89 protein-coding genes and 4 pseudogenes (2 of these 93 running past the window's edge) are annotated in these 115,343 nt (G+C 43.4%); 44 read left to right on the top strand and 49 right to left on the bottom strand.

The window, feature by feature from the left end; translation table 11 throughout:
- The 3 genes in view from AC4PM4_RS03975 to AC4PM4_RS03985 are tightly spaced (at most 47 nt apart) and all read right to left on the bottom strand, a layout consistent with a single transcriptional unit that may run on beyond the window.
- Positions 1-234: the beginning of an SDR family oxidoreductase gene (locus AC4PM4_RS03975; RefSeq protein ID WP_063563884.1), read on the bottom strand. It extends 630 nt beyond the left edge of the window; the window shows 234 of its 864 coding nt (coding positions 1-234); the start codon lies at positions 232-234; its stop codon lies beyond the left edge, outside the window.
- Positions 231-1,298, bottom strand: coding sequence for a mannonate dehydratase (gene uxuA, locus AC4PM4_RS03980; protein WP_465116619.1), 1,068 nt, complete (start codon positions 1,296-1,298; stop codon positions 231-233). The genes AC4PM4_RS03975 and uxuA overlap by 4 nt, the downstream gene beginning before the upstream one ends.
- 47 nt (positions 1,299-1,345) lie before the next feature.
- Positions 1,346-2,077 (bottom strand): GntR family transcriptional regulator, encoded by a 732-nt coding sequence (locus tag AC4PM4_RS03985; RefSeq protein WP_082935071.1) that lies wholly within the window; start codon positions 2,075-2,077, stop codon positions 1,346-1,348.
- Between the two features lie 200 nt (positions 2,078-2,277).
- Between AC4PM4_RS03985 and AC4PM4_RS03990 the strand changes: the two genes are divergently transcribed.
- Both AC4PM4_RS03990 and AC4PM4_RS03995 read left to right on the top strand, forming a co-directional pair.
- Positions 2,278-2,580 (top strand): ArsR/SmtB family transcription factor, encoded by a 303-nt coding sequence (locus AC4PM4_RS03990; RefSeq protein ID WP_063563882.1) that lies wholly within the window; start codon positions 2,278-2,280, stop codon positions 2,578-2,580.
- A gap of 97 nt (positions 2,581-2,677) precedes the next feature.
- Positions 2,678-4,069, top strand: coding sequence for an aldehyde dehydrogenase (locus tag AC4PM4_RS03995; RefSeq protein ID WP_491613071.1), 1,392 nt, complete (start codon positions 2,678-2,680; stop codon positions 4,067-4,069).
- Positions 4,070-4,134: 65 nt separating this feature from the next.
- Here the strand turns inward: AC4PM4_RS03995 and AC4PM4_RS04000 are convergent, their stop codons facing one another.
- Entirely contained in the window at positions 4,135-5,046 is a 912-nt protein-coding gene (locus tag AC4PM4_RS04000) for a helix-turn-helix domain-containing protein (RefSeq protein WP_079695957.1), read from the bottom strand.
- Between the two features lie 176 nt (positions 5,047-5,222).
- On the opposite strand from AC4PM4_RS04000, the gene AC4PM4_RS04005 reads away from it, so the two are divergent.
- The 9 genes from AC4PM4_RS04005 (at position 5,223) to AC4PM4_RS04045 (ending at position 16,067) form a co-directional block, all read left to right on the top strand.
- Positions 5,223-7,448 (top strand): glycoside hydrolase family 52 protein, encoded by a 2,226-nt coding sequence (locus AC4PM4_RS04005; protein WP_491612813.1) that lies wholly within the window; start codon positions 5,223-5,225, stop codon positions 7,446-7,448.
- Positions 7,445-9,595, top strand: coding sequence for an alpha-glucuronidase family glycosyl hydrolase (locus tag AC4PM4_RS04010; RefSeq protein ID WP_491612814.1), 2,151 nt, complete (start codon positions 7,445-7,447; stop codon positions 9,593-9,595). Before AC4PM4_RS04005 ends, AC4PM4_RS04010 begins: the two co-directional genes overlap by 4 nt.
- A 79-nt stretch (positions 9,596-9,674) precedes the next feature.
- Entirely contained in the window at positions 9,675-10,742 is a 1,068-nt protein-coding gene (locus AC4PM4_RS04015; protein ID WP_064638066.1) for an NAD(P)-dependent alcohol dehydrogenase, read from the top strand.
- A 185-nt stretch (positions 10,743-10,927) separates the two neighbouring features.
- Complete coding sequence (locus AC4PM4_RS04020; protein ID WP_079696156.1) at positions 10,928-11,176, top strand: HPr family phosphocarrier protein; 249 nt, start codon at positions 10,928-10,930, stop codon at positions 11,174-11,176.
- A 144-nt stretch (positions 11,177-11,320) separates the two neighbouring features.
- Entirely contained in the window at positions 11,321-11,569 is a 249-nt protein-coding gene (locus AC4PM4_RS04025) for a type B 50S ribosomal protein L31 (protein WP_063563876.1), read from the top strand.
- A gap of 216 nt (positions 11,570-11,785) precedes the next feature.
- Positions 11,786-12,091 carry a Dabb family protein gene (locus tag AC4PM4_RS04030; RefSeq protein WP_063563875.1) on the top strand — a complete coding sequence of 102 codons (306 nt, stop codon included), beginning with the start codon at positions 11,786-11,788 and terminating at the stop codon, positions 12,089-12,091.
- Between the two features lie 167 nt (positions 12,092-12,258).
- Positions 12,259-13,020, top strand: a complete 762-nt coding sequence (locus tag AC4PM4_RS04035; RefSeq protein WP_491612815.1) for an SDR family NAD(P)-dependent oxidoreductase — start codon at positions 12,259-12,261, stop codon at positions 13,018-13,020.
- A 225-nt stretch (positions 13,021-13,245) separates the two neighbouring features.
- Positions 13,246-14,973 carry a ubiquinone-dependent pyruvate dehydrogenase gene (poxB, locus tag AC4PM4_RS04040; protein ID WP_090950100.1) on the top strand — a complete coding sequence of 576 codons (1,728 nt, stop codon included), beginning with the start codon at positions 13,246-13,248 and terminating at the stop codon, positions 14,971-14,973.
- A gap of 338 nt (positions 14,974-15,311) precedes the next feature.
- The gene (locus AC4PM4_RS04045; RefSeq protein ID WP_063563872.1) at positions 15,312-16,067 is read left to right on the top strand and encodes an SDR family NAD(P)-dependent oxidoreductase; all 756 of its coding nucleotides are present in this window, start codon (positions 15,312-15,314) and stop codon (positions 16,065-16,067) included.
- A 98-nt stretch (positions 16,068-16,165) separates the two neighbouring features.
- Here AC4PM4_RS04045 and AC4PM4_RS04050 read toward each other — a convergent pair whose 3' ends face one another.
- From AC4PM4_RS04050 to AC4PM4_RS04070, 5 genes and pseudogenes are all read right to left on the bottom strand, one after another.
- Complete coding sequence (locus AC4PM4_RS04050) at positions 16,166-16,741, bottom strand: MFS transporter (protein ID WP_491613073.1); 576 nt, start codon at positions 16,739-16,741, stop codon at positions 16,166-16,168.
- A 19-nt stretch (positions 16,742-16,760) separates the two neighbouring features.
- Positions 16,761-17,348 (bottom strand): annotated as a pseudogene (locus AC4PM4_RS04055) (MFS transporter); the annotation flags it as partial.
- A 246-nt stretch (positions 17,349-17,594) separates the two neighbouring features.
- Positions 17,595-17,879, bottom strand: coding sequence for an ArsR/SmtB family transcription factor (locus AC4PM4_RS04060; RefSeq protein WP_063563870.1), 285 nt, complete (start codon positions 17,877-17,879; stop codon positions 17,595-17,597).
- 172 nt (positions 17,880-18,051) lie between these two features.
- On the bottom strand, positions 18,052-18,396 hold the full coding sequence (locus tag AC4PM4_RS04065; RefSeq protein ID WP_063563869.1) for a ribosomal L7/L12 family protein: 345 nt from the start codon (positions 18,394-18,396) through the stop codon (positions 18,052-18,054).
- 39 nt (positions 18,397-18,435) lie between these two features.
- Positions 18,436-19,626: a cytochrome P450 family protein gene (locus AC4PM4_RS04070; RefSeq protein ID WP_491612816.1), complete on the bottom strand. Its 1,191-nt coding sequence runs from the start codon at positions 19,624-19,626 to the stop codon at positions 18,436-18,438.
- Between the two features lie 572 nt (positions 19,627-20,198).
- Here AC4PM4_RS04070 and AC4PM4_RS04075 point away from each other — a divergent pair.
- From AC4PM4_RS04075 to AC4PM4_RS04165, 19 genes are all read left to right on the top strand, one after another.
- Positions 20,199-21,299 carry an ATP-binding protein gene (locus AC4PM4_RS04075; protein ID WP_491612817.1) on the top strand — a complete coding sequence of 367 codons (1,101 nt, stop codon included), beginning with the start codon at positions 20,199-20,201 and terminating at the stop codon, positions 21,297-21,299.
- Entirely contained in the window at positions 21,287-23,689 is a 2,403-nt protein-coding gene (locus AC4PM4_RS04080; RefSeq protein WP_090806475.1) for a DUF5682 family protein, read from the top strand. The genes AC4PM4_RS04075 and AC4PM4_RS04080 overlap by 13 nt, the downstream gene beginning before the upstream one ends.
- A 23-nt stretch (positions 23,690-23,712) precedes the next feature.
- Positions 23,713-24,864, top strand: coding sequence for a VWA domain-containing protein (locus AC4PM4_RS04085; protein ID WP_256337929.1), 1,152 nt, complete (start codon positions 23,713-23,715; stop codon positions 24,862-24,864).
- Positions 24,865-24,912: 48 nt separating this feature from the next.
- On the top strand, positions 24,913-28,428 hold the full coding sequence (locus AC4PM4_RS04090) for a DUF4132 domain-containing protein (protein ID WP_491612818.1): 3,516 nt from the start codon (positions 24,913-24,915) through the stop codon (positions 28,426-28,428).
- Positions 28,429-28,432: 4 nt separating this feature from the next.
- On the top strand, positions 28,433-30,160 hold the full coding sequence (locus tag AC4PM4_RS04095; RefSeq protein ID WP_491612819.1) for a hypothetical protein: 1,728 nt from the start codon (positions 28,433-28,435) through the stop codon (positions 30,158-30,160).
- Positions 30,161-30,167: 7 nt separating this feature from the next.
- Complete coding sequence (locus AC4PM4_RS04100; protein WP_491612820.1) at positions 30,168-30,425, top strand: hypothetical protein; 258 nt, start codon at positions 30,168-30,170, stop codon at positions 30,423-30,425.
- Positions 30,426-30,605: 180 nt separating this feature from the next.
- Complete coding sequence (locus AC4PM4_RS04105; protein ID WP_491612821.1) at positions 30,606-33,116, top strand: WG repeat-containing protein; 2,511 nt, start codon at positions 30,606-30,608, stop codon at positions 33,114-33,116.
- Positions 33,117-33,181: 65 nt separating this feature from the next.
- Positions 33,182-33,532: a hypothetical protein gene (locus tag AC4PM4_RS04110; RefSeq protein WP_491612822.1), complete on the top strand. Its 351-nt coding sequence runs from the start codon at positions 33,182-33,184 to the stop codon at positions 33,530-33,532.
- Positions 33,533-33,822: 290 nt separating this feature from the next.
- Entirely contained in the window at positions 33,823-35,622 is a 1,800-nt protein-coding gene (locus AC4PM4_RS04115; protein ID WP_491612823.1) for an ABC transporter ATP-binding protein, read from the top strand.
- The gene (locus tag AC4PM4_RS04120) at positions 35,619-37,361 is read left to right on the top strand and encodes an ABC transporter ATP-binding protein (RefSeq protein ID WP_491612824.1); all 1,743 of its coding nucleotides are present in this window, start codon (positions 35,619-35,621) and stop codon (positions 37,359-37,361) included. The genes AC4PM4_RS04115 and AC4PM4_RS04120 overlap by 4 nt, the downstream gene beginning before the upstream one ends.
- Positions 37,362-37,420: 59 nt before the next feature.
- A complete protein-coding gene (locus AC4PM4_RS04125; protein ID WP_491612825.1) occupies positions 37,421-38,383 on the top strand; it encodes an ABC transporter substrate-binding protein in 963 nt (320 codons plus the stop codon).
- Between the two features lie 177 nt (positions 38,384-38,560).
- Positions 38,561-38,977: an RDD family protein gene (locus tag AC4PM4_RS04130; RefSeq protein WP_491612826.1), complete on the top strand. Its 417-nt coding sequence runs from the start codon at positions 38,561-38,563 to the stop codon at positions 38,975-38,977.
- A 320-nt stretch (positions 38,978-39,297) separates the two neighbouring features.
- Positions 39,298-40,923 carry an extracellular solute-binding protein gene (locus AC4PM4_RS04135; protein ID WP_491612827.1) on the top strand — a complete coding sequence of 542 codons (1,626 nt, stop codon included), beginning with the start codon at positions 39,298-39,300 and terminating at the stop codon, positions 40,921-40,923.
- A 56-nt stretch (positions 40,924-40,979) separates the two neighbouring features.
- Positions 40,980-41,903, top strand: coding sequence for an ABC transporter permease (locus AC4PM4_RS04140; protein WP_072732961.1), 924 nt, complete (start codon positions 40,980-40,982; stop codon positions 41,901-41,903).
- A gap of 10 nt (positions 41,904-41,913) precedes the next feature.
- Positions 41,914-42,795 (top strand): carbohydrate ABC transporter permease, encoded by an 882-nt coding sequence (locus tag AC4PM4_RS04145; RefSeq protein WP_063563855.1) that lies wholly within the window; start codon positions 41,914-41,916, stop codon positions 42,793-42,795.
- A 102-nt stretch (positions 42,796-42,897) separates the two neighbouring features.
- Entirely contained in the window at positions 42,898-43,956 is a 1,059-nt protein-coding gene (locus tag AC4PM4_RS04150; protein ID WP_491613075.1) for a glycoside hydrolase family 88 protein, read from the top strand.
- Between the two features lie 353 nt (positions 43,957-44,309).
- Positions 44,310-46,544 carry a helix-turn-helix domain-containing protein gene (locus AC4PM4_RS04155; RefSeq protein WP_256863677.1) on the top strand — a complete coding sequence of 745 codons (2,235 nt, stop codon included), beginning with the start codon at positions 44,310-44,312 and terminating at the stop codon, positions 46,542-46,544.
- A gap of 23 nt (positions 46,545-46,567) precedes the next feature.
- Entirely contained in the window at positions 46,568-48,217 is a 1,650-nt protein-coding gene (locus AC4PM4_RS04160) for an extracellular solute-binding protein (protein ID WP_491612828.1), read from the top strand.
- Between the two features lie 195 nt (positions 48,218-48,412).
- A complete protein-coding gene (locus tag AC4PM4_RS04165) occupies positions 48,413-51,073 on the top strand; it encodes a discoidin domain-containing protein (RefSeq protein WP_491612829.1) in 2,661 nt (886 codons plus the stop codon).
- Positions 51,074-51,597: 524 nt separating this feature from the next.
- Here AC4PM4_RS04165 and AC4PM4_RS04170 read toward each other — a convergent pair.
- The 6 genes and pseudogenes from AC4PM4_RS04170 to AC4PM4_RS04195 form a co-directional block, all read right to left on the bottom strand.
- On the bottom strand, positions 51,598-52,563 hold the full coding sequence (locus AC4PM4_RS04170) for a quinone oxidoreductase family protein (protein ID WP_491612830.1): 966 nt from the start codon (positions 52,561-52,563) through the stop codon (positions 51,598-51,600).
- 169 nt (positions 52,564-52,732) lie between these two features.
- Positions 52,733-53,470, bottom strand: coding sequence for a UMP kinase (pyrH, locus tag AC4PM4_RS04175; RefSeq protein WP_491612831.1), 738 nt, complete (start codon positions 53,468-53,470; stop codon positions 52,733-52,735).
- A gap of 188 nt (positions 53,471-53,658) precedes the next feature.
- Positions 53,659-54,329, bottom strand: a pseudogene (locus AC4PM4_RS04180) (Type 1 glutamine amidotransferase-like domain-containing protein).
- Positions 54,330-54,519: 190 nt separating this feature from the next.
- Positions 54,520-55,341: pseudogene (locus tag AC4PM4_RS04185) on the bottom strand (DMT family transporter).
- Positions 55,342-55,624: 283 nt separating this feature from the next.
- The gene (locus AC4PM4_RS04190) at positions 55,625-56,182 is read right to left on the bottom strand and encodes a hypothetical protein (RefSeq protein ID WP_079697462.1); all 558 of its coding nucleotides are present in this window, start codon (positions 56,180-56,182) and stop codon (positions 55,625-55,627) included.
- 133 nt (positions 56,183-56,315) lie between these two features.
- Positions 56,316-56,774: a YdcF family protein gene (locus AC4PM4_RS04195; RefSeq protein ID WP_491613077.1), complete on the bottom strand. Its 459-nt coding sequence runs from the start codon at positions 56,772-56,774 to the stop codon at positions 56,316-56,318.
- A gap of 379 nt (positions 56,775-57,153) precedes the next feature.
- Between AC4PM4_RS04195 and AC4PM4_RS04200 the strand changes: the two genes are divergently transcribed.
- The gene (locus tag AC4PM4_RS04200) at positions 57,154-57,561 is read left to right on the top strand and encodes a hypothetical protein (protein WP_079697463.1); all 408 of its coding nucleotides are present in this window, start codon (positions 57,154-57,156) and stop codon (positions 57,559-57,561) included.
- 438 nt (positions 57,562-57,999) lie between these two features.
- Here AC4PM4_RS04200 and AC4PM4_RS04205 read toward each other — a convergent pair whose 3' ends face one another.
- The 5 genes from AC4PM4_RS04205 to AC4PM4_RS04225 are packed head-to-tail and all read right to left on the bottom strand — an operon-like array spanning position 58,000 to position 61,834.
- Complete coding sequence (locus AC4PM4_RS04205) at positions 58,000-59,079, bottom strand: sensor histidine kinase (RefSeq protein WP_256336781.1); 1,080 nt, start codon at positions 59,077-59,079, stop codon at positions 58,000-58,002.
- Positions 59,060-59,755, bottom strand: a complete 696-nt coding sequence (locus AC4PM4_RS04210; RefSeq protein ID WP_079697464.1) for a response regulator — start codon at positions 59,753-59,755, stop codon at positions 59,060-59,062. The genes AC4PM4_RS04205 and AC4PM4_RS04210 overlap by 20 nt, the downstream gene beginning before the upstream one ends.
- Positions 59,756-59,776: 21 nt before the next feature.
- A complete protein-coding gene (locus AC4PM4_RS04215) occupies positions 59,777-60,355 on the bottom strand; it encodes a peroxiredoxin family protein (protein ID WP_491612832.1) in 579 nt (192 codons plus the stop codon).
- Between the two features lie 21 nt (positions 60,356-60,376).
- Positions 60,377-61,090: a cytochrome c biogenesis CcdA family protein gene (locus tag AC4PM4_RS04220; protein ID WP_079697466.1), complete on the bottom strand. Its 714-nt coding sequence runs from the start codon at positions 61,088-61,090 to the stop codon at positions 60,377-60,379.
- Positions 61,091-61,150: 60 nt separating this feature from the next.
- On the bottom strand, positions 61,151-61,834 hold the full coding sequence (locus AC4PM4_RS04225) for a hypothetical protein (protein WP_491612833.1): 684 nt from the start codon (positions 61,832-61,834) through the stop codon (positions 61,151-61,153).
- A 555-nt stretch (positions 61,835-62,389) separates the two neighbouring features.
- On the opposite strand from AC4PM4_RS04225, the gene AC4PM4_RS04230 reads away from it, so the two are divergent.
- Positions 62,390-63,490: a GerAB/ArcD/ProY family transporter gene (locus AC4PM4_RS04230; RefSeq protein ID WP_079697468.1), complete on the top strand. Its 1,101-nt coding sequence runs from the start codon at positions 62,390-62,392 to the stop codon at positions 63,488-63,490.
- Positions 63,491-63,968: 478 nt separating this feature from the next.
- Here AC4PM4_RS04230 and AC4PM4_RS04235 read toward each other — a convergent pair whose 3' ends face one another.
- The 3 genes from AC4PM4_RS04235 to AC4PM4_RS04245 form a co-directional block, all read right to left on the bottom strand.
- Positions 63,969-64,910: a tetratricopeptide repeat protein gene (locus AC4PM4_RS04235; RefSeq protein ID WP_063563818.1), complete on the bottom strand. Its 942-nt coding sequence runs from the start codon at positions 64,908-64,910 to the stop codon at positions 63,969-63,971.
- A gap of 82 nt (positions 64,911-64,992) precedes the next feature.
- Positions 64,993-69,585 carry a DNRLRE domain-containing protein gene (locus AC4PM4_RS04240; RefSeq protein WP_491612834.1) on the bottom strand — a complete coding sequence of 1,531 codons (4,593 nt, stop codon included), beginning with the start codon at positions 69,583-69,585 and terminating at the stop codon, positions 64,993-64,995.
- A gap of 1,478 nt (positions 69,586-71,063) precedes the next feature.
- A complete protein-coding gene (locus AC4PM4_RS04245) occupies positions 71,064-71,903 on the bottom strand; it encodes a hypothetical protein (protein WP_079697472.1) in 840 nt (279 codons plus the stop codon).
- Between the two features lie 470 nt (positions 71,904-72,373).
- On the opposite strand from AC4PM4_RS04245, the gene AC4PM4_RS04250 reads away from it, so the two are divergent.
- Positions 72,374-72,532, top strand: coding sequence for a YjzC family protein (locus AC4PM4_RS04250; RefSeq protein WP_143038097.1), 159 nt, complete (start codon positions 72,374-72,376; stop codon positions 72,530-72,532).
- A 510-nt stretch (positions 72,533-73,042) separates the two neighbouring features.
- On the opposite strand, the gene AC4PM4_RS04255 is transcribed toward AC4PM4_RS04250, so the two are convergent.
- Positions 73,043-73,705 (bottom strand): TetR/AcrR family transcriptional regulator, encoded by a 663-nt coding sequence (locus AC4PM4_RS04255; protein ID WP_491612835.1) that lies wholly within the window; start codon positions 73,703-73,705, stop codon positions 73,043-73,045.
- 210 nt (positions 73,706-73,915) lie between these two features.
- On the opposite strand from AC4PM4_RS04255, the gene AC4PM4_RS04260 reads away from it, so the two are divergent.
- The 3 genes from AC4PM4_RS04260 to AC4PM4_RS04270 are packed head-to-tail and all read left to right on the top strand — an operon-like array spanning position 73,916 to position 76,827.
- The gene (locus tag AC4PM4_RS04260) at positions 73,916-74,668 is read left to right on the top strand and encodes an SDR family NAD(P)-dependent oxidoreductase (RefSeq protein WP_491612836.1); all 753 of its coding nucleotides are present in this window, start codon (positions 73,916-73,918) and stop codon (positions 74,666-74,668) included.
- Positions 74,669-74,712: 44 nt separating this feature from the next.
- Positions 74,713-76,356, top strand: coding sequence for an FAD-binding protein (locus AC4PM4_RS04265; RefSeq protein WP_079697475.1), 1,644 nt, complete (start codon positions 74,713-74,715; stop codon positions 76,354-76,356).
- Between the two features lie 18 nt (positions 76,357-76,374).
- On the top strand, positions 76,375-76,827 hold the full coding sequence (locus AC4PM4_RS04270; RefSeq protein ID WP_491612837.1) for an SRPBCC family protein: 453 nt from the start codon (positions 76,375-76,377) through the stop codon (positions 76,825-76,827).
- An 83-nt stretch (positions 76,828-76,910) separates the two neighbouring features.
- On the opposite strand, the gene AC4PM4_RS04275 is transcribed toward AC4PM4_RS04270, so the two are convergent.
- Positions 76,911-77,879 (bottom strand): NAD-dependent epimerase/dehydratase family protein, encoded by a 969-nt coding sequence (locus AC4PM4_RS04275; RefSeq protein ID WP_179132304.1) that lies wholly within the window; start codon positions 77,877-77,879, stop codon positions 76,911-76,913.
- A 167-nt stretch (positions 77,880-78,046) separates the two neighbouring features.
- Between AC4PM4_RS04275 and AC4PM4_RS04280 the strand changes: the two genes are divergently transcribed.
- On the top strand, positions 78,047-78,562 hold the full coding sequence (locus AC4PM4_RS04280; protein WP_079697478.1) for a PadR family transcriptional regulator: 516 nt from the start codon (positions 78,047-78,049) through the stop codon (positions 78,560-78,562).
- 317 nt (positions 78,563-78,879) lie between these two features.
- On the opposite strand, the gene AC4PM4_RS04285 is transcribed toward AC4PM4_RS04280, so the two are convergent.
- The 10 genes from AC4PM4_RS04285 to AC4PM4_RS04330 are packed head-to-tail and all read right to left on the bottom strand — an operon-like array spanning position 78,880 to position 89,051.
- Positions 78,880-80,211: a UDP-glucose dehydrogenase family protein gene (locus tag AC4PM4_RS04285; protein ID WP_491612838.1), complete on the bottom strand. Its 1,332-nt coding sequence runs from the start codon at positions 80,209-80,211 to the stop codon at positions 78,880-78,882.
- A complete protein-coding gene (locus AC4PM4_RS04290; RefSeq protein WP_491612839.1) occupies positions 80,208-81,338 on the bottom strand; it encodes an NAD-dependent epimerase/dehydratase family protein in 1,131 nt (376 codons plus the stop codon). The genes AC4PM4_RS04285 and AC4PM4_RS04290 overlap by 4 nt, the downstream gene beginning before the upstream one ends.
- Positions 81,329-82,099, bottom strand: a complete 771-nt coding sequence (rfbF, locus tag AC4PM4_RS04295; RefSeq protein ID WP_491612840.1) for a glucose-1-phosphate cytidylyltransferase — start codon at positions 82,097-82,099, stop codon at positions 81,329-81,331. The genes AC4PM4_RS04290 and rfbF overlap by 10 nt, the downstream gene beginning before the upstream one ends.
- On the bottom strand, positions 82,096-83,136 hold the full coding sequence (locus AC4PM4_RS04300; protein ID WP_491612841.1) for a Gfo/Idh/MocA family protein: 1,041 nt from the start codon (positions 83,134-83,136) through the stop codon (positions 82,096-82,098). Before AC4PM4_RS04300 ends, rfbF begins: the two co-directional genes overlap by 4 nt.
- Positions 83,133-84,323, bottom strand: coding sequence for a radical SAM protein (locus AC4PM4_RS04305; protein ID WP_491612842.1), 1,191 nt, complete (start codon positions 84,321-84,323; stop codon positions 83,133-83,135). The genes AC4PM4_RS04300 and AC4PM4_RS04305 overlap by 4 nt, the downstream gene beginning before the upstream one ends.
- 53 nt (positions 84,324-84,376) lie before the next feature.
- Entirely contained in the window at positions 84,377-85,480 is a 1,104-nt protein-coding gene (locus AC4PM4_RS04310; RefSeq protein WP_079697483.1) for a radical SAM/SPASM domain-containing protein, read from the bottom strand.
- A 1-nt stretch (position 85,481) separates the two neighbouring features.
- The gene (locus tag AC4PM4_RS04315) at positions 85,482-86,609 is read right to left on the bottom strand and encodes a hypothetical protein (protein WP_079697484.1); all 1,128 of its coding nucleotides are present in this window, start codon (positions 86,607-86,609) and stop codon (positions 85,482-85,484) included.
- Positions 86,610-86,663: 54 nt separating this feature from the next.
- Positions 86,664-88,004 (bottom strand): hypothetical protein, encoded by a 1,341-nt coding sequence (locus AC4PM4_RS04320; protein WP_079697485.1) that lies wholly within the window; start codon positions 88,002-88,004, stop codon positions 86,664-86,666.
- Positions 88,001-88,243, bottom strand: coding sequence for an acyl carrier protein (locus tag AC4PM4_RS04325; RefSeq protein WP_079697486.1), 243 nt, complete (start codon positions 88,241-88,243; stop codon positions 88,001-88,003). Before AC4PM4_RS04325 ends, AC4PM4_RS04320 begins: the two co-directional genes overlap by 4 nt.
- A complete protein-coding gene (locus tag AC4PM4_RS04330; RefSeq protein ID WP_079697487.1) occupies positions 88,233-89,051 on the bottom strand; it encodes a class I SAM-dependent methyltransferase in 819 nt (272 codons plus the stop codon). The genes AC4PM4_RS04325 and AC4PM4_RS04330 overlap by 11 nt, the downstream gene beginning before the upstream one ends.
- A gap of 246 nt (positions 89,052-89,297) precedes the next feature.
- Here AC4PM4_RS04330 and AC4PM4_RS04335 point away from each other — a divergent pair.
- The 5 genes and pseudogenes from AC4PM4_RS04335 to AC4PM4_RS04355 all read left to right on the top strand — a co-directional run.
- A pseudogene (locus AC4PM4_RS04335) lies at positions 89,298-89,456 on the top strand (AraC family ligand binding domain-containing protein); the annotation flags it as partial.
- A gap of 189 nt (positions 89,457-89,645) precedes the next feature.
- A complete protein-coding gene (locus AC4PM4_RS04340; protein ID WP_491613078.1) occupies positions 89,646-91,067 on the top strand; it encodes a helix-turn-helix domain-containing protein in 1,422 nt (473 codons plus the stop codon).
- A gap of 71 nt (positions 91,068-91,138) precedes the next feature.
- A complete protein-coding gene (locus AC4PM4_RS04345) occupies positions 91,139-91,927 on the top strand; it encodes a nucleotidyltransferase domain-containing protein (RefSeq protein ID WP_079697490.1) in 789 nt (262 codons plus the stop codon).
- 76 nt (positions 91,928-92,003) lie between these two features.
- Positions 92,004-92,138: a hypothetical protein gene (locus tag AC4PM4_RS04350; protein ID WP_256863790.1), complete on the top strand. Its 135-nt coding sequence runs from the start codon at positions 92,004-92,006 to the stop codon at positions 92,136-92,138.
- Positions 92,139-92,255: 117 nt separating this feature from the next.
- The gene (locus AC4PM4_RS04355; RefSeq protein WP_143806615.1) at positions 92,256-92,669 is read left to right on the top strand and encodes a hypothetical protein; all 414 of its coding nucleotides are present in this window, start codon (positions 92,256-92,258) and stop codon (positions 92,667-92,669) included.
- Between the two features lie 400 nt (positions 92,670-93,069).
- On the opposite strand, the gene AC4PM4_RS04360 is transcribed toward AC4PM4_RS04355, so the two are convergent.
- From AC4PM4_RS04360 to AC4PM4_RS04400, 9 genes are all read right to left on the bottom strand, one after another.
- Entirely contained in the window at positions 93,070-93,822 is a 753-nt protein-coding gene (locus AC4PM4_RS04360) for an SDR family NAD(P)-dependent oxidoreductase (RefSeq protein WP_256863794.1), read from the bottom strand.
- 359 nt (positions 93,823-94,181) lie between these two features.
- Complete coding sequence (locus AC4PM4_RS04365) at positions 94,182-94,841, bottom strand: alpha/beta hydrolase (RefSeq protein WP_491612843.1); 660 nt, start codon at positions 94,839-94,841, stop codon at positions 94,182-94,184.
- Positions 94,828-95,184, bottom strand: coding sequence for an alpha/beta hydrolase (locus AC4PM4_RS04370; protein ID WP_491612844.1), 357 nt, complete (start codon positions 95,182-95,184; stop codon positions 94,828-94,830). The genes AC4PM4_RS04365 and AC4PM4_RS04370 overlap by 14 nt, the downstream gene beginning before the upstream one ends.
- 56 nt (positions 95,185-95,240) lie before the next feature.
- The gene (locus tag AC4PM4_RS04375) at positions 95,241-96,656 is read right to left on the bottom strand and encodes an MFS transporter (RefSeq protein ID WP_079697492.1); all 1,416 of its coding nucleotides are present in this window, start codon (positions 96,654-96,656) and stop codon (positions 95,241-95,243) included.
- Between the two features lie 242 nt (positions 96,657-96,898).
- The gene (locus tag AC4PM4_RS04380; protein WP_079697493.1) at positions 96,899-98,401 is read right to left on the bottom strand and encodes an NAD-dependent epimerase/dehydratase family protein; all 1,503 of its coding nucleotides are present in this window, start codon (positions 98,399-98,401) and stop codon (positions 96,899-96,901) included.
- Between the two features lie 42 nt (positions 98,402-98,443).
- Positions 98,444-99,670, bottom strand: coding sequence for a cytochrome P450 family protein (locus tag AC4PM4_RS04385; protein ID WP_491612845.1), 1,227 nt, complete (start codon positions 99,668-99,670; stop codon positions 98,444-98,446).
- Between the two features lie 91 nt (positions 99,671-99,761).
- The gene (locus tag AC4PM4_RS04390; protein ID WP_491612846.1) at positions 99,762-101,378 is read right to left on the bottom strand and encodes a methyl-accepting chemotaxis protein; all 1,617 of its coding nucleotides are present in this window, start codon (positions 101,376-101,378) and stop codon (positions 99,762-99,764) included.
- Between the two features lie 140 nt (positions 101,379-101,518).
- Positions 101,519-104,362 carry an alpha-L-rhamnosidase gene (locus tag AC4PM4_RS04395; RefSeq protein ID WP_491612847.1) on the bottom strand — a complete coding sequence of 948 codons (2,844 nt, stop codon included), beginning with the start codon at positions 104,360-104,362 and terminating at the stop codon, positions 101,519-101,521.
- A 50-nt stretch (positions 104,363-104,412) separates the two neighbouring features.
- Positions 104,413-106,056 (bottom strand): type 2 periplasmic-binding domain-containing protein, encoded by a 1,644-nt coding sequence (locus AC4PM4_RS04400; RefSeq protein WP_491612848.1) that lies wholly within the window; start codon positions 106,054-106,056, stop codon positions 104,413-104,415.
- 190 nt (positions 106,057-106,246) lie between these two features.
- Here AC4PM4_RS04400 and AC4PM4_RS04405 point away from each other — a divergent pair, with 190 nt between their 5' ends.
- Together AC4PM4_RS04405 and AC4PM4_RS04410 are read left to right on the top strand one after the other, a co-directional pair.
- Positions 106,247-107,926 carry a sensor histidine kinase gene (locus AC4PM4_RS04405; protein ID WP_491612849.1) on the top strand — a complete coding sequence of 560 codons (1,680 nt, stop codon included), beginning with the start codon at positions 106,247-106,249 and terminating at the stop codon, positions 107,924-107,926.
- 176 nt (positions 107,927-108,102) lie between these two features.
- Positions 108,103-108,708: a TetR/AcrR family transcriptional regulator gene (locus AC4PM4_RS04410; RefSeq protein WP_491612850.1), complete on the top strand. Its 606-nt coding sequence runs from the start codon at positions 108,103-108,105 to the stop codon at positions 108,706-108,708.
- Here the strand turns inward: AC4PM4_RS04410 and AC4PM4_RS04415 are convergent.
- From AC4PM4_RS04415 to AC4PM4_RS04435, 5 genes are all read right to left on the bottom strand, one after another.
- On the bottom strand, positions 108,693-109,568 hold the full coding sequence (locus tag AC4PM4_RS04415; RefSeq protein ID WP_079697500.1) for a DegV family protein: 876 nt from the start codon (positions 109,566-109,568) through the stop codon (positions 108,693-108,695). The two genes, AC4PM4_RS04410 and AC4PM4_RS04415, sit on opposite strands and share 16 nt — an antisense overlap.
- Positions 109,569-109,581: 13 nt before the next feature.
- On the bottom strand, positions 109,582-111,822 hold the full coding sequence (locus AC4PM4_RS04420) for an MMPL family transporter (protein ID WP_083584599.1): 2,241 nt from the start codon (positions 111,820-111,822) through the stop codon (positions 109,582-109,584).
- Positions 111,823-112,025: 203 nt separating this feature from the next.
- Positions 112,026-112,676 carry a response regulator gene (locus tag AC4PM4_RS04425; RefSeq protein ID WP_079697502.1) on the bottom strand — a complete coding sequence of 217 codons (651 nt, stop codon included), beginning with the start codon at positions 112,674-112,676 and terminating at the stop codon, positions 112,026-112,028.
- 16 nt (positions 112,677-112,692) lie between these two features.
- Complete coding sequence (locus tag AC4PM4_RS04430) at positions 112,693-113,895, bottom strand: sensor histidine kinase (protein ID WP_079697503.1); 1,203 nt, start codon at positions 113,893-113,895, stop codon at positions 112,693-112,695.
- Positions 113,896-114,072: 177 nt separating this feature from the next.
- Positions 114,073-115,343 carry the 3' portion of a beta-glucosidase family protein gene (locus AC4PM4_RS04435; RefSeq protein ID WP_079697504.1) on the bottom strand. It continues 1,012 nt past the right edge of the window, so only the last 1,271 of its 2,283 coding nucleotides appear in the window; the start codon falls outside the window, past its right edge; its stop codon occupies positions 114,073-114,075.

Consider the following 115,343-nt stretch of genomic DNA (forward strand, 5'->3'; position numbering starts at 1 on the left):
TACACTATCGGTCTGGGTCACATCACAAGCTACAGCGATCGCTTTTCCACCCGCAGACTCAATTGCTGCAACAACTTCTTCCCCTTTGGATACGGTACGGTTCAGAATGGCTACACTTGCGCCATGTCGCGCGAGCTCTTCAGCCATAGAACGACATAGAACACCTGCCCCGCCAGTAATTACAGCTGTTCTGCCTTCCAGACGAGTTGATCTTTCTTTGGTAAATTCACTCATGCTTTTGACCTCCTTTGCAGGGAGTCCCAAACGCCCCACAGATACATAATTCCCAGAGCCCGATCATAGAGTCCATATCCCGGTCTGCATTGTTCTCCCCAGAGATGACGTCCATGGTCCGGTCGTGCATAACCTTCAAATCCAATATCGTGGTAGGCTTCCACAACACCGGCAATATCGACATTTCCATCCTGACTGCGGTGGGATGTCTCGATAAAGTCTCCATTATCATAGATTTTTACATTACGGATATGAGCAAAAGGAATACGGTCCTTGAACTCGTGGATCATACCGATAATATCATTGTTTGGATTAGCTCCAAGAGAGCCACTGCACAACGTTACACTATTGTAAGGGCTATCATACAAGTTCAGATATTTGCGAACATTGTCTTGACTCGTAATAATTTTCGGCAGACCAAAGATCGGCCAAGGCGGATCATCCGGATGTATGGCCATTCGAATACCTAACCGTTCAGCAGTAGGAATGATCTCCTGCAGGAAATAACGAGCGTGTTCCCACATATCTTCCTCTGTTACATCCTTATAGGCTTCGAACAGACCTGTTAAATACTGCAATCGTTCCGGTTCCCATCCAGGCATCGTCAATGCGGAATTTTCAGTAATACGTCGAACCAATTCCAGCGGTTCAATATCGGCAATTTTGCTATTCTCGTAGAAGAGGGCGGTAGATCCATCTTCCATCTCCTTATGCAAATCGGTACGCAGCCAATCAAAGATCGGCATGAAGTTGTAACAGATCACTTTAACGCCTACCTGGGCGAGTTTTTCCATCGTTTTTTTGTAATTCTCAATATATTGATCACGTGTAGGCAGACCGAGCTTGATGTCTTCATGAATGTTAACACTCTCAACGACATCCAGATGTAACCCGGCCTGATCTGCAGCAGCTTTGACTGCCAGAATTTTGTCCATGGGCCATTCCTCACCTGCCGGAACATCATGCAGCGCCCATACAATGCCTTCGACTCCCGGAATCTGCCGGATGTGGTCAAGTGTTACGGTATCATTGCCTTCTCCAAACCAGCGAAAAACCATTCTCATCACATTCACCTCATCAAGATTAGTTTAAAGAACAGGTAGATCCATCATCATTGAAAATAGGAAGGGTATGTATCCCGCAGGACAGCCAGATCCGTTACGGTCAAATGCAGATGTTCCTGCATAATGTGCTCTGCCGTTTGGGCATCATGCTGTTGTATCGCCTGTACCATGGATCGATGCTGTTCGAGCAAATGATCCCAATGATGATCCGAAGACAGACGGAGCATTCGGCTCCGGTTCAGATGCACGTTCATATGCTGGATCACGGACCAGGTGTTTTTTTTGTTACAGCCTGCAAAGAGAGTACTATGGAATTCCTCATCCAATCCGAACATTCGTTCATCATCCGGTTCAAGTATGCATTCCTGCTGCTGCGCAAGGTTCTGCTCCAATATTTTCATGTGTTCATCTGGAAATTGGACACACGCGAGCCGTATGACGGCACGCTCAAGCTGCTCACGCATGAAACGTGCTTCCTCCACGAGATCAACCTGAATCAGAGATACATAGGTACCTCGCTGCGGATAGACTTCCAGCAGACCTTCCTGCGCTAATCGGACAAAGCTTTCTCGAACAGGGGTCCGACTTACATTGAACTCAAGCGAGATCTCTTTCTCCGAGATGGCGGTACCCGGAGGCAGCTTCAAACTCAGAATCAACTGCTTCAACGTCGTATAGACCGCCTCACGAGAAGAGAATGCCTGTTTGTTCAGAGAAGACGGGTTAATTAAGGATGATAATAATTCGGCTTTGGACGAAGACCTAGGGGGATATTCCATAATCTCAACTCCTTCAAGAACATACTACCATACTTGTATGGTAGTATGGAAGCGCTTTATATAAGTTAGTCTAAAATTTATATCGCACATGGCTTGCTGTTAGCGGGATGCTGGAGTAAACTATAGTCATTAGGTTCAAATGTTTAAACCAACAGACATGACAATTGTGATATCTGTAGACATATAATAGAGGTGAAACCATGGGACAAAAAGCGATATCTATTTTTCAAACCTGCATCCCCTTATTCCAGGTACTTAGCGACAATCATCGTCAGGCGATATTACTTGCTCTTAGTGAGAAGGGCAGCATGACAGTGAATGAAATTACAGAGCAGTTCAGCCTATCCCGGCCTGCTATATCTCATCATCTCAAGTTATTGCTTGAAAAAGGGCTCATCTCCGTAGAACAGAAGGGCACACAACGATATTATTCCGCTTCATTAAGGTCCTCGGTAGAGCTGTTGAAGGAACTGGTTGGCGCGTTGGAAGAAGAGTGCTTATAAGCAAGAGTTGTTAACATGCCTAGGCATGTGGGCTAAATGTTCGTATGTTTAAACGAATCATCATTAACTCGAAGAGGAGTTGTATTATATGAGTGTCATGCAGGAATTAAGCGCACATGAAGTCGAAGAAATTTTACTGCAGCAACGGCATTTTTTTCGCTCAGGGGCTACTCGTTCGGCCGAGTCACGTATTACACATTTAACCCGGTTGAAACAGGCGATTCAGAAGTATGAGTCCCGTCTTACTGAGGCGCTCTATCAGGATTTGGGCAAGAGTGAGTTCGAATCGTATACTACAGAGATTGGATTCATGCTGGATAGTATCACGCACACCATTCGGCAAGTGAAGAAATGGGTCAAGCCGGTCAAAGTCAAAACCCAATTCACGCTGATCGGGTCGAAAAGTTATATCATTCCTGAGCCTTATGGTGCGGTATTGATTATTGGACCTTTTAACTATCCATTCCAGCTGTTAATTGAACCCCTGGTTGGTGCGTTGGCAGCAGGCAATACGGCAGTCCTCAAAGCATCAGAGAACACACCAGCCGTCTCAGCTGTTATTCGCGAGATGATTAGCTCGGTATTCGAACCAGCATACGTTCACGTGGTCGAAGGAGCCAAAGACACCACCACGGCGCTTATTAATTCGCCTTTTGACTATATCTTTTTTACAGGAAGTGTACCCGTTGGCAAAATTGTCATGGAGGCCGCTGCAAAAATTCTCGTTCCAGTGACGCTGGAGCTTGGCGGTAAAAGTCCAGTCATCGTGGATAAGCATGCAGATATCAAAGTGGCTGCACAGCGTATTATATGGGGAAAGCTGCTCAATACGGGTCAGACCTGCATCGCTCCGGATTATCTGCTTGTGCATGAACAGGTGAAAGATTCGTTGATCTCCGAAATGAAAGCAGCAGTGGAAATGTTCTTTGGCACAGATATTCAGCATAATCGAGATTATGGGCGAATCGTCAACAAGGCGCATTTCAAACGTCTCACTACCCTTATTGAACGCGATCAAGCCCTCGTCATCTATGGTGGTCAATCCGATGAGGAAGACCGCTTTATTGAGCCGACATTTATTGATGCTGAATCGTGGGAAGCGGCAACGATGGAAGACGAAATTTTCGGTCCGATTCTGCCGATTATCAGTTATTCCCATATTGATGAGGCGATTGCAGGTATTGTGAAGCGGCCGAAACCGCTGGCGCTCTATCTCTTTACATCGGATACACAATTACAAGATAAAGTGATGCGAGAGGTTTCTTTTGGGGGAGGATGCATTAACGATACGATTACCCATGTAGCCAACCCACGTCTGCCGTTTGGAGGGGTAGGGCATTCCGGCCTTGGCTCGTATCACGGGCGGTATAGCCTGGAGACCTTCTCTCATATGAAAAGTGTGCTCAAAAAGAGCACCAGATTGAACTTATCTATTTTATATCCGCCATACGATAACAAGCTAAAGACGATTAAACGTCTATTAAAATAAAAGAACCGGCGTGTAATCATATACAACGTAAAGGCCATACTGGAATGATCTTCAATGGATGAAGCTCATTCCGGAACAGGCTGTTCCTGTCTGTAGCGTGTGGGTGAAATCCCTGACCAGCGCTTGAATTGACGACTGAAATGGGCAATATCCTTGTAACCTAGCATGGCAGCGATGTTCTGAACCGACAACTTAGGGTTGCCCAGCAGAACTTTGGCTTCATGCAGAACCATTTCAGATAAATATACACGCGGAGACTGACCATATACCTGCCGAAATACACGGTTACAATGGGAGGAACTGATGCCCAGCTCTGCTGCAATATCATCAATGCCATAATGGCTGTCGGACTCACGTCCCTGCTTGAATTGCTGACTCACCAGTCCTTGCAGCCGATTACGAATTTGATGGGCCAGTTCGATCTTTTCATATCCGTCCGTAAACATTTGAGCTGCTTCCTGAGAGACAGCCTCCCACAAATGGCCGAACAACTCAAATACCGCCGATTGCAACTGCATGCGCTGCACCATCGTACTCGCCGCCCGGTTATCTGCAGAAGACATTAATTTGCGAAGTACAGGCTCGATCTGGCGGGTAACCGGACTATCTGCATCGAACAAAACCTGCTTGATTCGTGCAAGCAAAGAGAGAAATAACTGATCATCGATATCAAAATGCATGCAAAAATACGTAAACCCCTTGCCGTTATGGCTCAGGCTGGAATGAATGCTTCCTGGAGGAATCAGGAGCAATTCGCCAGCCTTTTGAATATACAGTTTGCCGTTCACGGTCATATATTGTTCGCCTTCTGTTACATAATTCAGCTCATATTGTGGATGTTCGTGAGCTGGATAATCCCAATCCGCGCCGACACTTCGCAAATGTATAGCGAACAAATTCACCGTTGTTTGTACATCTGGGTAAAACACCTCATGCATACTCTCTCCCAGAGCGGGAGGCAAATAGGTGGAAGACATGGAAGACCCCCTTAATAAAAATAGAAACAGATGTAACCGCTTTATTTATATTATAGTCTATTAGCTTGATTTGGGTAAATATCCGATTGATTTGACCATGGTCTACGGTGGAATGCGCATGGTAGGATGGGGCTAATGAAAACGTATGCAAACCATTTTGAGAGGGGTCATCGTTCATGAGCACATCCCAATCCATCTTTTATAATGCCCATCACTCACCGATCGGGGCTTTTGCCAGCTTTACGCTTGGATACAAAGGAGCCAAAGGCGGACTAGGCCTGGAGCTTGGCAAGCCAGCAGATCAGAACGTATATATTGGTTTACAATCTCGCGACAGTGAGCACTACGAAGCTTTACCATTTTTCGAAGCCGTTGAAGATGCAAGTGTTCGATATGATGTAGAGAAAGTGGACAATTCGGATTCAGATCAGGTGTCTTCGGCCTCGACAGAAAAAGGATTGAGCACACCAGCGGCAGCACAGGGAACACGCCCGCTAATTTCAGCGTTCCGCGATGAAGAGATTACGCGCGAGTTTACTTCGGGAACAGATACGTGGACGGCGGGTGATCTGACTTTCCGTATATACTCACCTGTGCGTCCTGTACCCGAACCGCTGAGTGGTGATCGTGAAGCAATAATGGATGCGCTTGTGCCTGTGGTGCTGGTGGAGATAACAATTGATAACACGCAAGGACGCCAGTCGCGTAAAGCATATTTTGGCTACCAGGGAAATGATCCTTACTCAGCCATGCGTATCATCGGAGGACCTGAGGGTGGGGCATTAACCGGGGTTGGACAAGGTCGCCTAACTGCCATTTTATCTGCGGATGAGGGTCTATGGCCTGCTCGAGGATTTACATTGGAGAAGATATTGCAGGAGAAACATCGTGAGAATCTGGCCTTCGGTCTAGGTGAAACAGCTGCGTTGTTGATGGACGTTCCCGCCGGAGAGAAGCGTACGTACCAATTTGCCGTCTGTTTTTATCGCGGCGGGATCGTTACTTCGGGTATGGACACGACCTATTGGTATACACGTTATTTTGCAGATATCCAGGAAGCCGGGAAATATGCGCTTAACCGTTTCAACGAGCTGACTGCTTCTTGTAAGGAAATTGAGCAACGTCTCGGAGTAGCTGCTTTGAGTGAAGATCAGTCATTTATGCTTGCCCATTCCATTCACAGCTATTATGCAAGTACACAACTGCTGGATGCGGATGGAGAGCCGTTCTGGATCGTAAATGAAGGTGAATACCGGATGATGAACACACTCGATCTGACCGCAGATCAGTTGTATTTTGAACTTGCCTTAAATCCTTGGACTGTACGTAACGAGTTAGAGTGGTTTGTGAAACGCTACAGTTATACGGATCAAGTGCGGTTCCCAGGCGAAGAGAAGGAATATCCGGGCGGCATTACGTTCACGCATGATATCGGCGTAGCCAATGTATTCTCACGTCCAGGGCACTCGGCGTATGAGCTCGTGGGCATTGATGACTGCTTCTCGCAAATGAGTTACGAGGAACTGGTCAACTGGCTCTGCTGTGCAACTGTATATATTGAACAGACGCAGGATCGGGAATTTGTTAAGGAGATGCTGCCCGTCATTCGGGATTGCTTCGAAAGCATGTTAAACCGGGATCATCCGGATGAACACCAACGCAATGGTCTAATGGGGCTGGATAGCAGTCGTACCAAGGGCGGAGCCGAGATTACCACTTACGACAGCCTGGATGTGTCACTTGGACAATCCCGCAACAACATCTATCTGGCAGGAAAATGCTGGGCCGTCTATGTTGCACTGGAGAAGCTGTTCGCTGCAGAGAAGCTGGCTGAACTGTCTCATCATGCAGGACGTCAGGCGGATCGCTGTGCAGCCAGTATAGCAGCCCAGTTAACCGACGGTGGCTACATTCCGGCAGTGATCGCCGAAAATAATGATTCCCGCATCATTCCAGCCATTGAAGGCTTGGTGTTCCCATACTTCACCGGCTGTGAAGGCGCGCTGGATGTAAATGGCCGTTTCGGGCCTTACCTGCAAGCGCTTCGGACCCATTTTAAAACAGTTCTTGTCCCTGGTACTTGTCTGTTTGAAGATGGAGGCTGGAAGCTATCCTCTACGAGCAATAACTCATGGCTCAGCAAAATATATCTATCCCAATTCATCGCACGAGAACTGCTGGGCGTGGAATGGGATGAAATAGGGAAGGCTTCTGACGCTGCTCATGTAAACTGGCTGTTGCATCCAGAGGAATCCTACTGGTGTTGGAGTGACCAGATCCTGGCCGGTGTGGCGGTCGGAAGCAAGTATTACCCGCGCGGTGTAACATCGATTCTATGGCTGCTCGAAGGCAAAGGTAATCGTCTGGAACAGATCTATGCCAGCAAGGAGGCTGTACAATGAGTAATACAACCGTTCAATCCATTATCTCCGGCCCGCAATATGATGCGTGGCTTGGATATCTTCAAAGTCAATCCGCAGTGAAAGGGGCCGCCAAAAAGACAGCCCCCGTCTGGAGCCATACCGTGACTGTGGCGGAAGATCAGGAAATCATATCAACAGCATCAGCCGAGCTGACTCAGGGACTGGATAAGCTGTTTGGCATCAAACCGAAAGTTAATCAGGAAACTGTCAGTCAAGTGAGCAAGTCGGATTCAGCCCACCAGGAGGCACAAGGGATCTGGCTTGGCACATGGACAGGTTCAGAAGCCGTGGCTCAGGCCTTCAGCGACACGGAACGCTCTACTGTGCAGGGAGAAGGTTATATTATCCGCGAAGATAAAGAGCAGGGTAGGCTGTTTATTGGTTCTGAAACCCCTCAAGGTGTTCTATACGGTACTTTTCATCTGTTAAAGGAGCTTGTTCTGGAGCAAGAAAATTCAAACGATGTGCATCCTGCTATGGGAAGATTAAGCTATATCTCTGAGCAGCCCGTTAATGCATTACGCATGATTAATCAGTGGGATAATGTAGACGGCAGCATCGAGCGTGGTTATGCTGGAAAATCCATTTTCTATGACAATGGAGAATTCACTCGTGATCTTGCACGTATTCGAGATTATGCCAGATTGCTTGCTTCTACAGGCATTAACGCTATTTCAATCAACAACGTAAACGTGCATCAGCGTGAGAGCCTGTTCCTGACGGAACGTTTCCTGGGTGATGTTGCGAAGGTTGCTGCCCAATTCAGAGCGTACGGCATCCGATTGTTCCTTAGCGCCAACTATGCTAGTCCAATAGAGATTGGTGGATTGCTTACGGCAGATCCGCTGGATGAACAGGTCCGTGAATGGTGGAACATTCAGACAGCCAAGGTGTATGCGGCAATCCCGGATTTTGGCGGCTATCTGATCAAAGCGGATTCCGAAAATCGGCCAGGACCCTTCACATATAACCGTGATCATGCCGATGGAGCGAACATGCTGGCCGAGGCACTTCGCCCGTTTGGTGGACTGGTAATATGGCGCTGCTTCGTCTATAACTGTAAACAAGACTGGCGTGACCGCTCCACGGATCGTGCACGGGCGGCATATGACCACTTCAAACCACTGGATGGCCGATTTGCGGATAACGTCATTTTGCAAATCAAGAATGGGCCAATGGACTTTCAGGTTCGCGAGGCCGTATCTCCACTGTTCGGAGCAATGGAGAACACAAATCAGGTATTGGAGTTCCAGATTACGCAAGAGTATACGGGTCAGCAGCAGCATCTGTGTTATCTGATTCCACAGTGGAAAGAAGTATTGGATTTTGATACGTTCGCCAAGGGGCCGGGTTCTGAAATCAAACGCATTGCTGACGGTTCTCTGTACAACAGGCCCTACAGCGGCTTTGCCGCAGTATCCAATATCGGTGCAGATGCTTGCTGGACAGGACATCCGCTCGCTCAGGCGAATCTATATGGATATGGAAGACTTGCTTGGAATCCAGAGCTGTCATCGGAAGAGATTGCGGAGGAGTGGGTCAGACTTACATTCGGACATGACGAAGAGGTCGTTCGTCTAATCTCTGGCATGCTTTTGAATTCGCTCGATATCTACGAAAGTTATACGGCACCACTCGGTGTAGGCTGGATGGTTAATCCGGAGCACCATTATGGGCCTAATGTGGATGGCTATGAATATTCCAAGTGGGGCACGTATCATTTTGCCGATTGTGATAGCATTGGTGTGGACCGGACAGTGAGCAGTGGAACAGGATACACTTCCCAATACCACCGCGAAAATGCCGAAAGATATGAATCCGTAGACTCCTGTCCGGACGAGCTGCTATTATTTTTCCACCATGTCCCGTATACGCATGTTCTGAATTCTGGCAAAACGGTCATTCAGCACATTTATGATACACATTTTGATGGAGCAGAGCAGGCGGAAGCATTAGCACAGACCTGGAGACAGCTGGAAGGCAAGATTGATCCAACTGTATTTGATATGGTGTCTGCGTTACAGGCAGGGCAGGCGGAGCACGCCAAGGAATGGCGAGATATGATCAATACGTACTTCTATCGCAAAAGTGGTATTGCAGATAAACAAGGAAGAACGATATATTAATCTGGATACGAAAACTAGAACAGTCGAATCTTCTTCAGAGGAAAGAACAACGTTGACATACACGAGAAGGAGGGAACATATGGGAGATCATCAATTACCCGTAACCATGAAGGCTGCTGTCATGACAGAGCCTGGGCACATCATCATTGAGGAACAGGCTGTACCACAGCCGGCTGAAGACGAGGTGCTCATTCAGGTAATGGCCGTTGGCGTCTGCGGATCGGATGTGCATTATTTTGAACATGGTAGAATTGGCCGATTTGTAGTTGAGAAACCGATTATACTTGGACATGAATGTGCAGGTATTGTAGCGGCTGTAGGCTCAAGAGTTTCACGGCTGAAAGAAGGAGATCGGGTAGCTATTGAGCCTGGGGTAACCTGCGGACGATGCACGGCATGCAAAGAAGGTCGTTATAATCTGTGTCCCGATGTGCAATTTCTGGCGACGCCTCCGGTGGATGGGGCATTTGTACAGTACATGACCATTCGTGAAGATATGGTTTTCTCGATCCCGGATCATCTGTCTTTTGAAGAAGCAGCCATGAATGAACCTTTCTCGGTTGGCATTCATGCTGCAAGACGCAGTAAACTGGCTCCGGGCACTACACTTGCCATTATGGGCATGGGGCCTGTTGGATTGATGGCCGTTGCAGCTGCCAAATCGTTTGGCGTAGAACGCATCATCGTCACCGATCTGGAGGAAGTGCGGTTAGAGGCTGCTCGTCGTATGGGCGCAACCCATACCATTAATGTACGGAACGAGGATGCACAGGCGGTGATCCGTGATTTAACGAACGGCGTCGGTGTAGATACGGCTTGGGAAACTGCGGGGAATCCGAAGGCGCTTCAGTCGGCATTATATTCGCTCCGGCGAGGAGGCAAGCTTGCTATTGTAGGACTGCCTGCACAGGACGAAATTGCCTTGAATGTTCCTTTTATCGCGGACAACGAGGTGGATATATACGGAATCTTCCGTTACGCCAATACGTATCCGGCGGGAATTGAATTTCTGAGTTCAGGCCAGCATGATGTAATGTCCCTGATTACTGACCGTTATTCGCTTGAGGAGACGCAGCAGGCCATGGAACGGGCATTGCACAACAAAAGTGGCAGTCTGAAAGTAATGGTGTATCCGAACGGCAAATGAATCTAGTTCAAAGGAGCCCTGATATTTAGGGCTTCTTTTTTTGTATTTTTCGCCATAAAAGGATTAAACAAGCTTCCATAACGTGGTATAATGCTTGAAGATTTTAATATATAAAATGATACACACCAAATGGGTTAATCAGCATCTAGCGAAAGGAACTGAAGGTTGTGAGAACACATGAATTTATGATTCACTCTGATTTCCACCGAGATGATCTGATGTCTGTATCTTCGCAAGCGTCGCGTTTTGCCTCGGATATTTCATTGTCATTTATGGATGCGAATCATGAGCATCGTGTAGATGTCAAAAGCCTGCTCGGAATGGCGCTTCTCCCCATTCGACATGGCAGTGTGGTGAGATTGCAGACACGGGGAAGAGATGAACTTGAAGCTTTGGAATATATGCTAAATGTGCTGGAGAAGGGCTTAACTTGAACTCTGAAACCTGTGCAAATCATAGTGAATTATAAAATATTTATCGTTTCTTCAATTCCGACTGGTACTTCGTCCAAAAAAAGAGTATAATAAAATTTAGTTCTATTCTAAGAAGTACCCATATTAAAGGAGTGTAAATAGATTATGCCAAAAGCTGATATCCATCCAAAGACACAAACAGTAATTTTCTTCGATGCAAGTGCTGATTACAAATTCCTGAGTTCTTCGACTAAATTCTCGAACGAAACAATGGAATGGGAAGATGGTAACTCTTACCCAGTAATCCGTGTGGACACTAGCTCCGCATCCCACCCATTCTTCACTGGTAAACAAAGAAACGTGGACATCGGTGGTCGTGTTGATAAATTTAACCGTAAATACAACATCAAATAGGTTGTCCAAACCATTACAAGAAAACCTCGGGATTAATCCTGAGGTTTTTTTGTATACATGCCGATAGGTAAACCCATGTAATTCCGACTTAAAAGTAATTCTAATACCCATATATATTCAATTCCTCTAAAATTAATTCAACCAATTATTGCGCTTACAATAGTTTCGGATGTACACTAGGAAACAGAGTCAGACATATTGGAGGAGGAAATAGAGATGAGCAACATCAATCATATGGTAACGTTTACACTTTACGCAGGTAAAGATACACCAGAAGCAGAGGCATTTTTGAAAGAAAGTGCGGATGCACTGGCGAATATTCCCGGTGTAGAGCAATTCCAGGTCCTGCGTCAGGTGAGCGAAAAGAACGAGTTTGATTACAGTTTTTCGATGGTATTCGCCAATCAGGCTGCATATGATGCATATAATGATCACCCGGTTCACCGCAAATATGTGGAAGAACGGTGGGAAAAAGAAGTTAGTCGCTTCCAGGAAATCGATCTCATTCAGCACGGAAATTAATAAAATGATGAGTCTCATTGAACCAAACCGAAAATAGCATGAATTTCGAAAGCGTTTTCCAGTTTGATTAATGAAAATTAATGAGGGTTAAATCATTATTAAATCCTTCTTTTTTCATCACTAAATTTCGTGATTACACATGTGGCTCAAAGGAGGGGACTGTCCTTATGAAATTGAATCTTACAGGTAAAACGGCACTGGTGACAGGCGCAACCGGTCAATTGGGAAGGGTCATCGCTCGTACGTTGGCAGACTGTGGTGCTGATCTCGCGCTGCATTACATAAATAATGATACGAAGGCTAGAGAACTTCAGGTTGAGATTGAAGCCATCGGTCGGAAAACGGTCATTGTTCAGGGCGATATCACGAAGCAGGATACGGCATTTCGGATGCGGGATGAAATTCAGTCCAGCCTTGGCGATGTGGATATCGTGGTTGCCAATGCAGTCATCCAATATGCCTGGACAACGGTGCTGGAACAATCACCGGATGATTATATAAGTCAGTTCGAATCATGTGTGATGCAGAGTGTGTATCTTGCCAAAGCATTCATCCCTTATATGAAAGAAGCCAGAACTGGTCGATTCATTGGTATCAATACGGAATGTGCGATGCAAAATTTTGCTACCCAGTCTGCATATACGGCTGGAAAACGCGGCATGGATGGTTTGTACCGTGTGCTGGCGAAAGAGGTAGGCGAATATCAGATTACGGTCAACCAGGTTGCGCCTGGATGGACGATCAGTGAGCGCGACCGCAACAGTGAGTCGGGGCATGATGAGGGTTATATTCAAACTGTACCGTTGAAACGCAGGGGAGAAGATCAGGAAATTGCCAATGCGGTAGCATTTCTGGCTTCCGATCTGTCCTCGTTTATTACAGGAGCTTATATCCCGGTCAGTGGTGGCAATGTGATGCCTGCCATTTAATATTGATTTATGGATGTGAATGAATTACTAAACATGCAATGAACCGCTTTTTAAACCATAACAACCCAAGATCCGTTTGTCAGTCCATGACAAGCGGATTTTTGTATATATCCATAAATACATATGATTTTGTTTCTAATTTCAAAAGATTGGGGTAAAAGAATAGGTAGTTTAACGCGGTGGAAACATAACTCAAAATAAGCGAATAAAGGAGACCGACCTGTCATGAAAAAAACAATTGCAGACGTTCTGGTCGAAGCACTATTGAACGCAGGCGTCAAACGCATCTATGGTATCGTTGGAGACTCCTTGAATGCGGTACTCGATTCCATCCGTCGTTCGGGTAAAATTGAATGGATTCATGTCCGCCATGAGGAAGTTGCTGCTTTTGCGGCCGGGGCAGATGCCCAAGTGAGCGGAAGTATCGCCGTATGTGCAGGCAGTAGCGGACCGGGAAACATGCACTTGATTAACGGTCTGTACGACTGTCATCGGAACCGTGTACCGGTACTTGCCATCGCTGCTCATATTCCGAGTGATGAGATCGGGAGTGAGTATTTTCAGGCGACTCATCCAGAGTATTTGTTTCAGGAATGCAGTCATTATTGTGAAGTCATCACAACAGCCAAACAGATGCCACGTTCCTTTACGATGGCAATGCAGACCGCAGTAGCGCGTTCAGGCGTTTCCGTCATTATACTGCCGGGGGATGTAGCGGCTTTAGAAGCGGCTGACCTGCCTGTGCCGGAGCATGTATATCATGCGACACAGCCTGTTGTACACCCTTCCGAACCTGAACTGCGGAAACTGGCGGAATTCCTGAATCAAGGCAAAAAAATTACGTTGCTGTGTGGTGCAGGCTGCGCCGGTGCGCGTGAACCTCTGATGCAGCTCTGTGATCGCTTGAAATCCCCTATGGTGATTGCTTTGCGAGGCAAGGAATACCTGGAATACGATAACCCGTATTCGGTGGGCCTCACAGGATTAATCGGATATTCCTCCGGTTATCATGCCATGATGGACTGTGATGTGCTCCTGATGCTGGGAACAGATTTTCCGTACCGTCAATTCTTCCCGGAAGATGCGATTGTACTTCAAGTGGATATTCAGTCTTCACACCTTGGCCGCCGTACAAAACTCGATTATGGAGTGTGCGGAGACATAAAGGCCACCATTGAAACATTATTACCTTATCTGACGGAAGAGCATAGCGACAAACATTTGCATAAAAGTGTGGAACGTTACGAGAAAGTTCGTAAAGAATTGGATGAGCTTGCCGTAGGTAAACCCGGAAAAACGCCAATTCATCCACAGTATCTAACCAAGGTTATCAGCGATGCTGCAGCGGAAAATGCGATCTTCACCTGCGATGTAGGTACACCTACGGTATGGGCGGCTCGCTACATTGAAATGAGTCGCAATCGTCGATTGTTAGGTTCATTCAGTCATGGCACCATGGCGAATGCTCTTCCACAGGCAATTGGAGCACAGGTATCTGATCCGGGAAGACAAGTGATTTCCTTGTCCGGTGATGGCGGCATTGCCATGCTGATGGGTGACCTTCTGACGCTTAAACAACATAATCTCCCGATTAAAGTTGTGGTGTTTAACAACGGTGCACTCAGTTTTGTTGAACTGGAAATGAAAGCTGCCGGATTGCTTGAATCCGGAACCGAGCTCGTAAATCCCAACTTTGCCATGGTAGCTCAAGCGATGGGCCTGGAGGGGATACGGGTTGAAGATCCGGCTGATCTGGAAGGGGCTGTAGAGCGTGCATTGCAGCATGATGGCCCTGTGCTGATTGATGTTGTGGTGAACCGTCAGGAGCTGTCCCTGCCTCCGAAGATTAATATAAAACAGGCCGAAGGCTTCACCTTATGGATGATGAAGGCGGTGCTGAATGGGCGTGGCGATGAGCTGATCGAGCTGGCCAAAACCAATTTGCTAAGATAAGTATTAGGTTTTCCTTAGCATTATCGCACTGTGTTCAAGTGTCGATCTGACAAGATAAATACATGAAATTAAACTGTACATCTCACCAAAAAGAAGGGGAATTTTACACGCTTTTATTAAGGAGTTCTCCTTCTTGAGATGTGTGGAATGTGATGAATATTATAGTATGTATTCATATTATATGGTTTGTTTTTAAATTGTAACTCCTTTAAAATAGGTAAAGTCAGGCAGGATTCAAGGCTTTTCACCCTACATATGTTGCATTCCGATGCAAGACCGCTTCATATCGAATTAACCGATCCGATGACAGATGACGAACACACATGGAGGAGATCAAAATGAGTCACAAAGGAAAAGTAGCAATTATCACTGGAGCAGGAAGTGGATTGGGCCAAGCGACTGCACTGAAGCTGGCAGAGAAGGGCGCGTCTATTGTGGTCGTTGATCTCGTGGCAGAGACGGGTCAGGAAACTGTAAAACAGATTGAGAAGCTGGGCGGTAAAGCCATTTTTGTACAAACGGATGTAAGCAAGGCGAACGAGGTAGAGAATTATGTTAACAAAACGATCGAGGAATTCGGCCGAATCGACATGTTCTTCAATAATGCCGGGATCGCTGGTCCTGGTATTAAACTAATTGAGCATACTATCGAGCAGTTTGACCAAATCATTGATATTAACCTGAGAAGTGTATTTTACGGATTGAAGTATGTGATTACCGAAATGCTCAAAACTGGTGGTGGTTCCATCGTCAATACGGCATCTACAGCAGGTATTGTGGGTGTTCAAGCAGTTGCACCATATGCAGCGACGAAGCATGGCGTAGTTGGACTAACACGTACAGCGGCCATTGAGTATGGTAAAGAAAACATTCGCGTGAATGCCATTGCCCCAGGTACGATTGAAACTCCAATGGTGGTTCAGTTCGGGAAGGATAATCCTGAAGTATTCAAAGCGACCCTTGACAGCATTCCGTCCGGTCGTCTCGGTAAGCCTGAAGAGATTGCCAATCTGGTATCCTTCCTGCTAGGAGACGAAGCTCCGTATATTAATGGCGCTGTTTATCCGATTGATGGTGCTGTAACTGCACAATAAGGCACCAATCAGACTGGAATAAGAAAGAGAGGCTACTGTAATGTCACAGTGCCTCTCTTTTTGCGTTTTATCATTTTTATTCTTAAACTTAAGCTCAATCATGCCACATTGGAAGATTTGCTCTGTGCTGTTGTGGCCATTGCCGGACGATAGGCAAGAATGATGATGATCATTGCAATTAACACCCCTACAGCTCCAATCCAGGTGATGGATGACAATGATACTGTGCTGACGGCGATTCCCCCAATACCGGCACCAGCAGCCATGGCCAATTGCATAACCGAGCTGTTCAAACTTAACATAATCCCGGACGATTCTGGAGCCATTGTAACCAGATTATATTGCTGTGTTGGGCCGGAAGACCAGGCGGAGAAGGACCATAGAATCAACACAATGAAGATGGCCACACCTGAATGAGCCGTGATGTTCAGCATCAGCATACTTACGACATGCAAGGCCATTCCCAGGATAAGTGTTCGCTTTACTCCCATACGATCGGCGCTGTATCCTCCAGATTTGGAACCAATCAGACTTGCGATTCCAAAAGCCAGCAAAGCGGAACTTAACAACGTTTCGCTCATGCCTGCAACAGATACCAAGTAGGGTGAAATGTAGGTATACGCAATAGAATAGCCTCCTAACCAGAAAAAGCTGACAAGTAGCGCAAATCCAATACGAGGTTGTTTTAGGAGCGCTAATTGTTTTTTTCAAAGGAACGGGTGCTTCGCCTTCAGATGGCGGGATCGTAGATGCAATAACAATCATGGAAATCACACCCAAAATCGCGATACCTGCAAAAATAAGTTTCCAATCCCAAGCTGCAGCAACCATTCTTCCCAATGGAACTCCCACGATCAGGGATGCGGTAAACCCCGTAATGACCGTTGCGATAGAGCTGGCCTGTTTGCCTGCGGGCGCTATTTTGGCAGCGACTGTCAAGGCTGTTACAACGACGACTCCGGCTCCCAGCGCCATGAGGACACGTGCAGCGATAAAGAGTCCATATCCAGGTAACAGGTAGGCCAAGACATTACCAACGACAAAAAGTCCCAGAAAGTAGAGCAGCAGCTTTCGTCGATCCATGCGGGATGTTAAAGCGATAATGATGGGCGTACCAAGTGCATAAATGAGCGAAAAGATTGTGATCAGCTGTCCCGCAGCAATCAACGATATATTCATGGTGTCCGAGATCCGATCCAGAATGCCCGCAATGACATATTCGGAGGTCCCTACAAGAAAGCTGACCAAGGCTAGGACATAGATTTTCCATGTGTTAGACATGAGTATATAACCTCTTTCTGATTATAATTATTATATTTTTAGAAATATAGAAATAAAGACGAGAGAACAGGATTAAGAAATAACTAATCTACCAATGAGGCAAAGCGAGTACTTAATCTATCAAATGTACCGGATGTTAAGGCAAAAGGGGATTTATACGACTACGATTAGGCTCAGCGGACCAGATAGCATTATCAATATAATGATTTTATATTTCTAGTATTATGGAAATATAAAATAAAAATATTACTTCTCCAACAGATATGGAACGAATCTCTGTACAGTGTCCGTATTCAGACTGTAGTAAATATACGTACCTTTCTTTTGTGAGGTCAACAAACCACAATCGGAAAGTTGTTTCAGATGATGAGATAAAGTGGAGAGCGCCACGGTTACAAGCCGATTCTCTAAATCAGCTGGGCAGAGATTGCTTTCACCCGAAAGGATCTGAATGATTTTATATCGCGTTTGTTCTCCAAGAGCTTTGTGAATTTTCACAGCCTGTTCGGTATCAATCGGATTGGATTGCATCAAAATCGGTCCTTTCGTCTTTATTTCTTATTTCTATAAATATTGAAATAACTTTATCATGTCTTTTGAAAAAAGTAAACTCCCCGCGAAGATCGTTATTTCCAGTTGAACATGAATCAACTGAAAGCAAAAACCTTTGCGGGGAGTTGGGAAGCCCATCTAAACTCACTTATTACAGGCGTTCAAGAGACTCAACATAATCTTTGGCATCTTTCAATGACAGGTTTCTCGCCTCACGAGCCTTTTTGATTGCAATTATTTTCTTGCCCTGTTGTGCAAGTGCCTGCAATTCTTTATCAAGTTCAGTCAGGTCAGCCTGTGCCGGTGGAAGTGGAGATACGTTCATTGCAGAATCGTTATAACTGAGAGGGGAGTGTGCGGTACTGCCTGAACCATTTTCCAGACGTTCAACATCCCTTTTCAATTCATTCAACTGTGTCTGCAAGCTGATGACGCGAACTAATAAGATAAGAATAAGAAATAAAAAAACGACTAAAACAATGGTGTTTATTTCCATGCAGTCAGGTGCCTCGCTTTCCTTGCTTCAAATACATATCTATTTAAGCTGTACCGGAATTTCCTTAACGCCTCGAACTATCATGCCGGGTCTCCATTCAAGTTCATTAACATCCGTCTGCAGCTGCATATCAGGAAAGCGGCGAAGCAGAGTATTAATGGCAATCTCGCCTTCCAGTCGCGCGAGAGGGGCTCCCAGACAGAGATGAATGCCTTTGCCAAAGGCCAAATGTGCGCTCTTCTCGCGAGTGATATCAAAAACATCGGCATCCTTAAATTTCGCTTCATCCCGATTGGCTGAATCCAGCGCTACAATAACAATTTCGCCTTCAGCGATGTGATGTCCATGAAATTCAATGTCCTCGGATGCCCAGCGGGATGTGCTGAACTCAACCGGTCCGTTATAACGCAGCATTTCTTCTACGGCGTTATGGATTAATTCAGGTTGCTTGATCAACAGGTCGCGTTGCTCCGGGTGCTCCAATAGAGCAAGTACACCATTACCGATCAGGTTAACGGTTGTTTCGTGTCCGGCGATGATCAGCAGAGCAACTACACCCAGCAGTTCCTTTTCAGTGAGTTGTTCTCCAGATTCTTCTGCTACAACGAGCTGGCTGATCAGATCGTCACCCGGCTGCTCGCGTACTTTGGCAAACCAAGCATTCAGGTAATCAATGAATTCCTTGGCATGCTTCTCAAACACTTCGGAATGCTCCGCACTTGTCGCATCGATGATGGAATTGGACCATAGACGGAATTTGTCCTGATCTTCAAGAGGTACACCCAGGATCTCGCTGATGACAATGATCGGTAATGGAAATGCAAACTCATCAATCAGATTCATCTTATCCTGGGAATTGAGATTATCCAGGAGATCGTCAGCAATATCTTGAATATGGCTTCTCATGCCCTCAATCAATCTTGGAGTAAAAGCCTTCTGTACGAGTCCACGTAACCGGCGATGATCAGGTGGATCGGAAAAAAGCATGTTATGCACGAATATATTTTGTTGATCGGGTCCATAACGTTTGACTACGTCCTTACTGAAACGGTTGTCTTTCAACACTTCCACTGCATCCTCATAGCGGCTAATAATCCAACCGAAATCACCATGAGGGAACAGGACTCTGTAAATAGGATCATTTTGTCTCAGCTTTTCGTATACGGGGTAAGGGTTCTGTGTAAATTGTTGAGTGAACAACTCAGACTGTGAAGTTTCATTAGTACTCAAATGGTTAATCTCCTCTCATCAAAAGCTCGTAATGTTACGCATCTTATCTAAGGGATCATATGTTAATTTCGGTGGCTTCATACGAAAAGCCTGCACCATCTATATATTCAATATTGGAGCGATTGAAACCTTGTTTTTGACTAACAATTGTGGTATGGAAGGCCTACTTATTTTAGATAGAATATCACATGGAATAAGGAATAAAATCAAAAAGAAATGAAGTAAAGACACAGATTACTTGGCTGTGTTTTTTTTTGTGCGATTGGACTTAAGCTGCTTGAACCATATTACGGAGCGTTTAATGAACTATAGGGACGTATGGCCTATAATATGAAGTTTTCTACTACAACAACGTGGATTCAACTTAGTTTTGAATGCAGTCGCCATAATGCAGCGATATAAGTAATTCACAATTATGCTACGAACTATGTCCACGGACTTATGAAGAATGCTGATAAGAAGGACGTTTCAACCATTTTTGATGATTTCTGCGTTCGTTCAAAGGCTGCTGTGATAAGATAAAGCTTAATAAGAACATACGATCTGTTTATGCGAGAGGAGAAACCTTGACGATGGAGATGCTTAAGCCGCCCGCCGAGACACTATATGAGACAGAATTAAGGGCACTGCGAGAAGAAGATACGGGAAAACGCCCTCCAAACTGGCTGCTGTCCCCTACATATGTGCGTGATTTTATTATTGGCAGGGATAAGCCAGCCATATTGGATGGAGAAGAGATCACGATTACGAGAAAATTTTATGGCAACGATGTGCTCATTGAACGTGCAGTAGTGACACTGGCAGGCAATCGTGGCTTGATGCTGGTAGGGGAGCCTGGGACAGCCAAGACTATGCTCAGTGAATTGCTAACCGCAGCCATTTCAGGTACCAGCCTAAACACAATTCAGGGTACGGCAGGTACAACCGAAGACATGATTAAATATTCCTGGAATTATGCCATGCTGCTGGATAAGGGCCCGTCCGAAGCCGCACTTGTGCCCTCACCTTTGTATAACGGAATGAAGAAAGGAATTCTTACTCGTTTTGAGGAGATTACACGTTGCCCCGCTGAAGCACAGGACAGCCTGATCAGTATTCTGAGTGACAAGGTAATGAGTATACCTGAGCTGGATGGTGGTGTGCTGTTTGCCAAACCAGGGTTTAACGTGATTGCTACGGCGAACATTCGTGATAAAGGTGTCAATGAAATGAGTGGTGCGCTGAAGCGCCGTTTCAATTTTGAGACGATCAAACCGATCAGCAGTGTGAAAATGGAAGCCAAGATTATTGAATCCCAGGCGCGAAGCCTATTATTACATAGCGGAATAGACACCGAGATTAATTCGGATGTGGTTGAATTGCTGGCCACGACATTTATGGAGCTTCGCACAGGAATGACGCGGGAAGGTTACAAGTTGGATACGCCCCAAGCGTCCATGAGTACGGCTGAAGCCGTATCTGTTTATGTACAGAGTGCAATGACTTCCTATTATTACGAAAACAAGGGAATCGCATTGGATCGGCTGGTGCAAAACATGTTGGGGACGATAGCGAAAGAAAGTGACAAGGATCTGTCCATCCTCAAAACCTACTTCTCCAAGGTCGTGAAGGAGCGGTCCAGAGAAGAGGGAATTTGGAAGGATTACTACGAGGAAAAGAAATGGATCGGTTAAGAGGAAAAGCGGATCTGGATGTTGCCCAGTTAAAGACGCTATTTGAGTCCCAGGTGTATAACCTGAACAACGGAACGCTTTATTTTCCCATACGCCATCATAGTCCAGCCTGTTCCTATCATTTGCTGCGATTGATTGAAGAATACAAGCCGGGCATCATTCTTATCGAAGGACCTGAGAGCGGCAATCCATTACTTCAAGTTCTGGCTGATGAGGCGACCATACCTCCTGTTAGTCTTTACTACACCTATGAGAGTGAAGAGGAGAGAGCGGCCTGTTATTATCCGATGCTTCGTTACTCTCCTGAATATGTAGCGCTCAAAGAAGCAGCTCGGCTGAGCATCCCTGCAACTTTTATTGACCTGGATTATCATCATTTCTCTAAGCCCAACAAGGCAGAACAGCGGGAGAGGTCCATTCAAGACGAGACTTTGCTCGCAGGGTCTGAGTTTATCCACCGTTTATGTCAGAAAACAAACTGCCGAAGTTTCGATGAATTGTGGGAGAACGTATTTGAGATTGGTGGTCTGGAGAAGTCAACACAGGCATTTGTACAGGATGTATTCACGTACTGTACCTTATCCCGGATGTGTTATTCAGCGGAGCGCTTGCACAGTACAGGTGATTTGGCAAGAGAAGCTCATATGAGAAGTCGTATTAAACAGGCTGGGCAAGAGCATGAACGTGTGCTTGTTATCACTGGCGGATTTCATACGTATGGACTGCTGATACCCGAGAATCATGGGACGGACTCAGAAGAGATGACGTTGCAAAAGCATACGAAGGCTCAGAATTCGGTGCATCAGCAGATGTATCCCATGGTCTACACGTTTGCCGAAGCGGATCGGCTGAATGGGTATGCAAGCGGCATGCCTTACGTGAATTATTACGAACAGATCTGGATCCAGCTGCTCCGGCAAAAGAGCTCCGTGTATAATTTGACCGCTTTGGACTTGTTATCACGACTAACCCGCAAGCTGAGGGAAGGACATGAACATGTATCAACCAGCGATGCTATTGAGGCGTACAGTATGGTTCAGGGCCTCGCAGGACTGAGAGGAAAAAGGGAAGGCGGAGTCTATGAGCTGATGGATGCAACACTTTCTTCCTTTGTTAAGGGTGAACTTACGTTAGCTTCAGACAAACCAATACAAGAACTGCACAGATTGCTAACCGGAGATGTCATTGGAAAAGTGGCTCCCAACCCATTCAGTATTCCGATCGTTGAGGATTTCAAAGAACGTTGTACAGAATCAAAACTTCAAATTCGTACTACAGGCCAACATAAGAAAATACTTGATTTATATGCCAAACCAGATCATCGTCGGCAAAGTCAATTGTTTCAATGTATGATCTATCTCGTTCCGGATTTCGCGAAGCGACAATCGGGCCCGGATTGGATTGCACAGCGCGACATGAACCTTGTTCGGGAGACGTGGGTATATACCTATTCATCCAGAATTGAGGCTCGATTAATCGAAAACTCGCTCTATGGAGGCACAATTCGGGAAGCCGCTACGCGCAAGATGGAAGAGGAAATGCAGGGAATACCGGATCATCACAGCGGTGACCTCGCCAAATCCATGCTTCAGGCTCTGCTCATGGGCCTGCAGGATACCGCAATGAAGCTGTATGAACAAGTGAAGTCAGCGCTCCGAAAGGATGGGAATTTCTTGTCGTTGTGCGGAAGTCTGCATATTTTGAATCGAATTCAGCAGCATCGCAGACTTCTTGGGTTGACTAAGGAACAGCAGCTCCTTAATCTCGTGTCCGAAGCCTATAACAATGCCGTGGACAAACTGATGCAGCTCTCAAGAACGAATCCGGATGAACATGAAGCGATTGTCCAGGGACTGAAGCTGCTTGCCATGCTGGCTGAATCGTCCGAAGAGCATTTCCAGGATGAACCATTCCGGGCACACCTGGATGAACTTCTGTCAGACAGCCAGCTTCCGGCACAGCTGGAGGGGGTATGTATTGCCATATCTTCAGGACTTGGCGACAGGTATAGAGAAGAGATCGTGGGTCGAGCACGTGCATACATCCGGGGATCGCAGGAACAGACCCGACAGACTGCACTTTATCTACAGGGCGTGTTCTCTGTAGCACGGGACGCATTTTTATATGAAGATCAGCTTTTATCAGAATTGAACTATATGATCGAGCAGCTTGATTATGAAGAGTTTATTCGTATGATCCCTGAACTTCGTTTGGCGTTTACTTACTTCACACCAATGGAGACAGGCCTGATTGCGGATCGGGTTGCGAGCTTGCATCAGGTAGAGAACGAAGAGATGTCATGGCCTTCCGTTGACGAGCGATTGCTGATCCAGACGAAAACATGGGATGAAGCCCTTCGGAAGGAGTTTGACGCATGGAAGCTGATCTGAATGAGCTCAATACAACCAAGGAAATGGTGAAAGACAATGCAGAGCTGAACCGGGCAGAAACCTTAAACCGTTGGCGCCTTATTCTAGGTGAATCCTCCGAAGAAGGACTGTCCAATGCAGATGACTACTCCCCTGATGATTTTAAATATACCGAAGTCGATGAGATTCTCGGATATCTGTATAATCGCGAATACGGTGAAGAGCAGGGTTACAGAAAAGGAGGAGGAAGGGGCCCCTCGGATCTAACCGTTCCCAAATGGTTGCATAAGGTCAGGGAACTGTTCCCGAAATCAACGGTAGAAATTCTGGAGAAACAGGCGCTTGACCGTTATGGCCTAACGGAATTGTTAACGGACAAAAAGCTGCTGGAATCCCTCGAACCCAATATGAACCTACTCAAGAACATTATGCAATTTAAAGGACGAATGAAAGGCGACGTATTAAAGAGCGCCAAGGAAATCGTACGAGTCGTGGTTGAAGATCTGCGACGCAAACTGGAATCTCAGACCAGAGCAAGCATTATGGGGAAACGCAGCCGTTATGCATCCAGTTCGGTGCGTTCCTTGCGCAATTTGAATTTCAAGCAGACGATTACCAAGAACTTGAAGAACTATGATAAAAACAATCGAAGATTTGTAATTGATCGTCTATATTTTGACGGGAATATCCAGTCTCACAACAAGTGGGACATCATCATTGGTGTGGATGAGAGCGGAAGCATGTTGGATTCAGTGATATACAGTTCGGTGATGGCCAGCATTTTCTATCGCCTGAATGCACTGCGAACGAAATTGTTCATTTTTGACACACAGGTTGTCGATTTGAGTGACAGGCTGGAAGATCCGGTAGATGTGCTTATGAATGTGCAGCTTGGCGGGGGAACGCATATTACCAAGGCACTCCGTTATGGTGAAACGTTAATCGAAAATCCTGGGAAAACGATATACATTCTCGTTAGTGATTTAGAGGAAGGTTACCCGATCCAGCACATGTATAAAGCATGTAAGGATATTCTGGATACGGGCTGCAAATTGCTTGTGCTGACCGCACTCGATTTTAACGGAGATACCGTGTACAACAAACATGCTGCGCAGACGTTATCCAATATGGGTGCACATGTAGCTGCGATTACGCCCAATGAATTGGCAGACTGGATTGGCGAAATTATTACTTAATGGTTATATACAAGATCATTTATAAACTTATTCAAGGAGGAATGTGTAATGTTAACCGCAGACCGTGCAGTAGAAGCTTTGGTGGAGAAGTTTGCAGAGGTGTGTTCCAATGAATATTCGTTGAAAACGGACCGGAGTTCGGAAATCATTGATTATGTGATGGGAACGACGGATAAGTTTCCTGATATGATGGGAGGTTCCAGCCATTATGCGTACCAGACGATAGAAGTACTCATGAAAATTGCCAAAAAAGATGACGGAGACATCTTTTTTCGAGCGGGAGCCATTGTAATTCATATGGAATCCAATTATTCCAGAAGAAATTCGTGGAGAACCGATGGTTTTACGCTCTGCCTTGGAAACGACTCGGAAGCTTATGGACTGAGTGGAAAGAGCAAAACCAATGATCGGATGGGCGGTTTGCTGTCCCGTTTGGAGAAAATCAATCGCTATGCTGGAGAGAAGGAAATTTTGGATGAATTAAAGAGCAGACTGAAGGGGAATTTCCATGATGTAATCAATGGAATGATACTCCTTCGACTCTATTCAGATCTCAATGATAGCCCTTCTCATCTTGCCCAGGTACAACAGTTCACTCAATCTCTGCCTGCATTATTTCAACACGTGATGACCCATGATACAAGTAAGCTGCGGAACGAATTGCGTACATTGATTGAGCCACTGGTGGTTTGCAATTTTCAAACAAAACATAACAAATCTGCATATGAATTAAATGATGAATTTCTCCGGGAGAAGCATAATCGGGTTATAGCTGAGAACTATTCGAATACTTCTCTTTCCAAAAAGGAGCAACTATCTTACAGTGAGTTCGACAAGACGATGATCCTTTTGAGCAATGCTTTGTTATATTTGGTTAACATCAGTGGCGGCAAACAACGTTTCCTTGAAAACAATAGTGAGACCGGTCTTATTTTGCTCGAAGCCATAAACCAATTACATGAGATCTATCCACTTGAAGTTCGGCGCTATTTGTTAAGTATGGATACAAGAACGAAAAATGCCAACGAATTGCTGTCAGGGCTGGTGCCCCTGGACGAGCCATATCAGCTCATCGAAATGTTGCGTAATGAACTCGAATCGTACACCATACCATGGCAATTTCTGCAATCAACGATTGTGAATGATCCGCAACAAGCGATTCGTGCATACCACATATTAAAACCCCCATTCCTTAAATTGTGTATTCAAAAAGTGCTGGAGGACCATGGAATCGCAGTGCCAGATGTGGATGAAACGGTTGAACAAGCCGTGTTTAGTGCGCTTCGACATCCATTAGATGGAGGCAGACAGGGAATTGCGATTGCACGATATTTGAACGGTGAAAGCTCCTTTGAAGAATACTGGGAAGATCCGAATAGTCGAGGACTGTTTAATAACCTGAATCGTGACAAAAGGCGTGTTCACAACTTGATCAGCATTAGTTTCCTGCCTTTGAATTCGGAGGCGATGCGTCGGTTCGTGATTCTAACCACGTATCCCGAGTGGACACTGGATATTGTTTCTGATATGTATCAATCTTACGCGTTTAGCGGTGAGAAGCTGTTGGAACTTTACGGCCAAGATCCAGAGGTAAAACAAGAGAAATTGCTGTCCAGTCTGATTTCTCTCAACGGTATGACCGATTATAAGTACAAATCGATGCCTCAGGATGAATATCGCCGGATCATTCAGCAAAATCTGGACTTTGCTCTGGGACAGTACAAGAAACTGCCCACGGACACGCGCATCTTAATTTTGGAAATCACCTTTGAACAACGTCACGACCTATCGACTAAACAGGTAGCTGAAGCGATTCGTGCCGGATTGCAGGATACATCCAAAAAGGCAAATGGAGTGGCGTTATCTGAATTCAATCGGATTCCTGACCAGGAGTTATATACGGCAATATACCGTTCGGAGAAAAAAACGGGTGTGAAAGAAATGGCTCTGAGCGCTATCCGCAGTTTGGATCGTAGCAAGGATATATATCTTGAGCTTCTGAAGGTTGAGAAGTCTGCCGAATGGAAGAACCTGATTCAAATTCTGCTGGATACCGCGGATCAAAGCCCAGAGTATGCTCATGCGGCACTTGCAGATCAGGCAGATGCCAAAAAGCTGACCAGACTAAGCTGGTTGTCCTTGAACGATCTTCCTTCTCTGATACGTTCAGAGGACAATCAACCATTAGATGATCGAATCAAGCAATATATCTTGGTGCAATCAATAGATCATACATCTGCGCCGAACGAAAGACTGAATGAACTACGTGAGTATGTAAGCGAGGAATCGCTCGCACGGTTTGCTAGCGAGCTGCTGCAGTTGTGGATTCAGGAGAGCGCTTCTGCGAAGGAGAAGTGGGTAATGTACCTCTCGGCACTCTTTGGCGATACTCAAATTGTGAATATATTGGCTCCCCAAATTAAGGAATGGACAGAAAACAGCCGAGGCGCCATTGCGGCTGATGCTGTAAAAGTACTGGCCTATCTTAAGGAACCTTCTGCTCTTATGGCGATTGACAAGATTAAACGCAGTGTGAAAAACCGCCAGGTTAAGGGTGCGGCTGAAGAAGCGTTGCAGCTGGCAGCGGAAAATTTGGGACTCTCCTCGGAACAATTGGAAGATCGACTCGTCACCACACTTGGTTTTGATAAGAATGGAACGATGCAGCTGAGCTACGGGGAGCGTTCATTCCTGATTAAAGTGAATGGAGATCTGCAAGTCGTTGTTGTAAATGAAGAAACGGGTAAATCTGTGAAGAGTCTACCTGCTCCTGCACAGAAAGACGATGCTGAACTTGCAGCACAATCTAAGGCGCGTTTCACACAATTGAAGAAGGATCTCAAAACAATGGTTAACATCCAGGCGCAACGTCTGGAAGAATCTTTGTCTAAACAACGTCTGTGGTCTGCTGATGAGTGGGAAACATTGTTTGTACAGAATGTAATTATGCAGAAATTTGCTGTAGGTCTGATATGGGGCACATATGAAGATGGTATGTTGGTCACCACGTTCCGTTATATGGAGGATGGAACGTTTAATACCGTCGATGAGGATGAATACGAGCTGCCTTCGGGATCTCTAGTGGGATTGATTCATCCACTCGAACTTGACCAATCTACGCTCGAAGGATGGAAAACGCAGCTGGAAGATTATGAGATCAAGCAGCCGTTTGAGCAGCTGAATCGTCAAATTCATGTGCCTGAGGATGAAGACAAAAATAAGGTTGAATATGACCGATTGCCGGAGTCGGATTTCTCTCCCACCGCATTCCCCAAAGCACTGGAGAAATATGGATGGATCAAAGGTCCAGCACAGGATGGCGGCTGGTATCATGAATTTTACAAAGAGTATGGAGATCTTATCGCAGAACTGCGCTTCAGTGGTACCAGCATTTCATATTATGAAGGATTGGAAGATATCACGCTGGAATCTCTGCACTTCTTTAAACCTGGCAGTCAGAAACATTACTATTATAGCGATCACAAGTCCATTGCTTTGGGTGAAATTGCAGGTCGTGTGTTCAGTGAGACGATCTATGATATTTTAAGAGCGTCAGGACGTTGATCACGTGAGTGGATTTGAACTGGAATTTCGGATGTTTTCGAAGCTGTGTACGGAGGATTATTTGATTCGACATGCCAACAAAGGGTTGTACAAACGGTCTCTGAAAGAGTTGGATAATGGTTTGACTGTGCAATACACTTGGAATGAAGCCTCTGTGAGTTGTCAGTTGAGTGATGGTACACATTGTACGCTTGAAAATACGCTGGATCATTGGCAGTGCTCCTGTCCGGCAGACAACATTTGCAAACATATACTGATTTCAATTTTATATTATCAACAGGAACATCAGACAGAAGATATATTAAATCAGGGTGAAGCGTCATCAGCAGAATTGGAACCTGAGTCTGGTCTGGTAACGGAGTCCCGCTTCCGCTGGATGGTGGAATCGGATCTTGCTCCTTTGATTAAATCGTATAGCTCTTCCTTGATTGAGGAGGTTCTGTTCCGATTAAGATATCCGGAGCAGATTGAAGTATTGGAAGATACTCTTCTAACGGTGCGTCTAGTGAAACAAGAAATAGAGGTTTCGTTTACAGAAGAAGCTAGTCTGGCTAAGGCCCTGTGCAAAGTAAAACAAACTGCCGGCAATATGGCCAAGCTTGAAGCATTATTACGGTATCGGATGCAACAAGGTTTGAATGATACGGAAGCCATAAGTGGAAGAGTCCATGATGCCACGTTTTCACTTCAAACGGTGCGGGAATGTCGTTCCATGCTGGCAGGCCTGCTAAAGACGGGACTTGCTCGTCTACCACAATCGTATATGGCTCAATTGGAGACACTGGCGATTGCGGCCCATAGTGGTCATCTTCCTGACGTTGAGCGGAGTTTACGCGGGATTCAGGGGGAAATGCAATTGTTTTTTAACCGACACGTACGGTTTTCCATGCAATCGATGCTTGATCGGGTAAGCAAGTTGTATCTTGCATTACAGGTGCTTGAACAAGAGAAGGTATCTGCATTCAAACAAAGTCAGCTCATTGGCAGTTTCCGAAGTAAATACTATACGGTTCCAGAGCTGCATCTGTATGGATTGGGTGCTGATGCATGGGAGACACGCTCCGGTTACCGTGGAATCACTTATTATTTCTATTGCTTTGATGATGCGGAGATCTATACGTACAGCGATGTGCGGGCCGTATACTATGAAGATAATCAGTTCTCATATACAGAGCATTATGGTTCCTTCACTCCATGGCTGCCCAATCTGACTTTTCGTCAATTTGCCGGGGAAGAGGTGCAGTTTCGCTCGGTCAAAGCAAATGAAGAGCATAGACTCTCCTCCGGGGAAGGTGCAAAACTTACGTTACTGCCCCGAACAGGAGTTGAAGAGGTGAATCTGGGCAAGTACATGCAAGATATACCCTCCGTACTCGCTGAGGATGCACGCTCATTTGAGTTGTTTTCCGTTCCGAAAGAACGACTGGCGATGCTCAAGGTTGCCCGGGTTGTAGAGCATCGCTTCGATAAGCAATCACAGGACTTTATTCTAACGATGGAGAGTGACCATGGGGAGACGTTGGATCTGACTCTTCCTTATTCAACGGAATGGGAGACCATGATCAAAAGGTTGGAGTCGGGTTATGGAACAGGAACACTCGAAAACTTTTATGCTTTCGTACGTATAGAGCAACAACGGATATACCCGATCAGCTTCCTGAAGGGTCCAACAGTGATCAGTCTGAAACTGGATACGGGTTATGGAAGGACGGGGAGAATTGGAAGACTATAGTCAGTTGATGCAGAAGATCAGCAGCTGGTCAGAAGAGCTGTTGCTTCGCGGAATATCCCAATTCACACTGAAAGATATTGAAGTATTGGAACAGCTAATCGTGAAGACCTTGAGGTTCCAAATGACTTTCCTTCGTGAAATATTGGAACACATGATCGAAGAGGGACGAAAAACCGCTTTGGGGAGCGGCGATGAGGAGCTTATGTTGCTTCATTATTGCCGCCTCACACAGTATGTACAGCTCAGCACTCAGGAATCATCCTGAACGGATTTACACATAAAGAATTGCAGAAGCATGAGCCTCTGCAATTCTTTTTATTTCATTTGAGTAAATTAGGTTTTTGAACCTCCAAAGTTAACGGTTATATTCGCTCAGATGTCATATCCCCGCTTATGATGCATACCCATACCATTAGGCGAATGCTGTCTTAAGGAGGAAACAGGCATGTCCATGAGCGAACCTCTGTTAACGCAAATTGTCAATCAACATATCCCGGCTGACGCGACTGTCGTCACCATTGATAAACCGGTCAAACATCCGGCCATTTATGCTTCAGATTTAACCGGAGACGGAATGCCGGAAATTGCTGCTGTATATGAGCAGGGCGGAGAATTGATGCTGCTAGTTCTGAAATTTTACCAAGGCCACTGGATCAAGATGTCTTTGACCAAAGGCCTGGGTTATGGTGTTACCTTGCTGACAGCGGCATCTGTGACATCCACGGCGAGGAACAATCTCATTGTCGGCTGGCAGATCGGTGCGATCTGGTCGAAGCTTGCTGTATACGATTGGACGGAATCAGGACTGACAGATCAGGCGCCAGAAGATTTGTATTATAGCCATGCGGAAATCATCGATATGCCAGGTCACCACGGCAGAGATGGCAAAGTAGAAATTGCACTCTGGATTCATGATACAGGTGAAGCTTATCGGGTCGAAATCATCCGCTGGCAGAATGGTAAATGGGTTCCCGCAACAGATGTATATCCGTATTACTTCCCTAAGGTAGTAAAGTATTACGAACAATTGGCAGAACAACATCCAGATTATATTTTCTATTGGTATTATCTTGCGGACGCTCAGTATAAAGCCGGATTATTTCCTGCTGCACTCGTTTCGGTCCAAAAAGCGCTAAGTTTCAGTGACCCCTACCCTTCACGGGAAGTTCTGCTTGAGCTGGAAAAGAAGATTAGGCAAGCCATAGGCACAGAGGTTCCGCGTGAAACGACGTGGTTATTTCCGATATCGGTCAGAACAACAACTGGAACCCGGTGGGGTTATATGGACGCCCAAGGTCGTATTCGTCTTGAACCGATACTTGACGATGCCCAAGACTTTCAACGAAATGGCCTGGCTGTCGTCGTAAAAGACGGGAAGACTGGCATCATCAATCTTAACGGGCAATTTGTCGTTCAACCTGTATACGATTCCATTAATTCTTTCACAGAAGGTCGGGCCATAGTCATTGATTCCCAAGGGTTCAAGATGATTGATGAACAAGGCGCAGTATTGACCAAACGGGCATATCCGTTTATTGCCGATGTGAAGGACGGCCGAGCGCTATTTTACCTTTCAGACAGCAGTCAGGCAGGCGGGGAAGTCAGTCGTTACGGTTATTTGGATACCTCTGGAAATGAGGTCATTCGGGCGCAGTTCGCTTCAGCGAACGATTTTCAGGATGGCAAGGCCGTTGTGCAGATCAAAGAAAATGAATATGCGTTAATTAACCGAAATGGTCAGCGGCTGGCGACGTATCCATATGCCTATGTAGGACCTCTGGGTGACGGATTACTTCCTTTTCAGAAAGAAGCATCGGGTAAATACGGTTATATCGACGAAAGTGGTCATGTCCGAATTCAGCCGAGCTTTACCTCGGCATTTCCGTTCAGTGGTGGGTACGCTATTGTGAATACAGCGGAGGATTACAACTCCATCTATGGCGTTATTAATACTCAGGGCACATTTACCATCCAACCCGCCTACAATGACATTCGAGATCTGGGAGAACATCGGCTGGCCTTGGGGCAAGCGATTGATCCCAAACAGTCTTTTATCGGATCGGTCTATGCAATTGCAGATGTCAATGGTAGGAAACTTTCGGATTTTGTATATACGGATGTATCGAATTACAAGGGAGGGCTGGCTTCAGCCACAAATGGAACACAAACGTTCTTTCTGGATCTAAATGGCCGACCTGCATCAGGATACCCCCGTGTTGAAGGCTCGGGCACACTCGAATTGGTAGCTCCCGATCTGATCAAGGCATATGTGGACCAGCGTGTATCCTATGTAAACCGAACCGGGCAGATCATCTGGCGCCAAAATACAATCGTTCCTCTTCACCCGCCTTATCGTGTACGGGAAGAGAAATATAAGCCAAACCCCGATTACCTCGTGTATTATCCGCAGGTGGAAGGGTTAACCGATCAAGCCGTTCAGCTTGCAGTAAACGCCAAGTTAAAGGCACTTTCCCAAGTGAAGCCAATCCCCGCGGATCAGAAGCTGGATTACACGTATACAGGGGATTTTGATATTACGTTCTACCAACAGCAATTGCTTCAACTCAAACTTACGGGTTATAACTACCCGGCTGGTGCAGCACACGGCATGCCAACGATGATCTATGCGATCATTAATCTGAGCAGTGGTCAGATGTATGAACTCAAGGATTTGTTTAAACCGAACAGTGATTATGTGAAGGTACTTAGCAAAATCGTAGGAGATCAGATCAAGAATGATCCGCAGTACTCTTATGTTTTTCCGGACACGTATGAAGGAATCAGCCCGGATCAGCCCTTTTTTGTCACAGCGGATGCACTGCACCTATATTTTAGCCCTTATGAAATCGCTCCTTATGTCGCGGGATTTCCGACATTTACAATTCCTTTTACGCAGATCAAGGATATCATTAATACAGAGGGTTCATTCTGGAAAGCTTTTCACGAGCAGCCGTAACCAATCCATGTCACCCCGTAACCTAATGCCTACGAATGGTGTTTAGATAGGGGAGGGGATTTGGATTGTTGCTGAATGCGGGTCACATATTTTTTCTACTGATTTTTATCACCTTTAGTCCATATGTATTCGCATTTTATACTGTAGTTGTAAGTCCAATTTCATGGCTTCTGCGTAAATATGTTCCTTTTGTTATTGCCAGGGTGTTTGTATATAGTGCTGGTTGCGGGTTATTAGGTTCATGGGTATTTGAGCAGATGTTCAGTGACTACATGATCGAGTCGTATTATCTGAACCGAGCGACTTCCATCTGGCTATTTGCTCTTGCGGGGGTGATTTACGCAATAGTAGAAAATAGGGTTTTGCAAAGGAATAAGGTGCGAGCAGAGAACATTGAAATTTCGAATAAAGTATGAGAACTATAAGGGTGGTTAGGATCTTTCAAAGAGATCAATTTTCTGCCCCGGATTATTCATAACGAAGTTAGCCAGTCTTCATCGGTAAGAGGCCATATGTTCCATATGGTCTTTTTATGTTTGCCTGAATTTTCATTTGAAATAAAACAGAATGATCCATTTATTATCCGTATAGAGGTATTATTGCTCCGTATTGAGGTAGTAGCTAATCAATGGGCTGTGAGATATTAATTGGGCGTATATAACACTGCGCGATATTGAGAATGATTATTAATGTCAGGAGGAGCGGGATGAACACCACATCTGAAGTATCCGGTTTAATGGAAGTAACCAAAGAGCGGAAAGGTTTGCTGATTACAGCAAGTATCTTCTCGATTTTATCGAGTCTGCTGCAAATAGTTCCATTTATCGGAGTGTATAAAATCGTCGAAGAACTGTTAATCCATGCTCGGGAGCCATCTGGCCTGGACAGGGATTTGCTGATGTATTGGGGATTCGTCTCTTTTGGAGCGCTGATCGCCGGACTTATTGCGCTTTATATTGGAGGCATGTGCTCGCATATCGCTGCGTTCAATATCCTGTACCAGCTCAGAGTAAAGCTTGCCGACCATGTGGCAAAAGTGCCGATGGGGTATCACACTCGAACTGCGACAGGTGAGCTGAAAAAAATCATTGAAGTCAGCGTTGAGAAAATAGAGAAGTTTATCGCGCATCAGCTTCCCGATCTCGTAAGTGCGATTGTCATTCCACTAGTGCTACTATGCTATTTGTTCTGGCTAGATTACCGTATGGTATTGGTCTTGCTAGTTCCCATGATTATCGGGTTCTGGCTGCAAAGCAGCATCTTCCGAAATGAGCGGGGGCGTCAGGCATATCGTGATTTTCAGCATGCGATTGAAGAAATGAACTCAACAGGGGTTGAATACGTAAGAGGAATGCCGGCGGTAAAAGTATTCGGTATTACAGCGGACTCGTTTCTCACCTTTAAACAGGCGGTGACACGTTATCGCGATATCTCGTTGAGAATAACCGATTTATGCAAGACGTCGTATGGCTTGTTTTTCATCATCATTATTTCGCTGGTTACCTTTATTGTTCCGATCGGCATTTTACTTTCCAGCGGAAACGCAGGCAATCAGTCTTTTGCGATCACCTTTATTCTATTTCTGATCATTACACCAAGTTTGACCGCGCCACTCTTGAAGCTGATGTATCTGGGCAGTGGCATGCGTGAGATCGTGGAAGGTCAGAATCGAATCAAGGCTGTATTTGCCGAATCGGTTGTACAGGAACCTCTCTCTCCGCAAGTGCCCGATACATATGAAGTGGCTTTTCGGCAGGTATCCTTTGCTTATGAACAAAAGGATAGCGTAGCGTTCAAACCTGTACTTCAAGAAGTTGATTTTGTAGCTAAAGCAGGAGAAATGACCGCATTGGTTGGACCTTCGGGTGGCGGAAAATCTACCATTGCCAATCTGCTTCTGCGTTTCTGGGACGTGCAGCAAGGCGAAATTACAATTGGCGGGGTTCCTATTCAGGAAATGGGGACAGAGAAGTTAATGGAGACGGTTTCGTTTGTATTCCAGGACGTACATCTGTTCTACGACACCATTGAGGAAAATATCCGCATGGGCAATACAGCTGCATCGCGGGATGATGTCATTGCTGCGGCTCGAACAGCTTGTTGTCATGAGTTTATTGAGAAGCTGGATGAGGGATATGACACCAAAATTGGAGAAGGTGGTACGTACCTGTCTGGTGGTGAAGCTCAACGGATTGCCATTGCGAGAGCTTTACTCAAGGATGCTCCCATTCTGGTATTGGATGAAGCGACAGCATATGCGGATGCAGAAAATGAACATAAGATCCAGCAAGGACTGGCCCAACTGGTTCAAGGGAAAACGGTTCTTATTATTGCTCATCGTCTAACAACGATTCGGTCAGCTGAACAGATACTGGTCATTCGCCAGGGTACCATTGTTGAGCGAGGTACACATGATCAATTACGCGAGGCAAACGGTTTGTATGAGAAGATGTGGCAGGCTCATATTCATGCAGCTTCGTGGAAGCTTGGAGGTGCGAAGCAATGAGGAACTATTTATACAATATATCGGGTGGTAACCCCCGCAGTCTGCTTCCCTCCATCATAGCCGCCATTCTGGACGGTATTGCTAAGATCGTTCCGGCTGCGCTGCTCGTTGATATTTTTAATACGATATACAAATCCTTCGCTGAACCGGATAAAGGACTGGACATCCAGCGAATGTGGGTGGTGTGCTGCATTCTGTTTGCATGGCTGTTGGTGGAATATGCGGCTTACTCTTCTCTCTATGATAAAACCTATCGGGAAGCATACAGCCTCGCCGCAACGGGACGTTTGAAGCTGGCTGAACATATTCGTCATCTGTCATTGGGTTTCTTCGGCAAAAGGGACCCGGGAGATCTGACCAATCTGATTCTGAGTGATTATGGACAGGTAGAGCATACGATCTCTCACAATCTGTCACAGCTCATCAGCGCAATTGTGCTGCCGGTGTTGGCTTTTGCTGGACTGCTGTTTGTAGATTGGCGAATGGCAGTGGCGATGTTCATCGCTGTTCCACTGGGGGTGGCCTTGTTATGGATGACAGACTCCATTCAGGCTCGCTTAAGCGAGAATCATGTGAGAGCCAAGAACGAAGCGGCCAGTCGGCTGCAAGAGTATTTAACGGGGATTCGTGAGATCAAAGCCCACAATATGGGCGGAGAACGATTTGAACGACTGCGTCGTTCTTTTGACGAGTTGAAGTCGGCATCCATTCGGTTGGAAGGCATTATGGGTCCGATGATTATGGGCGCGATGCTGCTTGCGCGTTCCGGCATGACGTGGATGATTTTGGCGGGGAGTTATTTGCTTGCTGGCGGTGAATTGACATTGCCGATATTTCTGCTGTTTTTGCTAGTCGGTACCAAAGTGTTTGAACCTCTGACCGTTGCGCTGATGAGTTATGGCGAGATGCGGTACTCCGCATATAGTGCACGGCGCATTATGGAAGTGCAGCAGGAGGCGCCGATGACAGGAACAGGAAGCGTACAACCTAATCAGGCCATTTCGTTTGACCGCGTAACCTTTGGTTATGATGATGAGCTGCCTGTGCTGAAGAATTTGTCGTTTACCATCCCTCCGCATACGATTACTGCACTTGTAGGGCCTTCCGGCAGTGGTAAAAGTACGGTTACCCGTCTCATTGCGCGTTTCTGGGATGTGCAGTCAGGTTCCATTACGATTGGCGGTCAGCCAATTAACCGTATGGACCCGGAGAAACTGTTGGAGGATATCTCTGTTGTCTTCCAGGACGTGTATCTGTTCCAAGATACGATTGGTAACAACATACGTGTAGGGAAGAAAGAGGCTACCCAGGCAGAGATCGAAGAAGCAGCACGCCGGGCTTGCTGTCATGAGTTTATCGCAAGTCTGCCTCAAGGATATGACACGTTAGTGGGAGAAGGAGGCTCGACGTTATCTGGTGGGGAAAAACAGCGTATATCGATTGCACGTGCCTTGTTGAAAAATGCATCCATCGTATTGCTGGACGAAGCTACGGCGTCACTCGACCCAGAAAATGAAGCCGCAGTTCAGCAAGCGATTAATGAGCTGGTCGCGAACAAAACGGTAATTCTAATCGCTCATCGTTTGAAAACGATCCAAAATGCGGATCAGATCCTTGTCCTGGATCAGGGCCAGCTTGTCGAACAAGGAACGCATGAGCAATTATTGCTAACATCAGGTATCTATTCGCGTCTGTGGCAATTACAGCTTGATGCCGAGGGATGGCAGGTAAAGGTATAGCGATGAACGCAGTCGTCCAAACCAGATAGATGAATTGACTCAAAAGGAGAATAATTTAAATGTTAAAACGAATTTATATATGGATTGCCCTATGCTCCATGCTGATGCTTACGGCTTGTGGAACGGATCAGACAAGCAGTCAGGAGGTTAGTTCGTCAGAGGGAACGGCGCAAGCGACAACGAAAGTCATCACCAATCCAAATGGAGAGGAAGTTACAATCCCCCTTAATCCGCAGCGGATTGTGGATCTGTCCGGCTCAACAGAGGAATTACTCATCGTTGGCAAAACGCCTGTCGCTACGACCAGCGCCGATTATGGGCAGCAGGATCAGATCACTCCACCCCTTAAAGACAAGTTGGATGCAAATACCGTGGTTCTGGGGTGGTTGGGCAGCAAATTCAGTATAGAAGCGGTGACTGCGTCGAACCCGGATCTGATCATTCTGGGAAAGGATTTTAATACAGATCAGTATGAAACCTTATCCTTAATTGCACCGACAATTGTTTTGCCATACTCGTATTATGATTGGAGAGAACGTCTGACGTTCCTGGCAGATACGTTCGGAGAAGAAACCAAAAAGGATGAGTTCCTGGCTAAATATGATGCAAAGTCGGCTGAGTGGAAGCAAAAACTTGAATCGGCTGTGAACGGTGAATCTTTTGCGGTCATCGAAACCTATCCTAACAATCTGGTGATCTATTCGAATAAAGGTGCGGCAGAGATGTTGTACGGCGAGTGGGGCCTAAAACGTACAGAAGGTATTCCTGAGCCCGAAGGCTGGGGTGGCAAACAGATTAGTATAGAGGCGCTAATCTCCGTCAATCCGGACCAGCTGGTGCTGATGGAGAATAGCGAGAACAAAATGGAAGACAGCAAGGTGTGGAATAACATGAATGCCGTCAAGGATGGGAAGATTTATAAAATCTCCAGTGTAGATAACTACAATTATTCTTATACGGCTATGGGACGGATGGAGCTTATGGATCGTTTGGGTAACATGATTTTGGAAGGACAAAAGTAATTCTGAACAGAAATATAACGAAAGATTAAAAAGTTAAACGGTTCGCCATGGATAGGCTTCTCAACAAAAGTTGAGGGGCCTATCTTCATTCCTTGAAAAGGATGATTAAGAACTTAATGGAATATTTTTCTGTTATACTACATGGATATGTGTCTACATACATTCAACTAAATCCATATGAAAGGAGGCATTCATTTGAGAGAAGCAGGTTTTTGGGTTAGATTAGGAGCAAACTTGTTAGATGGAATTATCGTTTCAATACCTTTAGCCATTGTTGTAGGTGTACTGACAGGAAATTTTGATAATGACGAGCCTTTAGCTAAACTACTGAGTGGATTATATTCCATTTTATTACCTGTATTATGGAGTGGCCGAACGATAGGAAAACGTATTTGCGGAATTCGAATTCGAAAATACGATACACATGAGCCCCCTGGAATTGGAACCATGCTCATGCGAGTTGTTGTTGCAGGACTGATATATGGAATCACATTTGGCATTGGTTTCATTGCGAGTGTCATCATGGTTGCTGTACGAGAAGACAAACGTGCAATACATGATTTTATCGCAGGTACCGAAGTCGTCTGGGACTAAAAATGAGAAAGCGAGCCCTGGCATAATATATTCGTTATATTCAAATCCACTCATATTCACCCACGTTACAGACGATGAACTGTGTTCATGGTCTGTTTTTTTGTGATGTCAGAAGTACAGTCACAAACCCGCGCCAACACTGCAAATTCAAGGCATTGCAGAAGATTATATAGAGAATTCGTCTATCGTTTTGGCTAAATGATCATTTGGTTCTGACGAAATCAACATGTCATTTCATCTTTTGCGAATATCGCTACAGTGCGCTCTCCCTTACTCTGAGGTAGAGCACAGACATTCCCAAAAGGTGGAGGATAAGGTCCATGAGAAGAAAAGTGTTATCTACGAGTTTGATGATCCTGTTATTAGGTACAACGATCCTGGGGTGTTCGTCCGGAGACAGTAAAACGGGCGAAGCTGAAAAAGGGACACCAAGCGGATCAACGGAAGCAACAACCTATCCGATTCAAACGGATAAGACGCTTACGTACTGGGGTGAAATTAACGGAAACTTGATCGGGGTCAAAAATTCGCACAGCGAAATTCCATTCTTTCAAAAATGGCAGAAAAAAACCGGTGTGCCACTCAAATTCACGGCACCACCGACAGGTCAGGTCAGAGAATCCTTTAACGTGATGCTGGCATCCGGGGATTTGCCAGACATGCTGGAGTACAATTTCATCGGAGATTTCCCCGGTGGACCGGAGAAAGCCATCAATGATGGTTACATCCTCAAGTTGAACGATCTGATTGACCAGTATGCTCCGAATCTGAAGAAATACCTGCAGGACAATCCGGACATCGACAAGATGGTCAAAACGGACAGTGGCAGCTACTATGTATTCCCTTTCGTTCGGGGAGATGAGTATCTTCGTGTCTTCCAGGGACCCATCATTCGTCAGGATTGGCTGGATGAGCTGGGACTACCGGTTCCGGAAACGATTGATGAGTGGACAACAACTCTAAGGGCTTTCAAAGAGAAAAAAGGCGCAGCCGCTCCGTTCTCTGTAGTAAGTAAGCCACGATTCTTTAACGATTCCGGTAATGGTGCTTTCCTTGGCGCCTTCGGTGTAAACCGCGGATTCTATCAGGAAGACGGGCAGATCAAATTTGGTCCTGCGGAAGAAGGTTTCAAAGAATACCTGACGTTATTCCAGGAATGGTACAAAGAAGGTTTGATTGATAAAAACATCTCGACAGCGGATACCAAATCCGTTGACGGTAACCTCGCTTCGGGTGCTACTGGCGCTAGTGTTGGTAACGCAGGCGGAGGTATCGGCAAATGGCAGCCGCTCGTAGAAGCAAATGATCCGGATGCCGTTCTGGTCGCTGCACCATATCCGGTACTTAACAAAGGGGATATTCCTAAATTCGGCCAGCTTAATCAAGGTTATGCCTCGGAAGGTACGGTTGCCATCACGACGGCAGCCAAGGACCCGGAACTTGCCGTTCGCATGCTGGATTATGGTTACAGTGAGGAAGGGCACATGTTCTTCAACTTCGGTGAAGAGGGTGTCAGCTATAACATGGAAGGCGATTATCCGAAATTCACGGATTTGCTGCTGAAGAATCCGGATAAACTCGCTCCTGCACAAGCGATTTCACTATATGCCCGCAGCAGCTATAACGGTCCGTTCGTTCAAGACAAACGTTATGCCGAGCAGTTCTTTGCATTACAGACTCAGCGCGATGCCATTGATGTATGGAAGAATACACAGGCCGCCAAATATAATCTGCCTTCAATCACACCTACACCTGAAGAAAGCTCCGAATATGCGACCATCATGAATGATATCAACACGCTCGTCGATGAGATGACCATCAAAATCATTCTGGGTAACGAACCAGTGGATCAATTCGAGAGCTATGTCGCGAAAATGAAATCGTTACATCTGGATCGAGCTATTGAAATCCAAACAGCAGCACTCGAACGCTACAACAACCGGTAATTGTAAAAGGGGAGGGCACTAGCCCTCCCGATTGAAAAGAGGTGAAAAGGTACATCATGAGCAATCGTCAATCCTTTAGAAGCCGGTTCGTGCGGGACTTCATGATGAACAAGTATTTATATATCATGATGATTCCCGTTATTGGATATTATTTAATATTTCATTACGGTCCGATGTACGGTGCAATTATTGCCTTTAAAGATTATTCTCCGATGAAGGGCATTTTGGGGAGTGATTGGGTTGGGCTGAAACACTTTGAAGAGTTTTTCAACAGTTATTATTTCTTGCGTGTTCTGAAGAACACCCTTCTTATCAGTTTGTACACGCTGGTCTTTGAATTCCCCGCACCGATTATTCTTGCGCTGCTCATCAATGAAGTACGCAAGCGCACGTTCAAGCGGGTCGTTCAGACGATAACGTATATGCCTTATTTCATCTCTCTCGTCGTCATATGCGGTATTATTACGGACTTCACGAACGCGGATGGTTTAATCAATCGCCTTATCATGATGCTTGGATATGACGGTCAGGCGATGCTGCAAAAGCCGGAGCTGTTCCGTCCGATCTATGTCCTGTCTGAAATATGGCAGCGGATCGGTTGGGAATCCATTATCTATATCGCTGCGTTGATGAGCATCGACCTGGAGCAGTATGAAGCGGCGAAGATAGACGGAGCGAGCCGTCTCAAGCAAATGTTTCACATTACGCTACCCGGATTGCTGCCTATTATTACGATCATGTTCATTCTCCGGATGGGTAATATGCTGAATGTCGGGTTCGAGAAAATCATTCTCCTTTATAATCCGGTGACCTATGAAACAGCTGACGTAATCTCCTCCTTCGTATATCGAAAGGGATTGTTGGAGTTCGGATGGAGTTACAGCTCGGCAGTCGGTCTATTTAACTCGGTGATCAATCTCGTTCTTCTGATTTCGGCGAACTATATCAGCCGCAGAGTGAGTCAAAACAGCTTATGGTGAGGTGGTAACTTTGATTAAGGAAAGCGGTTGGTTTGACCGAATCTTTACGATCTTCAATTATACGTTTCTAATCCTGCTCGTCATCGTCACATTGTATCCGCTGCTCTACGTGTTATTTGCGTCCTTAAGTGATTCGGCGCAGCTGTTAGCAAACAAAGGTCTCTTGTGGAAGCCGGTCGGCTTTAGTCTGGAAGCTTACAAGAGTGTACTTGCCAACCCAGGTATAGCCACAGGTTTCCGTAATACATTGTTTATTCTTGTGTTCGGCGTTATCGTCAACCTGTTTATGACTGCGCTTGGTGCGTACGTGCTATCCCGTAAAAACGTGATGTGGAACAAGGTGTTCATGTTCTTTATCGTGTTCACGATGTTCTTTGGCGGTGGGTTGATTCCACTGTACCTGGTCGTAAAAGGCGTTGGCCTGTTAGATACATTGTGGTCGACCATTCTGCCTTTTGCCATCAGCACATTTAACCTGATCATCATGCGAACGTCATTTATGGGCATACCGGACAGCCTGGAAGAGTCGGCCAAGATTGATGGAGCGAATCACTTCACCATTTTGTTCCGGATCATTATTCCGTTGTCCATGCCAGTCATTGCCGTGATGATTCTGTATTACGCAGTCGATAAGTGGAACGGATGGTTCTATGCGTCTGTATTTATCAAAAGTCGAGAACTGTTCCCATTGCAATTGGTGCTGCGTGAGATTCTGATCGCCAATTCCACGGAGAGCATGTCGGCCGGTGCATCGGCTGGAGATCGCTTCCAGATCGGGGAAACCATCAAGTATGCGACGATTATGGTAGCGACGATACCAATCCTTTGCATCTATCCGTTTTTGCAGCGCTTTTTCGTGAAAGGTGTCATGGTTGGTTCATTGAAAGGTTAATCCAGAGAATTTAATAACGGTAAGGAGGTATGAGGTTACATGAGCGTATTAAATGAAGTGAACAAAGACGTGTGGGATCAGATTAAAAGTAAAGCCGATCAGATGCTTGCAGCCATAGGTGAAAAGTCTCCGCATGTCGCTGGAGCAAATGGCATCTATGACGACATGAGAATCGATTGGTGGACCTCGGGATTCTGGCCGGGTATGTTATGGATTGTGTACGATATGACGGGTGATGAGAAATATAAAGAGGCTGCATGGAACTGGGATGAACGGCTATCGGAACAGTTTCTCGAAAATAACTACTTTGATCACGACGTGGGCTTTCATTTCCTGCCTACGGCCGTCATCAAATACAAACTCACCGGAGATGCTGATGCCGCAAGGCGTGCCTTATTTGCCGCCAACTTCCTGGCTGGCCGCTTTAATACCAAAGGTAGCTTCATCCGGGCTTGGAATGGTGACATGCTGGGCTGGTCGATCATCGATACCATGATGAACCTGTCGTTGCTCTTCTGGGCGTCTGAGGAGAGTGGAGATCCGCGTTTCAGCCATATCGCCAAAGCTCATGCGGATATGGTCATAAAGCAATTTGTGCGGGAAGATGGTTCTGTGCATCATATCATTCGATTTGATCCCGAAACAGGTAAACGGGCAGAAGCGATAGGGGGACAGGGAGCGGCGCCGGATTCGGCATGGAGTCGTGGAGCTGCTTGGGCTTTATATGGATTAACGAATACGTATCGATATACAGAGGACCCGTCATATCTGGATGCTGCAGAGCGTGTGGCAAACTTCTTCATTTCCAGCCTGCCTGAGGATAGCGTTCCGCATTGGGATTTCCGTGCTGAGTCCGAAGAAGGGGAGGAGGTTCCACGAGACAGCTCCGCTGGTGCCATTGCTGCTTCCGGATTGCTTGAGCTTGCAGATGTACTTCCTGATCCGGAGGGCCGACTCTATGCTACCGTTGCCAAACGTATCCTGAGTTCCCTGCGGGATCATTATGGAACCTGGGATCTTCCTGAGCACGAAGGTATGCTTCTCGAGGGAACCGGTCATAAACCGGCAGGTCAGAACGTAAACGTCTCACTCATTTACGGTGACTATTTCTACGTCGAGGCGAGTGCCAAATTAAACGGTTGGAAGCACCGCATTTTCTAAAAAATTTCTAAAAATATTAAAAAAACATTCTCAACTTGATAACGAATTGATACCGAATGCCCGATAGACGAAATTAGTCTATTCGGGCTATTTGTGCTTGATTTGACGGGGAAAATCGGTGGTGGCTACCCTTTTTGTCAATCGAATTGAACTTTTTATCTATATCCCAATCGCGCTCTTACCGTTATAATAAATTCCTGATCCAAACATAGATAATCTACGAAGAGTTGGGTGATGAGTTGTTGCTAAACATTCGATATTTGTGGCAAAAACGAGAAAGCATAATTGTAACCTGGCTTGTCTCTTACAGTGCTGTTTTGATTGTGCCGATTCTGATCAGTTTGGTTATTTACATGCAAGCAAATGAGACTTTGAAGAGTGAAATACATCGGGCCAACGATTCTTTATTGAAGCAGATGCGATATACGATCGATACACAAGTTGATCTGATGAAGCGGTTAAACATGGAGATGACGTGGAGCCCAAATCTGCAAACGCTGATGTATTCCAATCAGCCTGCCAAAGAGGCGCCGTACACGGCTTACCAACTGGTAAAGGAACTCCGTCTCTATAAAACATCCTACGCATCCATCGATGAATTCTACGTCGTGTGGAAAAAAGACCATTCCATTCTCCGTTCAGGTAATATTCGGGATATGCGAACGGCATTTCATACCATACATAACACAGGTGCAATGTCTTTCGAAGCGTGGCGGGATCAGATCCTGGGTACAGAGACGAATCAGTTCGTCATACTGCCACATCAGAATGCCGCTCCGGCGGAGTCTTCCATTGCGTACATTACACGTCTGCCTGATGATTTGAATGGTCAGGAGACGGGTACGGTTGTCGTCATGGCGGATACGCGAAGATTCCAGGAGGCGATTGAGAGCATTTCGGGTTTTAGTGATGCCACGCTGCTGATTCTGAACCAGAATAACGAGATTCTGATGAGCAATCATCCGGGGTCAGAGGAATTGAAGCCATTCATGAATGGCAATCAGGTTCAATTGGATAACGCCAAGGTAGGCAAGTCGGAGATGTTCTACATGGACTCTGCGGTTTCCGATCTCAAGTACGCATTGATTATTCCCAGCAGCCTGTATTGGGAAAAGGCAGTATATGTCCGCAATTTTACGTATATCAGTATCGTGGTGAGTCTCATTAGTGCAGGTGTACTGACCTGGTTCTTCATGCGCCGGAATTACTCCCCAATCCAACAGCTCGTGGAATCACTAAAAGACAAAAATTCGCAGAACGAACCTGCTGATCGGAACGAACTCCGGTTTATTCAGAAGGTCATCATGAACACACGTTCAGAAAAGAATGAGATTGCCCAGCAGTTGCAGAAACATCAGCAGGTGCTGCGCTCCAATATGATTAATCGGCTTCTCAAAGGCAAACAGGATACGCTTGTGCCTTATGAAGATGCATTCCGTTCCTTCCATATGCCGCTGTATTCAAGTGAATTTGCTGTTATCCTATTTGTTATCGAGAATGAAGAGAATCTCTATGGAAAGCTGCCAGGTATTGATATCAACGAACGAAACAAGCTAATCCATCTCATTATTTCCAATGTGGTTGAAGAACTGGCTTCAGAGCGTCAGCACGTCGGATATGTGGCTGAAGTGGATGATATGATGGTCTGCCTTGTTAATATGAAAGCGGATTCTTCAGATTGGAACCAGGATCTTCATCACATTGCGGCAGAAGCGCAGCGATTCCTGGAACGTTATGATATGGAATTGACAATCTCCATCAGTGGACGCCATACGTCGTGGATTGGTATCGCCGAAGCATACCAGGAAGCAGTAGACGCAATGGAATACAAAATGGTGCTTGGCAAAAAAGGTATCATTACCTATGGCGATGTCCGCAGCGATGCGATGGCGGATGACCCGTTTGGCTACTACTATCCGCTTCAGGTGGAACAGCAGCTTCTTAATTTCATCAAAGCGGGAGATACCGACCAAGCCAGCGCTTATATGAACGAGATTACAGAGCGGAATTTTGATAAACCGATTATGTCGCTCACACTTGCACGTTGCCTGATTTTTAACCTGGTAGGTACAATGATCAAGGCTATCAATGATCTAGGGGACAGGGATAACCATACGCTAACCCAATACCCGCATCGGATTGAGGACATTATTGCCGGGGATACCATTCAGGAGATGCAGGAGGCATTGCAGAACTTGCTTGAGGAGGTATGTTCCTATGCCGCTGACAAGCGCGCAACGAATGTATCACAAGAACGTGAGGATTCCCTGCGTCATCTCAGTACCCAAGTCACACAGTATATCGAGAGTAACTATACAGACGCGAATTTGAACGTCAACGCCATTGGTGAGCATTTTGAGCTGAAGGGCAGTTACTTGTCCAAACTCTTCAAGAATCAGACAGGTGAGGGTCTGCTGGACTGCATTCATAAGTGCCGTATCCGACAGGCTAAAGAAATGATTGAGCATAAACAGGAATCCATTACAGAAATATCCCGAATGGTCGGGTATAACGATGCAGCAACTTTCATCCGGGTATTCAAGAAATACGAAGGCATTACGCCAGGTAAATATAAAGAAATCAGTTGATTGATTTGAAAGGAGACCGGAACATGAACGTAAAGAGAAAGTTGGCATTCATAACAAAGTTGACAGGATTCATCCTACTGCTTGGCATGCTGACTGCTTGCGATCAGAACGGGACAGATTCGGATGCCAAGCTGGATGAACGTTCCGGCTCATCAGAGTACCAGACCGTCTCAATTGCTTCACCCAATGACGATGGAAAATTAACCTACTGGGCAGAATTGAATGGCAATGCAGCAAGCATTAAGTCCAGCTTCAATGAAGTTCCTTTTTTTCAGGAGTGGCAGCGGAGAACCCGAGTCAACCTTCAATTCATCCGGCCTCCCGCCAATCAGGCTAAAGAAGCGATTAATGTGCTGCTTACGTCCGGAGAACTGCCGGATATGATTGAATACGAGTGGAGCAATTATCCCGGTGGGCCGGAGAAAGCGATCAAAGACGGATATATTCTGCGATTAAACGATGTTATTGATCAATACGCACCTCATCTGAAGCAGTACCTGACGGAGCATCCAGACATTGATATGCAGATTCGCACAGCGAACGGAAGTTATTACGCGTTTCCTTTTATTCAGGGAGATGATCAGCTGCGAACCTATCAAGGGCCGATTATCCGGAAGGACTGGCTGGATGAACTTGGACTTGATGTGCCAACAACGATTGACGAATGGCATACGATGCTTCAGGCATTTAAGGACAAAAAGGGAGCTGACGCCCCGCTTACTTTTCTAGGTGTTCCGAATCCGTTGTTTGGTATCGAAGGTGGAGGTTTTATTGGCGCTTTTGGCATTAAAAAGGGGTTCTACGTGGAAGATGGCCAAATTAAGTTTGGGGCACAAGAACCTGAATATAAGGCGTTCCTATCCTTATTTCGTGAATGGTATGCGGAGGGACTCATTGACAAGAATCTAGCTGCCGTCGATTCGGAGACTCAGGATACAAACATGACCACAGGACGCAGCGGCGCGAGTATCTGGAATGCAGGGGCGGGGATTGGTACATGGCTACCCATCTTGCAGGAGACGGATCCCCATGCAAAGCTTGTGCCAGCGCCATATCCTGTCATGAACAAAGGAGATCGCCCGAAATTTGGTCAACTTGCTCCCGCGATCGGTTCCAGTGGAGTCGCCATATCCAGCAACAGTCATCATGTAGAAGAAGTAGCACGGATGTTGGACTACGGGTATGGGCCTGAGGGACATTTACTGTTCAACTTTGGTATTGAAGGTGTCAGTTTTGAGATGAAGGATGGGTATCCGACGTATACGGAAACGATTTTGAAAAACCCTGATAAGTGGTCGCCGGCGCAAGCGCTTGCGATGTACACCAGAGCGAGTTATTTCGGTCCATTTGTGCAGGATACGCGATATATGGAGCAATATTATATTTTGCCGGAACAGAAAGAGGCGGTGCAGTTATGGTCCAGTACGGATGCTGTTCTCCATCAGGTACCTACTCTGCCTAAAACCGAGAAAGAAAGCACGGAGATGTCAGTCATCATGCAGGAAGTGAACAAAGTGGTGGACGAGATGTCGCTTAAAATCATTTTTGGCATTGAGCCGTTGGATGCATTCGATACGTATGTCGAGCAAATCAAGTCATTACAGATTGATCGTGCGATTGAGATTCAACAACAGGCATTAGAGCGATATAATCGCGCTGTATCCTCTAAATAAACCCTTATATTGTATAAAATGGGCATTGAGGTGTCGTTTTTGTTGATGTAATTTCGTTTCCTCGTGCTCTACAATCGGTTATGACATGCTGAGTTGGCATGCACATGACTCTTGCTTGAGCAGGATCGGAGGTGACTATAGGGTTTCTTGAAACCGCTCACATACTCTGAAATCCAAAAGGAGGAGAACGAAAGCATGCGTAGAAAGTGGCCTTTTTTATTGTTGGCATTTACGTTGACCGTTGGATTGTCTGTACCTGGAACCCAGGAGGTTCGAGCGTCAGAGGGTGACTCACAGCCATCTATTGATCGTGTCGGTGAGAATCTGTCTCTGGGTACGGATGGCAGAAGCAGACTCTATCCAAACGATTGGTATCCTGGATTTAAAGATGAACAGGGAAGGTTTCTGCATGACTTTTCGTATGCCGGTTATCGGCGTGGGGAAACAGAACTACCTAAAACGGCTAAAAACAAACGTATCGACGTTACCAAATCACCTTATTTTGCCGATCCTTCAGGGAATCGAGATGCAACACAGGCTATTCAAAAGGCAATTGATGCTGCTGTTGCGTTAGGTGGGGGTGTCGTGTATCTTCCCAAGGGTACATATCAGGTTAACCCTCAGGACGGCAAGGATTATTCACTAAACATTCCTGCAAGTCGTGTGGTCCTGAAAGGTGACGGGATGAACAAGACTCATATCTATAATGCACAGCAAAATATGAAAAACAAGGATATTATCCGGATCGGTAACGGAGATTGGAAGAAAACCGGAATTTCTACGAAACTTCGCAAGTCGGTTACTGATCCAACCGTCCTGCTACCCGTTGAGGACACAAGCGGGTTTGCGGTGAATGATTACGTGGTCATTTCATTCGAAACGACGCCGGGTTTCTTACGGGAACTTGGCATGCAAAACAAGTGGTCGTCACGTCTTGGTAAAGTAGAACCGTTATTCTATCGCCAAATCGTGGGCGTAGATCCGGAGAATAAAACGATCACGTTAGACATTCCGACACGTTATCCTATGAAGCTGCGCGATGATATCACAATTAGTCAGACCGCAGATCCGATTGTCGAAGTAGGTTTGGAGGATTTCTCGATCGCAAACATTCAAAATGCGAAGTCGGGGCTTGGTGAAGATGACTTCAAAGTCGTTGGGACTGCTGGATATGAAGCCGATAATGCTAAAGCTGTCAATGTGATTGCAGTGGCCAACAGCTGGATTCGAAATATTAACACCTATAAACCAGCTGGCAATACAGATTATCAGCTGTTGTCCAAGGGTATTATTCTGGATCGTACGAAGAACGTCACTGTGGATCATGTAACCATGCAGTACCCGCAGTATCGTGGAGCGAATGGGAACGGTTATTTATATCAATTTATTGGCAATGATAACCTTATCAAGAACAGCAAAGCGATAGGAGCTAGACATAGCTTCACATATGCCAACTTCTCTGCGAACGGGAATGTCCTGCAAGGTTCGTATTCTGAGAAACCTTCATTATTAACTGATTTTCATATGTATTTAAGCATGGCAAACCTGATCGACAACCTGGTAGTTAACGGGGACGGGATCTCTGCCATTACACGGGATTATGGATCATCCGAAACGAATCGTCATGGAGTGGTAACCACGGAAAGTGTGTTCTGGAATACGACCGGTCAGGCGGCACACCCTAGTAAATCCGGCGTTATTGTAGAATCAGAACAATTCGGGAATGGATATGTCATTGGAACCAAAGGAAAGGACACCGGCGTGAACGTCAACATTGTCGGTTCCATTCCGGATGCGAATACGCAGCCATTTGATATGGCGGAAGGCATTGGGGAGGGGGATCGTTTATCCCCGCAAAGTTTATACCAGGATCAGAGCAAGAAACGAATCAAAAATATTCATCTGGGGCTTCAATCTCTGTTGGTGAATGGCGAAGCTATAGGGGGTATGCAGTTCTTAAAAACGGATTACGTTCATACTTTGCCTTATGGTACAACTGAAACGCCGATCATCTCTGCAAAAGCTTATGCCAAGGATGCAAAGGTTAAAATTAAGCAACCGCAAGGGACTAATGGAACTGGAGAGATCACTGTATCCTATCGGGGTCACATCCAGAACGTGCGAGTGAAGTTTAAGGTAGCTGATACACCTGTACTTCCAGAGAATATCTCCATAAGTCCTAATAAAACAGTACCCGGCTGGAGAGTCGCAGGGAATGCGATCAGCGCAGGCGGAAGCGGAGAATTATCCTCGTTTCTAACATTAGATAATGGTGAGATCGTAAACATTGCAGAATTGGATGTTCCTGTAACGTACACATCAAGTGATGATACGATTGGATATATAGAAGGAACTACATTCCATGCGCTAAAAGCGGGAAAGGTCGACATCATCGTGAGCTGCGTCTTTAATGGCGTATCGGTCGAGGCACGGGAGAAATTTGAAGTCAAAGAGCCTATGGCCGAACCGGAAGGGCCGTTCGCTGTCGTAACCAAGGTGACGGCAAGTGCGGATGATGGCAATCTGCCGATTCATACGATCGATCGTGATCCAGACTCCAGATGGTCTGCAGATGGAAAAGGACAATACCTGCAGTTGGAGCTTGAGCAACAGACTCAAGTAGGGCAGGTAAGCATTCAATTCTATAATGGACATACGCGATCCAATTATTTCGATTTGGAGATATCAACTGATGGTATTAATTACCAAAAAGTATTGAGTAATGTGGCCAGTCAAAAACAGGCGGCTTATGAAACATTTGAATTTGAACCAGTTCAGACCAAATTCATTCGATATGTCGGGCAAGGAAATGAATCTAATACCTGGAACAGCATAATTGAACTTTGGGTGCACTAGAATTAAAAATGACGTAGGATAAAATCAAAAGAAATTCAGAATCAAATATAATATGCGCTTTTATAAAGCTGTAATGGGCGCATATTATATTTGGATAGCATATTTATCCATATGAAATTAAAAATATCTCGGGGGTTATAAAAAGAAAAAGCCACATTTATCCATGGGATGTAGCGAGAGTTTGATTATGGGATGCAATGCAATGATGATCAATGTTCCGCCGCAAAATCATAACAACTGTTTCACAAAACTCGTATTTTGTACATATGTATAAACGTAAACCAAACGCTGTTGAGGATTGCAAATAGCAAATAAAAAAGCCGCTAATCTTGTCCTTCGACAAATTTAGACTCTATTTGACGGTTTCTAAAATTCTCTAACAGATTGAACTGGAATTTGACGAGATGCTGCAACAGTGTCTTGCAGTCGCAGTCCCCTTCACCGACAAGGTGGGGCTTTTTTCTTTGGCCAGATACAAAGGGATAATCTGCCCTACTTGAGTCTTGGTTAGATTCATACGATTTTTATGGTCTTAATAAGATTTTCCCCGTGCTTTTACGGCTTTCCAGAAATTGATGCGCTTTTCTTCCATCTCGTAGTGCAAATACCGTAGGCTCAGATACCGTTATTTTCCCCTCTTCGATCCAGCGGAACAACTCGGCTGAACGGGTTGCCCGTTCCTCGCGGGAAGTAAGGAAATTCCAAAGATCGCCACCAGTCAAAGTTTTTGACGTATCCATCAACATCCTTGGGTCAACTGGAGCAGGGTCTCCCCCTGCCATTCCATAAAATACAACCGTCCCCCCAATGCGAGTGACTGCAAAACTATCTTCGAGCGTGGAGCCTACTGAGTCATAGACAACATCCACACCTTTTCCGTTTGTCTCCTCCATGACTTTTCTCTTCCAATCATCCGAGTACAAAAAAACCTGATTCCCTCCAGAGTTTTTAACTGCCGACGCCTTCTCCATCGAGGAGGTTAAACCAATGACCCTTCCACCGAAGAGCTTTGCAATTTGAACAAGTAACTGTCCAACGCCCCCTGCTGCGGCATGAACTAGAATTACATCATTCTCCTTAACCGTATAACTATCTTTTGTTAAATAGTGGGCAGTCAACCCTTGCAGTAAAACAGAAGCCGCCTTATCAAATGAAATGGTCTCTGGAAGAGGAATTGCCTTTTCTATAGGAACAGCCACTTTTTCTGCGTTAGCATGGGGGACATCTGCAAATGCAATAGGGTCGCCAACGCTGATTCCTTGGACATTAGCTCCTGTTTTTTCAACGACTCCTGCCCCTTCATAAACTAAAATAAACGGGGAGTTCCCAGTAAGATGATAGTTTCCTTTCCTTCTATAAATATCTGCAAAATTCAATCCGATGGCTTGCATCCTTACTAATATTTCGTCAGGCCCGATAACTGGATCCGAAATTTCAAGATATTCTAGTACTTCCGGTCCTCCGAATTTATTAAATACAAGTGCTTTCAAATGAGTGGCCTCCTCTTATATATTTTTCAAAAGCTCTGAAAGAACGGGCTTCTTTTATTAACTCCAAAACTTGCCTCTGCTTATGATACGGTTAACCCCGCTGTCTGTAACAGTAAGTTTATTTCGAAATTTAGGGAGCACAAAAGTACTCCCTCGGACAGAAGTTCTGTTATTCCAATTCCAAAATTGATTCACCGCTAATAATAGTACCATTATTATTTCCTTCACAAATCTCTTTCATTGTGCCTGGCTTGTCAAAATTAAACACTTGCAAGGGCAGATTGTAGTCTCTTGCTAAAATGAAAACGGATTGGTCCATTACCTTTAAGTTGTGTTTTAAGACATCGTTGTAATGAAGCGAGCGAAATTCCCTTGCATCCTTATCCAATTTAGGGTCTGCGTTAAGAACACCATCAACACCTTTCTTTGCAACTAATAAAGCGTCACAATGAACCTCGATGGCTCTTTGTACTGAAGGATAGTCTGTTGTAACGTAAGGTTGACCGTTCCCCCCTGCAAAAATTACAATATAGCCTTTTTCTAGATGGTGGATTGCTCTTAGACGGATGTATGGTTCTGCAACTGAAGTAATAGGTATTGCGGTCATTACTCGTACTTCTTTTTTGGTCTTGGCTTTAAGAACTCCACGAAGCATTAAACTATTTACTACAGTCGCAAGCGTCCCAATGTTATCAGCTTCTGCCCTTTCAATCCCCCAGCTTTCCGCCATATTGCCTCTGAAAATGTTACCCCCACCTATAACTAACGATACTTCAACGCCTAAATTTACTACTGACATAATTTCATCCGCAATATGGTCTAACCTTTCTGGCTCAAAACCAAATTCAGAGTTTCCTGCTACTGCTCCACCACTTAGCTTAACGAGAACCCTTTTGTACCTTGACAATGATTACACCCCCATAAAATAAAAACACTAAAGCAATAAATGCTTTAGTCAGATTGTCGAGAAATCCGACTCTCGAAAGAGAACTGGGTTTCTCGACAATCTGAAAAGTAGCCGATCTCGTAGATCGGCTACTTTTCTTCTTGGTAATATTGAATTATTGTATCCCGTTACCTCAGCAGTGAGGAATCTTAAAGCCTAAAATGCCTCCAATTCCCTTCGGAAACCACTTCTACTGCTCCATCGATCACCTTGATGGCGGTCTGATCATCGATTGCATATGCCGGCCCTTGAATCTCTGCGACCCAGCTCTCAGCTGCAGCCATAGTGTTATCTGGCAGCATGACGTGATCAAGATGCGGAAAAATTGCAAAATCAACCAGTCCCTACGTTTCATATCCCACCGGTAGGTGAAGTCCACCACACAAAATATTCCCCGACCTTAGGTGCCATCACCATACTGCCGGCGCTCATTCCCACATAAATGGCCTTCAGTGAAGGCAAGAGTTCTGCCAGTCCGGATTGTCGCATCCAATGGCATAGGAAGAGAGCATCGCCATTCGATACCAGCAAGACGTCTGTCTCCCGGACCAGGGGCTCCCAGTGGTCTCTATTGATGCTTGGCAGTGCGGTGAGCTCCAGCACGCCTACAGACTTCCAGCCGAGGTCGACCATGGGATTCTCGGATTTCCCGCTGATAAACTCTCAGGTTTTTGACGCGAGGGCCAACCCAGGGATGTCCGTACATCGCCGTGGGAATGCACAGGGCATTGGAGTCAGCAATCGGCTTGTCCAACATGCCAACTAACGCATTCTGTATACTTTGATTATTAACGCCTGCAGATGTCAGTAATAATTTCATACCCTCACTCCTAGTCAATTGACCTTCATAAAATCCCCTTATTATCTAGTGTTCGATAAAATGGCTATCCTGTCCTGCCTGTTAGTTGAATAAAAGCAGCCGATCATATTGATCAGCTGCTTCTTCGTATTCTTGGACTATCGTTTCCCGTTAGTTTAATCTATAAATCTGACGGCTATGATCCTTAGCGTTATCTGGATACAAACTTTTTAGCGAATGCTACGCACAATACGACACCAATGTTTACAAAAAAGATGAGCCATCCAACTGACTCATGTAGAATAAGAGCTGAAAGTAACAAGCCAAAAAATGACTGTAGAAGCTGTAACTGTCCACCTCCTACAATTCCCCCCTTGTGCAAGGCCTCGATACCAAAATACAAAGCCAATAGCCAATATACATACTAAAAAGCGATACATATACAAGACTTATGAATGAAGAAACGCGTATATCTCCCCAAGATTGCGGCATATACAAAAATGAGAGTAACAACATTACTGGGAGCGATATGATTAATGCCCAGGAGATGACTTGCCAGCCACCTAAACTTCTAGAAAGACGTGCGCCTTCCGCATATCCATAACCACACACAATAATTGATGCCAACATAAGTCCATCCCCCACTGGAGAAGAAGCTTCCCCGCTTAACAAAGCAAACCCTACCACCAAACCACTGTCTAAAGCTAATAGCACCCAAAAAAATGGCCGCGCACGTTCTCCGCCTCGTAAAACTCCAAATATAGCGGTGGAGAGAGGCAACAGACCGATATAGATAATGGCATGAGCGGATGTAATATATTGTAGAGCCAGCCCTGTCAATAGTGGAAATCCCCACACCAAGAGCTACAAGAATGAGTGGGAGAATATCTCTTCGGACAGGAACCTTTTGCTTGAATAAGAGAAGGAATATACCAGCCAAAATCTCAGCAATTGCTGCACGCGAAACGGTGAGAAATATAGGATCAAAATCCATAATGGCTAAACGTTTTTGAATCAAATTATTGTGAATGATCTAACAATAAATACTCCTACTGAACATTATCCTACACTGTAAGTAGAATTGATCTCCAACTTCTTCTCTTCTCCAGGCAAGTGGGGAACTTTGTGTCACTAAAAATTGACACAAAGTTCCCTACCAAAAACTAAAAACCCCTTGTTTTATAAGGGGTTTCTTGGTTGGCGACTTTATGTCATTCTACTTAGTAGAACAAAAGCAGCCGATCACGTTGGTCAGCTGCTTTGTGGTTTAATTGAGCTATCGTTCCCGTTAGCTTAATGGAAAACTGTATCTTGATTCACTTCTTAACGCTTATATACTGACGTTCTTTCCACTCGAACTCATTCCCCAATTGAAATGTGGCTAGTTCAATCACGAGGTCGAGTTCTTTTTTTGGAGCATCTAAAAATCTTTCCTGTCCGTGAGCCCAGCAGCAATACAACTCTAAGTCTTCACCTATTCTCAGATTGCTGCGTATATATTTGAAAAGCTCTACTAAGCACTTTTTGCTTGTCTGAAATAAAATCGGGTGAGAATATTTAATCTCGTCATTAATCTCGAAGTCACCACCTTCGGGGTTCACTTGGTAAACCAATGGATGACGGAAAGGATGTGAGGATTGCATGGTTATGGGACCGGTTATATATAATCCTGCTGCATCCTCTTCCGTATCGTAAACCTCCATAAGTTTATCGCCCTTTGGGTATTTCTCCAGTAGTATTTGCATATTGAGTTGATCCTTAGCGGCAGGGTTTACATTCGTAACATATTCATTAATAGTCATAACTGTTTTTTTCTTTCCAAATGAGCCTGTCGGAAGCTCATAGCTTGCAGCAATATAATAAAATAGTGTCACAGTATCAACCTCATCTCCGATCTAAAACTATTTTCCAAAGCTTTTATTCTATCTAACTGCTCCATTAACCTCCAGTTATCTTAATTAAAAAGGAGCAAACTGCTCCTTGCTATTCCTCAACTAACGTTTCCCGTTAGTTTAACGGTCTAACCCAAATCGGTATATGATGGGCAAAATATTGCCCCACCTTAGTTAGTTCTTTCATAACGGGAGTAATCTTCTTATCATCAAGAAACCAGTTATCTTTATTAATTCCAGTCTTGTCCGTTAAAGATCTCACTAAAAAAGCTGTTTCGTTAAAATCAATCTGATAAGTCAGTAAGGCTCTTCGTGCATGATACGATTTACATACTAATATCGCCTTAGTGGGCTTAATCCCCATATGATGAAGTACATGCTTCGAAAATCTAGAGTTCTCAAAGGTGTTTGTTGCTTTATCTTCACGTAGAATTGCACTTTCGGGTACGCCTAGTTTTATTCCAATGCTACGAAGGAATTCCCATTCTGTCGTTTTTACATTCGATGTCGAGCCACCTGAAGGCAATATATAAGGTGCAAACCCCTGATGAAATAGTTCAGCTGCACTTTCCATCAACTGCGCGGATGGCTTCCTCCCGGAACCATGATCACATCAGCGGAATCCATAGTTGTTTCAAAACATAAACTCCGTAATACAATCAAATGGATATGACACTTATATTCCTCCCCTCATTATTCACTATTGTTATATTGCTATATATTGGAACTAAACTGCCCGTTAGCTTAATGAATTAACGAGTGAAAACATATTAGACAGATGCCTAATAGGAAACAGGAACAAGTTCTTGTCCCTTAACAAGGATACGCCAGTACATCTACATTTTAGCGTTTCCTAGTTGAAATATGCTAAGACACCCAATGGTATATAAACAATTTAACATTAATACAATGTATAGGCTGTTGACTAAGTTTACTTAAGGGGGCAATTAAGAATGCTTAATTTCCAAAATGAGCGTCAGATGATACCGCATCCAATTCTTTTGGAAGCAAAACAGAGTGCAACAAATCAAATTCTGATTACGTATGATCAGCGGACAGATTTAGGATCAGCAACCCATATTTCAAACTACTGGATCAGGAGTACTATGGAAACACCTACCGGTATTGCAACTGTAGGAATGAGTGACGCACTGATGTCTTCAAACTCAATACGTCCTGATATGGCACAGATCGTACCCGTCGATAACTCAAACATGAGATTTCATATCACGTTTAGGGTTAATGCAGTGTCAGGTGTATTGTATACCGTACTGCCTTGTTTTGTTAACCTTGAGGGAATGACAGGTTATAAGGGGGCGAATTGGGGCCCCGCAAGTAGAAATGTACTTATTGGTATGTAGATAAATTATAACGCATACTCATTTACTCATTGTTAAGTGCCAGAAAACTAATCAGTGTGGGCAACTCTAATTAGCAAATGGTCACTTCGGACCCAGAGACAATAGGAAAAAATAATTGCTGAATGAATTAGTAGCCCTCCATCTCCTACGAATTGCAGCCCTTAGAATGGACCTTGGAATAACCTAATTTATCCGATGAAATCTAAGGGCGGCTGCATTTTAATGTCAGTGAAAAGAGGACAGAAAAAAGTATTATATGAGATTAGGATCGAGGGCATATGCTTACACGTCAACGAAGGCTGGACTTACGGCAGAATCATGGAGAAGTATGGTACCTCAAAACGACACTGGCTCAAAGTATAGACTGCATCTCATTCAAGTTGCCTAGCTTTTTTTAAAACGTCCTCTACAAAGGATATTAGTTCAATAATATTGGTATTATTTTTTTAAAGGTACAGTAAACCAAAAGGAGTACTCGTTCCCTTTTGACCGCAATCCTGCTTTTCCACCCTGCTGCTCAATAATTTCCTTCACTAAAGATAACCCTAATCCTGATCCTCCTGAATCCCTACTGCGGGATGAATCTACCCGATAGAATCTCTCGAATATTAGAGATTCATGTTCCTCAGGAATTGGCTGGCCTAAATTCTTGACGATTATTTGGTAGTTTGACTCATTCTGCTTTCCTGTAATCTCAACCCATCCACCCTCGTCATATTGCAGTACATTGGTCAGAAGATTGTGAAGCACCTGTTTTAGGCCATCTTCATCTCCTACTACTTCCGCTGCTTCAGTCTTGAGATCAATAATGACCCCGCTATTCTTGAACTCCAATGAAAAGTGATCTACACAGGATTCAATCAGATTTTCTATAGAGAGTACATTCATCTTATTCTCATTGGAAATCTTCTTTCCTTGCCACACATTTAATTGGTGTAACTGCTCAACTAAACGGGTAATGCGTATGGATTCTTCGTGAATGGATTCAAATAGCTCTTTATTGCCCTGAATAACCCCTGTGCTTAAAGCTTCCAAATATCCGTTTATATTCGTTAATGGTGTCCGCAGTTCATGTGAGATATCAGACAGCATTTTTTTTCTTAAATCCTCTACTAGTTTCAATTTCAGGCTCAATTGATTAAAGTCAGCTGTTAACAGACCAATTTCATCGTGAACACGAATCGATAAGGGGTTTGGCATTTCCCCTTGAGCCAATTGTCGTGTTGCATGACCCAATTCCTTGAGAGGAAGAATCAACTTTTTTACAAAAAAGTAGTGGATGAACGCTGCAATCAACACAGCCGTCAGACTTGCTTTAATTAAAAAAGTCTGCATCGTTTGATTGAAAATGACGCTTTCCCCTGGAGTCACAGACGGGGAATTAGCAAACAACAGACAAGCATAGTCTTTTACCGAAACTCCTGCGAACCAAATGGCAATACCAATGACCGCGACATTGATCAGTGTAAACTTCCACATGATGTTGTTTTGTAATAGATTATTTTTGAAACGCAACAAAGCGATACCCCATTCCTCGAATAGTTTCGATTAGTGCGTTGTCCCCATCCCATATCAGTTTTTCTCTCAATCTACCTATATGAACATCGATCGACCTTTCTGTTACTACCTTTTCATTATTGGGATACAGTTCATCAATGATCTGTTCCCTAGTTAGAATTTGATTGGGATGCACCATAAGAAAATACAAAAGACGGAACTCATGCTGTGTGAGTTGAATGGTTTCCCCATTATAGTGTACTTCACCCCGTAACTGTTTGATGGTTACTCCGCGGTATGTAAGTTTGCTACACCGCTGGCCCGTTCTCCGCAAAATGGATTCTACCCGTGCAACCAATTCACCCGGACTGAACGGTTTCGTTACATAATCATCAGCTCCCGATTTCAATCCTTCAATCCGGTTATTTTCCTCTACTTTAGCTGTTAACATAATAATAGGAATTCCTTCCTTCAAATCTCCTCGAATACTCTTACAGACTTCTTCACCACTTATTTTAGGAAGCATTAAATCTAAAATAACAAGGCAAGGGTCATTTTTTTTAAAGGCATCTAGAGCTTCCTCCCCATCTCCAGCCTCAATTACTTCATACCCTTCCTTTTCCAGGTACAAGACGATCAGCTTTCGAATTTTCACATCATCTTCTACTACTAAAATCCCGGTTCCCTCTGCTATCATTCCAAACACCTCCAAATTTACTTAGCGTATTTCTTTAACTAGTTTTTCCATCATTTCATAATTCATTGGACCTGTAACTTTTTGCTGAATAATACCCTGCGAATCAATGATATAGCTCGTAGGAAGAGCATAAACCTGGTATATTTCCCCTATGCTATTTTGTTTATCTAATAACACTGGGAATGTAATCCCAAATTCTTCTAAAAACTCGGGAATTCTATCTACACTTTTCTCTGAAGTTGTCATATTTATTGCAATTACTGTGGTATTTTCATTTTTATACTTATCATAAAATTTTTGCATATCCGGCATTTCTGCTCTACAGGGCGGGCACCAGGTTGCCCACATATTGACGATTACTTTTTGTCCTCTGAAATCAGAAAGCTTAAAACTTTTACCATCCAGATTATTTAACACAAAGTCTGGTGCAACGTTCCCTTGGTTAATACCAATACTCAGTGAGGAGTCATCTATTCCCTCCATTGCTGGTTGGCTACTAGCCAAGTTTGCTTGACGGTCACCATTTTTCTTACTTGTATCATAAATCCCCCACCCAACCAAACCGATTAGGATAACAATGACGATAAAATTTTTTTTCATAGAAAAGATCATCCCCTTTTATTAGAATATTGGCGCGAAGGAAGCAAGCCAAGCACTTAACTTTTGCAATTGGCCCGAAAATAAAAGAAAGCCCATCGCGATCAAAATCCATCCGTTCAGCAGTGCCAAAAGCGGTAACCATTTATTTATTTTTCTCATGATACCCTTAGATTTGGTAATTAAGATTGAAATCAATAAAAAAGGAACTCCTAAACCCAACGAATAAAACAACAATAAAAAGATTCCATGGTACATCGTTTCAGAAGATCCGGCCAACAACAAAATTGAAGATAAAGCCAGACCGACGCAAGGTGTCCAACCCGTTCCAAAAGCAACTCCCACGACAAATGAATTCCACCCGCTTCCATTCTTTGGAGCTTTGGTTTCCTGCTGCTTTTGAAACATGAGAAAACGAAGATTTAAAATCCCTGCAATCTGTAGGCCAAATATAATAATGAGTAGTCCACTAATCTTTTCTAACAACCCTCGATTCGCAGTGAAAATTTGTCCAATCATACTCGCGGAAGCACCCATAAGCAGGAAAACCACAGTAAAACCAAGGATAAAGAGAGCGGAACGAATCATCAGTGTTCTATTAGAAACACTGGTTTTCTCCCCACTCCCATAAGAGCCTGTAAGATTAGCAAGATAAGCAGGCAAAAGAGGAAAAATACAGGGTGAAAAAAAGGATAGCGCCCCTGCCGATAAAGCAAATAAAATTGAAATATTGTCCATTTGTAATTCCTCCAGCAAAGTATTCTATTCTTAACAACCATAACGCAGGATTGTTAAGATTCATTTAAGCTCTTTTTTTATAAAGTTGTGAATAGTCAAACAACATAGAGCAACTGCTAAATAAACAAGCTGCTCACTAGATAATCCTAAGAAGATTACTACAAAAAAACTTTTAAAAAAGTAACTTAAAATCTGTCCGATGCTGAACCAAAGAATAAGTTGATTGATTTCTTGTGGATTATCAAAGCCCTCTTTTCTGCAATACATCCAAACCAATAGTACGGTTGCTAAAACAATTTGACTGAGATCATACAAAAATGATGATGTTGTCGGATTGTTAAAGATGAGCTTGAACATAGAATAGAACATTATATAAGATAATAATCCTGCCGCCAACACTTCCGCATACACCCAGAAGGTAATTCTACGCTTACTACTTTGAATAGATAAGAAAATAAGAACTACAATCGCCGATAGCAAGATCCCACGCCCACCCCCGGTAAAATAAAGAATGTAGTACGGATTATTCAAAACAGCGACGGGATTAAAAATAATCACACTAAACTTCCAAATCAGGAATGCCCATAAAAATACATTGGTTATATCATTTAGTATAGGCTTGCTTAAATCGCTCTTACCCTTCAACCAATATTTCATGGTTAAATATGCTGTCAGTACAGAAAAGATTATTGCAATCCAATTGTATTTAATAATTAACGGCCCCCAAACGACAGCTTCTTGCATCCTGTTTCCCCCTCCTTTTTTTATTACTTTATAACCTAATTGTTAAGATTCGTTTAACTAGAATACATCTACTATTAGGCATCTAGCCTATCAGTAGGTTTATGTTCTTTGTTAATGGTGCAGCTGCATACTGTATGATGAAGCCTTAGGTCAGAAAAAAAAAGTCCTGATACAAAAATATTTGTTATTCCAAGTGAAGTCTTATATTAATGTGCTTGTATCTACTATTGAGGTTTTAGCTACAGTGCTTTAAATTTAGGTATCCACCTAATCGGTAAACGATACAAGTTCTTGTCCTTGGCTCGGACACGAACTTGTACCGATAACATAAAAAATTCGCTAAATTAGCGACTTCAATAGGACTTGTCCTTCGACACTATAGCGTTCTTTTACTACAGAGCCTAAAAACATTGATCAAAGGGTCATCGAAAAGCAATTCATAAGGACTTCCATGGATATCCCCTCTCTTTATCAATTTATTGTATTGAATAAAGCATCCAATCCTTGGGACATATTACAGAAGTAATAATATCCCTTGAAAAGAGGATTATCTCAATGTTCAATAAAGAAAAAATATCAACTATACAAATGGGTGCCATGTGTTGGCTGTTGATTATGGGAGACATGCTGTTTGTTTATCCTTCCTCAATTACTTCGTATGCCAAAGAAAGCTCTTTGATTTGTGCAATCGCCGGTATTCCACTGGGTGTTCTACTCATGCTTGTTTTTTTGAAAATCCATAAGGCAAGTGCAAACAATGGTTTTATACAATTTTGCATAAAAATGCTTGGCACAGGAATGGGCACAGGAATGGTATGTATATATTTGTTTTATTTCGCGATCAGTGCGTCTTCCCTAATTCGGAATGTAGCTGATTTTGTAAATACACAGTTGTACCCATATACCCCACTTCAAATTATCATGCTCATTTTTACGCTTACTACAGTGTGCTCACTCATCCAAGGAGTTGAAGTTTTAGGGAGGGTTAGTGAGATAATGGCACCAATCGTGTTAATGTTCATTATTTTCTTCTTGCTTTGCTTAATTCCTAAGATGGAAATTAACAATTCATTACCACTTTTTTCATTAGAATTAAAGTCTTTAGCTCAAGGGTCCGTATTGAGCTTTGTGTACCCTATTGGTGAGATCATACCTATTTTGCTTATTCTCCCTTTCGTTAACAGTCAAAAACACACCAACAGAGATCTTCTTATAGTAACTGGTTTTGGTAGCTTCATTCTTTCAATGATCGTAATGACGTCTTTACTCGTTGCAGGTCCTTTTCTCACTCAACATAATTTCTATACAACATTTTTCTTAGCCCAAAAAATAAGTATTGGAAAAATATTAGAGAGAATTGAGGCCTTAATCGCATGCGCCTGGATTATTGCGACTTACATTAAAACTGTGGCATATATGTATGCTTTCATCAACGGATTGAGTGAACTGTTTAAACTAAAACATCACCGTACTCTGATTCTTCCATCAGGTTTGTTAATTTTTGGTCTTGCAGGTTTTATTGTTCCTGACCAACTATTCAATATATGGTTTGCGCCTTACTGGTTAGAATTTGAATGTACTATTTGTGTAGTAGTTCCTTTATTCTTGATTCTGATTTACCAGTTAAAACAATCCAACATGGGGGAATTACAATGATATGTTGCTTGAATAAGCATCAAATCGGCATTCGGACTATGTTCTTGTCCATTCCGGCAATCGGTACAAGTTCTTGTCCTCGGCTCGGGACACGAACTTGTACCGATAAAATAAAGAAGCCGCTTAAATAGCAACTTCCATGGGATCATGTTTTTGTCCCTCGACATTTGGTGTCAGTATACCGTTATCCCATACTTAATTGAAGAGAAAGATGTTGAACAAGAATTGAGCTGCTTTTAGCCTAGCAGCCCCGATCTCAATCATAGAATGTGTTGAAGTTACATACCTAATCGGCATTGAAACAAAGTTGTTTCAATACCTTGCATACTTCGTGACCTTTAAATTTTGCGGTTTTTGACGTCGATTCACAGAATACGCATTGCCCTTTGTCTTTAATTAACGGAGCAAATTTGGATATTGGTAGGTAACTTTATGATGTCATTCGTACTCATTCAGTTTCTTTCATTGTTTCAATACTTTATGCCAATTTATTTTTTGCAATTATATTTTCAGGGTCAATTTTTAAGATGCGGATGTAACAAGCTCTTTCTTTTTCTATTAAATGGATCAAACTATAAATTTGAGCTAATAGTAACAAAATATCTATATCAATCGGGTCTAATGATGAGGCATGTTCTAATAGTTTAATTGAGGTCTCATAATTGCCTTGCCTCTCAAGCAACTTACCTTTGAAATAAAGCGCAACAGTATTATTTGGATCAAAACTTAATATTGAATCTAAATAATATGCTGTTAATTCAAATTGATTTTCTTCAAGATAAATTTTTGCGATTTGTAACCTTACATCGTAATCTTCAGGTTCTGATATTAGGATCTTTTTAAAATAGATAATAGCTTCCTCTTTTTTTCCCATATGCTTTAACACTAATGCTTTGTTATACATTGCATTAGTTGATGATGGATCTATCTGTAAAGCCCAATGAAATTCTTCGAGCGCTTCTTGATTATTGCCCAATTCATGAAAAATTAATCCTAGGTTAATATGGGCCTCTTCTTGATTAGTATTAAGTGCTAATGATTTTTGATAGTATTCTATTGCTTTCTTAAATTCCTCCTTTTTTTGATAACAAAGGGCAAGATAATACAGAGCATCTTCAGAATTTGAGTTTATCATTACTGCACGTTTACAAAAAATTAATGCATCTTCAATATTGCCTAATTGTAAATAGACATAACCTTTATTAAAGTATAATCTTTCCCATGTAGGGAATAGTCTAATTGCCCTGTCGTAAACTTCAATTGCGGCATTATATTCTTTTAACTCTGTAAGACATCTTCCCATGTAATTCAGTGTATCTTGGGTATCTATATTATCATTGAGAGCTTTTTTAAAGTAAACTAATGCTGCATCATAATTACCTTCTGCATAGTACTCTTCCCCTTGTTCAAAAAAAGTCATTTTTTTGCATCTCCTTTTTATAGTATTGACCCCAACAAATAAGTTGTTGAGGTCAAAAATACTAAGATCAATTGATAATTAATTATCTATACATGTCCAAATCATTCCAACTTCTATTGTTATCATTTCTTTGATCTCTTTTATCTCGGTGTAATTCTTTTGTACTTTTTTCCCTTTGAGACCTTGAACCAAATTTATCATTTATTTGTTTCTTTTCTCTTTTTTTCGCCTCGCTCCCTCTCATTCTATCGTTCTTAGCCATTTTGTCTCTATTTGCGAAATACTGATATCCTTTTTTAATTCCATATCCTGCCGCTATACCAAGTCCTACTGCTGCAGTTACGCCCAAAGCGACTTCACCCACACCTGGTATCGCATACACACCAAGTGCCCATGCAAAATCTCCATTAGGATCAACACTGTTAATTGGATCATTGGCAGCATAAATGTACAAATTTGAATCGATTGGCTCAACATTATCTTGGCTAATAAAACGACCATCTTGTGGGTCGTAATATCGGTTGAATAGGTAAAACATATCCGTTTCTTCATCGAAGTAATAACCACTATAAGTGAATGGATTATATAAAGTTCCTGTCTTACTAGTTAAATTACCCCAAGGGTCATATGAATAGCTGGAAACGATATTACCATTAATATCGGTTAATCCTACTACATTTCCGTGTCCATCATAATTATAATAATACGTTTTTCCATTCTGTGTTTGACTTACCCGCTTACCCAAAACATCATACGAATATGATACATTTAATCCTGTTGTAATATTGTTTTCTACAATAAGATTTCCTGTAATATCTTCATACTGGTATTTGTAGTCATTAAGGATAGAACCAGTACTGCTTTTTACTATTTTCTCAGTCCGTTGCCCCTTAGCATTATAGCGGAACTCAACGGAGCTACCGTCTGGTTGTGTTTCTTTGGACAGCTTGTCATCCGTATTCCATTCAATATGAATACTACCTTGTTCAGTGAGTTGGCCTTTTTCGTTATACGAGTAGTTCAGAGTACCATTGGGTCCATTTACATTCGTTAATTGGTTCAAATTATTATACGTGTATTTGGTAACTCCAGTAGCATTTGTCATCGTTAAACGATTACTGGTGTTGTCATAAGAATAACTCGTTGTCCCTGTATTATCCGTATAATTTTTCAAACGACCAGTCTCATCAAATTCGTAACTAGATGAGGATGATAGGTTATTTGTTACGGTTTTGATTCGTCCATTCGAATCAAGATCATAAGAGTATCCCCATAATAATGTTGTCCCTTTTTTGTAATCAACATTCTTGAGTCTATTCGTATTATCATACGTTAGAGATTGGACTACACCATCGGCATCTGTCCGTTGGACTGAAGTGACATTGCCATTCGGATCATAACTAAGATCTTCTATAGTTTTTTGGTTAGAATCCTTGACTTGTTTAAGTTGATTTGCTTTATCATAAGAGAAAGACATTCCTTGCCCCCATCCATTCTGTGGGTTCCAGGCAATCAAATTTTGATTGTTGTCATATTGATAAGCAACTTGAGGTGAACTTTGTACTACCTGACTTTTAACATCATTTGTCGCTGTATGATCGTAGTTGGTTGTTTGGCTAGCACCTAGTACAGTGTCTTTTATCGATATAATATTTCCATTCGAATCATACGTAGGATCATAAACCATTTCGGGCGTGGAAGCACTGGCTGAAATTCTTTCATCTAGATTCTCGAGTTCATCAAGCCAATTATACTGATAATTTGAGACATGTCCATTTGGCTCCGTTACTTTTACCAATTGGTCTGCACCGTTATATTCCATCGTGGTGAATTGATTCGCTGCATCTTCACTAATAACTTGATTGATCCCTTGTGAATCATATTTGTAGACTGTTTTATTATCATCAGCATCCGTTGAAGACGTTCTATTTCCATACGAGTCATAGGTATAACTCGTGCTTTGCAATAATGGATTTGTAACTTTAAGAAAATCACCAAATATATTGAATTCATAGGTCGTCTTTTGATTTATGGCATCCGTATAACTCGTGCGGTTACTATAACTATCATATGTCGAGATTTCCTTATGTTGTTCTGGATCCATTGTACTTGTAATGTTACCATTGAGGTCATACGTGTTAATGGTATCATTACCTTTCGGATCAGTAATTACCAGCTTGTTATAATTATCATCCAAAGCAAAGCGGGTGACCCTTGATAACGAGTCGGTTATTTGGGTTACCACATAATTCGAATTCGAATTATATGTCGTTGTATTTCCATTCCGATCCGTAGCTGTTGACACAAAATTCGGTAAATCATATGAATATGTGGTTCCAGGTCGACTTGCTAAATCAGCATTTGCTCCCTCACCAAAAGGTTCTTGTACCTTCTGCAATAATTCATTATTGTACGTAAATGACGTTTTCCGTCCACTTGGATCTGTGACTGTCGTTAAGTGATGGCTCGAATCGTAGGAAAACTTGGTTATTCGATAATTGGTTGCATCTAAATAAGCATCAACATTTGCCAGATTGCCAGCGGTATCATACCCGTAGTTAATTTTACGACCAACGAAATCTGTGATATTAGAAATTTTCCCTGATACATTGTAATTCATCGTAGTGACCCGATTGCTAGGATCTGTTATAGAAGTAAGTTGGTTTGAGCTGTTATATCCATATGATATTTTATTTCCATGGAGATCTTGTTCATACAACAACTTTCCGGTATACACTTCTGTATAACTATCACCATTTGCATCAAAATGTAATTTTGTACCATCTTTATAAGTTAAGTCATAACCATTAACGGCTCCGTATGATTCGGTGGTTCGTGTGATTTTTAAATAAGTTCCCGGCGGAGATTGGTAACTATCGGAAGTTGAATTATAGGTGAATTCATGATAGGTACCGTCAGAATCTTTATAGACCAATTTACTCCGGTCATAACGCTCCATAATAGCTTCGCTGCCCGAATAAGACCAACCATATCCGAGTGGGGAATCTTCTAATGCTTTCGAATTATAGGTTCTTGTAAAGTCAACTCCCATACCACCACGGCCTTTTAGGCTTAGGTCATTATATTGGATAACATTGTTACCTGTAGTCATATTCGTATAGCTTCGACCACCGACCAAGTCATGGCTATCGTATGTCCAATACTTTTCAAGCCCAAGACGACTCCCGTTAAAATACGTAACAGACAGCATTGGGCGATTTGTTGCATTCAATGTAGAATCGCTCGAAATAAACTTTTTATACGAGTTTGTAGATTCAGATAAACTTTTCAACAAAATTCCGTAGTTTGCACTTCTCCATTTATCAATTTGATTTGTGACATCCCATTTATAATTAACCCCAAGATCAGTTAGATAACTAACTTGATTTGAATCTAATAAAGTGCTTTTGTAGTCGCCCCCCTTATTAGTCCAAGCTGTTGTTCCATTTGTGGTGTTCCAATTTGTGCTTTCCTCTAACCAGGACTTGCTTAGTTCGTATGCACCAATTTCAACATTAGTGTCATTAGCCACGCTGGAAAGCCATAAATTCACATCGGCGCTTAAGATATTTGCACCCACTGGAATCGATGAAACATTAAACTTTAATAAAGATCGAATGACATTGTTTTGCGTGGAGTCTTTGTATAATCCAACGCCTAATGAGGTTTCGGTTCCACCGGTTTGTGTTGGGAAATAACTGCGGATGTTGGTGTCATTCCCGTCGGCTGCATTTGGCTGAAACCGGATAATTGTAGGATCAATCGTTACGGGATAGACCCTCTTAGGATTTTCAAGCCAGGCTCGGTCAGGAATGATGTCAACAAAATATGTAGAGCCTCGTTTAACCAATTTCATATTCACGTCATAGGAACGTGCTTCCTCAGGAATATCATCAGATTGTTCTATCTTCTTGTACCCTTCTGGAATATAGGAATCATACATAAACGGTTGTTCAATATAAAAGACTTTTAAGTGGCTTTTCTTATCAACAAAATAGATTTTCCCAGTACTATCTTGTTCCATACCCAAACCTTTTATTTTGAATTTATATGTGAACTTTACTGGCGAGGAAGCGGAAGGTGCCTTATCCAGAACAATATCTTCCTTTAATTTGCGGTCCTCAACTGTGTAATTTATATTGGTGTTGTCATACAAGTTATTGAAACTTAACTTATTATTCTTGTAAGAAGCAGCACCTTCATGGGAATTTTTAACAAATCCAGAGTCTAGATTGTCAGATTGTGATGCGGGGTCCATCACAATGGATAAACCATCCATACCAATGGTAACTAGATTTTTGTCTAAATTGCGCTTTTGAAACTTTACTTCAAAATCGTTTGATTTATTTTTTATGACGTTATTGTTAGTATCCACAATCAAATTATTATCAAATCTACTCCATTTATTGTTGTTACTTTTATAATGAATGGGCTCTTGATATATTTGTGTTGTCAATGTTCCGTTTGAATTCAGAAATGTCTCCGAATCCTGGGTCCGACGATCCTCCAGTTCAACTCTAGATGTGGTGATTTTTTTTGATAGAGTAGCTGGAACAGAACTTGCTGCATTTGCCTTTAGCGCTTCCGTTGGAATTGTTTGAACGGCAATTGTGATTGCCAGAAAAAGCGATAATCCTCGGTAATACTTTTTTTTCTTTCCTTCAAATAAACTCATGTGATATTCCCCTCGCGTTTTTTCTAAGATGCATGACTAAATTTATTCTCTAATTTTTCCTCCTTAACACAAAAATACACAGCTAAATAAATATACTAATTTACGTAAAAAACTAGTTGTAAATTATTACTGGGTTCCCAGTAATATGAGGGATCAATTAGAAGAAAAATTGAGCACTATGAATAAGAATCGAGGACTATAAATTCAATAGAGATGGACTTATCAAAAAAAATGATCCTCAAGAGTAAAGCAACAAGGGGGATTTAGGGGAGTAAACTAATAACACAAAAAAAGGATCTAGTTGGCTCCTTTATTGTGACTTAGATATTTCAAGTTGATATTTTGTGAAGAATTGCGACGTTGTCTGATGGATACGCCATCTAGAAAACACTAACATTTCTTTTGCGTAATTTCTTAAATACGAGTACTCCTTATTGGACTTAATAAAACTTAATATCTTTTCGGCAAATACTGTTGGATTCATCTCTTTTGTATTTATTTCGAGGTCATATTCATCAAAATTTCTTCTTGTGTGAATGGCCCGCTCCAGATCCGTGAGTGATATCGTTCAACAATTGACCGGGGTCGTCCAAAAGTCAGAATAATTTCATTAGAACTCACATAACCTATACCTTTATGATAGCAGTCGCATCTCCAGAGACGCTTTTAACAGAATCTGACCTGATACTAATGGAAGAGGGTAGCCCTGTTCATGACTTCACACTGAGCCTATGTGATGCTCTTCTTCAGTGGTCCGGTCACCATTAAGCTACGTATATCCATGAAGCAAAACTCCACCCTTATAGGGCGGTGGTTACAAGGTGGATAACTATTTTAAGTCATTAAGGAGGATGCTTCATACATCAAAATTTGAATATAATCCATTTTAGTCCCGAGCATTTCAATATATTCAGCAACTTATATCTTGCTTTACAAACTTGAGTTCCCTTTCCTCTTCAACAAGCGATGCTTTCGAGCCATTGCGGAAGAGGAACGCTAACTTGCTCTTATCCATTACGGTAATCGGTACAAGTTCTTGTCCCTAACAATTACAAAATCAGCACTAAGTACGATATCTGCATATGTTTCCCCTCCTTTGATCCAAAATCACATCCAGTTTCCTCCCCCTTTTCTTTGCTAAAGTGCTTTTACAAGTTTGTTTTATCTAATTCAAATGAGATCCTGGTTTTCACTTCTCCTACATCGGGGGTGTTGAACGTGCCGAGAAAAATATTACCTTGTTAAATCTCCAGAAAATTGCGGATGCTCTTCAAGTCAATGTCCATGAACTTTTTTATTACAGCAAGTATGTTAAGACTGGAAAAAGTGATAAAGAGAAATTGCTAAACGAAATCAATGAGAATCTTTGGCCTATGAAATCTTCCGATTTAAAAAAGGTTAACCTGCTCTTATCTGAATTTTTCGATAGTTAACACAAAAAAGCCGTTGTATCTGACATCGGCTTTTTTGTGTTTCATCTATTCCTTCCAGGTTGCTTCACTTTGTATGTTAATCCAAGAGTATTTATTATTCTGCTGTACTAATCCCTCCATCATATTACGCTCACTTATTAATGTTAAAAGCAAATATTTCGTTTGGATGTTCTTCACATATAGATGCTCATACACTTGTGACAAAGAAAAGTATCCTCTAGCTGCATATAATCTTACTTGTTCCATATTAATCTTTCCACTTCGTTGTAGTAGCTTACCCCCTCCCATTTTATATGCAGCATCGGTATCAATATTTGGATCTGGAATTACTACACTTAGCTTTCCTACAGATAAGGTTACTTTGTGCTGATTCGTACGCAACATCTCCTTACATGCCAGATTACGTATAGATTCCCACTGTTCAACAAAGCTAGAGTATATCCTTTTATAATGCTTCCATTGGCCTAAGAGGTCATATATGTTTTTGTTGGTTAAATTCTTTCTGTATACACTGAGTTCCTCTTCACTGTGACCACCAATTCCTCTAATTGGAGTAAATCTTAAATATGCGTTGCCAGCCGTACTGAATTCTTGAAGCAATAATTTCTCTGTCTCATTTAATTGTTTTAATTTAATCCGGACCACTTTCGACAGAACTCCATGATTCTCTAATAAGTCGAATAATTGTGGATTTTTCATATCATAGTGTTTATTTGCAAGGAATTTTCCAACAACGCCATGCTCAGTCCATTCAAGTCGTTGAAGTCCCAGGGATGATTGATATTCACCAATGACTTGTCTCAGCAAGTGTATTTTTGCACCTGTGGAGTTCATCTGCTCATATTGTGATGATTGAACAAATTGAATGATTTTCTCTATACTCACTAATCTATTCTCCTTTGTGATCAGATTAGTGAGTGGTATTGACCATTGTTATTTGTTTTATACAACGGATATTTTGAAAAAACAATGAGAGTATTATTTTTATGTTTAAAGAACCTCCCCTTAAAATAAGAGGAGGTTCCAGGAATTTAGATTTAATTAATAGGTGTACGTACTTTGTTCTTTAATTAATGACTAATTAATTTATACAGCAGAAACGTTACCCAAAAAATCCAACACCATTTTATCAGCTTCTCCGTACTACGTTTCATCATCAAACGACTCCTGTAATCCTGGAAGCACTTACACCTATATATGCATTATAATTAGAAACTTGGTTGATTACAACCTGTCCTGAGGCTACTTATCGCCTTTTGACACATAATCCATCTTCCCTATTTAATTCTTCTAACATAGTAATTAGAAACTTGTACTTAAGTGTTTCGTAAAAGAAAGTACAAGGAGGTGATAACATGTCAAAGCCATTAAAGTCAGGTAATTCAGCCCCAAAAACAGGAGATTATAAAGTTCTTGGTCCGAGAGGTGGTACGATTAAAACCGGTGTTACTGTAAAGCAAGGTGATACGCTTCCACCAACTCCAAAGAAAAACCAAACATACAAAAAACAATAGTAATGAGAGGGCTACGCCCTCTTTTATTATAAAGAAGAAGAATAATTAATTTTAGTAATAGTATTTTAAAAGAACATCCTCTTTAGGGTAGTAAATAAAAAAGGAATCATTTATCTTTTCGAGCTTTCTAGATTCAGACAATACGTGTCTTTCACTGTCTAGCATATAATGAAAAAATACTTGTAGTTCCTGCCCGTGTGCCCATATGCATGAATAAAAAATCCCCTCTGGTTTCCATGAGGGGGTAAAACCAAACCTTCATGATAACATGAAGGTTTTTTCAAGTGTCTACTTAAAGGGGATAATACCAGCTATTCCTCGTAAAGTATACGGTTTTATTTATATCAGATTCGTCATAGAATTACTGCTGATCAGCCAACCATTAGGTACTTTCTTTCTGGCTTTCTTCAATTCTCCTCCATTATACTGTCGATTACGTAACAAAGTTTAATCGATAGTTATTTTCTAATAGGGTACTCGCTATTCAGAATTTTTGTTCAGATTTCACCCTCACGACACAACTGGGGGCTTGATGTAATGTAGGATCATCTGTTTCATCAGCATTAATTGTTGACGAGGTTCCACATCTGCTTCGAGCATAGGTATATTCTGATGGAGGGACAATTTACTGGAGAATAACCCAAATGCGTTAATCACTGTTGTCAGAAGCTCGCTCGGTTGAATATCGTGTCTAACGGTCCCATCGCGTTCTCCCTGTATAATAATCTTGTTGAATTCAGCAGAAATACTACGTTGAACAACATTGATCTCCTCTATTTGAGCCACATCCAATGATGAGTGCATAGCACCATTCAAAAGATCTTCAAAAATGATTACTCCCAAATTGCTATCCTCATTCATGAATGAAATAAAATAATCGAGTAATGCATCCATTTTATCAAGGCAGGTTCCTTGCATCTCTGATATTTGATGAAACACGTCCCTTGTTTCATTCAAAACCTGAACAACGATTAATCTCGCAAGCTTTTCTTTCTTGGGGAAATATCGAAACAAAGTGGCAATGCCAATATTCGCAGCTTCAGCAATGTCATTCATCGTAGAACGTTCAATCCCTTTTCTCAAAAATACAGCCTTGGCAGAATGAATAATATGAACTTGTCTCTGCTCTTTCGCTTCTGCTCTTTCTTTTTGATATCTATCTCTTGGATTCATTGGCATATTTCCTTTCCAGCTTGATACTGTGAAAATTATACTCCTGCTTTCCCGTCACCTGCAAGAGCTCCCACGTTGACGACTAGTGGTTACTTGCGTATACAGAAACACAAATTTGTCTCTTAAAAGTTATGGTGATATAATTAACTATCATCAAGATAATTCATAATATCATTATATCAAATGAAGACACTTATAGGAGGTTTTACTTTGACACGTTTAAAAAATAAGGTAGCCATTGTGACAGGAGCAGGAAGTGGTATGGGTCTGGAGGAAGCACTGCTTCTCGCCAAAGAAGGTGCAAAAGTAGTCCTTACAGATATTAATGAACAAGCGGTTTTGACAGCTGCTGAAAGCATCCAAAAAGCAGGCGGTACCGCCATTGCCTTGAAGCACAATGTTGCTTCTGAGAAAGACTGGATATATGTTGTTTCGGAAACGATCACACGTTTTGGTAAAATCGATGTGCTCGTGAATAACGCCGGCATCTCACTTCCGGTTGCCATGCTTGAAACGACCGTTGAGCAATGGCAAAGAACCATTGATATCAATCTGACCGGGACCTTTCTGGGTATGAAACACACCATCCCTCAGATGCAAAATAATGGATCGGGCTCCATTATTAATATCTCCTCTATTGCCGGCTTGACAGGTAGTAGTGGCGCAGGTGCGTATACAGCTTCCAAAGGTGGAGTGCGGATGTTATCGAAAGCTGCAGCTGTCGATTTTGGACCACAAAATATCCGGGTTAACTCAATTTATCCGGGCTACATTACTACGCCAATGAGCGAACACTTGTTTCAAGACGATCAGATGTTGCAATGGTTTTTGTCCAAGACTGCTTTGCCAAGGGTAGGGGAGGCACCTGAAGTCGCACAGGCTGTACTATTCCTGGCTTCAGACGATTCTTCCTATATTACCGGAGTGGATCTGCCTGTTGATGGCGGGGTTACTGCTAAATAAAATTGTTGAATCTACACCCTATTTTGCGAAATGGAGTTGACGATATGGCAATGAATAAATTGAAGCAATGGGATTATAAATATGATGTCATTGTCATGGGTACCGGGGGAGCGGCACTTGTGTCCGCTATCCTGGCGCATGATCATGGAGCCAAAGTGCTCATTATCGAAAAAACTGCCCAGCTGGGAGGCACGACTGCCTTCTCTGGCGGTGTGCCTTGGGTACCTCTCAATCGATATATGCGTGAAGCGGGGATTTCCGATTCTCGTGAAGAAGCTTTGACTTATATAAGACGTTTAACAGGAGGAAAAGAACCTGCTCCTGAATTAATTGAAACCTTTATTGATAACGGTTTCAAAATGATTGATTATTTACATGATTACACCCCTCTTCGCTTTTCTGTACCTAACGGTTATCCAGAATATTATGCCAATCTCCCGGGTGGAAAGCACGGTGGGCGTTCTTTAGACCCTCTCCCCTTTAATATGGATAAACTCGGCGATCTGGCATTCAAAATCCGAAGTAATCCAACCTTCCCTCCACTTACATTGGAAGAGGGGGGCGCAATTAACGGAATCGATTTTGAGAAAATTGTAGAGCGTATGGAGAATAATACAGTGACGATGGGACGTTCCCTGATCGCTTCCCTCCTTCAGGCTCTCGTGGATCGAGAAGTGGAGATCTGGACTGAAGCAGCGGGTAAAGAATTAATTGTGGATGATGATGGAGCTATCATTGGATTAGAGATGGTACGCGAAGGTGAACCCTGTTATGTCGGAGCGCATAAAGGCGTCATATTGGCTTCGGGTGGCTTTGAATGGAATAAAGAATTGGTCAAGACATTTCTTAAGGGACAAGTTACACATCCCCTATCTCCTCCAGGCAATGAGGGAGACGCACTGATTATGGCTATGAAAGCTGGGGCAGCTCTTGGAAATATGAGTGAAGCATGGTGGTATCCCGCAATGCAAGATCCTACCTTTGAATATGAGGACCATATTTTGAATCAGCTCGGTGGTGGTGGACGGACAGGTCCCTACAGCATAATTGTCAATAAACATGGCAAGCGTTTTGTAAATGAAGGCAGCACGTACAACGATCTCCCGAAAACATTTTATACGTATGATCCAGTCACTCTGGATTGGCCCAATGAACCACCGGTCTGGCTTATTTTCGATCAGAAAATGAAGGATCACACCATGATTATAACCATGATGCCTGGAGAAAAAGCGCCTGAGTGGGTTAATCAAGCGGATAACCTGCGAGATTTGGCACAACAAATCGGGATAGATGCGGATGGGCTTGAAGCGACCGTTACACGCTTTAATCAATATGCAGCACAAGGTGAAGATCCCGATTTCCACCGAGGCACTTTTTTCTTTGAAGATTTAAAAGGGGGGGGCGGAAATCCCCAGGCTAATCTTGGGCCAATCGACCAACCACCTTATTATGCACTACCTATTTACTACGGTACGTTGGGGACAAGTGGCGGTCCAAGAATAGACGCTAATGCTCAGGTGATTGATCATAAGGGTAAACCTATAGAAGGACTGTACGCCGCTGGCAATGCTGCTATGGGAATTATGGGGCAAACCTACGCAAGTGCAGGTGGAACTCTTGGACCTGCACTCACATTTGGGTATTTAGCAGGAATCTCTGTCAGCAGTCGGCAGAGTAAAACGATATAACTAAGGAGGACAAGTCTAATGCCAAATGGTTCTCATCAAATTCAATTGGAAATACCTATTCATACAATATGGGATTTTGTAAGAGACATGAACAAATGGGCTCCTCTTGTGCCGGGTTATATTGAACACGAAATTTTAAACGAACATCAATCGACCTGGTCATTCAAAGGTGATTTAGGGTTTGTAAAAAAGACGGTAAAGCTCCAAATTGACATTACTCAATGGCAAGAGCCTACGAGAGTCAGTTTTGACCTGACCGGTTTATCTGACAATTTTTCAGGTAACGGATACTTCGAGGCGGATGCGATTAACAAACATTTTACGATGATGACAGGATACCTCGATATCACTGCCAAAGGTGCAATGGGACCTATGATTAACTCGATCTTAAAAAACTTTGTTCCAAAAACAGCTTTCGAGCTATCTGAGGCTATTGCTGCGGAAATTATTGAGATCGAAAAAGCGGGTTAACTTTTGTAACTAATGTGCAATCATTTTAAAAACAACAAAACGACCAAGCTCTATAAGGAAGATAGCTTGGTCGTTTTGTTATCTTACAAACATGCAGCGATGGTTTCTCTAATGGCAGCAGGAATGTCTGCTTCTTTAAATTTCAAAATGGACATGGTATCTTCAGGATTCAGATAAGCATCCCGATCCTGAATCATTGCTGTATAGCCCAAATGTATTCCATGTTCTTTGCCAGCTGCTGTGGCGTGAGCGTCGGCTTCATCAAAGCCTGGTTTCATTTGTTCCAAAGGTAAGACAGTAATCTGAGTTTCTGTTTGACCCAGAACATCTGCAATGATCTGATAAAAATCCTTAAATTTCATATTCATTCCCGATATGGCATAGCTACTCCGATGAGTTCCGTACTCGATAGCCCCAACTGCTGCTTCGGCTACTTGCTGAACCGTAACCATAGCGGTACCTCCACCAAGCACCGGAACAAAGCTTTGGTCTCTTACCTGATCTACAAACATCGTCCAAAGGGGTGTTCTGCCCGGCATTTGGCCAAAAATGTAAGGCAAGCGAAGAGACATGACATCCATTTCTCCTTCACCCTCCATAAAGGCGATCTCTTCCTGAAGAAGTCTTGTTCTTGGATAAGCGTTGTCTTTCTTCAGATTCAAGTCCTGCCAAGCTTCTGTGAAATGGGCAAAGTAAGAACCAAACAATACAAATTTTTTGACACCAGCCTGTCTTGCCAAACGAGCAAGTCGCTGAGTAGGAAGTACATTGGCTTGATAGAAAAATTTCGAAGCGGGCGCATCCGGAACTGTGCGTTCGTCTGCTCCTGCAGCATATACAAAGGCATAACAGCCGTCCAGTAAGGCTAGAATCTGTTCATCACTCATTGCCGTTATATCACCCAACTGGCATTCTACTTCCTTCGGAAGTAAATCTTCTGCAGGCATGGGTGGTAAAGAAACAGTAGAGACCGAATATCCGCTTTTCAATAACTCCTTCGTTGTATAGTAGCCAAGAAATCCGGTTCCACCTAATATAAATACTTTTTTCATGATGTCACTCTCCTGATCTTATGCTTTGATGATTACAAATTCATTATATAGGTTAAAATAACCTATTGATGTGAATTTTTTCACTAAATCATTCAAATGTCTTCTCCTTCCCTTTACATATCGGGTACAATAATATGCGTTAAGTTTATTCAACTGGAGGTTTCATCATGGATATTAGCATTCTGATCTTATCTCAACTGATTCAAGGAAATAAGCATGGCTATGAGATCAAAAAAAATATTAATCTTCTCATGAATCGGAGTAAACCTGTTAACAACAACAGTCTCTATCCAATGCTGAAGCAATTTGAGGCAAGTGAGATTGTAACAAAAACAGTAACAGCACAGACGGGGAAGCCAGATCGGTTCGTTTACTCCATAACTGAACTGGGAAAAACGGAGTTTTATAAGATTCTTGCTGATCTGTCACCTGAGCTGGTGACATCTGACGATGAGTTTTATATCAGGCTTACTTTTTTTGATCTTCTGAGACCTGAGCAGCAACAGAAAGTACTTGAATATCGCAAAACCTATATTCTTGATCAGATCCATCGCTTGAATCAAATTGTTCAGACGATAGGCAGTTCAATACATATGCCCTATTCTCCCTTGCTCTCCCGTTATACAATCAGACAAATGGAATGCGAACTGGAAATCCTGGATGAAATGCTTTGTGAAATATAAAATGCCTATCTGAAAATGGATTTGTTAAAGTCAATAAAACGATGTCTCCCTCATGGAAGACATCGTTTTATTTTTCAAATTTCATTTTCAGACGACTAAGGACATAAAGCACGACAACACAAACGGGCGTAGCACATGCATAGACTTTTATGGCTGTCGTAACTTGAGGTTTCCAGTTAAAGTCGTTATCGCCTACAATAAGTACTAATAATAGAAATGAAATTCCTATGACAATCCAAAGCGTTTGGATTGTCTAAAATAGATTTGCATATATTTTGCGTTTCACCATTCTATCATGTGTCCTCCTTATGTTTACACTACCTTGTTGTCCACTCCTCTGATTGTAATGCCTCCTTAGAATAGGCCTTGTTAGAATTTAGCAAATATCTGGCATCAACAATCCGGATTGCGGAACTATTATGAGTGAGTGTTTGAAATTCCGGCCATGCCGTGACAATGACGCAAATATCGCTGCTCACAGTGATCTCACTGAGCGAATTCATCATTCGGATCGGAAAATCGTAATGTTCTCTGAAAGGAGACATGGCGACTGGATCATATGCAGTCAAGTTGGTACAGCCCTCGTCTAGCAACAGTTCAATGATACGAGCAGCAGGAGAATTCCTTACGTCATCGCTTCCAGGTTTAAAAGAAAGTCCCAGTATACCAATTTGTTCGTCACGATGTTTCAAGAATCGAATGATCTGTTCCACAGTGAAATCGGCGATATCCTGATTAACTTTCATCACGGCCTCCAGCATCTTTGCATTATGACCATACTTACTCGCAGTGTATTTAAGCCCAAGGGTATCTTTGGGCAGGCAATAACCGCCAAACCCACAGCCTGGATACACATAGTGCGACATTCCAGCAGGAAAGCCAGACCATCGCTTGTCCATATGTAAGAGGTTAAACATTTGGGGAATGTCAACATCTCCTATTTTCTCAGCGATCATGGCTTGTTCATTAGCAAAACTGATTAGAGTCGCGAGCAGTGCATTCGAAGCGTATTTGAGGTATTCAGACGTCTCAGGAGAAACTCTTATACAAGGACTTTCGAAGTGAAGATATACTTTTTCTAATAATCCGGCAGTTCGCGAATCTACTTCACCTATGATTATGCGATCAGGCTTGAGAAAATCTTCCCATGCACTTCCTTCTCTCAGAAATTCAGGATTATAAGCGAGTCCAACATCACGCCCGATCTTAAACCCAACGCTCTCCAACAGAGGCTTGATTATGCCACGTATGGTTCCTGGAGGAATCGTCGATTTAACAATAATCCCTTTAAACTGATCAACGTTCATCAATCTCGAAATATCATGGATTGCCGAGACTAGACTGGACAGATCGAGACCTCCCCCTTCTTGATAAGGAGTACCTACACATATAAAGATTAAATCAGCTTCTGATATCGCTTCCTCCATGCTTTCGCAAAGGGTAAAGCCTTGATTCATATGAGTAGATAGTGCTTCTTCCATATCTGGCTCATGGAACGGAATTTCCCCCAGCTGCAAGCTGTTTCGTTTGCTTACATCAATATCAAATGCGTAGACAGTATAGTCTTTCTCGGCAAAACCAAGTGCAGCAGCTAATCCAACGAATCCGAGTCCGATTACGGCTATCACTGGTGGTTTAATATAAATCATAATCCCACCCCACAACTGACAAGATAACGCCTGATTCCCTCTTCAAGCGATATTTCAGGATTAAAATCAAGTTCTTTTCTTGCCTTGTCAATATTGGGACAGCGTCGTTCCGGATTGTCCGTCAAATAATGGGGGTCTGGTGAATTGGAATATGTAATTTCCGGCTTATTTCCCGTCAGTTGGAGTGCACATTCTGCAAAGAGATGGGCCAGATCAGTTACATTAATCTCGTCTGCATCCGAGCCAATATTAAATATATCAAATCTGTGGTGAGTTAATACCAATAGATATCCGATGATTGCATCAGCTATATAACAATAAGTTCGTGTAGGGGTCCCGTCAGAAAGAACATTGATGTCAGATTGCTCTTTAATGGCTTTGGTAAAATCCGATGCAATTCTGCGATCATTCAAATCAAGCCCTGGACCGAAATTATTGAAGGGACGCACGATTCGGATCGGGAGCTTGTTCTCGCTGTGATAAAGAGAGCACAGCGTTTCTCCAAATCGCTTGGATTCATCATAACAAGCTCGTGGCCCGACTGTAGCCACATTCCCATTGTATGTTTCAGGTGTGGGAATGAACTCTGCATTCGGATTTCCGTACACTTCACTGCTAGAAAAAAATAATATACCCTTCGGAGAAAAAGGCAGACAACTGTCGAGTAGCCGTTTTAATCCAAATACATTGGCCTCCAACGTATCCAACGGATATTTTCGATAATAGGTGGGCGATGCAATTGAAGCCAAGTGAAAGATATAATCTGCATCTTGCGTAAATGGAGTGAATGAATCCTGAGTAACATCGAATTGGATTGCCTTCACGGGCCAGCCCTCTGCCTCCAGATCCTGAAGCCATTGAGGAACACCACGGGGAAAACGATCTAGGATATTAATCTGCTTCACTTCAGCCCCTTTTTTTTGCATGTTGAGCAAACTCAGGACAAGATAATAGCCAATGAACCCCCCGCCGCCAGTAATCAGTATCTTTTGCCCGGAGAACAGATGAGCCTTAGTAAATTTCTTACCAATATAGTCCATATCATCCTTCACGATACGATGTAACATGTCCTGCTGTTCCAAAGGAAAATCATCTACTGGGCTCTTCAAAGAGTTGGTTATTCCCATACTTTCCATGGCGCGTTCCCTTCTTTCCATCGTAGTTCGAGTTCCTGTTTATCCCGCAGGGTATCCATGCATGCCCAAAAGCCTTCATGTGGATAGGCCATTAATTGCCCCATTTCAGCCAACTGTACCAATACTTCTCTTTCCAGCTCCGTATCGTCTCCTTTGATGTAACGAAGCACTTCAGGCTCCATAATGAAAAAACCGGCATTAACCCATTCCTCGGGATGATACCCTTTCTCCTGAAAAGACGTAACATTCCCTTCCACACATCGCATCATACCGAAACGACCTTTCGGTCTTACGGCTGTAACGGTTACCAGCTTTCCATGATTGCGGTGAAAGCGTAGTAACTCATTCAGATCAACATCTCCAACCCCATCCCCGTAGGTCAGCATAAATGTCTGATTTTCCAAATAGGGTCTAAGTCGTGCAATTCTGCCACCGGTCATGGTGTTTTTTCCAGTATCTAGAAGATCCATTTTCCAGTTTAATATTTTTGACGTATGCAATTGAGTCGTATTACGAGTCATATCTATGGAATAATCGTTATAGAGAAACGGATATTTCAGAAAATAATCTTTGATATAGGAGCCCTTATATCCAAGAGCCAATATAAAATCATTAAATCCCTGTGCGCTATACATATGAAGGATGTGACAGAGAATTGGCATATCGCCTATTTCAACCATAGGTTTGGGGCGAAGATCCGTTTCCTCCGAAAGCCTTGTACCCAAACCACCACATAGGATTACTGTTTTCATAGTGTGTGGCCCCCTTGGCTCGTCTGTTTGCGGGCAGAGGACTCTGCCTTATCCAGGATTGCATGTTGCCATGTTATTCGTTGAATGCTCTGTTGAAAATTAACGTGTGAATCGACTGCTCGGTCGAACTTATCAACAAAAGTCGCAAGTTGGTTCACATAATAATTCATCGGGATGAACTCCTGCAGCACGGAATTTTCTTTTGAATCCAGCAGGCGTATTTTCATTTTGTAAAAACCGTTAATGGGCCTGAAAAAATCAGGAACCACCACGTTTTCTTGTTCAAAATACAACGTGTGTGACGCTTTATATGGCATTTCAAATGAGGTGATACATCGTGATTCTAGTCCGTTTGCATAACGAAGGCTGGCAGAGAAGGTCCAGTCACAACCGTCTGGACCTGCAAAATCGGAAGCACCCGTCATTTCACTTCCCTCTAATCCAACCAACTGCTGCATCCACTCGAGCCAATAACAGCCCAGATCATTGAAACTCCCCCCTCCCCGCGACTTCACACTGCGATAATTACCGATATGCTTATGACGGGCTGGAATAGAAATACGAGTTTCCGTTCTGTTCAACCGTCCGTACTGCCCGGAATCGACAATGGCTTTCAGTGACGATTGCCATGGATGGTGAGCGGTCATGATGCCTTCCATAAACACGTGGGAACGGTACTGATACATGGCCTGTTCGAGTTGCCTCGCTTCAGTTGTGGTTAACCCTGCCGGCTTTTCAACCAATACATGCTTTCCAGCTTCCAGAGCCTTGATTGCCCACTCCGTATGCAGATCATTGCTTAAAGCGATATATACAGCGTCGATATCCGGGTTATCGAGTACGTCCTGAAGATGATCCGCAACCCATGGAATCGAGTATTGGTCTGCGAGATGCAGCGCCTTGGAACGAGTGCGATTGGCTATTGAAGCCAACTTCACTTGGGGGACATATGGACTGGCATCGAGTATAGCCTTGCTAACAATACTCGAACATCCCAATATGCCTAGTCTGCATGTGGCTTCTCTGGAATGGCTCATATATGTGCCAGTGAGGAAGATCCATGCAGGTATAACACATTACACTTGGAGCACGCGGGTGAGAGCTGCTTGCCCAGAGAACGACGTATACGATCGTAGGCATCTGAATTCCAGATTTCAGATAGTGACTGCTCCTGCAGATTACCGACCGAAAATTCGGAGAAAAATTTACAAGCGCTAACATTGCCTGTTGGCGTAATATCGGCGCGGGTGCTCAAAGCGAGACAGTTGGTGGCGCATCGTGAGGTCATTGAGTTCCCACTGACGAAGTCCTCGATTTCGTCAAAATCAAGGCCCGGCTGATAGCGTATGCGTGTCCTCCAGGTTTGAGTATTGATCTGCCTCAAATCCTCCATTAATGCAGGAACATTTTCAGGCTTGATATGATATTTGAACGCATGCCAGCTACTCCGGCGCTGGTCTTCCAATGGATTAAGCCATTGGAACTCTTCCTGGAAAAAAGTATCCATTTCATCTGAAGTCTCATGGGAGATGAACCATGGAAAACAGAGCAATACAAGATCAATTCCTTTCTTTTCAAAGAAATTCATCAGTTCGTGCAATCTGCCAATCATGCTGTCATTAATCACACTGTGTACGGATATTTTTCCTTGGAACTTCCCCTGCTCTCTCAATAGAATCAGCCTGTCAATCTGCTCCATCACTTTGTTGAATGAACCTTTTCCACGAATGAGATCATGTTCTTTCTCGAATCCCTCAATGGCAATCAGAAGCTCCAGGTCCGGTGAAATCCGGCATAGCTCCTCTTCATATTTTTGGATCAGATAGGCGTTGGTACATATCGTCGTCTCTCTTGGATCTTCTTCAAGCATTGCGAGGATTTGCCGGATATCCCGGTGGAACAGAGGCTCTCCTCCCCACAGGTACAGTCTGGATTTGGTTGCTCGTGTTTCGTTCAGCACTCGTTGAAAAACCGCCGTGTCCATATCCCAATTTTGTTCCGCTTTGTCCATATCATGATGATAACCCGACTCATTCCACTGATAACAATGCTTGCAACGCAAATTACAACGGTTGGTCAGCTTCAAGGCCACCACTTCCGGCATTTCGGTCTTGAACGCAGGGTCCAGTTTTCGCTTTCTGTGCGGAATGACTACATTCTTCATCGTTCGCTTTAACACTTCAAACGCTTTGGCGTCCAGTGCGACTTTACTGCTGGGCTGCATGATATCCCTTCCTTTCGAGATAGGCTTGGTTGGTAAGTTAACGTATGAGGAAGTCAGGCCATTTGGGGTTTTTCATTGTAAAAAAGGCAACACCCCTGGCAGATCGGCAACAGATGCTTGCGCAGGTAACGGCGGTATTGCTTGTACTTTTCACCCTTCCAGATGTCAGCGATACTTTCTTCATTCACGTTTCCCAGTGTGAGATCATAGAAGGCATGGCAGGAGGTTACATCTCCTCTGGCGTTAATCTCCGTGCTAATCCAAGGGAAAGGGCAGCGTTTTTTGATATTCGTCATAGAGAACCAGTCAGCTGAAAAATATTTTCGTATATTGTCTTCTGACATCACTTTGGGATACGTATTGATATATTTGTTGTTTGTATTACAATAATTTGTGATTTTCTGGATTTGCTTCGCAATCAGCGCAGCATCAATATCAGCAAAGATAGCAGGATCACAGACAAAACCTTTGGATAAAGGAGCCTCTTCTACTCCGAATTCCTTGCGCAGAATCCCGCTATATTGTTCATGATTCTGTTCAGTAATATAAGCCTGCAGCTCAAGGCTCACACAATCCAGTTTTGATATATCAACGGCTTCAAAGAAAAATCGTTCCAGATGTTTGTAATTCGTCGGGGTGACGACCGTACTGATTCCAATTTGTGGATATGAACTTCCCGCTTTTTCCCGTAAAGCAAGAAGCTTGTTGATGCCTCGAATGGCCTTTTTAAACACCCCTTTACCTCGTTGTTCGTCATTAATTTCCTCGGGACCATCCAGAGAAACCCATATTCGCTCGGGCGGATATTGAATCAGCATTTCAGCATGTTTCTCGAGCAGTGTGCCGTTCGTTGGAAAATGGACCTTGCTTCCTGCTTCATGAATGGCCTGAAGGACCTCTCCAATCTGGGGATGTAATAAAGGTTCACCTCCATATAACTCATAATATGGTTGCACAGGTTGACAGGTTTTGATAATGTCCCGGATGACATCAATACTGAGTTGATTCAATACTTTGTATTCTCTGTAGGGTCCATTCTCTCCCCACTCATAACACATCCGGCAGCGAAGATTGCAACTTTCGAGTAGTTGAAGAAAAACCCATTTAGGCAGTGACAGATCGAGCTTGGGTACCTCTAAAGCCAAATTGTTCTGCATATTATCTTCCCCTTCCGGATTGCACCAAACGATCGGCGTACTCGGTCGTATAATCTTGAATTCGGGCCCGTTTCGCCATCAGGTTATCCGAAAGTTGCTTCAACACATCCATGGAATAGCCCCGTTGTTCCCATTCGCTGTAATCGATACCCAAACCATGCGTTTTCCAAATGCTCGCATTTCTCTTTTCGTGTTCACCAAAAGGCTCCAGCATCACAAGTGGTGTTGCGGAAGCCAGCGAATCCATCAGTGCTCCCGCGCCTGGCTTGGACACAACGGCAGCTGCGCCCTTGATGAGCGAATATAATCCATGGTGATCAACAGGGGCCTGGTAATTCGGTTCGTTGCCGTAAGAAAAAATGCCGAATGGCGGGAACGTATGCACACCGCTCGTATTTCGATGCCAGGCACGCCACTCAGGATCATTCATGGCATAGCGTATCTCTGAGGAACGAGGCTCGTTAATCTCTTCAGAAGAATAAGCCACAATATCGATCCCGTATTCGATATTTGCATTTTCCAGCTCTCCGACCTTTTCTCTGAATGTGCCAATCCCCCAGCCTCCGCCATGAATGACGAGTCTCTTCGAGCGTTCTGCATACGGAACAGGTTCCTTGCCGTCCACATCTATTCGGTATTGAATATCCAACTGCAAATCACTGTATAATCCGATCTCACGATATGGATCCGCATAATGAGGATTCAGCTTCCGCAATTGCTTCCACGAGGGTGACAGGCTGGAATCCACATATAACAAATCAGCTTCAATCACCCGGTTACTACGCTTGCGCAATATGTCTAATATGTGAACCCAGTGACCTGACAAAACTATGAATCGCGAGATTCCTTCCTGAAGCCAACGCTGGATCATGCTTTCTGCCAACTCCAGGTCCAGACTTCCCCTGATATCTCCCGGAATTTTCTGAGAAGCCAAAGCAACCGCAAAATTATCTCGATAGGCATGTCTGCTCTTGTCGGTTTGCAATTGCTTGTCCTTGTTCATTAAGCTTTCGAATACTTCTACGCACGTATCTATTCCCATAGCTTGCAGTTTGCGTGCGATTAACAAACCTGGAATATAGAAACCAAGTCCGAAGCCTGAACACAGTATCATTACCTTTCCGGTCATATACTCCATCTCCCCAAGGATTAATCGAAATCTAATTCACACTTGAAGCAGCGTTTAAGCAATGATGACCAAACCTGCTTCTGAGAGAGCCATTTTCAGTCCTGTAATCAACTTGTCCATATGCGCCTCATTTTCGTAAATCACCGCCACGTATAACCGTCCTTTTGTGCCTCTGGAGGGCGTACTTTCATGCTTTGGAGATAAAAGAGTACCTGAGGAAAGGGGGACAACGCCAGTCCACCTTCCCTGATCATATAAAAGCTCTTTTTTACGAAGATTGTCCAGAACAGCTTCGTAATTGAACTCCCAGGGCACAACCAAGTTGAATTGTGTCAGGCAGCTGTGAAGCTTGTCTCTCACCATGGAGCAATCCACCCCATGTTTAATCAAGCTCATTGATTTGCGAGCATTGATCTCAACGAGCGGTTCAACGGTACCGTCCTGCAGAAACATCGAATCCACACAAACATCTCCAAAGTATCCCTCCTCAAAAAGCGAGGAACCAATCTGCTGCATCTGATTCATATATCCAATGTGATGGAGACGATCCAGATTGGCTGCGCCTATCGTGAACGAAGTTCCGAACGCATATCCATTATTTTGAAGCTGTTGAATTGATACCATCGTCACGTTGCCGTCTTCACTTATGCGAAATTGGCATGAAAAATCAGTTTTACGATGAAGCAAGGGTTCGAGAATGAAGCGGACCGTTTTACCGTCGGCAACCTGAGTCTCCAGATATTTTGCAATCCGGAGCAATGACTTGTCAGAATCAACAGACAGATTACCTTTTCCCGACACGCCAAATTCATCTTTCAACAAGATCGATCCTGCACGCAGCATCCGTGATCCCTCTTCAATTAAATGAGAGATTCCCTCAACGATTACACCAACGTTCCTGATATTTAACTTGTCACGCATAGCGAGCGAATAGGACTTGGCATTTATCTTTTGAACAATACGCTGCACAGGGACCCTGGAAGCCAGCTTGTGTCGTTGGATGACTTCCTCAACACCTGGTAACATAGCGAATGCTTCCATTTTCGATCCTTCAGGAAATGATTGTAATAACTGCTCTTTCGAAGGGCACATATTAAACAGTTCAAAGACATTAAACTTCTGATGCTCTGGTGTCAGCTCAACATTAGCAATCCATGGCTGCCGGTTCGTACTAATATCAAATCCAATGGATCTGACATAGTCGAGCTGGGCTGAGTCCATAACGTTACGTGTGAGTAAGATATCTCCGGCATTGCAGAATACAAACAAAAGTTCATCCATCGCTTCTGTAACTGCCATAGCCTGGCGATCAGACAAGGATGGAAGAACTACCAGGTTCGGCTCTCGCCAATATCGCTCTGCCTCGAAAGAACCACAATAAATAGTTGGAGTCATGCACTTGCCATCTGCCCAATAAACTGTGAGAAACGGTCTATCGATTGCAAATGTTCAAGATCAAACTGATCAAAGTCAACTTCGATGTCAAACTCCTCTTCAATGCGCAATATAAAATTAATGATCTGCAGTGAGTCCATTCCGGCATCCTGACTTAAATCAGATGATCCTTTAAGTGTATGGAGCAAGCTTGGATCTTCCTTAATTTCAGCAATGATCTCTATAATTTTAATGTTCATGCTTCGTAGCCTCCCTTTTTCTTAGCACAACAACGATATCCGTTTGGGGAACAAACAAATTGTAATTCGTGATATGAATCTGTCTTGTGTCCGTTACAGATTCAATTGTGAGTTCTTCGGGCAAACATTTTTGAATATGAGCAATAAAAGATCGTTTTGTAAATCTCCAGATAACCCCATCAATTGATGAGTTCGCCATGTAGCCTTTTTCTTCTGACTGGCTGTGCATTGACTCGAGAACTACCGGATCAGCAATAATGATGGAACCTTCATCACGGAGCAGTCGGCTGCACTCCTTGAACGCCTTTTTATGATTTCGGATATGATGAAAGCTTCTTGCAAACAAAATGGTGTTACAGCACTGATCGGGTAGTGGTGTCGGTTTGTCAATGTACGCCTGAACGTATGCATCGTAACGCCCCAGACGCTGACCAAGCTTCAAGGAGTTCAAATTCGGGTCCATATTAATCCAGCGGATATCCGTTTGTTTTTTTAAAAATTTGTTTAACAGACCTGTGCCACAGCCTACCTGAAGCACATCTCCTGTTAGAGATGGCAGTATTTTATAAACATTTCGAGGAATCGGGAAGTTCTGTACAAACATCGCAAGTTCATATAACAGTGGATAACGTTCCTGTAGACGAACTAGTTTGCTGGTGTAAAAAGGATTACGTTTTTTGTTTCTTTTAAAATCCCATTTGTTAACATAATAAACAGGACTTAAAATTGCGAAAAAAACAGCAAAAGCTCCTTTGACACAAAAGATAGCCATATTCCTTGAACGGTCTTTGGGTGTGCCTCCAATCATATGTTCAGAAGTTCTGAAGATGATCTTACCCCCTCTCTTAAATGTTACAAAATGGTGTAGAAACCAATTATACCAAACCAAAATAAGTCAATATATGGTTGAATACGCCAAAAAATATAGATATACTCTCCACATGCAGTTATCTTCCCAACTTTGACTTGAATGACGAAACGGAGATGAATCAACATGCAGAAATCAATCGTGTTCGAAGGTAACTATTTTTTTGATTCTTATAACCCCATTCATATGGAACTAACCAAAGAAGTGCCTTTTACTGTACGCCATGAACATGATTTTGTTGAGATTGCTTATGTATATGAGGGTGAAGGAATTCATCATATTGACGATAAGTGCATTCGAGTATCCAAGGGAGATCTTTTTGTCATCCCCCCGGGGGTTTCACATGTGTTTCAACCCCTGGATCTGACAGATCAGTCCCCGCTGTATATCATGAATTGCCTTTATAAGCCTTATCTGGACAAACCATTTTGCAGAGATCACGTTTCGGCCTGGTCCCTGTTCCATGAGCGACATCATGAATTTCGTGATGTATTCGATGAGATGAACTGTAATCAATTGAACGGGTCTCCCCAGTTGATATCCTCACAGTGTACTCTGCTAAATAAATTATTTTATATTCTTTACTTTAGCGAGCAACTTGAGGACTACAATCAAACAGAGATGAATGAGTATGCAATACATAAAGCCATTCAATTTATGGGTACGCATTTTAAGAATGCATTACCTCTGGAACAAATAAGTCAGTTCGTTTCCATGAGTACACGAAACTTTCAGCGGCTGTTCAAAAAATCTACTGGAGTAAGTTATATTCAGATGCTGCAGGATATTCGTATTTTATACAGCTGTAACCTTCTTAAATATTCAGCATGGAGTATACAGACGATTGCGCACACGATTGGTATTGAGGATATGAAATACTTTTACCGACTTTTTGGCGAACGATGCGGTACGACACCAGGAGAATATCGAGAGCATCAGAGGAATTCGAATCTGTTTCTTCGGGGGGGTAACGTCATGATCAATGTTCAACCACTAAAAAGTTTTTCCAGTTCAGTTCTTGTTACTTCCTGTATTGATGACCATATTACAACTGTCGCTGTTTGGGCAGGTAAAGAGACAAGGGCCATGTACGCGGATGCGTGGAGATTTGTTTATCAGGAAAATCCACAAGAACTGCTTATGAATCGAGTCTCCTACCCCAAACTCAATTTGGAACTTTTGGAGCAAGTTCATGGATTACAGGTTTCTTTCACAGAGAGGGACTTTACAGGTACAACATTGAACAGCAACCAAGATGAAGAAGTTTATTTGGATCGACTGGAAAAGGAGCTTTGTTCTGGAATGCCTGTGTTAGTGGGGATTGACGTATTTTATTGTCCATGGTCAGAAACATACCTTAAATCTCATGCTCGCCACTCTAGTCTGGCGGTTGGATTAGATCGACCGGGGCGCGAAATTGATCTCGTGGATTCCTATTATGGAATAACTAGCACGGCGTTTGCACTGGATGTTTTTTTGGCTGCATCTCCGTACTACGCATGTTTTAGTTCAGACCCGTCTTTCAGTTTCAATCCGGACTGGAGAACACTATTATCTATTAGCTTGTTTAACCCTGATCACGGAATAACCCCGCAGGATGTTTTACAGGACTTGTGCACTTTTGCGTTGGCATATTTGGAGGAAGGCATTGTAACAGCAGAACCGGAAGCCTACATGATTCCTTTTATGCATCAGTTTATGAAATTCCCGTTAGCCAGAATGAGATATTCTTCTTTTTTGTTATATATGTATGAAATCTCGGGTGAACAGAAACTCCATGTACTATCGGGGCAATTCACGGAACTGGCAAAACGATGGGAGGCCATGATGCACCAGGTAATGAAGTGTTTTTTCTCCGGCAATTCCATAACCCAACGAGAAAAAATGTATCAGAAAATGCTTGGAATGATAGCCAAAGAGGAAGAATTATTTCGGTGCCTTGAAAATTTGGCGTAATTAACTATATCAGATATCTTCGTCACCCTGCTATGTTAGGAGAAGTAAACCTATGAAAAGGAGTGAAATCAATGTATGAGCACCACCAGAGTGCTTTAGACAAGTTAGTACAATTATTAAAACCGGACCCCACCATTCTTGCCGTTGTTACTGCTGGCTCTATAGCTCAAGGTAAAGCCCGGGAAAGCTCCGATGTAGACGTCTACATCGTGGTTACAGAAGAGTCGTTTAAAGAACGACAGCAGCTGCATCAGTTAGCTTATACCAACCATGATGTGTGTGATTATCCCGATGGATACATTGATGGTAAAATAATCAGTCAACGCTTTCTGGAACTTGCTGCGGTACAAGGAAGTGAGCCTACACGGTATTCTTTTCTCGGTTCCAAGGCTGTGTATTCGCGGATTCCGGATTTGGACGATCTTCTCCAAACAATTTCAACATACCCTGAACAGAATCGTGAACAAAATCTAATCGATTTTTACTCTCAAATTTATTTGTATGCGTTTTATTTTGCAGGAGAAGCTGCCAAAAAGGACAACTCTTATCTGCTCTCCCACTCCGTCAGTAATCTCGTTTTATTCTCAGGACGCGCCATTCTGGCAATCAATCGACAACTATTTCCTTGTCATAAGGGGTTAATGGATGCAGTACAAGCTACTCCCAACAAACCTGAACATTTTGTACAGCAGGCCAATGATTTGTTGTCTGCTCCTAGTTACGAGAAATGTATGGATCTTGCCAAAGTAATGCTTGGTTTTCACGATCCAGGTATTTCATTTGAACAGGCCTTAAGTCTGTTCGTTTCGAACAATGAATGGAACTGGATTGACCATGAGCCGCCACTGACGGATCGGTAAATGAGAAGATTTTTTATGTTTCAATTAGGTTAGATAATAAAATTTAACTAGAAAAGTAAATCAAGGAGGGATTTTAGTGGATTTCATGAAAAAATTTGTAGCATTAACACTTGTTTCTACGGTATGTTTAACTCCTTTTTCTTCTCAAGTAGCACATGCTACCTCGCAAGAAGATATACAGACTGCTATTAGTAATGATTTATATGGATAAGAAATATCGGAAATTGTAAATATAGATGGTATAGATTATTCATATGACTATGCTTACAATGAGGACAGTAAGAGAACTATAACAATTAGCGATAATATCACTAGTGAAATAAATGTAGTGATCTATGATGACGCATCTTCAACTATCTATTTAAATGATGAACCTATAGGAATGATAAATAATGAGAAAATATCACATAACTACTCGAAAAATCAGTTAGCTCAATCGATTAACAGTGATTCTTGGGTCTATTTTGGCTCAGGCTCAAATCGTATATCATGGGCAAAAGGAACCACTACAGCAGTAGCCGCCGCGGTAATAGCTGTTCCTTTAGCTGGATTGGGAGCTGCTGGAGTAATAGCTGCAATGGGTTTAGGAGCATTAGGCGTTCTTGCTGCTAGTTCCGTTGGGGGAACAGTAAGCACCACAATTTATAAATTTAACTCCCCGTTTATTAATCAGTTTAGATACGATTGGTCTTTTACTGCCAGTACAGGTGACTACTACGAGGTCTATACTTATTTAAGATAAAGTATATTTATCGTCTATTACTGATCGCTGAATGTAAGGAGGACATCTTTGTCGAAAAACGAAGCAATTATACAAAACTGAGGAGATTCATCCTTACTGCTTGGCTTGTAATAGGTATTATTCTTCTCACTTTAGTAATTACTGTAGGCAACAACAACTTGGAATTGAGACCTTTGATCTCAACATTGGTCAAGATTTATATAGGAACGGTGCCTGTTTGTATTGGGGTGTTGTACGCTCTTCGACGTCGAAATAATCGGAGCTGAGTTTCAACTATCATTATATAAAGAAGAGCTATCTCAGGTGTAGATCTTAACTATTTCGTTCTCCAAATTTAAAACAAGAGCCCCGGGTTCCCACTAAATAGTGGGTAACCCGGGGCATTGATGTATGAGTACTCTTAAAGGGTAAGGCCACCATCAGCCACGATAATGGAACCCGTCATATAGCTTGATCCATCAGAAGCCAGGAATGCAACTACTTCAGCGAGTTCTTCTGGTTCAGCAAACCGTCCAATTCTCATATTAGGGAACTCTTCTGGCATATATTCACTATCTTGTAGCATTTGAGGAACAGCCGCTGTCAATGTTGTAGCTACACCACCAGGACATATCGCGTTAACACGGATTCCTTTTCTGACGTATTCGAGTGCAGCTGCCTTTGTTAAACCGGCAACGCCGTGTTTGCTGGCTGTATAAGCAGCCAGGCTGTGTTCAGCGCGAATGGCTGTTGTAGATGCAGTATTAATGACATGACCGTATCCTTGTTCGTCCATCACCCGAAGTGCGTGCTTCATTCCGAGGAATATCCCCTTCAGATTGACATCGATGATTCGATTAAAGTCTTCCAGGGCCATGCTATGAAAACTTTGGAATTGTTGGATGATTCCAGCGTTATTGAATGCTACATCAATTTTTCCGTAAGTATTAATGGCTTGTTGGATATAATTCTGAACATCATCTTCTTTTGAAACATCGGCTTGTACAAAAATGGCTTCGCCATCTTGCTCCTTTACTAGCGCCAGTGTCTCATGTCCAGTTGTAGTATTATAATCGACCAGAACCAGCTTAGCTCCTCTGGCTGCCATCAGAACGGCACTTGCTCTACCTATTCCACTTCCTGCTCCTGTAATTGTAATGACTTTCCCTGCCAGAGAGTCAGATTTCTTGTTTGCAGAAACCGCTGGTTTGTTTTTCGGAGTATCTTCTGACACAAATGTAATGTCAGCCAAATCATTTTTTAATGCTACCAGTGTAGCTTCAGGAATATCGACTTGAGGAATCGCAACCAACTGATTTAATGTGAAATTGGATGCCATTTTAAACGTAGGAGCATTAATAAATTCCGGTAGATGTTTGGTGAGAATCACTACCGCTTCTTCATTGTTCAGTAATTCCCCGATTCTAATATCTTCATTGTAGGCCATTATTCTTACTCCTCCGATACATAATGTGTGTAAAATATTAAATGATAGTGTTACTATCATTTTGATTAGTATAATATCATTTGTTGTCAAAACATGCAAACTCGTATGTGACTACTGGTTCTATTAATGGTGTGTGAAACAGGAATAAGTCGTAAATCATGATCCAATTGAATCGTCTCTTCCTCGGATAAGAGCTCGTTTCCAAACTCCAGAATGATACTTAGAGGGACTCCCATTGCGTCTTGTTGCGGAGAATCTCCAAGAATAGGGATTGCCGCTAGAATTAACTTTTTGCACGTTTCATTTTGCCATAGGACGCCCAGTTGTACTTCCAGACTGTACTCATCGATAGAATCATCCAGCACGCTCTCACGATCCGAAGCGAACTCACCAAATATGCTGCTGAGCCAGGTCACGCAAAGATGAAACCACTGCGCAACAGCCGGTTCGACCATACTTCTTAGCCCACTTGAAGTATGTGGTCTTGCCAGCGATAATCCATGTACGCCCTTGGTAAAGATATGCATCTCGAACGGGACCTTTGCATGGTTAAGGGCTTCTGCAAATGTTAAAGCGTTATGGACTGGAACCAGCTGATCCTCGTACGTGTGAAATAAGAACGTTGGCGGTGTTAACGTATTTACAGCCTTATCCACGCCTGGTATAGAAGCAGGGAAAATACGGCTCATCGATTCCACAATGCATGGATAACCAAGGATCATGGCATTGGGCCTAATTTTCCCCATCGTTCCTAACGCTGCCGCATACAGCTATTTTGTCTGGATCAATCCCCCACTTCGAACTATTCTCCCGAATCAATTCCAGTGCTTCTTCTGCATCATTCAAAGGTTTCGGAAATACAGCGTTCTCATTAATCGAATATTGTAACGTAAAAGCCTGGTATCCCTCCGCTAGAAAAGCCATCCCTATCGGTTCTGCCTCACGCTCTGAACATGCTCTGTATGCCCCACCGGGTAAAATAAGAACAGCAGGTCGATTACCCATGTTAGGCATTTCTGGTGAAGAATCCAGTAAATAAGCAGTTAGACTAACGTTCGTATTGGTGAGATCAAAAGTTGTTGCCTTCATATATCCTCCTATATAAACCTAAAATTTCATTTTAATTATATTAAAGCGTTTTCAATTCATATTTTGGAATATCTTCTTTCTTCAAGATCTTTGAGGACTTTAGGGAATTCTTTATCCAGTTTGTAGAAGAACAGACAGATTGCAATTACGACCATTACCACAATAGGTACATAGATGTTCAATGCAATAATAGCTTGTTTAGCTGCATTCCCCTGCTCGCTCGCCTGTTCCACGTAACCGCCTAAGGCAAGCAACCATCCAATCATGGCTGCTCCTAAAGCAGTACCCACCTTGTTACCAAAGGCATTAACACTATTCGTTAATCCAACCATTCTTTTATGGAATTTCCATTCTCCATATTCAATCGTATCCGTGATGAGTGCTCCTCCAACTGCCATGAGAGGAATTGTACCAAGGGTTTGGAATATCGAACACACAAGTCCTAGCATAATACTCTCGGGTGCAATCAATCTGGCCGTTGCTCCAATCAAACCAATGATGACCCCACCAAGAGCTGTGTTGCGTTTGCCAAACTTTTTAATAAAGGGTCCGGATAAGCTAAAACCGATGACGACCGGAATTAGACCTATGCCTCCCATAATGGCAATCAGATTCACATCTCCCCAGATGTACTTGGCGTAATAGGTTCCTGCAGCAACACCTAAAGCGAACAAAATATTAGAAAAGGTCCCAACAGTGAACATCAGAAGCCAGTATTTATTGGAAATTAACATTTTCAACCCTTGTCCTAGTGGAATTTTCTCCTGAAAAGCGCCAAGTTCATCCAATTGTACATTGTTATATTTCTCTCTGTTGGAGAAAAAGGCGATGAGTATTCCTGCTGCAGCCACGAATGCAAAGATCCCGGCTAATATAGTCCATTCCCTTCTGCCACCACCCATAGCGTTGACAATAGGAAGAAAAGCAATCGCCACAACCATTCCTGCTAAATAACCGCTACTTGATCTGATAATACCCATTAAAGATCTTTCATAGGTGTTGCGTGTAGTCAGGGCCATCAAACTTGAGTATGGTATGAATGTAGGTGTATAGACCATAATGTAAAATACCAGATTGGTTATAATGGCATATACAATTTTACCTGTGACGCTGATATCCGGAACTGAAAATAACAATAACAACGATACAAACATCGGAATGCTCATCCAGAGTAACCAAGGACGTGCTTGCCCATACTTGGATTTAGTCCGGTCTACGAGCACGCCCATGCCCACATCAGCAACTGCATCAAGTAGTTTGGTAACCAATAGTACGGTTCCGACAATAGCTGCCGATACTCCTACAACATCCGTGTAATAATACGTTATTAGTCCCAGCAATCCGCTTGAAATGTTGAGTCCAAACTGCCCCATGGAATCTCCGATTAGCCTTTTAGTCGGGATTTCACGTTCAGGTTGGTGAGGTGTGTCTGTGCCAACGGTGACGTGTTGGTCATTTACTGCAACTCCCATAACTTTTCCCCTCCGATATACTCTTGATGGATACGTACTGAATTCGCTTTCATATCTTTATTGTAAGATTCATACAGGAATACGGATATAACGCGTTGTTAAGATGAAATAACGTAATCCAAATACACACATCTAAAATTTGCAAAAAACAAAGAGACGCAAGCATTGCTTGCGTCTCTGGATTGTATATATGACCCGACCTGATTCCGGGTACTAATTAATTCATAATCTCTTTATTCATTTCATTTACTAAACTCAATCCCGTCATAGATCCGTTCATCGTAAAAATTTGCCTCATCCTTGCTGTGATATGGATACCATACCTGGGCAAAGAAAGGGTTACGCTTTGCTTCTTCATCATAATTCCACGGATCTGGCATACAATGCGGGCACCAGTGTCCGCCCAGGAGAACCAGTGTAGGGCTTGCTTCAAACTCATGATCAAAAGCACAACTCCAGCCCAAACGTGTCGATAGATCTCCTTTGGTCATCCGGGTAGATGTACAGCTCCCCCCTCTGAAAGCAGCAGCACCTATCATATCGTCCAAATCAAGTTCCGATGCAGGTTTGGTCTCATTGTAGCCATGATTGAGCCTAATAGGAGTGAGTGAAGGTTTGGAGGGTGTGAACTCCTCCCAAGTAGGGATGTTTTCCCATGCCTTTTTGGAACCAAAGAATGATGTAATCCGCTCAGAAATATTGTGTTCCATCCAGTAAAGTGTACCGAACTTCTGCTTGGCAACCGGTCTCATAATCATATTCTTCATCATCCAGGCTGGTACAAACTTCGCTGCTTTCAACTTGAGAGGTGCACTCTTTTTCAGGTCATCCAAAAATTCTTCTATGGAACTGCTTCTGAAGTGCAGATATTCTTCCAGAATGTCGGAATCCTCGTACCATTGCCCATGGAAGTTGCGAGTGGCAAACCAGTTTAAATCTACAATTTTGCGGAAATCCTTGATACCAAGCACACCAAAAGTTTTTTGCATAAACTCATAGTTATCCGTTCTGTAGGCTTCTCCTCCACCTATATTGTATATTCTGCGCCAGAATGATTCGGGCACATTTTCTTCACATGCATTGGCAAGTAGACGACCTGAATCCTTGGCAGTTACCCATTCAAATACACCATTGATGGGCTCGTGGAACATAATCGGGTCCATCCCGTCTAAGATGCCACTGTATAATATGCCCGTCTGTCTTAAAGACACCCAGTACTTCAAACCCGATTCAATGACTTTGCGCTCGGCAATCGTTTTACTGACTGCATAATTGTCGTAGACACTTATTTTGATTGGATCACCTGTTCTCCCCCAATGGTGAGGGGGGTTCCGATCGCCCGTCTGGGCGACTGTGCCGATATAGACGAGTTTAATCCGATCGGGATCAGGCTGTGACTTGATCGCTCGCAAAATGTTCTCTATGGCTCCGACGTTAACCTGTGTGGTCATTTTGGGGCGATAGTCAGCCATAGGTGATACCATTCCACCGACATGAAGTACATAATCTGCTCCGCTAACACACTTCAGTACATCATCATAATTGGTCAAATCGCCCCAAATGATCTGTACACCCGGCTCACTTTCATAGGGTAACATCTTCTCTTTGTCTTTAGCCGTAGGTAAAACCAGAACAATAATATTAAATTTGTCCCTGCGCTTCAACAGTTCCTTAAACCCTTCATGGCCCATATTGCCGGATGCACCTGTTAAAAAAATATTTTTCTTAGTTGTATTCAAGCTCATGATTGTTCTCCCCACTTATACGAATTTCCTATTTAAAATTCATCAGAATGAAACCGGAAAATCTTTTAATCCGCGAATAATCATGCCTGGGCGCCATTCCAATGATTCCTCAGTTGTGTTCAGACGAATATCCGGCATTTTGCGCAGTAGCGCATTAATTGCAATCTCCCCTTCAAGTCTAGCTAAGGGTGCTCCAAGACAAAAATGAATGCCCTTTCCAAAGGCAATATGATTATTCACCTTGCGTGTAATATCAAATGTATCGGGCTCGGGGAATTGCGCAGGATCACGATTTGCAGACGAAAACGAAACAAAGAGCATATCCCCTTTTCGAATATGTTTTCCCCCATACTCTGCATCTTCAGTGGCCCAGCGTATGTTACTCACTTCAGCCGGTCCGTTATACCGAAGGATCTCCTCCAGGGCTGGATGAATCAATTCAGGATCATTCAGCAGCAATTGCTTCTGTTCCGGGTTATCCAGCAACGCAAGCATACCGTTCCCGATCAGATTCACTGTTGTTTCATGGCCTGCAATGATTAGAACGAAGACAAGAGCATATAGTTCTTGCTCCGAAAGAACATCTCCCTCCTCCTCAACGCTGATGAGGTCGCTGATCAGGTCTTCCTGAAGATGTTGGCGTCTTTCTGTGATCAACACATGCAGATAGTCTACAAATGCCTTCATGACCTCATCGCTCTTTTCTTTCATGTCTGGATTGTTGAATCCCTCCATGATGGTATTGGACCACTCCTGGAACTTGTCCTGATCCTGTAGAGGAACCCCCAACATTTCACATATAACCATGATCGGAAGGGGAAAAGCATAATTTTCGATCAGATCCATTTCCCTTTTTCCACTCGCCAGCACCTTGTCAAGCAAATCATCGCTTATTTCTATAATTCTACCGCGGAGGCGCTCAATCATACGAGGAGTAAAAGCTTTCTGTATCAATCTCCGCAGCCTGCGGTGATCTTCCGGATTCACACTAAGCAAATTACGAGAAATAATCTCTTGATGTGGCGGAGCTGAGCCCTCAGCATTTTCCATGAATGGAGAGTTCGTCACAAAGCGTTTATCCTGCAGAATCTCAACCGCATCTTCATAACCAGAAATCATCCATGCAAAGTGACCACTGGGCAAAGGAAAACGATGCACTGGATCTTCCGTGCGTAACTTCTCATAGACTGGAAAGGGATTTTGGATAAACGATTTATCCAGAAAATCAACTTTCGACTTGGAATGACCTTTGTTCTCATTGGTAAACATTACAACGCCTCCCGAAAATATGATAGTTAGAATATCAATACAATATTTATTCTATCATCACAGAATGTGACTTTCAATTTTTGTAAGCTGACTACACTTTATACTCTGAAATACGCCTGTTTAAATCCAAAGTCACTTCATACATTGAAGTTGTCGAGTCTGTAACCTGTTGTACAATCTGTATCTGTTCCTCAACAATACTTACCATTCCCCGACTCTCCGTATGTGCCATTTTGGCAATATCCGCAAGCTCTATAACAGATGCATTCACTTGCTCACAGCCTGCCGATATCTGCTCCGATGCCGAAGATACTTCCTGCATTTGATCCGTCATTGCTTTTGTCGCCATTGTGATTGCTTCAAAAATATTGCGAGTTTTCTCCAGTTTCCTTTCGGTTTGATACACTCCTTTCCTTCCCTCTTCAACAGCAACTACCGTAATAGCTGTGTCCTTTTGGATATTGCCTACTACCTCGGATATATGATTCAATGAGTGTTGAGTCTGATCAGCAAGTGTTCGTATTTCATCTGCAACCACAGCGAATCCTCGTCCTTGTTCACCAGATCGGGCAGCCTCTATGCTGGCGTTCAGGGCCAGGAGGTTGGTTTGTTTGGCTACGCTTTGTATAAGTCCAACCATTTGATGAATGGTTACTGAATGTTTTTCCAGAGTCTGTACGGATGAGGTGACGTCCACCATGGTCTGACTGAGAGATCGAATGTGTAAATCGACTTCTTCCAAAAATACTTTTCCTTGACGGGCTTCCCGTTCCGTTATTATGGCTTGATCCGCAGCCTGCATATTGGAGTCTGTAATCACCGTAATACCTTTGGTTACTTCTTCCATAGCGATCGCTGTTTCTTCCGCGGATTGTAACTGATGCTGAGTTCCCTCGGACACTCTTCTGGCGGATTCCTTCATTTTCTCTATTGAAATCGTTGATTTACCCATATGATCCGATAAACTTTGACTGGAATGGGTGACCATATCTGCAGTATTTTGTGCAGAGTGAATGAATTGGGAAAGGCCTGATCGCATCGTTTCAAATATGGAGGCCAGTTTGCCCATCTCATCTCTTGACTTCAATCTAACAGGTTGGCTTAGATCTCCCCGTGATATCGTTGTTGCACCTGTAACCAATTGCTGGATGGGACGAGTGAGTGATCTGGCAAAAAGCAGTGATAGCATAATAACCGCAAGAACCACGCCGATCTGAAAATAAAACGATTGATTGTACCTGGTCTCATTTTCAGAGATCAATGCTTCTAAATTGTTATTGATTTGGCTAACGTGACGCTGCTTAAGATCAAGCATGAGTCTACTCAGCTTTTCTCCACTAGTGGTATCTCCTTTATTGATGAATGCGTCATAAGCTGTCTTGATCTGTGCAATTTGATCCGATGAGTGAGGATTCAAAGTTGCGTATTTACTTAACAGAACATTGAAATTCTCAAGTAGCATGTTCACCGTGGGTTCAATAGAAGAATTGGTGGCATAACCCGTTGCCGGGAGCATGATCTGAATTTGATAATCCGTCAACGTCTGTAAGAGCTCTTGAGCAGTCAGTGCAGATTGGAGCGTCACCTGATTCAACTCTTGTAATTTGGAGCTTTGCATTTTCATATTGTAATTCTGATAAGAGACAGTAAGTACAAAAAGAAAAATAACGAATCCGAATGAGAGTAAGCTTTTGATCCGAATGTTCATTAACAATCCACCTTTGGCATAAGTACTGGTTCAATTCAATTCGAAAATCGAAAATGCACATAAGGCTACCCCTATGTGCATTTCATTTTTTCACACTGAAATTATTGAATCATAATATGATGCATCCGATCGATTTACACTCACTGGTCAAGCTGAACCATCGCCAACTTGCGATCGAGTTCATCCAACTGTTCTTCAGGTGCGCTGAAGGATGGATAACTGGCCAATTCACGTACACTCGCTTCTCCCATTGGTCCAATGGTTTCTGGATTCAACGTAGCAAAGACTGGTGAGAATTCGCTTAAAGCTTCGCGGCCTCCCTCATTACGTAGCAAGTCATTGAGTGGAGTGTGTGTGCTAAGAATTTTTTTGTATGCTTTGGATGGAGCATAGTTTACTTCATACGTACCACTACTCACTTCAATTACGGTATTCTCTTCTTCCTGTGTAACAGGTAATCCGGAATCGGTAAGGATAACACCGTTCAGGGTCACATTCTCCATTTGAGCATGTGGCAGTTTTATCGTAGCTGTTGCATTGAACGGTATGGAGAAGCTGAAGAACAGATGACCTTGCTCGTCGAATCGCCATTCACTCTTGTACCGCCCCGCTGCTGTATCTACATGAGCTTTTACCCATTGGATTCTAAAATCAGGCAGAGGTGCCAATAATGCGTGACGGAATCCCGGCTTGTTCTCGACAGGGTTGATTCCTGCCATATTCCGATACATCCATTCCACAACTGCTCCATAAGCATAATGATTAAGGGAGTTCATGCCATCTTCGCTGATTTTCCCGTCCGGAAGAATAGAGTTCCAGCGCTCCCAGATCGTTGTCGCCCCCATATTGACCGCATACAGCCAGCTTGGATAATCATCATTAAGCAGCAGTGTGTATGCAATGTCGTTGCTTCCATGCTCTGACAGAACCCGGTTCAGATAGGGTGTTCCGACAAAGCCTGTTCGCAGATGGTTCTGGTCCTTGCGCAGACGCATGCGGATGTCTTCCTTAATCCGCGGAGTGTGTTTTTCAGGCACCAGATTCATAAACAAGGCTACCGCATATGCCGTCTGCGTATCCACAGCGAGACGTCCATTGCTAGTTAAGAATTCATCCTTAATCGCTGCTCTAACCTCTAGCGCCAGTTGCGCATAGGTCTCCGCGATGTCTCCATGTCCCAGAACTTTGGCTGCCTTCGCTACAATATCTGCTGAATAAGCGTAATACGCTGAAGCCACAAAATGATTATCTGTTCCGCCCATTGGAGAGTCAGGATTATCCCCATCGAGTGCGAGCCAGTCACCAAAATGGAAACCTACTGTCCATAATCGTTTGCCGCCTGATTCGTCATCTGTGCGCTTAATGAAGTCCACCCATGCCTTCATGCTGTCGAACTGTTGCTCAAGAATTCCCTTATCTCCAGAGTGCACGTAACTGTTCCATGGAATAATGGTGGCTGCATCGCCCCAGGCGCTAGATCCACCGCCTTGCACTCTTCCAACTGGAATAACCATAGGGACCATACCGTCACGATCTTCTTGCTCCATCCATAGATCATAGCCGTATTTATTGAAGAATGCGTAAGTATCCATGTTGAAATTAGCCGTACCTGAGAAGACCTGTGCATCACCTGTCCAGCCCATTCGTTCATCCCGTTGCGGACAATCTGTAGGTGTATCCAGGAAATTTCCTTTTTGACCCCATAGTGCATTCTCATATAGACGGTTGATTCCTGAATGGCTTGTCTCCAAATATCCGATGCGGTCCATATCCGAGTAAACAACACATCCTGTGAAATCGTCCAAGTCCAACTTACCAATCCAACCCTCTACTTTGATATATCTGAAGCCGTAGAACGTAAAGTAGGGTCGAATGATGGCCTCATTGCCATCTGATGTATACGTATATTCCGCCTTGGCTGATCTAAGATTCTCCCGATAGAAATTACCATCCTGAAGTACTTCGCCATATTGTAAATAAATGACTGATCCACGCGGTGCCTGAGTGCGAAATTGCAGCCAGCCTACCATGTTTTGTCCCATATCAATGACGGTCTCCCCAGCTGGAGTGATGAGGACCTCAATCGGTTTTATTGTTTCCTTGATCACAACGGGGAGACTCTTTCTAGCCATCAGACGCTCATAGCCGAGATAGGTTTCCTTTACAGGATATTCCTCAGAAACATCCAGAGTAGCATCATAGATTTCTCCATCATAGATGTTACTATCCAACACCTGGGAGCGGGTAGCGCGCCAGGACGTATCTGTTTTAAATAAGACTTCGGTACCATCTGTATAGGTAATAATGATTTCGGAGAGTAGTGCAAAATGGTCTCCATACAGTTCCCCTGTTGTATCCCCTTCAAAGCCAAAGCGACCTTTGTACCAACCGTTTCCGAGGCCTATATCAACCGTGTTTGTACCTAGCTGTAGCATATCTGTAATATCGTAGGTCTGATACTGCAACCACTTGTGATAGGCATTATAATGGGGAGCCAAATATTCATCTCCAACCTTGGAGCCATTAAGCATCATCTCGTAAACACCCAGACCACATACGTAGGCACGGGCTTTTACCACTGAACCCGCAATTTCGAAACTTCTTTTCAAGACAGGATGGACTGAACTGTCCAGTTCAGGGGTGATCCACTGAGCTGTCCACGCCTCTTCCTGCTTTGCGGTTTCAAACCAAGCTGTCTCACTGATGGCATCTTCACCACGTTCGTTCCATACCCGTACTCTCCAGTAATATCGGGTCCTTGGAGCTAACGTCAGAGACGGTATATATGCGAGTGAATCAATGTCCTCTTTTTTACCACTGTCAAAAACGATGTTAATGAAGGCTTCATCCAGCGCTATTTCTATTTGTGCAGCAATCTGTTTAGTTGCCGTAGTCTCCGTAACAACATAAGACAAGCTTGGATTTTCTATTGCGAATCCTAACGGATTGGATACATGATTTGTTTTTAAATTTGTGATTTTCATGACTTTACCCTCCATTATCGTTCAATACGTTCTCACAACTTTGTTCTGCATTATTGAGATTGGATTGACCTGTACCACTCGTTCACTTCGTCCGTCATTTGTTTCCCGCCGGATTTGAGCCATTTCTTAACAAAATCATCAAAAGCCTCTATAGGCTGCTCGCCATAAATAATAGAATTAAAGGTATCCAACTCCATCTTTTGCAGATAGGTGTTCCTTGATCGCATTATTTTCGTCGCCGGTCCTTGAAACAGGTTTCGTTGGTCTATTTTTTCCTGAGTCGCCTCAACAACGTCTGCCTGTGTAACCGGCAACTCATCCGGGTTGTTCGGGTCTACCCCCATACTGAAAAAGGCGGCTCGATCATAAGCATTCAGTTGTTTACCTTTACCTAGTTTTAGAATGACGTCTTTAAATCGTGAAGGATAGCTTGCATATTGGCTAAACAATGTATATTTGGAGGTATTTACTTTTCCTCCTGGAATTGTACTGCTCTCACTGTTAATAGATCCATCCTGTTTCAGAACATAGTCATACCCGTTTTGATAGGCGCTAAGAAAGAACGGATCATCGGTTACAGTTGCTTCATATAAATAGTTCTGGTATTTAAAAAAAGCCTGTAACGCTTCTTCAGAAATGTCTTTGCTAATAAGGAGAGCAGCACTGTAAGAATTGCCCGCCAGTCTCCCTGCTGTTCCATCAGGACCCGTTGGTATCGGATTAGGAATAAATTCTGCTTGAGAATCTCTAGCTATGAGCTGCTTCACCGGATAGTCAGCAAACCATCGTGGTCCTGCAACAATTCCGACCTTGCCGGCAATTACGTTTTCGTTAACTTGACTGAAATCTTGTAATGCAACGTTGTTTCCCATATATCCTTTGCTTTGCCATGATCTCAGTCTCAACAGTGCTTTTTTGATCTCCGGTTGAATGCTACCGTACATCAACTGCCCCTTTTCATCTTTTCCCCATATTTCAGGAAGGGCTCCATAAGCCCCGAATACCCATGAGATATCTCCTGTTGGGGAAGCCAGATACTGATCCTTGATGGCAAAATCAATGCCGTACGTATCTTTTATCCCATTCCCATCCGGATCGTCATAAGTAAAGGCTTTCATGATTTGTTCGAGTTCATCCAGATTACGCGGGGCTTCAAGTCCCAGTTTATCCAGCCAATCTTTACGGATCCATAGTACAGCTTGTGAAGCTTGTTCAGTAATAATGGGGATCGCCATTCTTTTACCATTTTCAATGAACGGTTGCCAGGCTTCAGGAACTTCTGCCATAGCCGCTTTCCAGGTGGGAGAGGCGTATTGATCAAAGGCTTCTCCCGCATCCAATACCTTTCCTGAAGTCAGGAACTGATTCGTCGTATCCATGACTTTAGATGAAAATACATCAGGAAGTGGGTCATCGGAAGACAACATTAATCTAAGCTTCATATCGTAATCCTCCACCGGAGCACTCCATTGTGTGCGAATATCCACCCCCAATGTCTTCTTGGCCCAACGTATATGTACGTTATCGGACGCCGTTTCGCTGTTTTTGTATACGGTGGTTGGTTCATCCATCTTCACGGTGGTTAGGACGACTTCATGTTTAACAGATTCCTGTTGAGGAGTTGTTTCATCACATGCCGTCAATAGAGCCAAACAAAGGACGGACAGAAGCAGGGATTTTTTCCTCCAGCTCATATTTAAAATTCTCCTTCATCTATTTCATCTTAATCATATCGTGACAACTATGGGATCGAAATAACGCTATTTCAACATTCCATAATTCTATCTTAACTTACGCTTCTATTACTCTTTGTTTCACTTGTGTTTCTCCTTTAGTCGCCCTACAATGAGATATATTTACATCATTGGCAGGGGGAATAACGGTGTGAAGCAGAAGTACAGAACATTCCTGAACATGGTGGCAATTACTTTGATTATGCTTGCAGCAGTATTAATCATGTACACTTTCTCTGTCCAGTCCAGCTTGGATACAGTCAAAAAAGATATTGAGGCCAACAATCTTAATCGGGTTCAATTTGTAGTAAATACACTCGACCAGAACATAGATCGGTTAAATATGCTTGCCATTACACTGGAAACGGATAATACGATTGCTCTCCTTCGATCCATCGACGTCATGAGTGCATTTGAACAGGTTCAGCTCATTCAGAATGTTGAGGCCAGAGTGAAACTTCAAAGTCTTTCCGAAGGATGGAGTAACAAAATATCCATCTACTCCATCCTCCTCAATCAATGGATTGTATCTTCGGAAAATCAGATGCGGTCTCCTGAGAATGATTCACCACAGTCAGGGTGGAAAATCGATCCTGTTTCAGGGGCATTTTATAAATACAAGACGAATTCCGAGCTAATTATGCGAATGGAGTTCCCTCGGGGCAATCTGGAGGAACTTGTAGAAAACTCACATCAGGGAGAGAATGAGGCCGTATTCTATCATCCGAATCAGGGATCCATTACTCGCAAAAACGCGAATCCCTTGACCTCCCTTATTTTAGACCAAGTCGTCACTAATCTTAAGCCTGCTTCCGGTACCGAGACAGTCTCCGTTAACGGTTCTGACTATATCGTCAACTATGTGTATTCGCAACAACTTGAATGGTATCTTATTGACTTTATGCCTCTGGATAAGGTGTTGCAACCCATTAAAACCAGCCAAATCTGGTTCTACTCCGCCTGTGTAATGCTATTTATGGCAGGGTTGACAATTATCATTGTTCTCTTTCGGAAAGTTCAGATTCCTATACTGGTTCTTCTGAAGGGAGTTCGACTGCTGAAGCATGCTGAATTCTCTTATCGGATTAAGAGGCAGAGCGGCAATGAATTTGATTATTTGTATGGACAGTTCAATGACATGGCCGAACAGATCGAAGACTTGATCGAGAAAGTATATAAAGAAAAAATCATAGCACGAGAAGCTGTGCTCAAGCAGTTGCAGGCTCAAATCAATCCGCATTTCCTTTATAATTGCCTGTTTTTCATCAATAACATGACGCGACTTGGCAACGAGGAAGCCGTTACGGCCATGACCCAGAATCTTGCGGAGTATTTCAGATATACGACCCGCCTGAATGAACCGATGACCCGTTTGGAAAAAGAACTGGGTATCGTCCGGAATTATCTTGAAATTCAATGTCTGCGTATGGAACGACTCTCCTATCATATTGACCTGCCCGATGATCTCAGTTCTATTCCAATTCCAAAGCTGCTTGTCCAGCCTCTGGTGGAAAACAGTATTATCCACGGAATTGAAATGAAGCGTGATTCAGGTTATATACAGGTTAAGGTAGAACGGACCGAACGAGGTATCCTTCTTACTGTTGAAGATGATGGAAAAGGGATGACACTTGACGAGATCAACTCCCTTATGGTTAGACTTGCCGAACCTCCTGTAGATACCATAGGTTGTGCCCTGTGGAACATCACTGAACGTCTGCGTATTCATGATCCTGTTCATTCAGGTATCCAATTGGATCAAAGTCCACTCGGCGGTATGCGGGTGAGAATTCACTGGTCCCTTCCCACAAATGATCGAGAACTTGAATAATAAAGTCTATACAAAATGCCTCATACATCACTTGAATTTTGATGTATGAGGCATTATTGATTTTTAATTGACAGAAAAGTGTCATGTTTGTTAGCATAGTCTGAGTTAAATCGAACAAGGAGGTTTTTCCAATAGAACCCCGGCAAAGGCTTGAAAACGAGCGCAGCGATCTAAAATTGAAGCGGCGCACAAGTATTATTGAAGCAGCTCAAATCGTTTTTTTTAATAAAGGTTTCGAACAAGCAACGATGCAGGAGATCGCCGCTGAGGCGAGCTTGGGCGTCGCTACCATATTCCGTTATTTCCCCAAAAAAGAACAGTTAATTGTTGCGGTCGCTTCCGAAATTGTTCAATCCGAGATCGAAGTGTTCGAGGGCATTTTATACGATCAAGGAACCTGTTATGACAAGCTGGAAAGAATCTTTGATACACTTATTTTCTTCCAACAGGCGGAACATCAACGGAACTCGAAATTAATTGAGGCATTCGAATGTTACGTCTCCATGTCGAAGCTTCCTCTGGATGATATGGAAATCTATCAGGCCAATTATAATAAACTGATTACCCTGTTTACCGAGCTTGCGGAACTTGGTGAACAGGACGGGTCCTTGCGGACGGATGGCAATACTCGTGAAACCATTAATACCATGATTAATGTGTTTGGAAACTTTTCCAAAAAGATGGCGATGTTGAACGGTATTGATGCATTCCAGACCCAAGTAAATGAAGTGCAGCAGTTCAATATCCTAAAAAAACTGTTCCTTGATCATTTGAGAGCCTGAACAAGAGGCTCCGACTTCAGGATAAAACTGATTGCCAGACTATGAGGACCACTGTGAGAGCATATGGAGCAGCCGCCTTCGATGATGTGTACATTGCGAACAGAGGTCTCTTCTAGAATCATGTTGCGTATCCACTCCGCAGTTTCCTCTTCCAGTGTCTGGGCAATAATAATCTGGTCGTGATCAATGCGATGGATATGGCTCAAAATATCCTGTAAAAGTTTCTTAACAATTCTCTCCTTGCTTCCCCTGTATTTCACTCCGGAAAGCACCTTTCCATGTCTAACATATAAAATGGGACGAATTCGAAGCATACTTCCTAGCATATGTTGAATGCTGCTAACCCTGCCTCCCTTGTGAAGATAATCGAGATTATCAACGAGCACATTTAACTGGATTTCATGCCGCGCTGTCTCAAGCCATTCGGCGATCGCAAGGGCACTTTTTCCTTCTGAAGCCATTTCCGCTGCTAAAAGTACATTCATGGCTGTCCCGGCGGATACATTCAGTGAATCTACAACCGTTACCCGCCCTGCGGGGAACTCTCTTGCCGCCACCATGGCGTTCTGATACGTCGATGATAGATGAGAGGACATACTGATAAACAGTATATCCTCTCCGTTCTCGATGACCGGACGGAACACTTGAATGAAATCTGCAGGCGGAGGTGCAGCTGTCTTCGGCAATTGGTCGTATATCTCAACCAAATTGTACATGTCTTTTGCATTGATTTCTTTTCGATCAACATAGGACGTGTCCTGAAAAACAATATATAAAGGTACAATTCCGATATTATATTGGTCCATCCAATCCTGTGGGACATCCGAGATACTATCTGCAAAAATGCGTACTTTCGACATGCTACGCCTCCCCCTAACCTGATTTCTCTTTACTCATCAAAGTTGAACTTTCCGATTCTTCATCTTTTTTCGATGAAATGGAGGTATCGATAGAATGAGTATCCTTCATCACGGATTCTCCCTCCACATCAATATTAGGAAGAATTCGATCCAGCCACTTCGGCAAATACCAGGCGCTTCGCCCTAACAGGGTCATCACCGCCGGGACAAGCGTCATCCGAACGATGAATGCATCTACCAAAATACCAAAGGCAAGTGCAAGTCCCATGGATTTGATCATGGCATCTCCGGCAAAGATAAAGCTCGCAAAGACGGCGATCATAATCAAACCTGCGGCACTTACAACAGGACCACTGTGAGTAATACCACTTCGTATTGATTTCACTGCATCTCCCGTATGGTTATAATCCTCTCTCATGCGGCTTACCAAAAATACTTCGTAGTCCATAGCAAGTCCGAAGAGAATACCTGTAACCAGAATTGGCAGGAAGCTCAGTACCGGCCCTGGTTCGGGAATGCCAAAGAAATTTGCCAGATAGCCATCTTGAATGACCAAAACGATGACGCCTAGGGTTGATCCAAGGGTGAACAGGAATCCAAGTACGGCTTTGATTGGAACCAGAATGGATCGAAAAACCAGCATGAGCAACACGAAGGCGAGACCTACAATCAATATTGCAAATTTCGGCAATGCTTCGTCAAGTTTCTCGGAGATATCAATATTGACTGCCGTTCCCCCGGTAACCATAATTTCGACATTATTATCTTTCATCACCTGTTCCGCTTCCGCACGAATAGTTTGGACCAATTCGGTCGTTTTGATATCATGAGGGCCTGTCTTCGGTAACACCGTAATGATTGCGGCCTTCCCGGAAGGACTCGGAATTAAAGGATTGACACTTGCCACATCAGGCAGATTTTTGATATATGAAGTTGCTTTGGCAATATCCGCTTGTGGATCTTCCGTTTTTGCTGTTCTAGCAACTACAACCAGTTGACCATTAAATCCTTCTCCAAAGCCTTCCGCAAGCAGGTCATACCCTCGACGTTCTGTTGTATCCGTGGATTTTAAACCGCTATCTGGTAGGCCGAGTTGCATATGCAAGAACGGGATAGTACAAACCGTCAATAAAACGATACACAGGATGGCAGTGAGCCAAGGTTTGCGTGTTACAATCTTGCCCCAACGATTCTCTGTTCCCTCTGCTTTTTTGGGACCAGACCATTTCCGCAGCCATTTGTTCTCCCGTGCCGGACTAATTCGATCTCCTGCAACTGCCAATACGGCAGGAACAAAAATGACAGCAATTAATACTGCTACGAATACACTTACAGCTGCCGCCAATCCCATCATGGTTATGAATGGAATCTGTACGACCGACAGACCAACCAGGGCGATAATAACGGTTATTCCTGCAAAGACAACGGAGCTACCTGCTGTTGCATTGGCTTGAGCAATGGCTGTATTTCGCTCAAATCCTGCTGCCAGTTGTTGACGATATCTGGACATGATGAACAGAGCATAGTCGATCCCTACAGCCAAGGCCAGCATAACAGCCAGTGTAATGGAGAATGAAGCCATAGAAACTACATTTGAGCCAATGACGATAATCATCATTCCTATACCGAGTCCTACAACTGCGGTTAGGATCGGTAATCCTGCTGCGAGAAACGATGTGAATGTGAAAGCAAGGATCATGAACGCAATCAGAACCCCGATGACTTCAGAAGTACCTCCTATCTCAAGCTCAGAAAAAGCTACACTCCCTGCAAGTTCCGTTTGAATTCCACGATCCTGCAGTCTCTCTACAACACCAAGAACATGTTCTTTGGAATTCTCTGTTACTTCATTGGCTGGCTGACTGTATGTAACATCAGCATAACCAATCTTCTTGTCTGCACTTAACGTACCGGCGTCATACGGACTGACGATAGATGTTACCGATGAATCCGATTGAACCACTTTTAATGCTTCTGTAATCCATTTTTTGTTCGATTCCGATTCCAGTGTTGCCTTTTCAGACTTGAACACTAACCTGATCTGTCCACCATCACCGGAGGATGGAAATTCTTCATTCAATATGATTCCAGCCTGTTCCGATTTGGTTCCCGGAATGGTCATCTCTCCTGTAAAGGACGTTCCCAAGCCAAGACCCAAGGCGGCCACAAGCAGTAAAAGCATCAATCCTCCTGCGATCACCATTTTCCTTTTTCTTACCGACCACTCACCGAGTCGAAATAATAATTTTGCCATATTCTTTTGACGTCTCCCTTCGTTGCTACAGATCTGGGCCATCTTGATGTTGGACAACCTCGTGACTTCATCATATCTAAAACTGAACAAGAAAAAACGTACATAAGGGCATGCCCTTGATGTACGTTTGGGAAGCACCAATGGGCGCTTTTAGTATTCGCTGACCATTGATATGGAAAATAATATATTAATATAAAATGTATTTACAAATGTAAGATGCCCCTTTCCACGGATACAGCGACAGCTTCCGAACGTGAATCTACGCCCAGTTTGTTATAGATATTGGTCAACTGTGCCTTAACGGTTCGTTCTGCCATTCCCATATCAAAAGCAATGTCTTTGCTGCGAAGGCCCCGGGCCACTGCCTGAAGAATGATTAATTCCTTCTCAGTCAACGATAGTGCGTTTTTCGGTTTCTCTTCTGCCGCGGGCTTGTGCCGATATGCAAATACTCTGGCGGTTATTTCAGGCTGCAGCAGTGTCTCCCCACGCAGAGCAGACTCCAGTGTGCGGAATAAATTCTCTCTGCTTGTATCCTTAAGTAGATATCCTTTGGCTCCCAATCGCAGCCCATTGATCATAAGTTCGTCCTCATTATATGTGGTCAAAATAATTACGGGAATCTGTATGTTTTTTTCGTTCATGATCTTCAAAGTATCCAGTCCACTCAATCCTCCGGGCATATTCAGATCCATCAGAATGACGTCTGGTTTCAGCGCTTCCATCTGTTCCAACGCTGCGTTTCCTTCCTCGGCTTCTCCGACAACATCGTAGTTGTCATCGGTCCCCAGGATTAATTTCATGCCTTCACGTACAACCCAATGATCATCTACAATCAGAACTTTATGCTTCATTATTTCCCCTCCCATACTATACAGGTACAGACAGCTCTATTGTAGTACCTTCATTGTTGCTCTCAATATGAATTTGCCCGCCTATAAGCCTAGCACGCTCATGAATACCGATCAGGCCGTAATGCCCTGTCTCTTTACCAATTTTTCCAATGTTAAAACCTCTTCCATTATCCTTAATAACCATGTGAAATTGTTGATGATTATCCCAAATGTTTACGGATACACTACTGGCCTGCGCATGACGTGCCACGTTGGTCAGTGTTTCACTCAACATATGCAATACATGCTCCATTTTAGCTCCGGACAGAACAGATTTTATGTTAAATTCCCAATTGACATCAACTCCTGTCGCTAATCTAAAGCGTTGCAGTTGATCATGAATCGCCTCGTTAAAGTTGACGGCAGGTGTAGCTCGGGTTCTTAGATCGTCAATCGCTTTTCTCGCATCGCCCAGTGTCTGTCTGGCCTGTCCCATGGATGACAGAACAATCTCATGAGCTCGGTCGATGTTCCCTCGGCTCAGATATGCGTCTATCGCTTCCAATTGCATAATTAGTCCGGCTTGCCCCTGAGCCAACGTATCATGCAGATCCCTTGCCATTCGTTGACGCTCGTTGGCCAGCGTCAGCTCTTCCACCTTCTGGTGGGTCAGTTCCAGATCACGCAGAAATGTCTGCGTACGAACCCTGGCATTAACCTGACGATAGTAAAGGAGCGCATACGCCATAACAACGACAATCATAAGCATAAGTAACGGGATGAACAATGCAAGATCCTGTACATTCTTGATCCACAAGGTGATCAGGCAAAAGAAAAGATACAGCACAAAAGCTACAAAAACCACCTTTTTGGTTTCAAAAAAAATAGCTACGCTTTGCCCTATTAATACAGGAATCAAGCCAATAAGTATGACGGGAAGCCCATCGGGCATGATGATCGAGCTCCCAAAAATAAGGCTTCCCTGGATCATTAGATACAGTGCTCTGGAACGGTTGATAATATCATTCACACGCCAGTATAGATACATGTGAATGACCATAATCATTATAAAAAACAAGGTGGGCACCAGGAGGGGAACAGACATAGTTTGTAACGCGACAGTGACGATGGTCACCAGTACGGTCCATATGATAATGGGAAGACGGGAGGACGTAATCTTGTCATAATCCTCATCCATACTTGATTGAAGGAAGCCGGGGTGGTTGGACATATGTTTCATGGAATCACCTCTCATCCAGTCATTATATTACGGATTGTCTATGGGTTATATGTACTTTAGTGCATGCCCTTTCGTACATCATTAGCTTGCTATGTAATAATAGTATAAGAAAATCGCCCATAAGTCATTCTTATGGACGATTCCACTTTGTCTACTGCTTTTTAGTTCATCTACTCTTTACTGGCGCACGGCTGCATTCAAGCCTGCAAGAAGCTGTGAGAGTAACTCTTCTGTAAGTGCTCCCCCCGTAAAAGGAATAAGAGCTCGCAGTGGCATATAACGCATGGATGCTTGAATCATCTCTGAAGAGACTGCATCTGAATGGGCATTTTCATCACCTTGTGGAGCAAATCCCTGCAATTGTCCCAGTACAGCCATGGTTTTCGGATTAGAGAGTAATTCTCCCAGGGCTGTGTTACGGTCGTAGACTGGAATGATTTCAGGTGAAGTCGATTCTACATGAACGGTCTTTTGCAGGATGATTTGACGAGATGAAGAACCGATCAGGAGATCATACTCACCACTCTCAACATGCCAATCCTTCAAGTCAATATTGTAATACGCAAAGCTTCGTTTATCTAAAGTAAAAGTAACAGTCTTCTCTTCATCCGGCTCAAGAGAAACCTTGGCGAAACCTTTCAGTTCTTTTTCAGGGCGGCTAACGGTTGTCTGCCGATCATGAACATATAGTTGTACCACTTCTTGACCATACCGTTGCCCTATGTTTTTCACGTTAACCGTAACAGTGATTATATCTGTATCCTTGAATTCCGTTTGGCTTGCGTTCAGCTGTGAATACTCAAATTGAGTATAGCTCAAACCATAACCGAAGGGGAATAAAGGTTCAATATCTTTGCCGTCATAATAGCGATAACCCACATAAATGCCTTCTCTATATTCGACCCGATCCCCATCACCAGGGAAGAACAGCGAAGATGGATTATGCTTTAAGGATTGCGGGAAAGTCTCTGCGAGCTTCCCACTGGGATTAACTTCTCCGAATAACAGATCAGCGATTGCTCCTCCTGCAGCCTGTCCACCCAGGTACGCTTCAAGTACAGCTTTTGCATTGTTAAGCCAAGGCATAACAATAGGTGAGCCATTGCTGAGCACAACCACCACGTTAGGCTGGACAGCAGCAACGGCTGTTATAAGTTCCTGCTGGTTCACCGGAATATCCAGATGTTCTCGATCATATCCCTCGGACTCATAGCGGTCTGGCAGACCAATGAACAACACGGCGACATCAGCTGCTCTTGCGGATTCAACTGCTTCGGCTACCAAAGTCGGAGCACTCTCATCAGAGTTGAGGTTGTAACCTGACTTATATGTTATTGTTGCGTCAGATCCAGCTAGCTGGACCATCTGTTCAAAGGCACTATCCAGCTTGGTTGGTTTGATATGGGAACTGCCCCCGCCTTGATATCTAACTTTGTCCGCTAACTCTC

The organism is Paenibacillus sp. MDV22-iso6 (assembly GCF_058408365.1).

Coding starts and splice junctions, on each gene's coding strand:
- uxuA (WP_465116619.1), bottom strand. CDS start 1,298: ATGAGAATGGTTTTTCGCTGGTTTGGAGAAGGCAATGATACCGTAACA.
- AC4PM4_RS03985 (WP_082935071.1), bottom strand. CDS start 2,077: ATGGAATATCCCCCTAGGTCTTCGTCCAAAGCCGAATTATTATCATCC.
- AC4PM4_RS03990 (WP_063563882.1), top strand. CDS start 2,278: ATGGGACAAAAAGCGATATCTATTTTTCAAACCTGCATCCCCTTATTC.
- AC4PM4_RS03995 (WP_491613071.1), top strand. CDS start 2,678: ATGCAGGAATTAAGCGCACATGAAGTCGAAGAAATTTTACTGCAGCAA.
- AC4PM4_RS04000 (WP_079695957.1), bottom strand. CDS start 5,046: ATGTCTTCCACCTATTTGCCTCCCGCTCTGGGAGAGAGTATGCATGAG.
- AC4PM4_RS04005 (WP_491612813.1), top strand. CDS start 5,223: ATGAGCACATCCCAATCCATCTTTTATAATGCCCATCACTCACCGATC.
- AC4PM4_RS04010 (WP_491612814.1), top strand. CDS start 7,445: ATGAGTAATACAACCGTTCAATCCATTATCTCCGGCCCGCAATATGAT.
- AC4PM4_RS04015 (WP_064638066.1), top strand. CDS start 9,675: ATGGGAGATCATCAATTACCCGTAACCATGAAGGCTGCTGTCATGACA.
- AC4PM4_RS04020 (WP_079696156.1), top strand. CDS start 10,928: ATGATTCACTCTGATTTCCACCGAGATGATCTGATGTCTGTATCTTCG.
- AC4PM4_RS04025 (WP_063563876.1), top strand. CDS start 11,321: ATGCCAAAAGCTGATATCCATCCAAAGACACAAACAGTAATTTTCTTC.
- AC4PM4_RS04030 (WP_063563875.1), top strand. CDS start 11,786: ATGAGCAACATCAATCATATGGTAACGTTTACACTTTACGCAGGTAAA.
- AC4PM4_RS04035 (WP_491612815.1), top strand. CDS start 12,259: ATGAAATTGAATCTTACAGGTAAAACGGCACTGGTGACAGGCGCAACC.
- poxB (WP_090950100.1), top strand. CDS start 13,246: ATGAAAAAAACAATTGCAGACGTTCTGGTCGAAGCACTATTGAACGCA.
- AC4PM4_RS04045 (WP_063563872.1), top strand. CDS start 15,312: ATGAGTCACAAAGGAAAAGTAGCAATTATCACTGGAGCAGGAAGTGGA.
- AC4PM4_RS04060 (WP_063563870.1), bottom strand. CDS start 17,879: ATGCAATCCAATCCGATTGATACCGAACAGGCTGTGAAAATTCACAAA.
- AC4PM4_RS04065 (WP_063563869.1), bottom strand. CDS start 18,396: ATGGAAATAAACACCATTGTTTTAGTCGTTTTTTTATTTCTTATTCTT.
- AC4PM4_RS04075 (WP_491612817.1), top strand. CDS start 20,199: ATGGAGATGCTTAAGCCGCCCGCCGAGACACTATATGAGACAGAATTA.
- AC4PM4_RS04080 (WP_090806475.1), top strand. CDS start 21,287: ATGGATCGGTTAAGAGGAAAAGCGGATCTGGATGTTGCCCAGTTAAAG.
- AC4PM4_RS04085 (WP_256337929.1), top strand. CDS start 23,713: ATGGTGAAAGACAATGCAGAGCTGAACCGGGCAGAAACCTTAAACCGT.
- AC4PM4_RS04090 (WP_491612818.1), top strand. CDS start 24,913: ATGTTAACCGCAGACCGTGCAGTAGAAGCTTTGGTGGAGAAGTTTGCA.
- AC4PM4_RS04100 (WP_491612820.1), top strand. CDS start 30,168: ATGCAGAAGATCAGCAGCTGGTCAGAAGAGCTGTTGCTTCGCGGAATA.
- AC4PM4_RS04105 (WP_491612821.1), top strand. CDS start 30,606: ATGTCCATGAGCGAACCTCTGTTAACGCAAATTGTCAATCAACATATC.
- AC4PM4_RS04115 (WP_491612823.1), top strand. CDS start 33,823: ATGAACACCACATCTGAAGTATCCGGTTTAATGGAAGTAACCAAAGAG.
- AC4PM4_RS04120 (WP_491612824.1), top strand. CDS start 35,619: ATGAGGAACTATTTATACAATATATCGGGTGGTAACCCCCGCAGTCTG.
- AC4PM4_RS04125 (WP_491612825.1), top strand. CDS start 37,421: ATGTTAAAACGAATTTATATATGGATTGCCCTATGCTCCATGCTGATG.
- AC4PM4_RS04130 (WP_491612826.1), top strand. CDS start 38,561: ATGAAAGGAGGCATTCATTTGAGAGAAGCAGGTTTTTGGGTTAGATTA.
- AC4PM4_RS04135 (WP_491612827.1), top strand. CDS start 39,298: ATGAGAAGAAAAGTGTTATCTACGAGTTTGATGATCCTGTTATTAGGT.
- AC4PM4_RS04140 (WP_072732961.1), top strand. CDS start 40,980: ATGAGCAATCGTCAATCCTTTAGAAGCCGGTTCGTGCGGGACTTCATG.
- AC4PM4_RS04150 (WP_491613075.1), top strand. CDS start 42,898: ATGCTTGCAGCCATAGGTGAAAAGTCTCCGCATGTCGCTGGAGCAAAT.
- AC4PM4_RS04155 (WP_256863677.1), top strand. CDS start 44,310: ATGCAAGCAAATGAGACTTTGAAGAGTGAAATACATCGGGCCAACGAT.
- AC4PM4_RS04160 (WP_491612828.1), top strand. CDS start 46,568: ATGAACGTAAAGAGAAAGTTGGCATTCATAACAAAGTTGACAGGATTC.
- AC4PM4_RS04165 (WP_491612829.1), top strand. CDS start 48,413: ATGCGTAGAAAGTGGCCTTTTTTATTGTTGGCATTTACGTTGACCGTT.
- AC4PM4_RS04195 (WP_491613077.1), bottom strand. CDS start 56,774: ATGGAAAGTGCAGCTGAACTATTTCATCAGGGGTTTGCACCTTATATA.
- AC4PM4_RS04200 (WP_079697463.1), top strand. CDS start 57,154: ATGCTTAATTTCCAAAATGAGCGTCAGATGATACCGCATCCAATTCTT.
- AC4PM4_RS04210 (WP_079697464.1), bottom strand. CDS start 59,755: ATGATAGCAGAGGGAACCGGGATTTTAGTAGTAGAAGATGATGTGAAA.
- AC4PM4_RS04215 (WP_491612832.1), bottom strand. CDS start 60,355: ATGAAAAAAAATTTTATCGTCATTGTTATCCTAATCGGTTTGGTTGGG.
- AC4PM4_RS04220 (WP_079697466.1), bottom strand. CDS start 61,090: ATGGACAATATTTCAATTTTATTTGCTTTATCGGCAGGGGCGCTATCC.
- AC4PM4_RS04225 (WP_491612833.1), bottom strand. CDS start 61,834: ATGCAAGAAGCTGTCGTTTGGGGGCCGTTAATTATTAAATACAATTGG.
- AC4PM4_RS04230 (WP_079697468.1), top strand. CDS start 62,390: ATGTTCAATAAAGAAAAAATATCAACTATACAAATGGGTGCCATGTGT.
- AC4PM4_RS04235 (WP_063563818.1), bottom strand. CDS start 64,910: ATGACTTTTTTTGAACAAGGGGAAGAGTACTATGCAGAAGGTAATTAT.
- AC4PM4_RS04240 (WP_491612834.1), bottom strand. CDS start 69,585: ATGAGTTTATTTGAAGGAAAGAAAAAAAAGTATTACCGAGGATTATCG.
- AC4PM4_RS04250 (WP_143038097.1), top strand. CDS start 72,374: ATGTCAAAGCCATTAAAGTCAGGTAATTCAGCCCCAAAAACAGGAGAT.
- AC4PM4_RS04255 (WP_491612835.1), bottom strand. CDS start 73,705: ATGAATCCAAGAGATAGATATCAAAAAGAAAGAGCAGAAGCGAAAGAG.
- AC4PM4_RS04265 (WP_079697475.1), top strand. CDS start 74,713: ATGGCAATGAATAAATTGAAGCAATGGGATTATAAATATGATGTCATT.
- AC4PM4_RS04270 (WP_491612837.1), top strand. CDS start 76,375: ATGCCAAATGGTTCTCATCAAATTCAATTGGAAATACCTATTCATACA.
- AC4PM4_RS04275 (WP_179132304.1), bottom strand. CDS start 77,879: ATGAAAAAAGTATTTATATTAGGTGGAACCGGATTTCTTGGCTACTAT.
- AC4PM4_RS04280 (WP_079697478.1), top strand. CDS start 78,047: ATGGATATTAGCATTCTGATCTTATCTCAACTGATTCAAGGAAATAAG.
- AC4PM4_RS04285 (WP_491612838.1), bottom strand. CDS start 80,211: ATGATTTATATTAAACCACCAGTGATAGCCGTAATCGGACTCGGATTC.
- AC4PM4_RS04290 (WP_491612839.1), bottom strand. CDS start 81,338: ATGGGAATAACCAACTCTTTGAAGAGCCCAGTAGATGATTTTCCTTTG.
- rfbF (WP_491612840.1), bottom strand. CDS start 82,099: ATGAAAACAGTAATCCTATGTGGTGGTTTGGGTACAAGGCTTTCGGAG.
- AC4PM4_RS04300 (WP_491612841.1), bottom strand. CDS start 83,136: ATGAGCCATTCCAGAGAAGCCACATGCAGACTAGGCATATTGGGATGT.
- AC4PM4_RS04305 (WP_491612842.1), bottom strand. CDS start 84,323: ATGCAGCCCAGCAGTAAAGTCGCACTGGACGCCAAAGCGTTTGAAGTG.
- AC4PM4_RS04310 (WP_079697483.1), bottom strand. CDS start 85,480: ATGCAGAACAATTTGGCTTTAGAGGTACCCAAGCTCGATCTGTCACTG.
- AC4PM4_RS04315 (WP_079697484.1), bottom strand. CDS start 86,609: ATGACCGGAAAGGTAATGATACTGTGTTCAGGCTTCGGACTTGGTTTC.
- AC4PM4_RS04320 (WP_079697485.1), bottom strand. CDS start 88,004: ATGACTCCAACTATTTATTGTGGTTCTTTCGAGGCAGAGCGATATTGG.
- AC4PM4_RS04325 (WP_079697486.1), bottom strand. CDS start 88,243: ATGAACATTAAAATTATAGAGATCATTGCTGAAATTAAGGAAGATCCA.
- AC4PM4_RS04330 (WP_079697487.1), bottom strand. CDS start 89,051: ATGATTGGAGGCACACCCAAAGACCGTTCAAGGAATATGGCTATCTTT.
- AC4PM4_RS04345 (WP_079697490.1), top strand. CDS start 91,139: ATGTATGAGCACCACCAGAGTGCTTTAGACAAGTTAGTACAATTATTA.
- AC4PM4_RS04365 (WP_491612843.1), bottom strand. CDS start 94,841: ATGGGGAAAATTAGGCCCAATGCCATGATCCTTGGTTATCCATGCATT.
- AC4PM4_RS04370 (WP_491612844.1), bottom strand. CDS start 95,184: ATGAAGGCAACAACTTTTGATCTCACCAATACGAACGTTAGTCTAACT.
- AC4PM4_RS04375 (WP_079697492.1), bottom strand. CDS start 96,656: ATGGGAGTTGCAGTAAATGACCAACACGTCACCGTTGGCACAGACACA.
- AC4PM4_RS04380 (WP_079697493.1), bottom strand. CDS start 98,401: ATGAGCTTGAATACAACTAAGAAAAATATTTTTTTAACAGGTGCATCC.
- AC4PM4_RS04385 (WP_491612845.1), bottom strand. CDS start 99,670: ATGTTTACCAATGAGAACAAAGGTCATTCCAAGTCGAAAGTTGATTTT.
- AC4PM4_RS04390 (WP_491612846.1), bottom strand. CDS start 101,378: ATGAACATTCGGATCAAAAGCTTACTCTCATTCGGATTCGTTATTTTT.
- AC4PM4_RS04395 (WP_491612847.1), bottom strand. CDS start 104,362: ATGAAAATCACAAATTTAAAAACAAATCATGTATCCAATCCGTTAGGA.
- AC4PM4_RS04400 (WP_491612848.1), bottom strand. CDS start 106,056: ATGAGCTGGAGGAAAAAATCCCTGCTTCTGTCCGTCCTTTGTTTGGCT.
- AC4PM4_RS04415 (WP_079697500.1), bottom strand. CDS start 109,568: ATGTCGAAAGTACGCATTTTTGCAGATAGTATCTCGGATGTCCCACAG.
- AC4PM4_RS04420 (WP_083584599.1), bottom strand. CDS start 111,822: ATGGCAAAATTATTATTTCGACTCGGTGAGTGGTCGGTAAGAAAAAGG.
- AC4PM4_RS04425 (WP_079697502.1), bottom strand. CDS start 112,676: ATGAAGCATAAAGTTCTGATTGTAGATGATCATTGGGTTGTACGTGAA.
- AC4PM4_RS04430 (WP_079697503.1), bottom strand. CDS start 113,895: ATGAAACATATGTCCAACCACCCCGGCTTCCTTCAATCAAGTATGGAT.